Annotated in this window: 70 protein-coding genes and 5 pseudogenes; 19 read left to right on the top strand and 56 right to left on the bottom strand. The window is 46.6% G+C overall.

What is annotated here, in order from left to right:
* Positions 1-384: 384 nt before the first annotated feature.
* Together DW083_RS22700 and DW083_RS09485 are read left to right on the top strand one after the other, a co-directional pair.
* On the top strand, positions 385-651 hold the full coding sequence (locus DW083_RS22700; protein WP_233552065.1) for a hypothetical protein: 267 nt from the start codon (positions 385-387) through the stop codon (positions 649-651).
* Entirely contained in the window at positions 612-2228 is a 1617-nt protein-coding gene (locus DW083_RS09485; RefSeq protein ID WP_233552060.1) for a thiol protease/hemagglutinin PrtT, read from the top strand. The genes DW083_RS22700 and DW083_RS09485 overlap by 40 nt, the downstream gene beginning before the upstream one ends.
* On the opposite strand, the gene DW083_RS09480 is transcribed toward DW083_RS09485, so the two are convergent.
* Complete coding sequence (locus tag DW083_RS09480) at positions 2214-3656, bottom strand: arylsulfatase (RefSeq protein WP_122332209.1); 1443 nt, start codon at positions 3654-3656, stop codon at positions 2214-2216. The genes DW083_RS09485 and DW083_RS09480 overlap by 15 nt on opposite strands.
* An 87-nt stretch (positions 3657-3743) precedes the next feature.
* On the opposite strand from DW083_RS09480, the gene DW083_RS22695 reads away from it, so the two are divergent.
* The 5 genes and pseudogenes from DW083_RS22695 (at position 3744) to DW083_RS23355 (ending at position 11234) form a co-directional block, all read left to right on the top strand.
* Positions 3744-4601 carry a right-handed parallel beta-helix repeat-containing protein gene (locus tag DW083_RS22695; RefSeq protein ID WP_233552059.1) on the top strand — a complete coding sequence of 286 codons (858 nt, stop codon included), beginning with the start codon at positions 3744-3746 and terminating at the stop codon, positions 4599-4601.
* Positions 4598-5251 (top strand): hypothetical protein, encoded by a 654-nt coding sequence (locus DW083_RS22690; protein WP_233552057.1) that lies wholly within the window; start codon positions 4598-4600, stop codon positions 5249-5251. Before DW083_RS22695 ends, DW083_RS22690 begins: the two co-directional genes overlap by 4 nt.
* A gap of 72 nt (positions 5252-5323) precedes the next feature.
* A pseudogene (mutS, locus tag DW083_RS09470) lies at positions 5324-7932 on the top strand (DNA mismatch repair protein MutS).
* Between the two features lie 48 nt (positions 7933-7980).
* Entirely contained in the window at positions 7981-10074 is a 2094-nt protein-coding gene (locus tag DW083_RS09465; protein WP_255419804.1) for a glycosyl hydrolase, read from the top strand.
* On the top strand, positions 9978-11234 hold the full coding sequence (locus DW083_RS23355) for a glycosyl hydrolase (RefSeq protein ID WP_255419803.1): 1257 nt from the start codon (positions 9978-9980) through the stop codon (positions 11232-11234). Before DW083_RS09465 ends, DW083_RS23355 begins: the two co-directional genes overlap by 97 nt.
* Before the next feature lie 260 nt (positions 11235-11494).
* Here the strand turns inward: DW083_RS23355 and DW083_RS09460 are convergent, their stop codons facing one another.
* The 5 genes from DW083_RS09460 to DW083_RS09440 form a co-directional block, all read right to left on the bottom strand.
* A complete protein-coding gene (locus DW083_RS09460; RefSeq protein ID WP_122332213.1) occupies positions 11495-12925 on the bottom strand; it encodes an L-fucose/L-arabinose isomerase family protein in 1431 nt (476 codons plus the stop codon).
* Between the two features lie 15 nt (positions 12926-12940).
* Positions 12941-15733 (bottom strand): family 78 glycoside hydrolase catalytic domain, encoded by a 2793-nt coding sequence (locus DW083_RS09455; RefSeq protein ID WP_122332208.1) that lies wholly within the window; start codon positions 15731-15733, stop codon positions 12941-12943.
* A 13-nt stretch (positions 15734-15746) separates the two neighbouring features.
* The gene (locus DW083_RS09450; RefSeq protein WP_122332207.1) at positions 15747-18860 is read right to left on the bottom strand and encodes a glycosyl hydrolase; all 3114 of its coding nucleotides are present in this window, start codon (positions 18858-18860) and stop codon (positions 15747-15749) included.
* 62 nt (positions 18861-18922) lie between these two features.
* Complete coding sequence (locus DW083_RS09445) at positions 18923-20452, bottom strand: RagB/SusD family nutrient uptake outer membrane protein (protein ID WP_115501095.1); 1530 nt, start codon at positions 20450-20452, stop codon at positions 18923-18925.
* A gap of 30 nt (positions 20453-20482) precedes the next feature.
* Positions 20483-23584, bottom strand: coding sequence for a TonB-dependent receptor (locus DW083_RS09440; protein ID WP_122332206.1), 3102 nt, complete (start codon positions 23582-23584; stop codon positions 20483-20485).
* Between the two features lie 1819 nt (positions 23585-25403).
* Between DW083_RS09440 and DW083_RS09425 the strand changes: the two genes are divergently transcribed.
* Complete coding sequence (locus DW083_RS09425; protein WP_370038940.1) at positions 25404-25820, top strand: PD-(D/E)XK nuclease family transposase; 417 nt, start codon at positions 25404-25406, stop codon at positions 25818-25820.
* A gap of 221 nt (positions 25821-26041) precedes the next feature.
* Here DW083_RS09425 and DW083_RS09420 read toward each other — a convergent pair whose 3' ends face one another.
* The 7 genes and pseudogenes from DW083_RS09420 to DW083_RS09390 all read right to left on the bottom strand — a co-directional run bounded on the left by DW083_RS09420 (position 26042) and on the right by DW083_RS09390 (position 35219).
* Positions 26042-30685, bottom strand: coding sequence for an Ig-like domain-containing protein (locus tag DW083_RS09420; RefSeq protein WP_147382120.1), 4644 nt, complete (start codon positions 30683-30685; stop codon positions 26042-26044).
* Positions 30686-31093: 408 nt separating this feature from the next.
* Positions 31094-31585 carry a DUF4252 domain-containing protein gene (locus DW083_RS09415; protein ID WP_122332202.1) on the bottom strand — a complete coding sequence of 164 codons (492 nt, stop codon included), beginning with the start codon at positions 31583-31585 and terminating at the stop codon, positions 31094-31096.
* A 4-nt stretch (positions 31586-31589) separates the two neighbouring features.
* A pseudogene (locus tag DW083_RS09410) lies at positions 31590-31990 on the bottom strand (hypothetical protein).
* Complete coding sequence (locus tag DW083_RS09405) at positions 31980-32498, bottom strand: RNA polymerase sigma factor (RefSeq protein ID WP_122332201.1); 519 nt, start codon at positions 32496-32498, stop codon at positions 31980-31982. Before DW083_RS09405 ends, DW083_RS09410 begins: the two are co-directional and overlap by 11 nt.
* Entirely contained in the window at positions 32488-32940 is a 453-nt protein-coding gene (locus DW083_RS09400) for a DUF4252 domain-containing protein (RefSeq protein WP_122332200.1), read from the bottom strand. The genes DW083_RS09405 and DW083_RS09400 overlap by 11 nt, the downstream gene beginning before the upstream one ends.
* 126 nt (positions 32941-33066) lie before the next feature.
* Positions 33067-33966, bottom strand: coding sequence for a DMT family transporter (locus DW083_RS09395; protein WP_122332199.1), 900 nt, complete (start codon positions 33964-33966; stop codon positions 33067-33069).
* Positions 33967-33986: 20 nt separating this feature from the next.
* The gene (locus DW083_RS09390) at positions 33987-35219 is read right to left on the bottom strand and encodes an MFS transporter (protein ID WP_122332198.1); all 1233 of its coding nucleotides are present in this window, start codon (positions 35217-35219) and stop codon (positions 33987-33989) included.
* A 286-nt stretch (positions 35220-35505) separates the two neighbouring features.
* Between DW083_RS09390 and DW083_RS09385 the strand changes: the two genes are divergently transcribed.
* Entirely contained in the window at positions 35506-36945 is a 1440-nt protein-coding gene (locus DW083_RS09385; protein ID WP_122332197.1) for a glutamate decarboxylase, read from the top strand.
* Between the two features lie 7 nt (positions 36946-36952).
* Positions 36953-37939, top strand: coding sequence for a glutaminase A (gene glsA / locus DW083_RS09380; RefSeq protein ID WP_122332196.1), 987 nt, complete (start codon positions 36953-36955; stop codon positions 37937-37939).
* 46 nt (positions 37940-37985) lie between these two features.
* Here the strand turns inward: glsA and DW083_RS09375 are convergent, their stop codons facing one another.
* The gene (locus DW083_RS09375; protein WP_122332195.1) at positions 37986-38717 is read right to left on the bottom strand and encodes a potassium channel family protein; all 732 of its coding nucleotides are present in this window, start codon (positions 38715-38717) and stop codon (positions 37986-37988) included.
* Positions 38718-38899: 182 nt separating this feature from the next.
* Between DW083_RS09375 and gadC the strand changes: the two genes are divergently transcribed.
* Positions 38900-40426, top strand: a complete 1527-nt coding sequence (gene gadC, locus DW083_RS09370; protein WP_122332194.1) for a putative glutamine/gamma-aminobutyrate antiporter GadC — start codon at positions 38900-38902, stop codon at positions 40424-40426.
* A gap of 129 nt (positions 40427-40555) precedes the next feature.
* Here gadC and DW083_RS23590 read toward each other — a convergent pair whose 3' ends face one another.
* From DW083_RS23590 to DW083_RS23350, 9 genes are all read right to left on the bottom strand, one after another.
* Entirely contained in the window at positions 40556-41494 is a 939-nt protein-coding gene (locus tag DW083_RS23590) for a RagB/SusD family nutrient uptake outer membrane protein (RefSeq protein ID WP_370038930.1), read from the bottom strand.
* Positions 41495-41634: 140 nt separating this feature from the next.
* Positions 41635-42285 carry a RagB/SusD family nutrient uptake outer membrane protein gene (locus tag DW083_RS23585; RefSeq protein ID WP_370038929.1) on the bottom strand — a complete coding sequence of 217 codons (651 nt, stop codon included), beginning with the start codon at positions 42283-42285 and terminating at the stop codon, positions 41635-41637.
* 11 nt (positions 42286-42296) lie between these two features.
* Positions 42297-43361: a TonB-dependent receptor domain-containing protein gene (locus DW083_RS09360; RefSeq protein ID WP_158582102.1), complete on the bottom strand. Its 1065-nt coding sequence runs from the start codon at positions 43359-43361 to the stop codon at positions 42297-42299.
* Entirely contained in the window at positions 43358-44161 is an 804-nt protein-coding gene (locus tag DW083_RS09355) for a hypothetical protein (protein WP_122332192.1), read from the bottom strand. Before DW083_RS09355 ends, DW083_RS09360 begins: the two co-directional genes overlap by 4 nt.
* Positions 44158-45642: a SusC/RagA family TonB-linked outer membrane protein gene (locus DW083_RS09350; protein ID WP_158582101.1), complete on the bottom strand. Its 1485-nt coding sequence runs from the start codon at positions 45640-45642 to the stop codon at positions 44158-44160. Before DW083_RS09350 ends, DW083_RS09355 begins: the two co-directional genes overlap by 4 nt.
* A 223-nt stretch (positions 45643-45865) precedes the next feature.
* Positions 45866-46828, bottom strand: coding sequence for a FecR family protein (locus DW083_RS09345; RefSeq protein ID WP_122332190.1), 963 nt, complete (start codon positions 46826-46828; stop codon positions 45866-45868).
* 86 nt (positions 46829-46914) lie between these two features.
* The gene (locus tag DW083_RS09340) at positions 46915-47475 is read right to left on the bottom strand and encodes an RNA polymerase sigma-70 factor (protein WP_122332189.1); all 561 of its coding nucleotides are present in this window, start codon (positions 47473-47475) and stop codon (positions 46915-46917) included.
* A 232-nt stretch (positions 47476-47707) separates the two neighbouring features.
* Positions 47708-48226, bottom strand: coding sequence for a fimbrillin family protein (locus tag DW083_RS09335; protein WP_255419802.1), 519 nt, complete (start codon positions 48224-48226; stop codon positions 47708-47710).
* Between the two features lie 11 nt (positions 48227-48237).
* The gene (locus tag DW083_RS23350) at positions 48238-48648 is read right to left on the bottom strand and encodes a fimbrillin family protein (RefSeq protein WP_255419801.1); all 411 of its coding nucleotides are present in this window, start codon (positions 48646-48648) and stop codon (positions 48238-48240) included.
* Between the two features lie 201 nt (positions 48649-48849).
* Here DW083_RS23350 and DW083_RS09330 point away from each other — a divergent pair, with 201 nt between their 5' ends.
* Positions 48850-49977 carry an AraC family transcriptional regulator gene (locus DW083_RS09330; protein ID WP_122332188.1) on the top strand — a complete coding sequence of 376 codons (1128 nt, stop codon included), beginning with the start codon at positions 48850-48852 and terminating at the stop codon, positions 49975-49977.
* 501 nt (positions 49978-50478) lie between these two features.
* Here DW083_RS09330 and DW083_RS09325 read toward each other — a convergent pair.
* The 8 genes from DW083_RS09325 to polA form a co-directional block, all read right to left on the bottom strand.
* Positions 50479-51393 carry a TolB family protein gene (locus DW083_RS09325; protein ID WP_115498480.1) on the bottom strand — a complete coding sequence of 305 codons (915 nt, stop codon included), beginning with the start codon at positions 51391-51393 and terminating at the stop codon, positions 50479-50481.
* 38 nt (positions 51394-51431) lie between these two features.
* A complete protein-coding gene (locus DW083_RS09320; RefSeq protein WP_122332187.1) occupies positions 51432-52094 on the bottom strand; it encodes an ATP-binding cassette domain-containing protein in 663 nt (220 codons plus the stop codon).
* Positions 52061-52375 carry a hypothetical protein gene (locus tag DW083_RS09315; protein ID WP_122332186.1) on the bottom strand — a complete coding sequence of 105 codons (315 nt, stop codon included), beginning with the start codon at positions 52373-52375 and terminating at the stop codon, positions 52061-52063. Before DW083_RS09315 ends, DW083_RS09320 begins: the two co-directional genes overlap by 34 nt.
* A 13-nt stretch (positions 52376-52388) precedes the next feature.
* Positions 52389-53801, bottom strand: coding sequence for a family 16 glycoside hydrolase (locus tag DW083_RS09310; RefSeq protein WP_122332185.1), 1413 nt, complete (start codon positions 53799-53801; stop codon positions 52389-52391).
* A 20-nt stretch (positions 53802-53821) separates the two neighbouring features.
* Positions 53822-54925: a redox-regulated ATPase YchF gene (gene ychF / locus DW083_RS09305; protein ID WP_115498475.1), complete on the bottom strand. Its 1104-nt coding sequence runs from the start codon at positions 54923-54925 to the stop codon at positions 53822-53824.
* A gap of 222 nt (positions 54926-55147) precedes the next feature.
* The gene (locus DW083_RS09300; protein WP_122332184.1) at positions 55148-56335 is read right to left on the bottom strand and encodes an ATP-binding protein; all 1188 of its coding nucleotides are present in this window, start codon (positions 56333-56335) and stop codon (positions 55148-55150) included.
* A 1148-nt stretch (positions 56336-57483) separates the two neighbouring features.
* Complete coding sequence (locus tag DW083_RS09295; RefSeq protein WP_122332183.1) at positions 57484-58659, bottom strand: 6-bladed beta-propeller; 1176 nt, start codon at positions 58657-58659, stop codon at positions 57484-57486.
* 18 nt (positions 58660-58677) lie between these two features.
* Entirely contained in the window at positions 58678-61512 is a 2835-nt protein-coding gene (gene polA / locus DW083_RS09290; protein ID WP_122332182.1) for a DNA polymerase I, read from the bottom strand.
* A gap of 99 nt (positions 61513-61611) precedes the next feature.
* On the opposite strand from polA, the gene DW083_RS09285 reads away from it, so the two are divergent.
* The gene (locus DW083_RS09285) at positions 61612-62586 is read left to right on the top strand and encodes a polyprenyl synthetase family protein (RefSeq protein ID WP_122332212.1); all 975 of its coding nucleotides are present in this window, start codon (positions 61612-61614) and stop codon (positions 62584-62586) included.
* Positions 62587-62630: 44 nt separating this feature from the next.
* Here DW083_RS09285 and DW083_RS09280 read toward each other — a convergent pair whose 3' ends face one another.
* The 8 genes and pseudogenes from DW083_RS09280 to mnmG form a co-directional block, all read right to left on the bottom strand.
* A complete protein-coding gene (locus DW083_RS09280; RefSeq protein ID WP_233552054.1) occupies positions 62631-64490 on the bottom strand; it encodes a hypothetical protein in 1860 nt (619 codons plus the stop codon).
* Positions 64491-64555: 65 nt separating this feature from the next.
* Entirely contained in the window at positions 64556-65512 is a 957-nt protein-coding gene (locus DW083_RS22680; protein WP_233552052.1) for a glycoside hydrolase family 9 protein, read from the bottom strand.
* Positions 65427-67070, bottom strand: coding sequence for a cellulase N-terminal Ig-like domain-containing protein (locus DW083_RS09275; RefSeq protein ID WP_233552050.1), 1644 nt, complete (start codon positions 67068-67070; stop codon positions 65427-65429). Before DW083_RS09275 ends, DW083_RS22680 begins: the two co-directional genes overlap by 86 nt.
* A gap of 415 nt (positions 67071-67485) precedes the next feature.
* Positions 67486-68421, bottom strand: a complete 936-nt coding sequence (gene deoC / locus DW083_RS09270; RefSeq protein ID WP_122332180.1) for a deoxyribose-phosphate aldolase — start codon at positions 68419-68421, stop codon at positions 67486-67488.
* Between the two features lie 3 nt (positions 68422-68424).
* Positions 68425-68757, bottom strand: coding sequence for a nucleotide pyrophosphohydrolase (locus tag DW083_RS09265; RefSeq protein WP_122332179.1), 333 nt, complete (start codon positions 68755-68757; stop codon positions 68425-68427).
* 1 nt (position 68758) lies between these two features.
* A complete protein-coding gene (gene dtd, locus DW083_RS09260) occupies positions 68759-69211 on the bottom strand; it encodes a D-aminoacyl-tRNA deacylase (RefSeq protein WP_122332178.1) in 453 nt (150 codons plus the stop codon).
* A gap of 4 nt (positions 69212-69215) precedes the next feature.
* Positions 69216-71021, bottom strand: coding sequence for an excinuclease ABC subunit UvrC (uvrC, locus tag DW083_RS09255; RefSeq protein WP_122332177.1), 1806 nt, complete (start codon positions 71019-71021; stop codon positions 69216-69218).
* A gap of 85 nt (positions 71022-71106) precedes the next feature.
* Positions 71107-72983: pseudogene (mnmG, locus tag DW083_RS09250) on the bottom strand (tRNA uridine-5-carboxymethylaminomethyl(34) synthesis enzyme MnmG).
* Between the two features lie 115 nt (positions 72984-73098).
* On the opposite strand from mnmG, the gene DW083_RS09245 reads away from it, so the two are divergent.
* Positions 73099-73596 carry a PH domain-containing protein gene (locus DW083_RS09245; RefSeq protein WP_122332176.1) on the top strand — a complete coding sequence of 166 codons (498 nt, stop codon included), beginning with the start codon at positions 73099-73101 and terminating at the stop codon, positions 73594-73596.
* A gap of 15 nt (positions 73597-73611) precedes the next feature.
* On the opposite strand, the gene DW083_RS09240 is transcribed toward DW083_RS09245, so the two are convergent.
* The 8 genes from DW083_RS09240 to DW083_RS09210 form a co-directional block, all read right to left on the bottom strand.
* On the bottom strand, positions 73612-74367 hold the full coding sequence (locus tag DW083_RS09240) for a LytTR family DNA-binding domain-containing protein (protein WP_122332175.1): 756 nt from the start codon (positions 74365-74367) through the stop codon (positions 73612-73614).
* Between the two features lie 11 nt (positions 74368-74378).
* Positions 74379-75224, bottom strand: a complete 846-nt coding sequence (locus DW083_RS22675; protein ID WP_233552046.1) for a sensor histidine kinase — start codon at positions 75222-75224, stop codon at positions 74379-74381.
* Positions 75225-75286: 62 nt separating this feature from the next.
* Positions 75287-77005: a hypothetical protein gene (locus DW083_RS09235; RefSeq protein ID WP_233552044.1), complete on the bottom strand. Its 1719-nt coding sequence runs from the start codon at positions 77003-77005 to the stop codon at positions 75287-75289.
* 151 nt (positions 77006-77156) lie between these two features.
* Complete coding sequence (locus tag DW083_RS09230; protein ID WP_122332174.1) at positions 77157-78350, bottom strand: 6-bladed beta-propeller; 1194 nt, start codon at positions 78348-78350, stop codon at positions 77157-77159.
* 42 nt (positions 78351-78392) lie between these two features.
* Positions 78393-79556, bottom strand: coding sequence for a 6-bladed beta-propeller (locus tag DW083_RS09225; RefSeq protein ID WP_122332173.1), 1164 nt, complete (start codon positions 79554-79556; stop codon positions 78393-78395).
* A 238-nt stretch (positions 79557-79794) separates the two neighbouring features.
* Positions 79795-80208 (bottom strand): hypothetical protein, encoded by a 414-nt coding sequence (locus DW083_RS09220; protein WP_147382119.1) that lies wholly within the window; start codon positions 80206-80208, stop codon positions 79795-79797.
* Positions 80209-80836: 628 nt separating this feature from the next.
* A complete protein-coding gene (gene ybeY, locus DW083_RS09215) occupies positions 80837-81259 on the bottom strand; it encodes an rRNA maturation RNase YbeY (RefSeq protein ID WP_115498452.1) in 423 nt (140 codons plus the stop codon).
* A 35-nt stretch (positions 81260-81294) separates the two neighbouring features.
* Complete coding sequence (locus DW083_RS09210) at positions 81295-82527, bottom strand: nucleoside recognition domain-containing protein (RefSeq protein WP_122332171.1); 1233 nt, start codon at positions 82525-82527, stop codon at positions 81295-81297.
* A 173-nt stretch (positions 82528-82700) separates the two neighbouring features.
* On the opposite strand from DW083_RS09210, the pseudogene DW083_RS09205 reads away from it, so the two are divergent.
* The 5 genes and pseudogenes from DW083_RS09205 to DW083_RS09185 all read left to right on the top strand — a co-directional run bounded on the left by DW083_RS09205 (position 82701) and on the right by DW083_RS09185 (position 86572).
* Positions 82701-83509 (top strand): annotated as a pseudogene (locus DW083_RS09205) (alpha/beta hydrolase).
* A gap of 46 nt (positions 83510-83555) precedes the next feature.
* Positions 83556-84518, top strand: coding sequence for a 2-hydroxyacid dehydrogenase family protein (locus DW083_RS09200; RefSeq protein WP_122332211.1), 963 nt, complete (start codon positions 83556-83558; stop codon positions 84516-84518).
* Positions 84515-85222, top strand: coding sequence for a DNA alkylation repair protein (locus tag DW083_RS09195; RefSeq protein ID WP_122332170.1), 708 nt, complete (start codon positions 84515-84517; stop codon positions 85220-85222). Before DW083_RS09200 ends, DW083_RS09195 begins: the two co-directional genes overlap by 4 nt.
* A gap of 4 nt (positions 85223-85226) precedes the next feature.
* Complete coding sequence (locus DW083_RS09190) at positions 85227-85973, top strand: TIGR02757 family protein (protein WP_122332169.1); 747 nt, start codon at positions 85227-85229, stop codon at positions 85971-85973.
* Positions 85973-86572, top strand: a complete 600-nt coding sequence (locus DW083_RS09185) for a TIGR00730 family Rossman fold protein (RefSeq protein WP_122332168.1) — start codon at positions 85973-85975, stop codon at positions 86570-86572. The genes DW083_RS09190 and DW083_RS09185 overlap by 1 nt, the downstream gene beginning before the upstream one ends.
* Before the next feature lie 28 nt (positions 86573-86600).
* Here DW083_RS09185 and DW083_RS09180 read toward each other — a convergent pair whose 3' ends face one another.
* From DW083_RS09180 to DW083_RS23575, 9 genes and pseudogenes are all read right to left on the bottom strand, one after another.
* Positions 86601-87350, bottom strand: a complete 750-nt coding sequence (locus DW083_RS09180) for a VOC family protein (RefSeq protein WP_147382118.1) — start codon at positions 87348-87350, stop codon at positions 86601-86603.
* Positions 87351-87468: 118 nt separating this feature from the next.
* The gene (locus DW083_RS09175; RefSeq protein WP_122332166.1) at positions 87469-88284 is read right to left on the bottom strand and encodes a hypothetical protein; all 816 of its coding nucleotides are present in this window, start codon (positions 88282-88284) and stop codon (positions 87469-87471) included.
* Positions 88221-89459 (bottom strand): DUF2264 domain-containing protein, encoded by a 1239-nt coding sequence (locus tag DW083_RS09170; RefSeq protein WP_122332165.1) that lies wholly within the window; start codon positions 89457-89459, stop codon positions 88221-88223. Before DW083_RS09170 ends, DW083_RS09175 begins: the two co-directional genes overlap by 64 nt.
* A 17-nt stretch (positions 89460-89476) precedes the next feature.
* Positions 89477-90547: an aldo/keto reductase gene (locus DW083_RS09165; protein ID WP_233552028.1), complete on the bottom strand. Its 1071-nt coding sequence runs from the start codon at positions 90545-90547 to the stop codon at positions 89477-89479.
* On the bottom strand, positions 90538-92046 hold the full coding sequence (locus tag DW083_RS09160) for a RagB/SusD family nutrient uptake outer membrane protein (protein ID WP_122332164.1): 1509 nt from the start codon (positions 92044-92046) through the stop codon (positions 90538-90540). The genes DW083_RS09165 and DW083_RS09160 overlap by 10 nt, the downstream gene beginning before the upstream one ends.
* 23 nt (positions 92047-92069) lie before the next feature.
* Positions 92070-95222, bottom strand: coding sequence for a TonB-dependent receptor (locus tag DW083_RS09155; RefSeq protein ID WP_122332163.1), 3153 nt, complete (start codon positions 95220-95222; stop codon positions 92070-92072).
* A gap of 184 nt (positions 95223-95406) precedes the next feature.
* A complete protein-coding gene (locus tag DW083_RS09150) occupies positions 95407-99513 on the bottom strand; it encodes a hybrid sensor histidine kinase/response regulator transcription factor (RefSeq protein WP_122332162.1) in 4107 nt (1368 codons plus the stop codon).
* A gap of 86 nt (positions 99514-99599) precedes the next feature.
* Complete coding sequence (locus DW083_RS23580; RefSeq protein ID WP_370038938.1) at positions 99600-101972, bottom strand: cyclically-permuted mutarotase family protein; 2373 nt, start codon at positions 101970-101972, stop codon at positions 99600-99602.
* A gap of 231 nt (positions 101973-102203) precedes the next feature.
* Positions 102204-104038, bottom strand: a pseudogene (locus DW083_RS23575) (family 20 glycosylhydrolase); the annotation flags it as partial.
* Between the last annotated feature and the right edge of the window lie 49 nt (positions 104039-104087).

Raw genomic sequence — 104087 nt, 5'->3', positions numbered from 1 at the left:
GTCCAAATCGCCATTACGACCGTGCTAATCTTCGCGAGGTGCCGAGTGCACTACACATTAGCACGCGTAAATGGGCAGAAAGAGGACGGTTCGTAATTGTTGAAAAACGCTACGAAAAAGGCGAAAAAGTCCCTTTTTGAGGTCAAAAAAGTGGATTAACATTTGTTTTGTTTTGGATATCTTTTAGACTTGAAAAATGCGTTTTATACAATAAGTCCCCCCTGCGGCAGACTCTCTTTTGTCAAATAATGAATTATCATAGTCTATATCTTCCTATATGTATGGCTGTTCAGGAACGATTTCATAGAGTGTGCCGCCGACTCCTTTACAACCTTCTCGTCTTTGTCGTTGTTTATACCCTAAGCTAACGATAAATACACACAAATGATGAGAAGATTTACCCTTTTATTCGTAGCTGCCTTGTCGGTCCTGTCGATGAGTGCAGCCCCTGTCGATATGGAACAGGCACGCAAGATTGCCCTTAGTTTCATAAAGAGCAATTATCCTCAAACTCGGTCGGGACAGGAAGCTCTTACGCTGGTTTGGACAGATGGCGTTACCGGAACCCGTTCCGGTAGCGTGATGCGATTGCTTCCGAGGCGACTTTCTATGTGTTCGATCGTACCGATGCTCCCGGTTTTGTGGTGGTAGCGGGTGACGATGCTGTCTATCCGATTCTCGGTTACGGGCGGGAACAGACGTTTTCCAAGGAAGGAATGCCTTCCAACCTGCGTGCCTGGTTCGACAGTTATCAACGGCAGATAAATTGGTTGCGCAGTCATAATAAACAGGCTTCTGCCGCTACTCGCGAGGCTTGGGAAAAACTTGGTAACGGAAGTTTGCAACTAAAGTCGACCGGTGTGGAACTCACAACCGTATTGTGGGATCAGATGACGCCTTATAATAATCTTTGCCCGGAGGTTAGCGGCCAGCGTACGCCGACCGGCTGTGTGGCAACTTCTACGGCAATCGCCATGCAGTATCACCAATGGCCGGATGTCGGTGAGGGCAGTCATTCCTATACTACGAAGACTTCCAACCTGTCACTCTCTGCCACTTTCGATACTCCTTACCAATGGAATAATATGCCGGCTACTTACACCGCCGGACAGTACACCGACCAGCAGGCGCAGAATGTAGCGACCCTGATGTACGACTGCGGCGTTTTCTCCGACATGGACTATGCTCCGGGTAATAGCGGCGCTCTGATGCTAACGGCTGCACAAGGTCTGGTCAACTATATGAAGTATGATAAATCTCTCCATGTCCTGCAACGGGAGAACTATCAAGCAGCAGAATGGGAGTCCGTCATCAAAGGTGAACTCGACAACAACCGCCCCGTCGTCTATGGTGGCGAGAATGATCAGAAAGAAGGGCATCAGTTTATTATTGACGGCTACAATATAGCCGATTATTACCATGTCAACTGGGGATGGAGCGGACTGGCCAACGGTTACTATCTGCTTGCCGTACTCGAACCCGAAGAACAGGGAACGGGTGGTAACAGCGGCGGGGGATTCTCTCTTGACCAGATGGCTATGATCAGTATGCAGAAGCCTGTCGAAGGTTCCACCTATGAAGATGTGCTGACCTTTTTCTATGGTGAAAGCGAAGGAATCGTCTTTGACGGATTGGACGCATCGACCGATACGTTTGAACCGGGGCAGATGTTTGAGGTGCAGTTCGGCTATGTCGGCAATATGAGTATCCGTAACTTCACCGGTGACTTAGTTGTTGCACTTGTTGACAAAGACGGGAATACGAAAGAATTGATTTCTTCCGAAAAGTCTGTATCCATTGATATAAATAACGGGATAGGAGGGGAGTTGGCCTGTACGATTACCCAACCGATAGCATCCGGAGACTGTATCCGTCTCCTCTATAAGAGCAGTGACGGAAACGACTGGAAATGGGTGAGAGGCGGAACCGATACTTACGGTGAAATTGCAGTGGACGGCAGCGATGTGGCGAACGAAGAGATAGCAGTCCCGTCACCCGTCATTGTTTCCTGTAATGCTGGCGGAACCGTTTCCGTTACTTCTCCGGTAGCCATAAAGGAAATTACATTATATGATATTAGCGGTCGTTTGTTGAAAAAGCAACCGGCCGGAGGTAATACGCAGGTATTGCTTTCTTACGCAGGATATCCGGCCGGTGTTTATGTGATGGAAGTGCTTACTGCCGAAGGTAAAAGCAGCCATAAGCTATTCCTGTCATTCGCCTTTTAGCAGCGGCCAGTTCGGGTCTTTGACATGTTCCCGCTGCATGATGGCTTTCAGTTCGGCTACTTTGTCGGGATAGCTGTCCAGGATATTATGTCTTTCCGAAGGATCGGACGCCAGGTTATAAAGTTCGTAGTAAGGTTTGTCGCCGCGAATGTTCATGTGAACCAGTTTCCACGGACCTTTACGAACAGCCTGGCGGCCGTTCAGTTCCTGAAATTCGAAATACAGGAATTCATGTTCTTTCTGCCCTTTGCGGTTTTGCAGTAACGGCAACATGCTGACGCCGTCCATTTCTTTTTGTTTGGCTTTCGGATGGATAATTTCTTCGAAGGTCGGCAATACATCCCAGAAGGAGCACATAAAGTCTGTTTCCGTACTCGGCTGCACGTGTCCCGGCCATGAGATGATCATCGGCACGCGGATACCGCCTTCGTAGAGGTCGCGTTTGTAGCCGCGATAAATGCCATTGCTGTTAAAGAAGTCGGGATCGGCGCCACCTTCCATGTGCGGGCCGTTGTCGCTGGCAAAGATGATGATCGTATTGTCGTACAAGCCTTTGTCTTTCAGTTTCTGGACAATCTGTCCGACATAAACGTCCAGACGGTAAACCATGGCAGCAAAGGTTGCATGCGGATAAAATTGTGTGCAGTAGCCGCCTTTGCGGAAAGCCGGGCTGCCCGGTTCTACGCCGTGGTAAGGCTTTTCCGGATACAGACCACGGAACTTTTTAATGATGCTGTCTTCGGGTACGATCAGTTCTGCGTGCGGGATGATGGTCGGATACCACATGAAGAAGGGTTCGTCCGGATTCATATTGTCCAGGTATTCCAGTGCTTTTCCGTGGATAAGGTCTTGCGAATAGGTTCCTTTTCCGTATTGTACATTCAGGTTGTTATCTGTCAATTCCACCCGTTTGTCGTTGTCCCAAAGGTGGTCGGGGTAATAGCTGTGTGCCAGCAACTGGCAGTTATATCCGTAGAAAGTGTCGCATCCCTGATTCTTCGGATCACCGGTCGAACCGATAAAACCCAATCCCCATTTACCGAAAGCGGAAGTCTTATAACCGGCCTCTTTCATCACCTGGAAGATGGTGCGGGCGTCTGCCGGGAGTGGGAACTGTCCTTCCGGATCGAGTTCGAGGTTTCCGCGGACAGGCGTGTGTCCGCTATGCGTACCGGTCAACAGGCAGGAGCGGGAAGGGGCGCTGACGGTCGTTCCCGAATAACACTGCGTGAAACGCATTCCGTTTTGTGCCAGCTTATCGATGTTGGGAGTTTCGAACTTTTCCTGCCCGTAGCAGCTTAGATCGCCATAGCCCAGATCATCGGCCAGGATAAAGACAACGTTCGGTTTCTTATCCTTATTCTTTTCGGCATGGATGAAAGGAGCTACCAACAGGATACCGGTTGAGATTAAAATAGCTTGTTTCATGATATTATGTTTTTTGTTTGAATGGTTACAAAGTTATATCTTTTATAAAGAATAACTATCTTTGAGCGTAAAATCTAACTGAATATCATGAAAAAGATAATTTGTTTTTTCTCTATTCTTCTTTCCCTTTTGTGGATGAGTTGCTCGAATCAGACTGCATCTTCTTATTATCTGGATGCCGTAAACGGAGATGACAGCCAAAACGGGCTGACGGAAGCGACCGCCTGGAAAAGTCTTTCCGGACTCCGAAATGTCGAACTTAAGCTTGGCGACAGGATACGGCTGAAAAGAGGCGGGACGTTTACGGGAGAACTGGAAATATCGGGACAGGGGACGCCGGATAACCGGATTTACGTTGAGGCATACGGAGAAGGCGATAAACCTTGCATCGTAGGAAATGATACATCCTTATACGCTGTCCGTATTTTCAATTCGGATTACCTGATGCTCCGGAATATCGCGATCGTGAATACGGGAAAGGAACGCCTTCCGCACCGTACGGGACTGAAGATAGAATGCCGGGATTACGGAGTTTCCAGAAATATTGTGGTGGACGGCGTGGATGTACGGGATGTGAATGGCTCGCTGGTCAAGGAAGAAGGAGGTGGTAGCGGTATCCTGATTGTCAATGGTGGGAAGGATATTATCTCCGTATTCGACAGCCTGACGATAGAGAATTGCCATATCCTGCGCTGTGCCCGTAATGCAATGATCTGGTCCGGCTATAGCAGCCGGGAGAACTGGCATCCGAGCAAACATACGATTGTCCGCAACAACCTGATAGAGGAGGTGCCGGGCGACGGTATCGTCCCGATCGGCTGTGACAGCACGTTAATCGAACATAACGTGATGCGCAACTGTCCCGCCATTCTTCCCGATTCGGAAGCGGCTGCCGGTATCTGGCCTTGGAGCTGCGACAATACGGTCATCAGTTTAACGAAGTGAGCGATCACAAAGCTCCCTGGGATGCGCAAGGATTCGATTCGGATTGGAACTGCCGGAATACGCTTATTCAGTATAATTACAGCCACGACAATGACGGCGGTATGGTTTTGATTTGTAACTCCGGTGAATCTCCCGCCACGTTCAATGCCGGGAATGTCGGTACTGTTATCCGTTATAATATCAGTATTAACGACGGACGCCGTACCCGGCCGACGCGTGCCGGTATGTTTTCTCCTTCCATCCATATAGCCGGTCCGGTGAAGAACACGACGATCAGCCATAACATTATCCATGCAAACAGGAGGGCGACGAAAGAAGCCGACTGCAGTATGATAACTTCTGACTCGTGGGGCGGCTATTCCGACAGTACTTTTGTGCAGGGAAACATCTTTTATACGCAGGAGGCAAGTACATTCAATTTTACGAAGTCGACAAACGATGTATTTTCGGGAAACTATTACTTAGGAACGTTTAAGGTGAAACCGGCGGACACTAATGCACAGTCTGTATCAGAAGCATACCAGAAGCTGGTTGAAAAGGATGCCGATGGTTTTGAAGGCCTGTCCGTGCTGATGGACACGATCGGGATTGCCGGTTCGGAAGGCGTCTTTGTGAATGAAAATGCAATCCGCAGATTTTTTGATAGGTGAAAAATAGTACCTTTGTACGGTTGAACTCATAAAAAGATTATAACAGTGGCTAAGATAGTTGAAACTCCCCTGATGAAGCAGTATTTCGATATAAAGGCGAAACATCCCGATGCAATCCTGCTATTCCGTGTAGGCGACTTTTACGAAATGTATGGCGAAGATGCCGTGACCGGAGCCGAAATACTGGGTATCGTACAGACGAAGAAGGCGAACGGACCGGGACAGACGGTTGAAATGGCCGGTTTCCCGCATCATGCGCTCGACAGCTATCTGCCTAAACTGGTCCGTGCCGGTAAACGTGTTGCTATCTGCGACCAGTTGGAAGACCCGAAACTGACGAAAAAGTTAGTGAAGCGCGGTATCACCGAATTGGTGACTCCGGGCGTTTCCATTAACGATAATATCCTCAACCATAAAGAGAACAACTTCCTTGCCGCGATCCATTTCGGCAAAGATATATGCGGGATTGCTTTTCTCGATATTTCCACCGGTGAGTTCCTGACCGCCGAAGGTACGGTCGACTATGTCGATAAGTTGCTGAACAACTTCTCTCCGAAAGAAGTACTGGTCGAGCGGGGCAGCCGCAAACGTTTCGAGGAGGCTTTCGGTCCCCGTTTCTTTATTTTCGAGTTAGACGACTGGGTGTTTACGCCGGAAACGGCTAACGACCGCCTGCTGAAACATTTTGAGACGAAGAATCTGAAAGGTTTCGGAGTGCAACATCTGAAATTAGGCGTCGTCGCCTCGGGCGCTATCCTGCATTATCTGGACCAGACGCAGCATACACATATATCGCATATCACATCCCTTTCCCGTATCGAAGAAGACCGTTACGTCCGCTTGGATAAGTTTACCGTCCGCAGCCTGGAACTGGTCGGAACGATGAACGAGGAGGGAACCAGCCTGTTAGATGTCCTGGATAAGACTGTTTCGCCGATGGGTTCGCGTATGTTGCGCCGTTGGATCCTTTTCCCTTTGAAGGATGTCAAGCCAATCCATGAACGCCAGGATGTGGTGGAATACTTCTTCCGGCATCCCGAGGTAAAAGAACTGTTGGAGGAGAAGTTGGAACAGATAGGAGACCTGGAACGTATCATCTCCAAAGTGGCTGTCGGCCGCGTATCGCCCCGCGAGGTGGTGCAGCTGAAAGTAGCCCTCCGCGCTATCGAGCCGATCAAGGAGGCTTGCATGACGAGCGATGAACCGAGCCTTTGCCGGATCGGCGAACAACTGAATGCCTGTGCGCTGATTCGCGACCGGATCGAGAAGGAAATCAACAACGACCCGCCCTCCCTGCTGAACCGCGGCGGGGTGATTGCGACAGGGGTCAATGCCGAACTCGACGACCTGCGTGCCGTCGCCTATTCGGGAAAAGACTATCTGCTGAAGGTACAGCAACGCGAAATAGAACTGACGGGTATATCGAGCCTTAAAATAGGCTTCAACAACGTGTTCGGTTACTACATCGAAGTGCGCAATGCCTACAAGGATAAAGTCCCTGCCGAATGGATCCGCAAGCAGACGCTGGTCAATGCCGAACGCTACATTACCGAAGAACTGAAAGAATACGAAGAAAAGATATTAGGTGCGGAGGAAAAGATACTATCGTTGGAAGGGCGCCTTTTTAACGAACTGGTGCTCTGTCTTTCCGAATATATCCCGCCTATCCAGATAAATGCGAACCTGATCGGGCGTTTAGACTGCCTCCTTTCGTTTGCCAAGGTGGCCGAGAGCAACCGCTATATACGGCCGGACGTGAACGATTCGCAGGTGATCGATATTAAGGCGGGCCGCCATCCGGTCATCGAGAAGCAGTTGCCGATCGGAGAGCCTTACATTGCGAACGACGTCTATTTGGATGACGAAAAGCAGCAGATTATTATTATTACCGGGCCGAACATGGCCGGTAAGTCCGCCCTGCTCCGCCAGACGGCGCTGATTACGCTGATGTCTCAGATCGGTTGCTTTGTCCCTGCCGAATGTGCCCATATCGGGATTGTGGATAAGATATTCACCCGTGTCGGCGCTTCGGATAACATATCGGTCGGCGAGTCTACCTTTATGGTGGAGATGAACGAGGCTTCGGATATCCTCAACAATATGTCTTCCCGCAGCCTTGTCCTTTTCGACGAGTTGGGGCGCGGGACCAGTACATACGACGGTATCTCCATTGCCTGGGCGATCGTAGAGTATATCCACGAGCATCCGAGCGCCCGTGCAAAAACTCTTTTTGCCACGCACTATCACGAACTGAACGAGATGGAGGCCTCTTTCAAGCGCATCAAGAACTACAATGTCTCGGTGAAGGAGGTTAACAACAAAGTGATCTTCCTGCGGAAGCTGATTCCCGGCGGAAGCGAACACAGTTCGGTATCCATGTGGCCAAGATGGCGGGTATGCCGAAGAGTATCGTGAAACGTTCCAATGAGATACTGAAACAACTCGAAACGGAAAATCGCCAGGAAGGCATTGCCACCGAAAAGCGCAAAGGCATCAAGAGCAAACCGGTCAAAGGAATTGCTTCGTCGGCCGACGGCTACCAGTTGAGCTTTTTCCAGCTCGACGATCCTGTCCTCAGTCAGGTGCGTGACGAGATCAAGAATCTGGACGTAAACAATCTGACTCCTTTGGAAGCATTGAATAAGTTGAGCGAGATACGGAGGATCATCACCGGGAAGTGATGACGCGTGTTTTGTTAGCGAATATATAATTTAATAAGATAATCAGATATGGAAAAACTTCACCCGGTACGGCGCTTGCTGTACACCGCTTTCTTATTGTTGTCTGTGTGCATCCTGAGTGCGCAGGTTCCTGTGGTCCCTTCACCGGAGGTTCTGGATAAGCCTTTCGGAGAAGCGGATAGAGCAGCCTTTTCTACTCCCGACAGAGTTTTCTATCCGGAGACATGGTTCCATTATATCGGTGGAAATGTCTCCTTAAAAGGTATCACCGCCGATCTGGAAGCGATTGCCGCAGCCGGTTTTTCCGGGATACAGCTGTTTCATGGGCAATTCGGTACTGTCTGGCCGGGAACGGATTCCCAGATTGCCTGCCTGAGTCCTTTGTGGGATCATGCGGTTAAGCATACAGCCGAGGAGTGCAAACGGTTGGGATTGCGGTTTACGATGCAGGGTTGTCCGGGATGGGCAATGGCAGGAGGTCCCTGGATTAAGCCGGAAAATGCCATGCGTCATTTGGTTTGGAGCCGGACGGACGTGACGGCAGGCGCTTTACATAAGCAACTCCCCGTACCACAACCGAGTGGGGAAGACTGGCGGGACTACCGGGATGTGGTTGTCCTGGCTTTCCCGACTCCGGATGGCGATACGGGCGAACCGTTACAGGCGGACGGGATCACCAGTAATGTGGAATGCAACTGGACGGATTATTTGCAGGGAAAGGCTGAGAAGCCGTTGAACCTGTCTCCCGCCGCCAATGGCCCTTACTGGCTGGAAATAGCCTATCCGGAGGAGACTGTTGTCCGGACAATCGAATTGTCTTCCGTCCGGCAAATGAACCATAGCTGGTGTTTCGAGCCGGGAGTCAGCCTGAAAATGGAAGCTGTCATGCCGGAAGGAGGGAGCGTCGAGGTCCTGAATACCGAAATGCCGCAAAGCAACTGGCAGGACGACCGGACGATTTCGCTCTCATGCAAGGAAGTAAAGGGAGCGAAGAAATACCGCATCAGCATCGTAAATAAACATGATATGGCGTTGCAATCCTTACGCCTGTTCTCAGCAGCCCGCAAGAATAACTGGGAGTCGGAAGCGGCGTGGACATTACGCACGATGGAACGGAAAGGAGATGCCATCCGCTATGCCGATGACGCTTACCTGCATACGGATCAAATCTATGACCTTACCGGCAAGATGAATGCCGACGGCCTCTTGGAATGGGAAGCGCCTGCCGGCAAGTGGACGATCCTGCGGGTGGGACATGTCAATACGGGAATGAAGAATGGCCCTGCACCGGCGGAAGGAACCGGCTGGGAATGCGACAAGTTCTCTTTGGATGGTTCCAACGCACAGTTTGACGGATACCTGGGAAGGCTCTCCAACGGTCCGTTGGCCGGCGGTCTGCTGAAAGGTGTCCTTTTCGATAGCTGGGAATGCAGGACGCAAACCTGGACCGCCCGTATGGAGGAGGAGTTTGAGAAGAGAACCCGTTACCCGCTGCGGAAATGGCTGCCGGCCCTTTTCGGATATGTGGTCGACAATCCGGAAACGACCACCCGCTTCCTGAACGACTGGAGGCAGGTAATCAACGGCCTGTTTGTGGATAATTTCTTTGGCAACATGGCCAACAGGGCGAAAGAGCAGGGTATGTCCATTTCGTATGAGACGGCGGGCGGAGATGTATTCCCGGCAGATATCCTCGAATATTATAAATATGCGGATGTCCCCATGTGTGAATTCTGGCAACCGATGACCGAAAACTATGTCGGTTCGCTGAACTTTAAGCCGATTAAACCCGCCACTTCCGCCGCCCGTATCTACGGCAAACCGCGTGTGGCAGCCGAGGCCTTTACCTCTTTCAGCCATACCTGGGACGAATCGTTCCCGATGTTGAAGGAAGTGGCGAACGTAAATAGCATAGAAGGGGTGACGCACCTGATCTTCCATACCTATACGCACAACCCGCAGGTCGCTTCCTGCCTCCCGGCACTTCGTTTTCGGGGGCCGGTATCGGTACGCCTTTCCTGCGTGGGCAGACCTGGTGGAAATACATGCCTGACTTTACTATTTATCTGGCAAGATGCGGTTATTTGCTGGAACGGGGAAAACCGGTTTCCGATGTCCTGTGGTATCTGGGAGATGAAATAGACCATAAACCGAACCAGGAGTTTCCTTTCCCGGCAGGTTTCAAATATGATTACTGCAATACGGATGTCCTGTTGAACCGCTTGTCTGTCCGGGACGGACGTATCGTTACGCCGGAGGGGATCAGCTACAGTGTTTTGTGGTTGCCCGAGACGACCCGTATGTTGCCTGAAACGGTGGAAAAACTGTATGCCCTGATCGATGCCGGAGCGACTGTCATCGGTGACGCTCCTGCCGGATTGGCTACCCTGATGGGTGGCAAAGAGGCTTCCGACCGGTTGAATAAAGCCGTCCGCCGGATCTGGACCGCTTCCGGCATCCATACAATCGGAAAAGGCCGGATCGTTTCGGGTATGCCGCTCGACAAGAGCCTGGCAACACTGAATCTTCAGCCGGATGTCAGACAGACCGACGCTTTGTGGTCACACCGCCGGGCAGGCGATACGGACTGGTATTACGTCTGTGCGCCGAAGGGGAAAGGCTTTAAAGGCACCTTGGATTTCCGTGTAAGCGGGAACGTCCAGTTATGGAATCCGGTAAATGGTGAAATGAATGATATCCCTGTCCGGTCGGTCGACGGCAGGACACAGATTCAGTTAGATTTGCCTCAGTCCGGCTCCTGTTTTCTCGTTTTCAATGCGCCCGGCAGTCCGGTACAGGAGCTTCGGGAACGGCAGCTTGTATCCACGTTGCCTTTAAATAGTCCTTGGGAACTCCGTTTTCCGGAGGGCTGGGGAGCACCGGCTTCCATCTCTCTTCCTGCATTGAAATCCTGGAAAGACCTGGACATTCCGGCCGAAGGAAAAGCCTTCTCTGGTACGGCCACCTATTCCACTCAGTTTGAAGTTAAAAAAATAGATAAGAACCGGACCTACCGGCTCGACCTGGGCGATGTACAGCGGATTGCCGAAGTCTATCTGAACGGACAAAAGGTAGGCGTTGCCTGGACTATGCCTTACGAGATGGATGTTACCTCTTATCTGAAGAAAGGGAAAAACACATTGGTTGTAAAAGTTACGAATACCTGGTTCAATCGCCTTGTCTACGATGTAAACCGTCCGGAAGCCGAACGAAAGACCTGGGTCTTGAAATGGCCGGAAAAAGATGCTCTCCTAAGAGACAGTGGCTTGTTAGGACCCGTCTCTCTGAAGATAGAACAGTAAGGGAATGTATCATTTTGTCATTTTTAATCCAAGATGGCTTCCATCTTCTTACAAATGATAATATTTTGTACGAGAAGGCTTCCATCTTGTTACAAAATGATTTTTTTGAGATCAGAAGGGCTCCATCTGGTTGCAAAATGAAATATTTACAGTTGGAAGGCTTCCATCTAAGTGCAAATATTTCATTTTGTCCTCGGATGTAGCCCTTCTGATCTCAAATATTTCATTTTGTAACCGGCGGAGCTTCTTCCTGTCTCTTTTTAGCAAATCCGTACGATCGGAATATCTAACAGGAAAGCAATTTTCGTCAGCTTGTCGGCTATGTGTCCGATGCCGATGGCACAATGGTGGGAGGGGCCTGCTTTGCTCCAGTTGTCCATAAAGGCGCGTGCCCCGCAACTGAAGCGGTAGCGGCTGTTGGTGTTTCCTATTTGCAGGGTAGGGCCGTCGACCGATTCTCCTTCGGCTGCGAGGAGGAAAACGCCCTCTTTCCCTTCGCATACGGAAAGGAAGGTGACGGGACCCTGTTTGACCCGCATCTGGATAGACAAACCTTTGCCCGGTTTGCCGTGATAGATGGGTAAGGGGACGAGGCTTACTTTCCCTTCCGCGATGGCAAAATGGGCGGGACCGTCGTGTCCCCACAAGACGACATCATCGTTGAAGTCCATCGCATACGGTTCGGAGAAAGAACCGCCGGCTCCTAAAAGGGACATTATTTTCATCGCCTGTACGTTCTTTACTTCGCATTCGCCGGCAACGGGGATGCCGCGCCCTGTGAGCAGCGTGTTTCCGGCAATGACCGACGTGACGATATGTTCGTAATCATTGCCCTGCCAGCCTTCGTAATAATAAGCCATCGAACCGAGACGGTGCGCTTCGACTAACTTGTCGAGGGCGACCGATGTCCGGGCGGCACGATCCAGTTCATACTCTTCGCAGTTGGGATCGACTTCGAACATCGTACGGAATTCCTGCCGTTTTGCTTTTAGCTCTTCTTCGGTCACCTGATCGCGATAAGCCTTCAGTTCGCACATCTCCAACAGCTCGATATGGGTGCCGAAGGTAGTCGATTGGAGAGTGGTGTCGGTGTAGACGTCCAGCATTCCGCCGTAATAGTGTCCGAGGATTCCCATCCGGTTGTTGCGCATTCCCCGTACGGTCCGGGCGGCATCGATCCAGTTCTCTATTTCTTTCCAGACTGCCGGTTCCCGGAGGTATCCCGTTATGATATCATATTTGAGGTCCGCCCGGTTGAACACGCAGGCGAACTCCGGAGTGGAGCAGGCCTGGCAATGCGCCAGCCATTCGCCGGTCATTTTCCCCCGGTCACCCAATCCGTTAATATAGTCGTAGTCTATCGCCGCTACGGGTTGGAGGTTCAAGAGGATAACCGGCGTTTTGATGCGTTGGGCTATGGGAAGGACCGTCGATGAAAGGGCATACGTGGAGATGAAGATAAAAAGGATTTCGATCTCCTCGCTTTTCAATTCCTCCGCCGCACGGATCGCCTTTTCGGGCGTGTCCACCATGCCGCCGTCGACAACGACAGCCTGCAGGTCCGATATCCGGTTGCCGATCTCTTGTTGGTAACTTGTTAACCGGGGAAGCAGCCCCTCGAACTGATCCCAATAGGTGCACAGTCCGACTCCGATTAAACCTACTTTTACTTTCTTTTCTGCTGTGTTCATCATGTCTTTATATCGTTATGTTTTCTTTGCATGAAAAGTATAAATCCCGGAACCGACCGTTATCACGATGTATTTGTTCCCTTCTTTCCGGTACTCGATACCGGGAATATCCTGCAGGCGGATGCCGCTTTCCGTTATCTGCGCGGTGTCGGCGGACGGGAGATAGACGGATGCCCGGCTGTTTGCAGGCACTTCCACCCGGATCGTAAACTCTTTTTCGTTGTCTTTCCAGTCCGAGACGATCCGTCCGTAGGGCGATTCGTAGGAAGCGTTTGCTTCGCGGACATCGCCGACCGGTTCGGGCTTGATGACAATATGCTTGAATCCGAACGAATCCTCCTGCTGGCGGATACCGCCCAGCCCGCTGAACAACCATTCCATCAGGTGGCCTAACATAAAATGATTGTTGGAGACAAACCCGTATGCCTGCCACGATTCGGTGAGGGCGGTCGCCCCGTGCGCCAGTTGCCAACCGTATCCCGGCGTGTCGTATTTGCAGTTCATGTCGTAGATCACATCAGATGCGCCGCCTGCTTCGAGGGCGCGCAGCACGTAACGGTAGCCTACGTCGCCTGCCGTCAGTGCATTGTCCCGGCTGCGTATATCGGCGATCAGGTTATCGAACACCTGCTGCCTGTTTTCCGGAGTGGTCAGTCCCATATAGAGGGCGACGGCGTTTGCCGCCTGGCTGTCGCGATCGTACTTGCGGGTGGACGGGTTCCAGAAAGTCCGGTTGAAGGCTTGTTTGATCCGGGTGGCCAGCTCGCTGTATTGGCGGGCGTCTTCCGGTTTGCCTAAAAGATTGGCCATCTTTTCCATCAGCGTGACGTCGTAATAGTAAATGGCGGTAGCCGTGACGCCGTTTGAAGTCAGCTGTGCCTCTCCCGGGCTTTTGGGGCCGATGTCGAACCAGTCTCCTAAGCCGTAGGCGATAATATGGTCGTCGGCTTTTGAAGACAGGTAGTCGATGTACCGCTGCATATCCGGATAATAGGTCTCGATCAGGCGCGTGTCGCCATACCATTGGTAGATATACCAGGGACTGATGATGAACGTGCTTCCCCATTCCGGCGTGTCCTTGAAACCGCCTTCAAACTCGACCAGTTCGGGAGCGATAGTCGGTATCATCCCATTGGTGGCCTGCGTGGAACGTATATCGTTGAATGTCTTTTCATACAGGCGTGCCAGGTTGTAGCGGTATTGTACGGAATATTGCATCAGATGCGCCTCTTCCAACCAGCCTAACTTCTCGCGGTGCGGACAGTCGGTCAACACGCTTGCCATATTGCTGCGGATCGCCCAGTCGATCAGTTCGTACGTCTGGTTGAACAAGGGTTTCGAGCAATGGAAACTACCGGCGTTTTCCGCCGAGTTGCAGGTATGGAGGCCCGTAATCTCTGTGATTTCAGGCAGTCCGTCCGGGTTGGGTTTTCCGGCTGGGACGGCCCCTTCCACCTGTACGTATCGGAAGCCGTAATAGGTGAACCGGGGTTGCCAGCTTTCCGCGCCGTTCCCTTTCGGGGTGTAGCCGAACCAGAACGGTGCGCCGCTCGCACTTTGGTTGACGGTGCTGTCCGGGTTCAACAGTTCGGCGGGATAGAGTTTTACCGGTTGCGCCGTCCGGGCGTTCAGGGAGAGATGCACGATGCCGGAGAAGTTCTGTCCCAGGTCATATACCCACTGTCCCTGCCGGTTTTTGAAAAGGCGGACGGTTGGGATCCGGTCGCGTACGGTCAGCGGTGCGGAGCGTTGGGAGAGAAGCCGCGTTTTCCAGCCCGTGTCTAAGGCTTTATCCCAGGAACGGTCGTCGAAACCGGGTTGCATCCAGCCGGGCTGTTCTTTGTTGGCATCGTAGTCTTCGCCGCCGTAAATGCTGTTGTAGGTGACGGGGCTTTCCGTCGCTTTCCAGTCCGTACCGGTTACGATGGTCTGCGTGCTGCCGTCCGCATAGTCTATTTGTATCTTCATAAGCAGGCGGGGCGCGCCGTAAGAGGCGAGTAGTTTGAAATAGCGTTCACGCGGGATGTTGAAAAAGCCGTTCCCGAGCATGACGCCGACTGCGTTCTGTCCCTGCTGCAACTGCCTGGTAATATCGAAGGAGACATATAGGGCGCATTTGTCGTACTTCGTCCATCCCGGATCGAGGAAATTGTTGCCGACCTTATCCCCGTTGAGGAACATATCGAAATGTCCGAGTCCGGAAACGTATGCGACCGCCCGCTTCACCTGTTTTTGAACTGCAAACTCTTTCCGGAACTGTGGCAGCCGGTACATGCCGGTCTTTTTCCCTTTCAGGGCGCGGTCCACGTTGGTCAGGCCGTGCAATCCGGTCGTGATTATTTCATCTTTCCTGTCTTTTTCCCATGCGATCCATTTAGCATTGTTCCAGTCTTTCTCCGAAAGAAGCCCCATGCCGAACCGGTGGATCAGGCTCCAGGGCGAGGGATTTCCTTCTTTATCCCAGCTTTTTACTTTCCAGTAATATACTTGTCCGGCTTTCAGTTCCTTTCCGTTGAAGGGGACAAGAACGGAGGATGAGGAGTTGTTTTTCCCGCTGTCCCAGATATTCCCGTCACCGGCTTGCAGCTTTTCCGGCGAGTCGGCTACGAGTATCTGCCAGGCCGATTGCTCGAAGTTACGTTCTTGCGCCTGTATCTGCCAGCTGAAGCGGGGCTGAGGCGTCTCGATTCCCAACGGCTCTTCCTCATGTTCGCACCGCAGGTTGTACACGGAATGAGTACCCGCCGCCTGTAAAAGGACGGGAAATAGGATGAACAGGATACAAATGCTAAATGGTTTCGTTTTCATGGTACTGACTTTGTTAATGTATTAATTCGAAATCTTCCTTCAACCCGTAGTCCATCATCTGATATTCGTTTCCGGGTATCGGTTTGTTTACGTTTTTCCAGTGCCAGGGCGAAGCTAAGCCGGGAGCCGGATTCTTGTAATGCGGGCCTAACAGGTTCTTCAGGCTGCCGATCACATGCACGTCGATGTTATTGTCTCCCTCTTTCAGATAGGGCGTAACATCCAACTGCCAGGGGTCGAAAGCAATGATACCGGCCTTTTGTCCGTTGACATATACTTCGGCAACCGTGCCGCTCCACTTGTTCAGCTTGACGGCATACCGCCCTGTGAGGTTGTTTACGGTATAGTTCTTGCTATAACTCATATCCCAGGAGTAGAAGGGCTGTTGCTGTTCCTTCCAGCTGCCTAATGTGAAAGACGTTTGCGGGGTACTGATGCTCCATCCCTCTTTTTCGGGTACTACCGAGAAGTTTCCGGTGATGTAGACAGGTTCTATCTCCGCAAAGATGCTCATCGGGCTGATGCTGAGCTCGACCGTATTGTTGCCTTTCTTCACTAACTCGCCGATCGGGTAGACACCGAAAGAGCGGTCCAGCCACCATTCGCCCGGAATGGCTTTGACGGTGCTGCCGTTTACTTTGACGGTGAACAGTTCGGGACGTTCGGCCACGAGCTTCATTCCGGAATAGTCGAATGCATCGTTTACCGTGAAATGATAGGAAGCTGTAAAACCGCCATCCTTGAAGTTGTCGCGGTCCAGAATGTTCCGTTTGTATTGGACGGAGGTGTTCCAGGGATTGCCGTTCGCGAATCCATGCGCCTTGAAAGCGATGTCGGCAGCCTGCGAGAAGTGCACTTTCTTATGCGTTTGCCCTTTTACCGTCACGTCGCAGAAGTCGATTGTCAGCGCATTGTCTTTCAGGCGGCTGACTACGGTCTGGCCGGTTGCCGTAAGCGGACTGTTCCCTGCTTTCTGAGGACGTGCCGGATAGTTCCCTGCACGCTTGGACGGACAGTAGAGCAGAAGGCTTCCCGCCGGTTCAATCGTAAAGGATACGTTTTGCTTGTCTCCCTCTTTTGAAGACGGATATGTATAGATTTCACCGCTTAAAGCATCCATTTCCAGGACGGCTTTGCCCGGTATCGAGAGCATTCCGTTGACGGCTTCGTCCATCGATGAATTGACAAGGAAAAGCAATTCCCCGTCTGCAAACAGGCGGCGCTGGTGGTACAGGTTACCGCCATTGAAGCTGATCCGGAACGGATCGGAAGAGAAATACTTGCCGATCACATCCCGGGACAATCCGGGTAGTGTGGTAACAGCTGGCTTGGAAAGCAGTTCCGACAGTCCGTTGTCGACCGCTCCGTCTATCCGGGTGGGAGAGGAGAAGGCAACGATTTTACCTCCCTGTTCGACGAACCGGCAGAGGAGGTCAAAGGTCGGTTTGTTCACTGTTTCCATCATTGGGGGCAGGACGAGTGTCGAATAGGATGCCTTACCCACGATGAAACGGCCGTTTTCGACCTTTCCCTGGTCTTTGATGATGTTTTCGGAACCGAGGTCATATTCCACCTGATTCTTTTCCAAAGTCGTTACAAACGCCTGGAATGCGGTTCCTATTTCCATCAGTTTCGGGGAACTTCCGGCATGGATGTAGTAGCTCCACAGCGTCGAGTTGGGTTCCAGTACCAGGATATCGTTCTTCTGGATGCCTTTGCTCATGACTAACGAGAGGCGTCCGTAGTAGTCGTTCAGTTCGCGATAGTTCGACCACCAGGGGGAATGATAGGTGAAGACGGGCGGATAGTCATACTTGCGCGCCCCTGTCAGTGTCATGTGCGCCAGGTGCTGGTTCATGAAGTTTACGCCTAACACATATTCCCAGTCGCCCAGCCGTTTGAAGTCTTTGAACGTTTCGTCCCATCCGCCGCCGCCGTAGGTTTCGCTGAGCGTGCGTGAGCGTCCCGTCTGGTTGGCTGCACTGCGTAATTCCTTTACGGCCCGGATATTTCCGAACTGCGCTTGCGGACTGGTTTCGTTGAACTGGTTGAAAAGCATGTCGATTGCCGGGACCTGATGCCAGGCGTACATCGCCATGTTGTCGGGGCCGTCGTTCATCTGTGGCCAGCCGTGTTCCCAGTAATGGCCTGTCCATTTCAGGTTATTGGCCTCGCAATAGTTGTGCCAGGGCTTGGACCAGCGGTCGACGAACATCTGCAACAGCGTTTCCATATAGTTGTGGCGCACCTGTTTCCAGTTGCCTGTCTCTTCGTTGAGGAGCGGAAGGAGCGGGAGAAGGTCGTATCCCCATTGCTTTTGGAATACCTCGAACAAGTCGGGAGTCCAGCGCAGGCCGCCCGGACTGCTGATGTTAGGCTCATCGGAGAAGACGCCGAAAACGGATTTCCCGAATTCCTCTTTGATCGTTTTCTCGTATCCTTTCATCGTGACATCAATGAATTTCTCGGTGACGCCGGGCACAAGCAGGTCAACGTAGGAGTAACCGCCATACCAGTCCGATTTTCCCAGATAGGTCTTTTTGTAGAGATAATATTCCCCTTTTGCTTTTTTGTATGTACCCAACGTCTGTGTGATGTCGGTCCATTTGTCCCCTTCCTTTTTCAGGATGATGAAATACTCGTCCGTTTTGTCCGGCAGTAAGTCCGCTTTCGTCATGACAAGTCCCTGCCCCTGGTTGTATGATTCGGGCATTTCTTCCGGCACATGTCCGCCGGCAAAGCCGCTCGGGTAGGAGTTCTCGTCGTATATCCAGATGTCCAATCCCATCTCTTTCCCTTTGTCTACGGCATGGCGGAAAAGGGAATACCATTCGTCGGACATATATTCGGTGATCAGTCCCGGGCGGGGATGGATGAAGGCCCCTCCGCAACCGGCCTCTTTAAATTCCTTCAGCATACGGTCTATCTCGGCTTCCGTGACTTTCCCGTTCCACACCATAAAGGGGGCTGTGCGGTACTCGGACGATGGATTGGCGAACTGAGTTTCCAATGTCGCGAAGTTGTCTGTCGTTTCAACCTTGTTGTCCTTGCAACCGGTCGCACCGAGAGACAGCAGCCCTCCCGCTACGGCAAACATAAAGTTTCTGATAATGTGTTGTGTATTCATGGTGATAATAGTAAAAAAAGACCTTCACTACAAAAGTAAAGGTCTTTTTGTTAATGTGAGTATTAATAACCAGGATTTGGAGTTAAAAGACTATTAATTTGTAATTCCCGATAAGGTATCGGATACAAAAGATATTCTTGTTTGATCTGATACGTTCTGTCCGGCAGGTCTTTATCGACCGTCTTGATGTATTTCCCGTATTCGGTCATTACATCGATTGCTTTGCCGGTACGCACGAGGTCATACCAACGGTGGTTCTCGAATGCAAGCTCGTGTTTGCGTTCGTTTGCTACCACATCGGCTGTCACGACGCTTACAGCGGGCAAGCCAGCCCGGGCACGCACCTGGTTGACATACTGGGCAGCTTCTCCGGCTCGGTTCTGCTCAACCAGACATTCAGCCATTAATAGCAGTGCATCTGCATAACGGAAAACAGGCCAGTTATCATCTGTATTTTCCGTCTTGGTATGCTGGTGGCGGTATTTGTTGACGAAAGGAATCGCTGTCTCATAGTTTGCAATGGCAGGATCGCCGACCTTATACACACCTTCCACTATCAGAAGCCCGTTATCGTCTTTACCTACGGCAACAGCGATGGAAGGATCTACGCGCAAGTCGCCTTCTTCATAGGAAGCGATCATGGCCGGTGTCGGGACATTCCAGCCGCCGGTCAACATCGTGTTGGAGATGGGAACGCCCGTAATCATTTCGCCTTCCTGGGTTTTCGGCATAAAGTAGTATAACCAATCGCTCTGTTGGCCCTGGTCACCCATCTGGTACTGGATATCGAAGATCGATTCTTTCCCGTTCTTTTTAGACGGGTCGAATACATCTGCATAGTTGGGCAACAACTCGTATCCGTCGTTCATGACTTCCTTTAGCTGGGCCTCCGCTCCGGCATAATCGCGGTTCGGCATGGTCATCAGTGCATAGGCTTTCAGCATTCTGGCTGCCCCTTGTGTGGCTGCCCCGTTTTGCGGGAACGATACCGGGGCGAGTTTGCTGATCGCTTCATCGGCATCCGCTATGATCTGTGCATATACTTCTTCAACAGTGGAACGTCCTAAAAATGCATTATCGGAACTGGTTACTTCGGTCAGGTATAAGGGCACGCCGCCGAAACATTGTACTAACTGGAAGTAGAATAATGCACGCATGAATTTTGCCTGTCCGATCGTCTTGCTTGTAAATGATTCGCTCAGGCCTGCATTTTCCAGACGTCCGATAAGTGTGTTGCAACGCGCGATGCCGCTGTAGCAACCGTTCCACATTTCACCGACCCATTGATTCTGGTTGTCGACGATGAAGTCCGCAATGTTTTCACGGTACAGGATGTGGATACCACGGTCCGTATTGTAGCGGGTGTAATGTGTATTGTCCGAACGCATTTCCCCCATCAGGTAACCTTGACGGGCACTAAGTGTACGCAGCCCGTTATAGGCTCCGTTCAGTGCTTGTGTAAACTGATCTTCCGTTTTGAAGAATGTTCCTTCATTGGAGTTGTTTTGTGGTGACAGGTCCAGAAAGTCACTGCTGCATGAAGCCAATGAAAGCATTGCCGTGCACACACATATTGATAATATCTTTTTCATACTTTGTTTCTTTTAGAAATTAAACATCAATTAGAATGTTATATTACAGCCGATACTGAATGTCCGTGGAATCGGATATGTAGTACGGTCTACACCCAAACCATTCCAACTCAAACTGTTGTTGTTGCTGATTTCCGGGTTCATGCCTGGATACTTCGTGAAGGTAGCCAGTTGCTGGGCCGTGAAATAGAAACGGAGTTTCGAGATGTATTGGTTCTGGGGCAGAGGAACCGTGTATCCTAATGTGATATTCTTGATTGTCAGATAGGTCGCATCGTACACCCAACCGCTGTGGTTGAAGCGATACAGCTCGGTTGTTCCTGACTTTGTTTTCGGGATCAAGCCGTTACCCGGGTTTTCAGGTGAACGCCATCTGTCTTTTACCTCTTTCAATACATTGAATACACCATCCAGGTTTAATGTGTTTTCGCGTGTGGCATCGATGATGTCACCACCGATTTGTCCGGTCAGCAAAATACTTAAATCAAAGTTTTTCCATGCGAACTCGTTCGACAGACCGAATAGCATATCCGGATTCGGATCGCCGATGATCGTACGGTCGTATGTGTCGATAACACCGTCGGGAGCGCCATTCGGACCGCTGATATCTTTCATTCTGACCGTACCGACTTCCGAAGAGGCATGTTTCGGTTGCGATTGATACTCCGCTTCCGTCATATATACGCCGTCGAAGATGTAACCCATGAAGACACCGATCGGTTCGCCTACTTGCAGGCGGTTCCAGTCTTGTTGGTCGCCATAGCCACCCAGAGGAGTGTCATTGGTTCCCAAACGGGTGATTTCGTTTCTGTTGAATGATAAGTTCAGGTTGGTAGTCCATTTGAAATCTCCGACAAGGTTACGGGATTGAACGGTAATTTCATGTCCCCAGCTTTTATAGTCCCCGATGTTTGAGTAGATATTACCGAAACCGGCCGAGTAGGGGATATCGATCTGGTAAAGCAGGCCATCCACTTTCTTTCTGTAGAAGTCGTACATAAAATAGATACGGTCATTCAGGAACCCCATATCGATACCTAAGTCTAATTGCTTGGTTTCTTCCCATGTCAACATATTGTTACCGATGTTGCTCATTGCCTTACCGGGGGCCAACGTCCCTCCCAATACATAGTCGGCTTTACCGATATTGGCTAAGTGACGGTAGTCGCTACCTAAGTTATAGTTACCTGTCAAACCGTAGCTGGCTCTTATCTTCAGGTAATTCATAACCGGCGTCACCGGTTCCATGAAAGCTTCGTCAGAAGCGATCCATCCGGCAGAAACGGAAGGGAAGTTCGCATATTTATTGCCTGCCCCGAAACGTGAACAACCGTCACGACGGAAAGTCGCTTGCAATAAATAACGGTCTTTGAAGCTATAGTTCACACGTCCGATCATAGAGGCTAATGCCCATTCGGTCACCCCGCTGCCTCCATTCTTTGTCGCAGCGGCATCGATCCACTGGATCTCGTCATCAGGGAAGTCTGTTCCGCTCAGGTTGCCCCATTCCCTTCTGTATTTCTGGGCTGTGTAACCGACTAAGACGCCTACCGTATGTTCCCCGAACGTTTTGTCGTACATCAACATGTTTTCTATCGTCCAGTTGTAATAGAACTCCGAATTATAGTTACCGTCCGCTTTTACAGGGGGAGGAGTACCCATACCGCCACCGGCCGTGGAAGGTGTAAAGGTACGCTGGTTACGGGCTCCCAAATCGATACCTGCCTGGATTTTATATTTGATACCATTCCAGATATCTGCTTCCAGGAATGCATTGCTTAACAGAGTAAATACCTTATAGTCGTTTGTCTTTTCTTCCAGTGCGCGAATCCAGTTCGGCCATTTGAACGGCAGGGGAGACGGCGATACTAACGCTGTTGTCAGATTGCCGTTTTCGTCATACGGGCTGATACAGGGGTCTGTGATAAATGCACCGCTGATGATCTGGCGGTCGCCATCCGTATTCTGGTTGTTGAATAACTGCAATACCGGAGCAATATTCAATCCGATCTTCACCCGGTCGTTCACCTGGAAATCGTTATTGGCACGGAGGGAGAAACGCTCGAAGCCGGAATTCCGGATTACACCTTGCTGGTTAAAGTATCCGAGTGTGATGGAACTGTTCAGCTTGTCTTTGCTGGCATTGATGTTCAAACTGTAATTTTGTGTCGGAGCATCTTCCGTAAGCAGTTCGTACCAGTCGGTACCTTTTCCATATTTGCTGAGGTCATTATAGGCTGCCGGGATTTCCCTGCCCGCATCTTCCAGGTATTCTTTTTGGAAAGTTGCAAATTCACGGGCATCCATAACGTCCATTCTCTTTGTCCCTTTCAGGGTTTGGATACCGTAGTTGGCACTGAATGTGACTTCCGTGCGTCCTTGTTTCCCTCTTTTGGTCGTAATCAAAATAACGCCGTTTGCCGCACGTGAACCATACAGGGAGGTTGCTGCTGCATCTTTCAATACGGAGAATGTCTCGATTTCATCCGGGCTTATATTATTGATGCCGGTGGAAATAGGCATACCGTCCACGACGAATAAAGGTTCGCTACCGCCATTGATAGAAGCGGCACCACGGATACGGAACGCCATACCTTGTCCGGGTTGTCCGGTGGACTGGTTGATTTGCAGACCGGCTACCTGTCCTTGCAGTTTTTGGGCAAACTGGCCGACAGGAAGGTCGCTCAGATTATCTGCATCGATTTTGGATACGGACCCTGTCAAGTCTCTCTTTTTCTGGGTACCGTAGCTGACGACAACGAGTTCATCCAACTCATTTACGGTTTCTTTCAGAACGACATTTAATGTTTTCTGATTTGAAATGGTTACATTTTTTGTTTCGTATCCGATAAAACTGATTGTAAGAATTTGATTCGGATTAACATCTATGGAAAAATTACCGTCCATATCTGTAATAGTACCGATAGTAGTACCTTTTACTGCAATGTTCGCACCTGGTATAGGTTCTCCCTTTGCATCGACTACCCGTCCGGTTATTTTACCGGTTGCCTGTTCTATACTATTGATGGGATATGTCTCTGCATGAGCTTTTGAAATAACATATCCTGGGCTTAAAAATACTGATAATAACACAGCCTTAGGTATTAGGCTGCTACATATCGATTTAATCATAATACCAAAATTTAATTTAACAATATAAATACTCTAAATCTCTTTACTAAAACTTTTTAAGTATGTTCTTTACATCTCTTCATAGGCAAATGATTTAAAAATGACAACTGAATTAGTTCTGGTAGAACTCTGAACTAATGGGATATAAATAGTTATGAAAAGGAAGGCTTTCCTATGAATTTTAGTTTATTCATTAGACCTTTTTATCGTTTCTACGGTAGAAAAAGGAAAATAGGTTTTTTGCAAGAATATCACTTTGGTTAATTTTAATATCATTTTTGAAAACAATTGGTAGTTTTATATCTCTAATTTTGCCACGGTAGCAAACAGAAGGTAAAAAAAGCCAGAGTCCTACCAGGACTAAGGTCTTCTTTCCGTTAAAAAAACTTCCCATCCACCCTGGTATAATAATTCATATTTTAGCGGATTCTGAATCTTCCGCAAATCGGGAGAAATACAATAACCCCCCTTTTGGGCTGTTTTTCTATTTCATCCGAAAAGTTGATCGATTTTGGATTGACTCTTTTCACGGTTTTAACTTGTCCGGCTGACACCGGACAAAATGAGGTGCCAAGACAATTCCCAAAAGCGTGCAGTTTGATTGTAGAAAGGCGAAAATACTGGCAAAGTGATAAACCTTAACTCCCGGAGAATCGCCTGTAGCAAAATAAAACGGACGGCGTTCCAAATATCCCAAGGAAATTTTCATGGTTTTTTGTCGTGAGGACGGTCGTTTTTCAAAAGAAGACGGTCATAATCGCCATTGCGACCGTCCTAATGGTCCGTGCACTCGGCACCTCGCAAAGATTAGCACGGTCGCAATGGCAAAGAGGACGGTCGTGATGGCGGAAAACTCCCGGAAAAGGGGAAAAAGTGCATTTTTGAGCTCAAAAAAACGGATTAACATTTGTTTTGTTTCGGATGCCTTCTGGACCTGAAAAATACGTTTTATACAATAAGTCCCCCTGCCGCAGGCTCTCTTTTGGGGGATGTGTCAAAAGTAAGTTCTAACGCTTTAGCGTGTCATTGCGGGCTTGCCCCGCAACCTTATACTAAACTGATTACAGTGATTAGGATGAGATGGCGGGTCAGGCCCGCCAGGACACAGACGCTATAAATAGGACTTTTGACACATCCTTCTGAAGTCCACAGAGGAAAAGGCTTTGCCTCTAAGCTCTAAAACCGTTCGTTAAAACGAAACGGCAAAAGAGAGCCTGCGGCGGAGGGCTTATTGTATAAAACGTATTTTTCAGGGTAAAAAAACATCCGAAACAAAACAAATGTCAACCTACTTTTCAGCTGTCAAAAAGGAGCTTTTTCCTATGATCCGGAACCTTATCGCCATGAAGAAGGACTTTATCGCTCTGATCCGGAACTTTGTTGCTCTGAAGTCGGACTTCATATAGCACAAAGTCAACCTTCAGAGTGATGAAGCGTTACTTCACGGCAATTTTCTGCGCACCTCACGGCAACAAGCCCCCAAAATTTCCTTGGGATATTTGGAACGCAGCCCGTCTTCGTTCGCGAATATTCGATTCTCCGGGAGTTAAGGTTTATCACTTTGCCAGTGTTTCCGGTTTTCGGTAATCAAATTGCACACTTTTCGGAATGGGCTCGGCACCTCATTTCATCTGTTGTCATCCGAGTCAGTTAAAACCGTGAAAAGAGTCAATCCAAAATGGATCAAGATTTCGGACGAAATAGAAAAACAACCGAAACAGGGGGTTATTGTAAATTCATCATTTATGGTTTAAAACTTCTTAGATTTGAAGCAAATTAGGCATTCTATGCCCATGGAAACACTAATAAAAATAAATCCATTTTTATTCACTCTATATGCAATATTTGTCTACCTTTACATGAGTGCGACACGCTTTATAAGAAGTGGTTATACGTCTTAAACAACATCGAGATCATGGAACGATTACCTCAAGAACTGAACAATCAGATCTTCCGCAAACTGAAAAGCATTGTGGAGGTAGAGCGCATGACTCCCGACCAGCGTCTGGAATATGAATTAAGCCTCTCCGTCGAGCGTGACCTTTCTGCTGCCCTTGATACAAGTTTTGAAGATGGGATGGAGAAAGGAATAGAGAAAGGCAAAGCGGAAGGTAAAGCAGAAGGCAAAATCGAAGAACAACGTCTTATTGCTGCCAATTTTAAAAAACAGGGGATCAATATTGAAACAATTGCGCAATGTACCGGTTTGTCGGTAGAGGAAATTAACGGATTGTGATTTATCAATGCTAACTAATTGAATCAGCCGGGTTGTTGCTTGTTCGATAACCCGGCCGATTTGTTTCACTTCTTGCCAAATTTTCCACAATAAATCATCATTTAGCGGCATCAGCCTATGAAAACAGAAAGGGAAACCTCACGGCCTCCCTTTCCCATTCACTTTAACTAAAAAGCTTAATCTACGAAAAATCGAAGATTACTTAATATAAATGCGCGTCTTTATCGGACGTTTACTTTCTGTGTCAACACATGGCCGCCACTGCTCAGGCGAACGATGTAGATTCCTTTCGGAACGGAGATCGTTTCTGCCTGGCTGATCGTGCGATGTGCAACGACTGTACCTGCCATGTTGACAATAATCATTTCAACCGGTGTGGCTGGCTGGATCTGAATACCGCCTTCGCGACCGAAGATTGCCGATTCGGCAAGAGCTTCTTCAACACCTGTTGCGAAGTCAACCGTTACCTGGCAAAGAGCGGTCAGACCGCCATTGATGGCTGTGGCAATAATGGTTGCCTGGCCTACTTTGACAGCAGTTACTTTACCGTTGGCGTCGACTGTAGCGATACTTGGATCTGTGCTTGTCCATTTTACGCCGCCGGCAGCTGCCGGTTCTACGGTAGCAACCAATGTATAAGATTGCAAACGTGCCAATGTCAAGGTTGTCTTATCTAACTTGATACCGGTTGCATCCGGAGTCGTGTCGCCTGTACCGCCGCCTGTGCTTCCACCGCCTGTTGTCGGGGTGTAAACGGATTCATAGGCGCCGAGGTGAACAGTTTTATTCGTGCCGTCGTCGGTTAGACGTGCATCACCTAAAATATCCATGGCATCTTCAGTGATACCGGTAATGTCACCCTGTGCTTTGGCAACAGGAGAATCTTTGTGCAATTGATACTTATAGTTTGTATTGTCGAACTTGATGTAATCGAAAGTGGCAAGTTTCAGACTGTTCGTTTCAACAGTAGCTGCGGTTTTCAGTGCGTTGTGAGAAATCACAACATTGCTTGATGCACTATTTTCTATTGCTTCATCGGCAACCGTCCAGAGGATATTATTCTTGATATTTACATTTGTCTGAGTAGCTGCAATTGTGATTACAGGCTCTGTATTGTCTGCATCGGTTGCATTTACAAACGTATTGTTGATAATGGAAACAGTAGAACTTTCTGCAATATCTATCAACTTCATATTGCCATTGTTGTAGAACAGACAGTTAGAAACCGTAACTTTTTTACCGGAAATGATTGCACCTTCGCCTACGATACCAACAAACTTACAACGGTCGATCGTTGCGGTAGCTTCGCCTGCTGCAATTACTTCGGAAAGGGCTCCTGCGGTCGATGCTTTTGTCAATACATTAACAAAGTTACAGCTGCTTAAAGTAAAGGTTGCGCCACTGGTTGCTGTGATTGCTTTGCCGACAAATTCAGCATTTTCGATAACAACTGTACCACCATCCTTTATATCGAGAGCGGCAGTTTCTGCGTCTGCCTTGAATCCGCTATTTGTCAGATTCAACTCGCCTGATACTTCAACGGTTGCGCCCTCTACATGGGCACCTTCCAGATTAACGGTCGAGCTTTCTACAACTTTGATAGCAGTCGGAGTTGTTGTCGCATTTTCTACTGCTACAATCTGGATGTTTTCCAATGTCAGTTCGACATTTGCTGCTGTGGTAAAGGCTGTCTTACCTTCTGCGACTGTAATAACAACTGGTTCTGTTGCTCCTTCCGGTGCTTTGATAACAGCATCGCTGCTAACTATCAACTCTTTATCTCCCAGATCGATATCGCCACTCAATACGATTTCAGCCTGGTTACCTTCCAATGCTGCTTCAAGATCATCAGCTGTCGGTTCGAGCGCTCTCTTTGAATATTCGTAAGCGCCTATATCGATAATAGCAGCTTCGCTTGTGCTGATTCCTGTTTGTTTTCTGGCTACGTTCGCCAGGTCTTTCTCTGGATAACCTTCGATATAGGCTTCGTTTGAACCGCCGTCGATACACGGATTGTTTACGTTACCAACCTGGGCTGCCAGTTCGTAAGAACCTTCTTCAAACGGGTTGCCTGATAACTCTACATTGTGAGTTTCTGTTGCATCTGTTTCCAGAGAAGCGCTTGCGCTGTAAGTAATTGTTCCCCCTTTTACAGTAGAATTGGTTACTGTTTCCATCACACTGTTTATAATGGTGCATTGGCTGTTATCGAAAGCAGAAACATTCGCTTCGGCTCCCTCTAAAGTTGCTTTATTGCCCCAAACTGTACAGTTTATCATTTTTGCTCCGGCAACAGAAAACTCAACAGCACCCTGTGTCGTATCGTCTTTGCCTTCAGCCGTTGCAACACCTTTTGTACCGGTAGCCGTATTGCCATAAACTAATGTATTGACCATTGTCGCTTTACCGTTCAGGCCAACACCGGCAATGTTGTAAGCCGTATTACCATAAACCCTACAATTCAAGATTTGCATATTGCTTGCATCATTATCAATGTTTTCTATATTCGTACGGGTATTGATACCGCCGGAATGAGCTCTTGCATTATCTCCTGTTACCGTATTATTATAAACTTCACTGTTCTGGATTGTACCGATAAAGTGCATGACAACACCGCCACCGCTGGCAGCCTTGTTATTATGGATTAGACATCCGTCGATCACACCGCCCATGTAACACATCACGCCACCGGCCTTGCCAGTAGTTACGTTTGTACTGATTTCGCAATTCTTCAATGTTACATTCTTTGTAATAATTGCACCGGCAGCGTCGTCGGCTTTACCGTTTGTGATCATCAGGTTGCTCCAAGTGGTAGCGTTTGTCAAGCCTGATTCTGTAAATGCAGCACCATCATATTTGGCATCTGCCTTATAAGAAACCACACGTCCTTCGGCGGCGCCGTTCAGGATAGAAGCCGGTTTTCCGCTACTATCCACTGCTCCGGTTACGTTAACACCGTCTTTCATAACGAAGTTGCCGATATATTCTCCGGCAGCCAGTTTCACGTCTGCTGTTGCAGCGTTGATCGCCCCTTGCAGGAACTTGGCAGGCAGTGCGTTTTCGGCAGAACTACCGTCTTTCTTGCCTGCACCTTCTACGGATACATAATAGGTGTCAGCCGTTTTACCCAACATCAGCGTAAACGGACGTTCTGTTCCGGTAATATAAGTAACTAATTTGTCGGTCGTGGAAGCACTTCCAGCTGTCGTGGCATTGGTGTACAGATAAGCATCTGCCAATTCCATGATGGCGTCTGAAGGGAGGGTAAGTTCTGTATTCTTATTTACTAAAGCCATAACAGCCTCCAATGTCGTATTCTTGGATACGATTGTGCCTTTAGTACCTTTTGCCATTGGCAATGCATCTACAACACCCTCGGCAGATTCGATCTGTGCGTAGACATACTTATCGCCGGTCCAGTGCAGATAGCTGTAGAAACAATCAGTGTACGTGTTTGCTTCGGCAATTGCTTTTTCTGCGGCAGCATCATAAGCCACAGTCGCATCTGTTGTCTTTGTTGTCCCGTCCGGCAATGTCAATTGTTTGTTGTCGCGCAGGATTATGGCTGTTGATGTAGATTTATCTGTTGCCGTAAAATTGTAATTGGTAAATGTGTTATACTTTATATTATAGGTGACAGATGATGTTTGCGGATACAGCATCAAGCCGTTTGCAACATAAGTGTTGGCCGATACGCCACCGGTAAAGTCGCAGTTGTCAATCGTGATCTTGTCGGCAATGGCTACAATGGCACTCTTTTCCCATACCTTGAAGCCGTAGCTGTTCTGGTTCAGTTTCAGGTTTGCCAGCGTAACATCTTCGGCTTTGACCAACAGGTTGCAGTTGTTGAACACGGCCTTGTTGTCGGCATCCAGCCCTTGCACCTTAATACCTGTCGGGATAGTCCAATAATGTGTGTTGGCTTCTTCATCTTTTACGGACAAATCAAATTCGCCGGCCACATAGATCGGAGCGCCGGCCACCGAGTAATTTACAGCTGTATGCAGCGATGCCGGATTATTGCTTACGCAACTGAATTGGCGCAAAGGGGCTTTTCCGGCTGCGTTTGTCGCACCACTGTAATTCCAGTTGCTGCGTCCATAATCCAGATAGCAGTTCATGAAAGTGTTATTCTTCCAAAGGTCGATCTCGTTTGGAATGACAACCGTAGTTGAGCTTTTGTCTGAGAAGCCATTTCCAAAGCGGCTTAACGATGATTCCTCCGTAACCAATAGAGCCGTAGAACTCCATCCCTCGGTTCTATCATTAAACATATGGAAAACGTTGTTGGCAATATTATAGTTTACCTCTCCATCGCCGTACGGCCAGATATTCACACCGTTTCCAACTTTCGTCCCGCTGGTGTTAGCTTCCATGACAAATTCGTTTTCCCGAATAGTTGCCGATTTAGCAACAACATCGATTGCGTTTTTAGTCAAAACACTCTCATCTCCACCTTTAATATGGATTTCCAGGCCATTGATCGCACAGTCGTTTGCCAATAAATGGAATGAACCATACACAACCGGACGTTTCGTTGTGCCCTCTTTGGGTTGGATCGTTGTTCCGGCTTTTGTTAATGATCCCATCGATACAATCGCATCTGCGCTTCCGTACGTTCCTTCGGCAACCAGGATGGTAACAGCACTTGCATTCGCAGCTGCATTTGCTGCCTCGATAGCCGCCGACAGAGTTGCATACGGTAAGGCTTCCGTTCCGTCTGCCGAATCTCCGGCTTCACTTCCGGCATCTACATAAATGGTTAAAGGTTCCGGTATGGCTTCTGCCATGATCCACCCGATACCCGCCAGCACCATAAAGGCAGCCAGCATACATGTTCTTTTGAGTAAATTTACCCTTCTCATGTTTGTTTTGTTTTTGATATCCATCAATTCCCGGACTGGATGGTTTTTGCATAATAAAAGAGGCGTGGGAACTGTTGATATATCTATCATTGAGGCTCTCGACTGCCCGGTTGTATGATATAAACAACAGCCCACGCCCTTTTTGCTTGTATATGCGTGCATGCTGGCGCATGCCTATATAACAAGGAAAGGAACGCGAGCGTTTTGTTGTCTATTACCCATACAACCTGAAATTGTCGAGATTTCAATGATAGGATAATATCTTAAAAACGCTTCTCGTTTATCTAATAAAACGCATTGACCCGCAACGCCATGCAGGTGTACATGGAGGCAAAAGTAGGCCTTAGTTTTCAATAAACAAAGAAAAAGAAGAAAAATAATGTGCCAATGGTTGAAGGGATACGTTTATTAGTAGCTGATACTTATATTCTTTTCATTCTCTTTTGAAAAACTGTTTGCAACGTTCTGTATGTCTTGCAGTGTAAATTTTCCCGTCAGGCGGATGATGACGTATTCGGATTCCGTATCGGCCAGCATGATCATTTCGTTTATCTGGTCGCCTTTCTGCTCGATGTAGAAGGTCGCTTTGGTGTTGTTGTCTTTGACACGCATCAGTTCTTCGTGCGATTTGCCGATGAGGCCGCTGAATTCCTTCCGCATCTGATCCCGTATTTCCCGTTTCTCGGAAGTGAGTATCTGGAGGTTGTTTATTTTTCCTTTCAGGTTCATCAGGTCGAGGCCGCCGCTCTCTATGTTAGGCATCATTTCAAACATTTTCTTGGAGATGAAGACGGATGTCACGTTGTCCATGTCGGCATATTTCTCGAACAGTTTATCCTGGGCAAAGCACAGGCTTGTGCAGCAAAGGAACAGAATCAGGAATATATTTTTGTATTTCATAAGATTAATCGTTTAAATGTTTGTTTAATATGTTGTTTACTTTATCGATTTCCTGTCCTGCGTTGTTCACCTGGCTAAGGCCTTTGTTGAGGTTCTGCGACATCAGGAGCAAGGCTTTTTCGGCGACGACGGCGGCATCCTCGGATTGGTGTAGGTGTCGGCGAGGCGGTCCGGAGTGTGAGACGGCGCGTCATACTGGAAGATGCCGATACATAGCAAGGCTACGGCAGCGACTCCGCTTAACCAGTATAAAGAACGTCTCCGGGTCAATGAACGAGTTTTCTTTTCCTCTGCGACAGCCCAGGCGTCGATCTGCTGTTCCAGCCGCTGGGAAAGTCCTTCCGGTAAAGCCTGCTCCTCCTGGAGGGCTTTATTGATCAGTTCGTCTATATTTTTATCGTTCATATTCATGTGCATAATATTTATCAAATTGTTCCCGGATTATTTTCCGTGCCCGGGAGAGTAGCACCCGTATGTTGACGGCGTTCAGGCCGGTGATCTGTTCTATTTCGTCCATCGAGCAATCGTCTATCCCTCTTAGCCGGATAACCTGTCGTTGGTTTTCCGGCAGGCGGCTGATCAGGTGGCGGATATGCTCCACTTTATCTTGCATTTCCAGCTCTTTGTCCGGCGAAGAATCTGTGGAGAGTGTGACGGCCTCTGCGACGTCTTCGTCGTGCCTGTTAGCACGGGGAGACCGGAGATAATCGAGGCAGAGGTTCTTGACCAGCGTTACACAGAAGGCTTCCGGATTTAGAACATTGGCCAGTTCTTCCCGCCGGCTCCATAGCTTATAGTAGGCGTCTTGCAGGATGTCTTCGGCATCGGCTTTGTTTTCGACCAGTGCGTAGGCAATCCGGAAGAGCTTGGGATGGAGGGGGAGGAACAGCCTTTTAAAGCTATCAACGTCCATTTTTATGGTCGTTTACTACCCGTTCGATATCGGATGGTTTGATCTTTCCTTTGATACGGATCAGGGCATCGTCGCCGCCGTCGGTTGTCAGGACAACCAGTTCGCGGATCATCTCTTTATCGATACGCACCATTACTTTTGTACGGCTGCCGCCTTCGTTGCTTGTGACCATTGTCTCGAAGTTGGGATCTTTCAGTTGCTTGATGGCCGTACGGAGATTTTCTTTGACAGTACTGCCGCATTCATCGAAGGAAAGGACCTCGATACTGCTTACCCCCATCGTTTCGGTAAACATACTGCTTATTTTCATCAGGAACGGACCAACCGTTACGCGGGTTACGTTATCCTGTTTGGCAAAATCGTTGAACAACTTGTCCATACTCTGGCTATATCCTGCCTGGCAGAATAGAATGAGAATCAGAATTGCAATGTATTTTTTCATCTTTCTTTATGTATTAATCGTTACTTAATTCCGTTAGTTCCGGCTCATTCAATGCGCGCTATTGAAGAGCGTTCATTAAGTAGACGGTAGTGGTTGCAAAGTTGTTACAAATAAATTGAGAATTTATCATTTTTCTTTGTTTTCTGCTATCTCGACGAAATAGACACTCGAGCAGATAAGCAGAACGGCAATCAGTTGTGTCCAGCTGAAACGGTCCTGTCCTAATGCTAAGGAGGTGATGGTTGCCACAATCAGGATCAGGTAGCCATAGATGGCAACGAGCGTCGTTTTCAGGTATTTCAGTCCGATCGGGACAAGCAGGTAACTGATAACGGTCGGGAAAATCAAGACAAATAACAATACGCCCATCGGTTTCCAGTGGATCGGAGAGGTAAGGACGGCAGCATCGAATCCGGTTATCGCCGAGACAATGATGCCGGAAAACGCCGCACCCGAAAAGGTGTATCTCAGCATGGTCATGACCCCGACATTCTTCAGAATGCGGTTGCTTGCAATCAGATAGACGGCATAAGCAACTGAACTGAGCAGGCAGAGTATATTCCCTGTCAGGGCATCCGAGGCCAGATCGTCGCTTTTCTGTGTCAGGATACACAGCAGTGCGCCTCCCAACCCGATGAGGATACCGGTTACTTTCATCTTCGTGATTGTCTCTTTAAAGAAAAGGACGGACAGGATGAACACCCAGATCGGTTGCAGGCTGGAAAAGATAGAACTGGAGACCGGTGTCGTCTTGCTCAACCCGATCAGGTAGAAGAACATAAAACCGTAGATACCGAGTGCACCTAAGAGGAAAAGGAGTATTTTGTCTTTCCGGGTGGATGTTTCCGGTTTGGTGAAAAAACCGATGATCCAGAAGGCGACGGCTGCGAATGTACACCGCAGCGTGACACCGGTCAACGGACTCATCCATAGTGGTAACAGATATTTCAGCGCATTCATGTTCAAGCCGCTGAAGATTTTGGATATGACCAGGCTGATATTGGCTTCTCTGATTTTATTTTTCATGTTTTCTACTGTTGTTTGAGTTATGCGGATTTAAAACTGTCGTTAAATAAGAAGGAGTCCTGTTTGAGGTAAGCCCAGACGGCGGCAGCCAGTGCGATAATCATATTAAAGATGAACGCGAACTGTTGCGTTTCGATATGGAACATATCTTTAAACACATTAATGATAAACGGGCAAAGCAGGATCGCCAGGTAGTTCATGGCCATGACGAAAGCCAAAGCTAACGTTACTTTTGCCGGTATGGCGGTACGGGTTGTCTTATCATAGGCAATAGGCTGTATGACGCCGTAGCCGAGCCCTGCCAGGATGCAACCGAGCCCGATCAGCCATTCGGTGCGGGAGACAAGGATAAGCGCCATCCCGGCAGCGATGGAGAGTATACAGGCAAACTTGGTCTTTTTCCCGAAATAGGAGACTATCTGGTTGAGGACGAACCCCGGTGCCATGATAGCCAGGAAGAAGAGTGAAATCATAAGTCCCGAATTGCCGCTGGTAAAATGGTATTCCTTCATCAGGAACGGAAGGTTGAAACTGATGATGATGACCAGATAAGTGGCTAATCCGTAGAATAGCATGATCTGTATCAGGTGGCGGATTTGTATGCCGAATTTGCCGAAACTGTTGTTGGTATCCGTCCCCGTGCGGCTCTGTGTCGCTTGCGGGGAGACAGCCGGATAAGGCGAAATATTCTTTTTCAGATAGAAGGAAAGGACGATCGAAATCAACGGAAAGAGATAGACGACGAACGGCAGGTGCCAGTTCACTTCCGCCAGATATCCTGTCAGGATGGTTGCTAACACTAACGTTACATTCGTAATGGCTGAACTGAGCCCGAATTGCTTCGTGCGGTATGTCCCGGTAAAAAAACGGGAAATCAAGCCGGTGGAGAGTGGTACGATCAGCCCGGAACCGACTCCTAACAGTGCGCTGACGGCTATCAGTTGCCACATTTTTGTGGAGACCAGATACAAGACACCGCTCAGTGAGAAGATCACCAGCCCGACTTGCAACAGGAAGATATTATTGACCTTTTCCGTCAGTTTGCCGGACAAAATGATAAAAGGAATGATCAGCAGGGAGGGTAACGACGAAAGCATTTGTATATCCAGCTCCGTGGAATGCGGAAAAATTGCCGAAAGTTTTCCTAAGATAGGAGACACAGCCAGGCCGGGCAACGCATTCAGTGCCGATATCGACCATATACCTATTAATGTAATAAGGGGAATCGTCCCCTGTCCGGTCTGTATTCGCATAATCGTTTCGTTTTAGCGTTTGTGAATAGTGATTTATGATTTATTTATTGTATTGAAACAAATCCGGATTCTGAATGTTCACTATGCTTATAAAATCCTTTTACAGAGTCGTTTTAGGTTAAAATACGAGTAGATTTTGGCACTCTTATATAACATTATTTTAATAAAGCTCAAATGTCGTATGTTTAACCAAAAACATAGAACAATTGCGGATAGCAGCTGTTTTTGCCATACAATCGACCGAGATAAGTCGATAACGCCATTAATAATTAAAAACAAAAAAGACATGGAAGATTCTAATTTTAGAAAAGGTGATGCCAAGACAGCGATCTTTGGCTCGAATGCAATGTTGCATCCCGCTCCAGTAGATGTAATCCCCGATGGTCCTACCACTCCGGAGATTGCCTATCAGATGGTAAAAGACGAAACCTACGCACAAACACAACCGCGCCTGAACTTAGCCACATTCGTGACTACCTGGATGGACGATTATGCAACCAAATTGATGAATGAAGCAATCAACATCAATTACATCGACGAAACGGAATATCCGCGTATCGCTGTGATGAATGCCAAATGTATCAACATCATGGCTAATTTGTGGAACAGCCCCGAACAGGCAAAATGGAAAGCCGGCGCATTGGCTATCGGATCTTCCGAAGCATGTATGTTGGGGGGTGTTGCAGCCTGGTTACGCTGGCGTGAAAGAAGGATCGCACAGGGTAAACCGACCGACAAACCTAATTTTGTGATCTCTGCCGGTTTTCAGGTTGTCTGGGAAAAGTTCGCCCAATTGTGGCAGATCGAAATGCGCCAGGTACCTCTGACACTTGAACACATCACGCTCGACCCGCAAGATGCTTTGAAGTATTGCGATGAAAACACGATCTGTATCGTTCCCATCCAAGGTGTTACCTGGACAGGCTTGAACGACGATGTGGAAGCATTGGACGCCGCCCTTGACGAATACAATGCAAAGACGGGTTACGATATTCCTATCCATGTGGATGCCGCTTCCGGCGGTTTCATCCTGCCGTTCCTGAAACCGGAACTGAAGTGGGACTTCCGCCTGAAATGGGTACTTTCCATCAGTACTTCCGGACATAAATACGGCCTGGTATATCCGGGATTAGGTTGGGTTATCTGGAAAGACAAGAAATATTTGCCGGGTTCCATGTCTTTCAGCGTGAATTATTTAGGAGCAAACATCACCCAGGTCGGCTTGAACTTCTCGCGTCCTGCCGCACAAATCCTGGGACAATACTATCAGTTTATCCGTCTCGGCTTCCAGGGATACAAAGAAGTTCAGCAGAACAGTATGGCTGTGGCTGATTACCTGCATGCTGAAATCGCCAAGTTCGCTCCGTTCCAGAATTACAGTAAAGACGTTGTGAACCCGTTGTTTATCTGGTATCTGAAGCCGGATTATGCAAAGACAGCCAAATGGACGTTGTACGACTTGCAGGATAAATTGAAACAGAGCGGATGGATGGTTCCGGCTTACACGCTGCCTGAAAATCTCGAACAGTGCGTTGTCATGCGTATCGTTGTCCGCCAGGGATTCAGCCGTGATATGGCAGACCAGTTGTTAGGTGACATCAGCGGTGCTATCGCCGAGCTGGAAAAACTGGAATATCCGACGCCGACACGTATCGCACAGGATAAGAGCCAGGAAGTAAAAGGCTCTGTCTTTACCCACACGGGCTGTGCCAAATCAACAAAATAAAGTAGTTATGGATAAAAAGATTTCTGTTTCACAACTGAAAGAGGTAGCACAGGAGGCTTACGAACAGTATAAGAATAATACGGACGGTAAGAATGCTGATTATATCCCCTATCTGGCTAATATCGACAAGAATCTGTTCGGCATCAGTATCTGCCTGTTGGATGGCAAGACTATTACGCTGGGCGATTCTTCCTACCGTTTCGGTATCGAGTCTGTCTCGAAGGTGCATACCGCTATCCTGACATTGCGCCAGTACGGGGCGGAGAAGTTGTTAGAGATGATCGGGGCCGATGCAACCGGCCTGCCTTTCAACTCCATCATGGCGATCCTGCTTGAAAAGGATCATCCTTCTACTCCGTTAGTGAATGCCGGAGCAATCACGGCCTGCAGTATGGTACAGCCTATCGGCAATGCCGACGGGAAGTGGGAAGCGATCGTTTCCAACATTACCGACCTGTGCGGCAGTGCTCCGCAGCTGATAGACGAACTGTACAAGTCCGAGTCGGCTACCAATTTCAATAACCGTTCTATCGCCTGGTTGCTGAAGAACTACAACCGTATCTACGACGATCCGGATATGTCGCTCGATCTCTATACCCGCCAATGTTCGTTAGGTATCACAGCCGAGCAGCTTTCCATCGCCGCAGCGACTGTTGCCAACGATGGGGTGAACCCGGTCACGAAGAAGGCTGTTTTCGACGCTTCTCTGTCTCCGAAGATCACTTCCCTGGTAGCGACCGTCGGTTTCTACGAACGTACGGGCGACTGGTTGTACACTTCCGGCATTCCCGCCAAAACGGGTGTCGGTGGCGGTGTGATGGGCATCATGCCCGGACACTTCGGTATCTCCGCCTTCGCTCCTCCTTTGGATGGCTCCGGCAACTCCGTGAAAGCGCAGTTGGCTATTAAGTACATAATGAATAAGCTGGGTCTTTCCATTTTTGGAAGCAGCCGGTTTACAATCACCGATAAAACGGTTTATTCTTTTAGTTGACGAGCCTCCACGCCCCTACGTTGTAGGGAGACGGGAGGCTCGTTTTTTATGTCTGTTTCGTCTCGGGTTTGTTTTGCTCGTAAAATGCTTCTTTTTTCTTGTTTGCGGCTTGTACCAGGCTTGTGACGTAGACGGTAAAGATCGGGAACATCATCATGCCGAGAGCGGCCAGCAGAACCGATAGAATGCGTCCTGTAGGCGTGATTGCAATGATATTGGAACCAACGGTCGTCACGTCCATGAAAGCCCACCAGAGGGCATCGCTGTAATCCCTGACTTCCGGGTTCACCTTATGTTCAAGGACGAAGAATATCAGGCTGGAAAAATAGACCATTGCCAACAGCATCGTCAGGTAAGAGACAAAAAGACCGGAAGCCCGGTTGGAGGTCAGCCAGCCTACCACGATCGCTAATGCCCATCCACTGCGTACGAGCGGGATGAAACGCAGGAAATAGGTCACCTCCGCCGAAAAGGCGAAACCGTAATAATCGATAATGTTAAGATAGGGAATCGAAACAAGCAGGAAAATGATGTGGGTTTGCAGATAATGTAATTTATGTTTTGATAACAAAAACTCCAACACAAAATCGGCAATAAAGAACATGCAAATCCAGAACTGCGTTTTCAGGTAAGATGTTTGCGTGATGAACGGAATGTTGTTGAATGTGTCGATCGAAACATCAACGATAAGGAAAAGAGAAAGTAGCAATATCATTACATGGAGCACTCCGTAAATGCCCCGTTTTTCGTAGAAAAAGTCATTGAATGCAGTCTTCATTGTCTTGAATTATTACGTATTACCGAATGGAACAGCGTAGGTGCGGATTTTGTTTTTAACACTTATTCGTTAATTAACCAAGTTTGACATCCCGTTGACAAACTAACACAAAAAGGAGTTGTTATACTGTCAATACAAGCGAAACTAAACGAAACAAAATTCACATTTTAATAGTAAAATTCATGGCAAATATTGGAAAAGCAGTAAAACTTGGAGTCTTTACTCTTGCGATTATGAATGTTACGGCAGTCGTCTCACTTCGCGGACTGCCTGCTGAAGCTGTCTATGGACTGAGCTCAGCCTTTTATTATTTGTTTGCAGCGATCGTGTTCTTAATCCCTACCTCGTTGGTGGCGGCCGAGTTGGCAGCCATGTTCCAGGATAAGCAGGGTGGTGTGTTCCGATGGGTTGGCGAGGCCTACGGTAAGAAATGGGGTTTCTTGGCTATTTGGGTACAGTGGATCGAAAGTACGATCTGGTATCCGACCGTGTTGACGTTCGGTGCCGTTTCCATTGCGTTTATCGGGATGAACGATGCACACGACATGGTGTTAGCTTCAAACAAAATGTACACCCTCGTGGTAGTGTTGATCATTTACTGGCTGGCTACTTTTATCTCTTTGAAGGGATTGAGCTGGGTCGGTAAAGTGGCGAAGGTGGGCGGTATCGTCGGAACGATTCTTCCGGCTGCCCTGCTGATTATTCTGGGAATTGTTTACCTGTGTATGTGTGGACAGTCCAATATGGATTTTCACGGTAATTTCTTCCCCGACTTTACGAAGTTCGACAACCTGGTGCTGGCATCCAGTATCTTCCTCTTTTATGCCGGTATGGAGATGGGCGGTATCCACGTGAAAGATGTGGAAAATCCGACCAAGAACTATCCGAAAGCGGTGTTTATCGGTGCGCTGATCACGGTTGTTATTTTTGTGTTGGGTACTTTTGCCCTGGGTGTTATCATTCCACAGAAAGATATTAACCTGACGCAGAGTTTGCTGGTCGGTTTCGACAATTACTTCAAGTTTATCCATGCTTCCTGGTTGTCTCCGATTATCGCGATTGCATTGGCATTCGGCGTGCTGGCAGGTGTATTGACATGGGTTGCCGGTCCGTCAAAAGGTATCTTTGCCGTGGGGAAAGCCGGTTATCTGCCTCCGTTCTTCCAGAAAACAAACAAGCTGGGTGTACAGAAGAATATCCTGTTGATCCAGGGATTGGCTGTTACGCTTCTGAGCTTATTGTTCGTGGTGATGCCTTCCGTACAGAGTTTCTATCAGATCCTTTCTCAGTTGACGGTGATCCTGTACCTGGTTATGTATCTGTTGATGTTCTCCGGTGCGATTGCACTACGCTATCGGATGAAGAAAGCCAATCGTCCGTTCCGTATCGGCAAACATGGTAATGGTCTGATGTGGTTTATCGGCGGTCTTGGTTTCTGCGGTTCATTGCTCGCTTTCATCCTGAGCTTTATCCCGCCCAGCCAGATTTCGACGGGTAACAATACCGTTTGGTTCTCTGTGCTGATTATCGGTGCCATCGTTGTGATAGCCGCTCCGTTTATCATCTACGCTTCCAAAAAACCGTCATGGGTCGATCCGAATACTGAGTTCGAACCGTTCCATTGGGAAGAAGACAAACAGGTTCAGGGTGCTTCCGCTCCAACAACAAGTAGCAGTACTACCACAGGAGGAACTTCCGGAAATGCGTAAATGCAAGAAGCTTCGGTTTACTTTTGTCAAGGTCTGAACCGATGTTATCTATTTAATTTGATGAAAACAGGGGCGCCTCCATTCCTGGAGGGCGTCCCTGTTGTTTTAAAGACTAATACCTGAAAATGCTTACCATCCTGTGTTCTGAACCAAGTCCTCGTTCATATCGATTTCTTCCTGCGGAATTGGCCAGAGTTTATATTTCTCTTCTGTTATTTTGGTAGAGAGTACTTTTCCTACGACATCCACCTGTGCCTGATTGTCTGTCATGGAGATCAGCAGTCCCCAACGTTTCAGGTCGTTGTAGCGGATACCTTCAGCTGCAAATTCGATGGCTCTTTCGTGTTTGATCCGTTCGAATACCTGATCTTTGCTTGTTGCCTGCAGATAGGAAGGACCGGAGTTTAGCAGTGCGATACCGGCCCGATCACGTATCTGGTTGATCAGTTCGACGGCTTTTGTCTGGTTACCAGTCTCATTGTAGCATTCGGCCAGCATCAACAATACGTCTGCATAACGGATCAACGGGAAGTTGGTCGGCGAATGGAAACGGTCGGTGATAAGGCCGTTCATATCATATTCGGGGACAAATTTGCGATACAGATAGGTGTTATGTCCGAATGCATTACGACAATATCCGTTGGTTTCGTTCGATGGATTCGACGGGGCAATGATCATCTCGCAGTCTTTGGCTGCGTTGTTTACCCAACCTTTATATTTATTAGCGGTGTAAGGCAGGATAATAGTCGATTCCATACGCGGATCACGTTCGGAATACATTTTTTGCAGCGTTGCGACACTTTCCGGATATTCGGCTACGTATTTGCCATTTTCGTCGAATGTGCTGTAAAATACCTTTTCTTTTACCGTATTGTCTGTGGAGAATCCGGGGAAGAGTTCATCCCAATTGAACGGACGGCCATCTTTATACTCATACATATCCGCCAGTTCGACCGACGGAACCAGACAGTTGATGCATCCGCCATAAGAAGCACGGTTGGCGATGTAGTGGACCGGCATACCGTAGGCTGTACTTGCTCCGCCCAGGTTCTGTACGGCAAAGATCATTTCCGAGCTTTCATCTCCACCCGGTTTGAACAATTCGGCATAATCCGGGTAGAGTGCATAGCCGTAGCCGCCGTTGCAGACTTCTTCGAAAGCCGTAGCTGCATCCTGATATTGCTTGTTATAAAGCAGAACTTTTCCTTTCAGGCATAAGCCGTACCGCTTGTCACACGTCCTTTATTCGCATCGTCCCATGTTTTGGGAAGGTTTGAACAGGCATATTCAAGGTCGGCCAGGATAAAGTTGCGGACTTCTTCTTCCGTGTTCCGGGTCTTGTACATATTGTCGTATTCCTTGTCTACCTCGACAGTCTCGTCGTAGATGGGTACACCACCGTACAGGTTCAGCAATTCGTTGTAGAAGAATGCACGCATGAAACGGGCCTCAGCAATGTACTGGTTGATCAGGCTCTCGTCCATATCTACATGCTTGACGTTGACGATCAGGGTATTTGACCGCATGATACCGTCGTACATACGTTTCCAGATGTCTTTGAACAAGCCGGTCGTCGAATTACTCTGCCCCTGGGCTACTTCGATGAAACCGTAAACGCCCCAGTTCAGGCCGATACCGATGTCGGTCAAACAGTCGCGTGTGTAATAGATGCCGAAAGCATCATCTTTTTTCATGGAGTTATAGATCCCCATCATGCCCTCTTTTGCATTTGCCTCATCCTTCCAGAAAGATCCGCTTGATACTTTATCTGCAGGATATTGATCCATGTCGTAACATCCTGTTAACAGGAAAAGGCTTGAAAGAGCTGTTAAGCCTATATGTTTAATTGATTTATTCATGATCCTGATATTTAAAATTCGATATTAACACCAATAACTGCTTGTCTCATGGTTGGATAGGTCAGTTGATCCAGTTCCGGATCAATGCCTTTATAGCTTGTGAACGTAAAGAAGTTCTCCAAGCTTCCGTAGACACGTAGTTTCTGCAATTGAATCTTATTCAACAAATGTTTCGGAATGGTGTATCCTAACTGGATATTCCGTATCTTCAAGTAATTTTTGTTCTGGACCCACAAGCTGTTTGCCTGGTTGTTGATGGCATTCTGGTAAGTCAGACGCGGATATTTCGCATTTGTCATACCTTCCACCCAACTGTTTTCAGCGATTTCTTTTGTGATCTGGTATCCTCTTTGTACTGTCGTACTGAAATATTTCTCATTCAGATAACCTTTTGCTCCGGCTACGCCTTGCATAAAGACAGAAAGGTCTACTCCTTTGTAAGCGGCAGACAAGGTCAGGCCGAATGTGTGTTTCGGAAGGGTGCTACCAACAACCTTACGGTCTTTGCTCGGATCGATAATGCCGTTTCCGTCCAAGTCCTTGAACAGGATGTCTCCTTTTCCCGGTGTTGCTCCCAGTTTGCTGAACGCATCCGGATTCTTGGCGATCATATTGTTGACGATTGCCAGGTCTTCATCGGTCTGGATGATCCGGTCGGCTTCGTACATATACATCGATCCTATGGCTTCACCTTCTTTGGTCATGTAGATGCCGTCCAAGCTGTAATCTGTGCCTTTGAATTTGTCTACATTGTTCGTCACGTACATGTAGTTACCATTGATGCTGTAGCTGAAGTCGTTGATTTTATCTCTCCATCCCAAAGACACTTCAAAACCTTTATTCGTTACTTGTGCTGCGTTGGAGGTCGGAGTTGTGGCTGCGCCGTGTACCAATGGAGACGGCAGCTGGATCAGGATACCTTCGGTCTGCTTGTTAAACCAGTCGAATGTACCGTACAGGCGGTTGTTCAGAACACCGAAATCGAAACCGATATCAGTTACTTTAGTCTTTTCCCAGGTCAGGTTTGCATTCGCTAAAGCTGTGATAGACCAACCTGTATTGACTGCGTTGTTCAAGATATAGCTGCTGCGCCATAGGTGGAAATAGCGGAATAGTTACCTACCGAGTTATTACCCAAAGCACCGTAAGAGCCGCGAATTTTCAGGTTATCGAGCCACTCTGCATCTTCCATGAAGGCTTCCTGGTCGATACGCCATGCCAGAGATCCGGAAGGAAAGTAACCCCAGCGGTGGTCGGACAGGAACCGGGAAGAACCGTCGGAGCGGAGATTAAACTCTGCCAGGTATTTGTTTTCCCAATCCAGGTTGATACGGCCGAAATAGGAACGCATTACCCACTGGGTCCGGTTTCCGTTTGCACTGATTTCCCCGTTGGCCGCATCCAATACGCTTCCGTTGGGAGCAGTCAGGTCTTTGCGGCTGACAGTGTGCCATTCGTATTGATATTGTTCCTGGCTGGCGCCCACCATCGCCTGCAGGCCCAGACGGTCTTCGAGGAAGCGGTGGCTGTAGTTGGCAACAACATCCATATAATTGCGTTCACGGTCATACTGCTTTTGCGTAATATAGCTCTGGCCTTCGCCGTAGAACATGATCTGGTTTGTTCCGAAGTTCCAGATGTCGTGGAATACGGGCATTGTTTTTACGCTTTGTCCGGTATATTCGTATGAATAAGACCCTGTAACGGATAAATCCTTAATGGGCTGTAAGGTGATGAAGAAACGGGATTTTACGTTGCGGGTCGTATTACTGCCCGTTGTGGAATTTAATGCCAAACGGATGTTATTACTGGATTCCGATACATCGTCTTCCGGGTTCTGGATACCGCCGTAACGTCCGTCATGTTTCAAGATCATAGCCGGAGACGTAGCCCATCCCCAGGTAAAGGCACCGACAGAGGCCTGTTCGCCTGCTTCCGTTGCTGATTGTCCGGCATTTCCCGGATCGCTTTGCCGACAAAGCCGCTGGCATTGATACCCATTTTCAACCAGGGAGTCAGTTGGGCGGTAATGTTCGTACGGGCGTTATATTTGCGATAGCCTGCATTTTCCAGTACTCCCGGATTATCGAAATAACCGAATGCACCGTAAAATTGGATTTTTTCCGTTCCACCGCTCATAGACAGGTTGTGCTGGGTCCCTACGCCTGTTTGGAAAGCTGCGTCTATCCAGTTCGTGTTCGGATATTTCAGTGGATTCTGTCCGTTGTCGTTTCTCCATTCGGAGATAGCAGTGGAGCTATAAGGAGTAGCCATATCACTGTTAACATAGCCACTGTTGATATACTCCATATAGTCCGCATAATTGCTTACGGGGTCTAATACTCCCGGACGAATGCTCTGGAAAGATACATATCCGTTGTAAGATACCGACAGTTTACCTGATTTACCCGATTTAGTTGTGATCAGAATAACACCGTTGGCTGCACGGGAACCATAAATAGCTGCAGAAGAAGCATCTTTCAATACGGAAATATTCTCGATATCCTGTACGTTCAGACTGCTCATTTCGCCCTCCATACCGTCGATGATAACCAGAGGGGCTGCGTTGTTCAATGTCCCCTGGCCGCGTATCAGAATACTGGCATTGTCATCACCCGGACGGTTGTTGGAAGATGTTACCTGTAAGCCGGCAGCAACACCGGCCAGTGCGTTCGTCACATTGGTGATCGGACGGCTTTCCGCCAGCTCATTCATGTTTACGGAAGAAACAGAACCGGATAGGTTGATCTTTTTCTGTGTACCGAAACCTACCACTACGACCTCTTCCAACGCCTGTGTATCTTCTTTCAGCTGGACGTCGAGTGTCGATTCGTTTCCTAATTTAATGCGGCGTGTCGCATATCCGATGTAGGAAATCTGGATGGTTTCACCCGGGGAAGCCGACAGGGAGAAATGGCCTGAACCGTCTGTGATCGTTCCGTTGCTTGTCCCTTCTACGGAGACGTTTACGCCGATCAGCGGTTCACCGTATTCGTCTGTGATCGTTCCGGTGATTCTTTTCGTCGTTTGCATGATGATGGGGTTTTCGGCTTTTTCCCCTTTCATCAGCATGATGTTATTTCCCTGCATGGCATAGACGATATCCGTGTTGTCGAATATGTTCTGAAGGACTTCTGCCACAGGTTTGTTTTCTGCTTTGACCGTAACCTTGCGATTCAGGTCCACTTCGTTCTTGTTATAAATAAACAGGTAATCCGTCTGCTGTTCGATCTGGTTGATCAGCGCCTGGATTTTAATGTTTTCGCTATTGATGGAAACTTTGGCAACTTGCGAGCTGGCCTCCGTAGCGAATAGCCCCGTTATGAAAATGAAGAGAGATGCAAAGGTTATTTTCATAATGCGCAATATATGTTTATTAGTCAATTTTAATGGGATATAGAAATCCCTGTATAAATTATTTTTCATACATTTATAGCCTTGTATTAGTTAATACTTAAGATAATTAAAAGCGTGTCTGGTATTGACTTAGCCGGAGTGTGTTGGAAGCGCATTCCGGCTTTTTCGTGTTTTTATACTTACTCCATAGGCAAAATAGATTTAAGATGTTAATGACTATTATTTATTTTATTATGATTGTACTTTCTTTATCGTCTTTTTTCTCATATTTGAACTTTGTCCGTAGCTGTAACGTTTTCAGGACATGTTCGACCCCATCGCTGGTCCGGAATTTACCGGTGTAGCGTTGGTTGAGTATCTTAGTGTTTTCAATGATAATATTGACATCAAAATAGAGTCGCAGTTTCTCGAACAGGTCGCCGATGGTATTGTCGTCGAAGCAGATCAGCCCTTCTTTCCAAAGGAAATAATCATACTGGACGATAGGGGAGGTTTTTAACTGTCCATGCTCTGTGAAGGCCTTTTTGTTGGGTTCCAGCAGGATGCCTTCCTTATGGTTGGCCGATTCTATCCGGACGGAGCCTTTCAGCAAAGAGGTCTCGAATAGGACATTGCCTTTATAAGCGTTGACATTGAATTCCGTCCCTAAAACCTTTATGTCATATTGCTCCGTTTTCACGATAAACGGTTTGCTTTCGTTGTGGGTAACGTCGAAATAACCTTCGCCATCCAGTGTGACACTCCGGTTATTTCCATCGAAATGGCTTGGAAAAGTAAGGGTTGTTCGGGCATTCAGCCATACTTTGGTACTGTCTGACAGCGTCAGTTCGGCACGCTGTCCGGCAGGGACGTAAATCGTTTGCATGATGGCTTCCTGTGGGACCGTTTCCGGTTCCGTTCTGCTATAATAGATGGACACAACTGAAAAAGCAATGGCAAATATGGCGGCGATTTTCAGCAATTCCCGGCCGGCAGACCATAAGGTCCATCGCTTCCGCCCCTTAGAAATCATTTCTAAGGCAACAGGAGCCGGCTCCTGTTGCCAGATTGTTATTGTGTGCAGTTTACGCAAGGCGAGATATTCTTTCATATTCTCCTTATCGGCATCTATCCAACGGACGACTGCCTCCTTTTCTTCGGGGCTGGCATCGCCAATAATGTATTTATATAATATCTCCTTATCCATAATTTCCTTTCCGGAGACCGCTTTTTTTCAGTCTCATATTTATAAAACGATTCAAAAGGGAATAACCCTAACCGAAAAATGAAATATTATTCGATCAAAAGTAAAAAGCATAAAATCGGCAGATAGTCTTTCAGGCTGATGCGTAACGGCTTGAGGGCTTTTGTGATGTGGTATTCTACTCCTTTTACGGTAATCCCCAATTCTTCGGCAATCTCTTTGTTCGATTTGTTCTGGAAACGGCTCATAACGAAGATACGGCGTGTCTGTTCCGGCAGAGTCGCTAATGTGTCTGCAATAATTTTTTTTACTTCTTCGGAGAATATCTCTTCGGGATCACACGCTTGCAAAGTGGATATGCGTATTTCCAATTCACGTTGGTTCAAGTTGCTCATCGAATGGATAGCTTCTGCTTTAATCGCCTCGTGTTTCAGATGGTCGAGCGATTTGTTTTTGAGGATTGTGAGCAACAGGGCATCTGTATGATCCGTATTTTCCTCTTTCAGGTTTTCCCATAGTTTGATGAGCGATTCGGAAACAATGTCTTCGGCAACGGATTCGTCATGTACAAACGATTTTGTAAACAAGAAGGCTTTCCTGTAGTATCGCGTGTATAAGGCATTAAAACTATGGATATCCGTTTGCGACATTTTTTATATGTATTTAGTACGCTCTTGGTCACAAATATAGATAAAAATATGAGATTGGGGATAGTTGCAAGATGAAAAGCGGCCCCGCCCTGGTTAAATTCGAATAAGGGAGTGTTGTTGGCGATAAGTTGAGAAGGGAGAAATGGGCGGGGCGCTGTTCATAAAGTTTGGTATTGCACCAACTTTATACATAACCAAAACATAAAATAGAACTTACATTACAGAATTAATTTTATAGATTCTTTTCTATCGGAAGCCACTCGCTTGTGCTTACATTATCAAGTGTAATGGCCTTCCCGTTAAAAAAGAGATTGTATATATATCTTTGTCCTTTTTCCCACTTTGTTCCGGCGGGAATTTTGTATTTGAATGTTTTCCCGTTGATGGTGAAGAGCGCTTCCACGTCTCCGTCGGAACGGATGCGCGATGTCGGGATCACCATTAGTTGCAACGATTCTCCTGGTATCGTTTTCAGCATATTCGGAGAATCCAGCTTTAAACGGGTGGAAGCATTCGTGCCGGCGCATCCGCCGATATTTCCGGTTTTTATATTCATCATTCCTCTGAAACAAAGAGCTGTCCCGCCTGCTTTATTTCCGATCTGTATGGCGTTGAGCAGGAAACAGCCTTTCGCTTCCGGTGTAAGGCGTATTTGAAAACTCAGAAGCGAGAGCGTATGGTTCATATTGAGCAGTGCGACAGGCGAAACCTGGTTGACCGCTCGTTGGCCGCTGGCCTGGATCCCGTACATATAATCTTTTGTCAGGGAAGCATCCGCCGATATACGACCGGGATATTTTCCGGATCGAAGTTTACCTGCGACTGGTAGGGATAATAGGCATAGACCGTGACCGGATCTTCATGCAGATAGATCTCCGGAGACTGTTGCCAGCTTAGTTTATTATCCGTTAGACAGGCCTCTGCCCGTACATTTTTGTAATCGGGATTACTATCATATATGTTACCGGTATTTTCCGACACTACATGCAGCCCGATAACCGATCCTCCTGTAAATTCCTGCATGAAATTGGGAGACTTCGTTGTCAATACCTTTGTTATTATTGTCAAAGGCCGTTCCTTCATGCCTAAATTTTCAATGAGTACCGGATCGTAGTCGTTTGTACAACTAAAAATGACGGTCGTGAACATTATAAATAGTAGTAATTTATTCATTCTTTGTATTATTTTTGTGAAATGATTACAGTTGCAAAGATCGGTCGGTTTGGAGAAGTAGAGGGTGCATTCGGTATAAAACCACGATGAATTCATATAAAAGCATGGGGTGCAAATTGTCCACAGGCGTCAAATTGTCTACTTATAGTGCAAATCAACTATTTAATGCTTCAATTTGTTTACTTAAAAGGGAGATATATTATGTTGGATAAAATTCAGTTTTTACTAAGTCTACAGATCATCGGGTTCTGTGTTTTTGGCGGGACAACTCTTTTGCTCCGTGCAGGGGAAAACCGTGCAAAAAAGATACTGGGCTGGGGGATGTATTCGTGGGCTATCATGGCTGTCGTAAGACTGTCTGTCAATCTTTATCTCCATGAAGCGAAAGAGGCTTTTCATCCGGATGTATTGATAATAGGAGCTTTGGTTACGGCGACGTTAGCTTGTTACGTCATTGAAGTGCTGCGGCCGGGTTATCTGACTTGCCGGCGCTTCCTTGTCTTTATCAGTCCGGTTGTTGTCGGTGGTTTGGCTTATCTGGCTTACCGTTTGTCGGGAGGGGAAATCCATACGTATTATTCGCTGGAGGAAGTGTTCGAGTTCTTTAATATGGACGTTTTGCTCCGTATGACGGTCTTTGCCCTCACTTTGTTCTATATGGTGTTGCCTGTTTACCTGATAGCCCGGTATAGTAAAGACTTTAAGGTCTTTTTGGCTGAAAACGTATCCGATCCGGAGGAGTACGATCTGGACTGGCTGAAGAAAACGATGATAATTTTAATTGTTTTGTATGGTTTTTATCTTGTCCTATTGCTGACGGATATTCCGGTCATGTATGTGATCGATAAGACCGTACTGCTTTTTGCCTGGTATTATTTCTTCTATAAAGCATTATTCCTTAAAGTCGTTGTCTTGGATTATTCTTTTAAGGACGGGTGGGATTTGCCGAACCAGCAGGATGATGTGAATAATGACGATGACGACGAGCACGGAATCCTTAGCAAACGCTATGCGGAGGAAGTAAATGCTTGGTTTGAGAAGGAAAAACCGTACCTCCGTGAAGATTTGCGCCTGACGGACTTGCAACGGGTTTTTCCGATCAGCCGTTCTTATCTTTCCCAACTGTTCAACCGTGAACTGGGACAATCGTTTTCCGACTATGTCAACCAGTTCCGGATCGAGGAAAGCAAGCGTTTGATGGATGCCGAACCCAACGCCAGCATACAGGAAATTGCCGAACGTTCGGGATTTCATTCGATCAGCACCTTCCGCCGGGCTTTCCAGAAGTGTACGGGTACGATTCCGTCGGACTATAGGAACAACAGATAAACAGATTGTGCAAATGATGTTAAATAGGCATCTAAAGTGAATAACGTATCCGATTAACCTCTACTTTTGTGTTGTAAAACATAATTATGAGACGCATAATAGATGAGTTTTGCATAAATCGTTTTTAAACAAGAAGAGAGAAGCTATGAAGAAGTTCTTTAGAAAGTGCCTCAGATGCCTTGAGGTATTAGGTGAATATGGAATGCAGAAATATGGTGTGAAGTAATTATGCCGGTGTCGGCTAAGATACGCTGTGAAGCGTTTGCTAACGCAGTGTTTCATGGGGCTGTGGTGCCGTAAAGGAAGGAACAAGCCGGCATATAGAGTGGTTTATGTGGGATGTCCGGTGTCTTTATACCCATCCGCTATTCATGTCACAGCTGTGAAACAGAAAGATTACAATTGTAACACAGAAGGAATTCAACTGTGACATGAAAGGAGCACGACAGTGACATGCAATAGGAGACGGGTCTTTTACAGATAAATCCGGTGGATTTCTCATCAGGGCTTATTCAGACGGTAGCTGACGAATGCGACGTGCTTGCTGTCCGGTGCCCATGAGTTGACGTTGATCGTTCCCTGTCCGCCGAATAGTTTGACCAGCGTTTTCGGTTCTCCTCCGGTAGCAGGCATAATCCTAAGCTCTACGTTTTTATTGGGAAGGTGTTGACCCGGTTCCAGGTCTCCTTTATAATAAGTGATGAAAATGATGGATTTACCATCGGGCGAGACGTGCGGGAACCAGGAATTACGTGTCTCGTCGAATGTCATCTGGGTTTGTTCGGAACCATCTTTTTTCATTCTCCATACTTGCATCAGGCCGGTACGGACAGAATTGAACCAGATATATTCTCCGCAGGGAGAGTATTCGGGTCCATCGTCCAGCCCTTCGGCTGTTGTGAGGCGGATTTCTTCCCCACCTTCTGCCGGGATTACATATACGTCGAAATTACCGTTCCGTTCGGCACAGTAGGCGAGTTGTTTCCCGTCCGGACTCCATCCGTGCAGGTAGCTGGGTCCCAGAGGAGTGATCAGGCGTGGCGTTCCTCCCTGTATCGGAAGGGTGTAGACACGCGATTTACCGTCTTCTTTTGTCCCGTTACTGATGGCTATCTGGCTGCCGTCGGCGGCTATGACGTGGTCGTTGTTGCAACGGGCAGCAAAGCCGGTATTGATCATTTCCGGTTCGCCGGGTGAATCGGGTGAGAGCTTGTAGAGCTTACCTCCGCTATTATACACGAGCCACTGGCCGTCGGGCGTCCAGTTCGGGGCTTCGATGCGATAAGGAAATTCTTTGACTACGGTGCGGTTACCGTTTGTTACGTCCAACACTTCCAGTATGCTGGTTACGTTGCGTTGCTGGGCGGAAGCCAATGAGGCACAAGCCGCTAAAAGAATAATGCAATAGGTTTTCATATGTTTGAGAATTAATAAAACGCTGAAAGATAGTAAAATTAAATGGGACGATAATAACCATAAGAAATTAATTCTTCTTTTTCATGGATTTCTTTCAGGTAGCATTCATCCAGGAGGAAGATACGGTTTACGATTTTGTGTACTTCACGGAAATTGTGGTCTGTCAGTATTATGCCCCTTGTCCGTGCACTTTCTGCAATATGCATGCGTATTTCTTCGGCAGCGATGGGGGAAAGGCCGTTGAACGGTTCGTCCAACAGGATATAAGGAGCTTTGCTGTATAGAATGAGTTTGATTTCCAGATAACGCAGTTCGCCTCCCGAAAGATGGGCGATCCGGTTGTGCCGGGCTTTGAACAGGAAGCGGTCGCCGAGGAATTGGTTTCGCCGTTCTTTAGGGATATAAAGTTCGACAGCTTGGGTGACGGTCAGGTAAGAAGGGATAAAGTCGTGTTGGGGCAGATAGGCCACCAGACCGGTACGAAAGGCGGCTCCTTTGATCACTTTCCCGTTGATGCGGATAAAACTACGGTCACCTTTCAGTGTCCCGAAGATAATATTCAGCAGGGTTGATTTCCCGCATCCGTTATGTCCGAACAGGGCAATGATGTCTCCCGGACGGCAACAGAGGTAGACGTCCGACAGTACAGTCTTCTCCTTAAAACTCTTTACGACACTGTCGACCTCCAGACAAGTACACATAAGCGGATGATTTGATACAGGATTATACATGACAGGGCATAAATCGCAAATGTGGCAGTCAGAAGTTTCGCCTTGCAGATGCCTTGATTATAGAAAAAGAAGTATTCTTCCTTACGTGTCAGCTCTTTATAGAGTAAGTCCATCCCCAGCCCGAAAGTCGGAATAAACAACAGTACGCTGCTGACGAAATCGTCTGTCAGGGAGGCAAAAAGCGCTCCACAAACAATACTGATCAGCAGCGTGCTACGAAAGAAGGCGAGGTAGAGGCGGAAGCGGGTCATTTTGGCAGAGATTCTACCACTTGTTATACAAAACTACCTCGCGTGAACGGCGGACGCTCATGCTGGGGAACCAGATGTCGTCTGCTGTCAAGCCGCATTCTTCGACTGCTTGCAGGCAATATTCCAGTTTGCCGAAATTGGCATCTACATTATTCGTGCCGAAGGTGAATTTGATTCCGCGTTCTTTTGCTTTGCGGATGATATCGAAACTCGGAATCTTGTAGCGTGCATTGATTTCGAGTGCTATGTTATATTTTACCAATACGTCCAATACACGGTTGACACGTTCGTCTGTCCAGTATTTTGCATATTCGGCATTCAGCTCTTCCGGCAGGAAAGTCGGATTGGCATAGATATCGGCCGGCTCGTTGGTGAGTATCTTTACTGTTTGATCGACCAAATGATCCATATATTGCTCTTTCGTTACACCGTCGTAGTGTACCTCTTCCGGGCGGTAGATTCGTGACAGACGGCCTTTATGATCCACAATGGTCATGCCATCGGTGAAAAGGTAGTCGAATACGCCTAATGCATCCTGTGAGAAGGTGGCTGTCCATTTACGTCCTTCGCCCTGTACACCGCGCATGAAAGGCATGTCTTTTACCTCGTTGAAGTATTCGTACACCTCTTTATCATCGGCAAGCATACGTCCGACGCCTCCTTCACCGGCGTTGGGAGCTACTCCGTAGTTGATACCGTAGTTCATCGACATGGCGTGTGCCATCTCTTTTGTAAGACCGCCTTTCAGATGCACATGGTAATCTATCACGGGGAAATTACGCTGTTGGAAGCGGATTACGGCATCGTTTTGTTCGTCTATCCGGGGCATGGTGTCGGATTCGTTCACTGCATCTTGCTTCAGACGCGTCATCTGGAGATTGCGGAAGGTCACGTCTCCGTTTATACCCTTCAATGCGATAGAGCCACGACTGAGGAGGCGTCCGGCATATTCTTTTGTCCGGTAGGGGTGCTCGGGCTCGGTATAACATATGACTGCCGTGTCATTTATGGCAACCGATATATTATGCCCGCGTACGGCAATTTCGAAATCAAACCATTTCCCGTCTTCTGCCAGGGAACGATAGAGATTGCGCACGGATGCGAGACTTCCGCTTTTACGTGTACCGTCGATAGGGCCGTTGCGGAACGTCACTTCATAGCCAGACTTTCCATCGGTATGGAATAGTAAGGCTGCTTCCGCATTGTCATTGGTGAGAGCCTGCCCTGTGAGCACAAAGTTTTCATACTCGCCCTCGGCGAACCAGGTCGATCCGGGTTTCACGGTTATTTCATTGCCGGAAGTAGTCCCCATTTCGGGACTACTGAAGCGGTTTAATGGTTCTGCAACATTGTATCGCACACAACCGGCGAATACCCAAATGCTTATCAAAGCTGTTGCTAATACTGTACTGGTCTTTTTTGTCATAATGTATCTTGTTTTGAGAATTATACGTTGAAGCGGAAGTGCATGATATCGCCGTCTTGTACGATATATTCTTTTCCTTCCACGCTCATCTTCCCGGCTTCCTTAACGGCAGATTCCGAGCCGTAAGAGATATAGTCGTCATACTTGATTACTTCGGCACGGATAAAGCCTTTTTCGAAGTCAGTATGGATCACACCGGCGCATTGCGGAGCTTTCCAGCCTTTATGGAATGTCCAGGCACGGCATTCGTCAGGACCGGCAGTCAGGAATGTTTGCAGGTTCAGCAGTTTGTATGCGGACTTGATCAGACGGGCAACACCGGATTCTTCCAAGCCAATTTCTTGAAGGAACATCTGGCGCTCTTCATATGTCTCGAATTCGGCAATTTCGCTTTCGATCTTGGCTGCAACGATCAGGATTTCCGCATCCTCGTCTTTGACGGCTTCGCGAACTGCATCTACATATTTATTACCGTTTACGGCGCTGGCTTCGTCGACGTTGCAGACATACATGACCGGTTTGTCGGTCAACAGGAACAGGTCGTGTGCAATCTTCTGTTCGTCTTTCGTCTCAAAAGAAACAGTGCGGGCACTTTTTCCCTGCTCCAATGCTTCTTTGTATTTGCAAAGTACTTCGTAAGCGATTTTTGCCTGTTTGTCACCGCCTGTCTGTGCCTGTTTCTGCACTTTAGCGATACGGCTGTCGATGGTTTCCAAGTCTTTGATCTGCAACTCGGCATCGATAATTTCCTTGTCGCGGACCGGGTCTACACGCCCGTCTACGTGGACGATGTTATCGTCGTCGAAGCAGCGCAATACATGCAGGATTGCATCCGTTTCACGGATATTGGCAAGGAACTTGTTGCCCAGGCCTTCCCCTTTGCTGGCTCCTTTAACGAGACCGGCGATATCTACGATTTCCACCGTTGTGGGGATCACGCGCTGGGGATGTTCGATCTCAGCCAGTTTATTCAATCGTTCGTCCGGTACGGTGATAACGCCGACATTCGGTTCTATCGTACAAAACGGGAAGTTTGCAGACTGTGCTTTTGCATTCGATAAGCAGTTGAAAAGAGTGGACTTTCCTACGTTCGGAAGTCCTACGATGCCACATTGTAAAGCCATAAATAATATCTTGTTTTATTATCAATTCGTTGTATGATTGCCTAATGCCGTCATTCATTGGCAATTTCAACTTGCAAAGATAACGTTTACTAATCGAATTTACTTCAATTCTCTTAAACAAATGTACTAATCAGGAAAGGCTATTGCTCTCTTTTAAGAAATATGAGCCGATGCGGGGATGTGGCAATATGTCAATGATAAGAAAAACAGAACTGTTTCTAATTATTTAAACAGCTTTTTTATGTCCATCGAAAAGAAGTCATCGGCACTAACACCCCCATCACCGATAATGAATGACGATTGAGGATTAAAGAGTTGTCTGAATTTCTCCAACCCTTCCGTTCTTTTTTCCGCATTACTCTTGACTTCAATTGCTACCACTGAACCTTTTTTACGGAGAACGAAATCTACCTCATCATTGCGTTCACGCCAATAGAACACCTCAAAACGATGGGTAAATGCTTGGCTGACAATATAAGCTCCTATACCTGATTCAAAGATATGCCCCCACGCTTTACGATCAAGAATGGCTTGTTCAAAAGTAAATGGGCTATATACCATCTTTAATGCGTTGTTGTAAACTTGCAATTTGGGAATACTCGCTTTTCGTCTTGCCGTGTCGATGCTGAATTTCTGAAGTCCACAAAGCAATCCGCTTTCATTCAATAAATTGATATATCCGGCCAATGTTGCCGTGTTACCTGCATCTTGCAGTGAACCTAACATCTTATTCAAAGAGAGTAGTCCTCCAGAATAAGCCGCTCCCAATTCGAATGTTTGACGAAGTAAAGCCGGTTTACTTATAGGAGTGTCCATTAAAATATCCTTATTGATAGTAGCCTCGATAATGGATGATTGGATATATTGTTGAAAACGGTCATCGTCATCAATCAGAGATGCCGCACCGGGATAACCACCGTAGAACAGATATTGATCGAGTGAGAAACCGAAGCATTCTTTCATTTCCAGATAGCTCCAGTGGCTCATACGGATCTCTTCGAATCTCCCTGCTAATGATTCGGACAAACCTTTTTCCAATAATACACGACTGCTACCCAGAAGTAGTACCTTGATGTCGCGGTCGTGGAATGTGTCATCATCCCACTCTTTCTTCACCACTTCGCTCCAATTGGCAATCTTCTGAATCTCATCAATGACAAGAATAATACTTTCCAGTTCTTTGCTCTCTTTCAAACTGCGAACTGCTGCCCAACAATTGGAAATCCAGGCACTGTTTGTGGCTGGAACATTGTCGGCAGAAAACAACTGATAGGGAGCGTCCAAGTCTTTAAGCACTTGTTTGACAACCGTTGATTTACCTATCTGGCGAGCACCCATCACGACCTGAATGAATTTTCTTTGCTCTTGAAGTCGGTTCTTAATTACTTGATATTCTGCTCTTTTATACATGTTGTTACATTTTACGCAGTGTAATGCGTATTTTTACGCAATACAAATATAATAAATACATCTGAGTTATAACAACGTATTTATGAAGAAAAACAGAACCTCTGTATTATGGTTCAATACTCGCAAATTTTGAACCTTCTGCAAACAGAAAAATAGACAATAACCCCCCATTTCGACCGTTTTTCTATTTCGTCCGAAATTCTGATCCATTTTGGATTGACTCTTTTTACGATTTCGGCCTTTTTGTCTGACAACAGATAAAGTGAGGTGCGCAGCCCATTCCGAAAAGCGTGCAATTTGATTACCGAAAGACGGAAACGCCGGCAAAGTGATAAAGCTTAACTCCCGGAGAATCGAATATTTGAAAATAAAACGGATAGCGTTCCAAATATCCCAAGGAAATTCAGGTGCTTTTTTGCCCTTATGACGGTTCTCTTTTCAATTACGACCGTCCAAATCGCCATTACGACCGTGCTAATCTTCGCGAGGTGCCGAGTGCACTACACATTAGCACGGTCATAATGGCAAAGAGGACGGTCGTAATTGCTGGAAACGCTCAAAAAAGGCGAAAAAGTCCCTTTTTGAGGTCGAAAAAGTGGATTAACATTTGTTTTGTTTCGGATGTTTTTTGAGCCCGAAAAAAACGTTTTATACAATAAGCCCCCCCGGATAATTGAAAGTTAAGAGTTGAAAGTTGGATGGGGGTGTATTTGATAAGAAATGATTTACTTATGAGAAAAATAGAGCCTCATCCTTTCAGTCTATACTGGTCGGATGAGGCTCTTCATTTAACATTCAGAAAATATTGTTTAGGCGAATAAGCGGGAGAGGAAAAGATACAATAAAAGCGTGGGAACTGTCATCTATCCAAGCAAGAGGTATCGCCAAACACCTATCCAGCAGATAGACAACAGCCCACGCTTAATGTTTATATATTTGTATATATACAAAAAACGTGAGGCAATTGTTGTCTACTGTCCTTGCTGGATGAAAAATTGGCGATTTTCTTGCTTAAGGACAATATGATAACGCTTTTGTTTTTATTAATATGTTATTGCAACGCCTTGCAATAATGTTCGTGACAAAGATAATGTATAAATGATATGATTTATATACTTTGTATCTCTTTTTATTAGTTGTAATGGTATTTATTTTCGTATCGAATCCTTAAATTTAAGGAGCATTAAAACCGGATTATCTTCTTCTTTCATTGTGGAAGCAATTTTCTTCAGTTTTTCATCTGTGATTTCATTATTCTGATAAGCTTCGACTAAATCCATCGCGTTTAATGTAACCATGCCGTAGCCATAAGCAACGGAAGTCAGATTTATATATATGGGATTCGTGTTGCGGGTGGTTATAGCCCGGTTATGATAGACTGGTGTGAACCATTCTTGGGTTTCCCGGTCATACATATAAAGCTTTTCTCTTTTCTCTCTTCCGGCACTCATATCGCTCATTTTAACTGTCACATGCCGGGGGATGCGGCTTGTCCAAGCATATCTGTCGTTTATTCCGAGGAAATATAGAAGGGGAGCCTCCGGATCTTTTGTCGGAGCGGCGAGTGGGATCATTACAGGAGTGAGCGTCAAATCCGGATGTAATTGATAAATGGTATCTAATGCCGGATTTGTCAGCCAGACTCTGTCTGTACAATTGTAAACTGCAGGGATGAAACCATGAGCGTCATTGGTATGCCCGTCATCCCATAATATCTTCCGATTGCTTGCAATAAAAAAGGGGATTTCTATAGATAGAGTGTCTGCTTTTCCTCCAATTTTGGGTAATATGAAATAAGGATGATAGGAGGATTTTGCATCTTCGCGGTCTTTATTGCATAAAAGATAATCGTCATTCAGATTGAGAATATTCATCTTCATGATATCTTCTTCGATTAACGTACGAAGATAGTTTCCGGAAAAATCATATACTTTCAGACTCGTATAGTCGGCAATAAAGACCTCTTTCCGCTTCCAGTCAACGATATTAAAGATGATCGCATTGTACTCTTCCGGACCTTGTCCTCTTCTACAAATACGGCCTTGAAGTTCTTGTCCCTTGGCATCGAAAAGGAGGATTTCACCGACTTTGCCGCCTCTTGTTACGATTCCTTTATCAGAGACAATAGAAGGGGATGAGTTGACAAGTATGGAATCGGATGTAGCCAAAGGTATATATTCCACATCGGCAATATCTTGTAAGTAGATTTCCTTCTGCGGATAATCTTTGGCTACATCGACTACTATCAGTTTTGTGGTATCATCGTTTGCTTTTTTGCAGGAACAAACGGCAAATAGGATTAAAATGCAGGTTATATATCTCATGTGATTATAAGAGTAAGTTTAATGTGCTTCCAGCCAGTTTATGCCTTCGCCGCAATCAGCGATCAGGGGAACCTGAAGTTTGATAGCGCCTTCCATTTCTTCGAGTACGATTTGTTTCACTTTTTCCAGTTCGTCTTTATGGACATTGAAGTTTAATTCGTCGTGTACCTGGAGAATCATTTTGCTTTTCAGACCTTCGGCTTCGAAGCGGTTGAAGATGCGGATCATAGCCACTTTGATGATATCGGCGGCGCTTCCCTGTATAGGCGCATTGATGGCATTTCGTTCTGCATAACCTCTCACAATGGCATTATGGGAGTTGATATCCGGCAGGAAACGCTTCCGCTTGTAGATTGTCTCCACGTACCCTTTTTCTTTTGCTATCAGAATGCTGTCGTCCATATAGGCACGGACGTCCGGGTATGTCTTGAAGTAGCCTTCGATCAACTCTTTGGCTTCTGCACGGGGGATGTTCAGGCGCTCGGCAAGTCCGAATACGGAGATACCATAGATAATGCCGAAATTGGCCGTTTTGGCTTTCCTGCGCATATCGGAGGTGACTTCTTCAACCGGGATACCGTATATTTTTGCTGCTGTAGCTGCGTGGATATCGGCTCCGCTGCGGAAAGCTTCGATCATATGTGTATCGTTGCTCAGGTGGGCCATGATGCGGAGTTCGATCTGCGAATAGTCCGCAGAGAAGAATATACAGTTGTCATTCTCGGCTGTAAAGGCTTTGCGGATCTCGCGTCCCAGTTCGTCACGCACCGGAATGTTCTGCAGGTTCGGATTGGTGGAGCTGAGGCGTCCGGTCGAGGTGACAGCCTGGTTATAGGAAGTGTGTATCTTGCCGGTCTTCGGGTTGATCAGTTCGGGCAGGGCATCTATATAAGTGCTGAGTAACTTTTTCAGTCCGCGATATTCCAGCAGTTTTCCTACGACAGGATGTTTGGTGCGCATTTTCTCTAATATATCTTCACTTGTGCTGTAGCTGCCTGTCCGGGTCTTTTTTGCTTTCTCTTCTAACTTGAGATGAACAAAAAGGATCTCGCCAACCTGGCGGGCGGAGTTGATGTTGAATTTCTTGCCTGCCAATTCATATATTTCTTTTTCCAGCTTTTTCAGCGTGGCAGTCAGTTCTTCGGATGATTGTTTCAGGGCAACCGTATCTACGGTAACACCTGTATATTCCATTTCTGCCAATACATATATTAATGGCATTTCGATATCGTAGAAAAGAGATTCCAGTCCTTCCTTTTCTAAGTAGGGGGCAAAATAGTTTTTCAGTTTGAGTGTCACGTCGGCATCCTCGGCTGCGTATTCGGCAACCTGGGCGACAGGAACGTCGCGCATGGAAAGTTGTTTCTTTCCTCTCGGACCGATCAGTTCCTCGATGTGCACTGTTTTATATTTGAGGTACGTTTCGGCAAGGTAGTCCATGCCGTGACGCAATTCCGGATTCAGCAGGTAGTGGGCGATCATCGTGTCGAATAACGGGCCGGCTATCCGGATTCCGTATTTGCGGACAACCAGAATGTCGAATTTTATATTTTGTCCGATCTTGAGCGATTTCGGATTTTGGAGGGCAGGAGCGAAGTGGGCGAGTATTTTGTCCGCCTCTTCGCGTTCAGCCGGAACAGGGACGTACCAAGCTTCATTTTCCTTTACGGCGAACGACATTCCGACTAATCCGGCCTTCAATGGGTCGATGCTGTCTGTTTCCGTGTCAAAAGCAAAAAAATCCTGTTCGTTCAAAAAACGGCCTAAATCGGCTCTTTTTTCCTCTGTATCAACGAGATGATAGGTGTGGAGTGTCGTTCTTAAGCTCGCGAGAGTCGAATATTTTGGAGCAGCCGTAGGTTCGGTCGCAAATTCTTCAAAGAGCGAGCCTTGAATCGGGCCGTTTTCGGCCACTTTTTTCTTTTTGCTACTTTTGGCAGGGGTAGCGGTTGTTGTTGAGGTGGACTTGAACTCTGTTTTGACTTTTTCCGGTTCTCCGGATAGCTTGTTAATAAATGTTCTAAATTCTAATTCTGTGCAAATCTCAATCAGACGCTCTTCGTTCATCTTCTCGCGGATGCATTTGGCGGCATCGAACTGGATGGGAACATCCGTCTTGATCGTTGCTAAGAATTTGGAGAAACGAATCTGCTCCATATTCTCGATGACCTTTTTTTGGAGGGAACCTTTCAGCTTGTCGGTGTTCTCTAAGAGGTTCTCGATAGTTCCGAATTCTGTCAGTAGTTTTTGAGCGGTCTTTTCACCGACACCCGGGCAGCCGGGGATGTTGTCCGAACTGTCGCCCATCAGTCCCAAGAGGTCGATCACCTGGTCGACGGAAGTAAGTCCGTATTTGGCCAAGACCTGGGGGACACCCATAATCTCGTAATCTCCGCCGAAACGGGGACGGTACATAAATATATGCTCGGACACCAATTGACCGTAATCTTTGTCGGGCGTCATCATGTAAACCTCGAATCCTTCTTTTTCGGCTTGCTTGGCTACCGTGCCGATTACGTCGTCAGCCTCATAGCGCGGTACTTCCAAAATCGGGATATTATAGGCTTCTATGATGTCCTTAATGTAAGGGACCGATTTGCGGATATCTTCCGGAGTCTCTTCCCGCTGCGCCTTATACAGTTCGTAAGCCTCGTGGCGGAAGGTCGGACCTTTCGGATCGAAGCCTACGGCTATGTGAGTTGGGTTTTCACGTCTCAGGATATCTTCCAGGCTATTGATGAAACCAAAGATGGCCGAAGTGTTCATGCCTTTGGAGTTGATACGCGGATTCTTGATAAAGGCGTAATAGGACCGGTAAATCAATGCATAAGCATCTATGAGGAATAACTTCATCGCTTTTAACACGTTTTAGTGTGACAATTGTCGGTAAATGTACGAAAAAACTCGCTTACTCGATACTTTTTGTTACTTTTGCGCATCTTAGGATCGATTATGAAGGATAGAAGTAAAATAGAGAAACCGGTTGCTGCAGAATTTAAACGTTTCAATGATGAGTTTGCCGCTTCGCTGCGAAGCGAGACGAATCGTCTGCAATCGGCTATTGATCAGATACTGAATGCGAGTGGAAAACATGTCCGCCCTTTGTTGGTGCTGCTGGCTGCGAAAACATGCGGGCAGGTGACGGATCATACGATTAATTCGGCTGTATTACTCGAATTGCTTCATACTGCCACGCTTATCCATGATGATGTTGTTGACGAGACTAAGCAGCGTCGCGGTGTTCCTTCCCTGAATGCTATATTTGATAACCGCATTTCCGTCCTGGTAGGGGATTATGTCCTTTCCACCGCTTTGATCCGTTCCATTCAGACGGGTAATCTGCAAATAATAGGAATTGTTTCGAACTTGGGGCGTGATCTGTCGGAAGGGGAGATCAAACAACTCGAGACTGCCGAAGAAAGCATTATCGATGAATCCTGCTATATGCAGGTGATACGGAAAAAGACGGCGATGTTACTTTCCGCTTGTGCCGAAATAGGGGCTATTTCTGCCAATGCTTCCGATGAAATGGTGAAAAAATGCCGTGAGTTCGGGGAATATCTGGGCTATTGCTTCCAGATTAAAGACGATATATTCGACTATTTTAAAGAAACTAATATCGGGAAACCGACCGGTAATGATATCCGGGAAGGAAAGGTAACGCTTCCTTTGCTGCATGCTTTGCAAACAGGCCCGAAGGAGGAGGTGGACAATTGCCTGCGTATTATTAATGAAAAGGATTTCTCTGCAAAGAATATCGACCTGCTGATCGATTTTGCTAAAGCAAACGGAGGAATCGAATATGCCGGACAGCGGATGCAGGCGTATCATGATAAAGCAGTCGAAGTTCTCCTGACTTTACCCGAGTCGGAGGCCCGTGACGGATTACTGCTACTTGCCGATTATATTGTAGAGCGTCAGAAATAGAATAAAAGAAAGGGGATGCAGACTATTCTGCATCCCCTTTCTTATTATTTCGCTACTTCATATACTTTATATGAGTGGGGCATCAAAGTAATGAGATACCTGTTTGCATGATCCTGCTGGTTTTCGGGTAGCTTTTCAACCAGAGTGCCTTTCAGCATATCTTTCACCGCTTCTATCTTTTTATTGGTTACAAGACGGATTGTAACAGGTTCGTCGCGGAACGATTCTACGATGAAAGTGCCGTTGTCATAAAGGAAAAGGCTTACTTTCGCAGGACCTTCTATATACATGTCCAAATCCTGGCTCAACACACGGCGGTAAGCATTCAACACGCCTTCGGGCAGGTCATACAGGTTTCCGTAATCATCCGGAATAGTCATCACATACAGATTTCCTTTTGAATAAGGGGCCCGCAACAGCATCGGATAACCGCTTACACCTTTCTGCAAGGGGCGTCCGGCGCTCAATATATCCCATGCGTCATTGGTCTGGTAGCGCACTTGCGTGATCAGGATGTCTTTGTCGGCAGTGCCGGCACGTCCGAAGTCATTGACCAGGGCTTTAAGGTCTGAGGCACGCAGTTCGGCTATATCTGCTATTTTCTCGGGAATGGCTGCCAGTAATCCGCTGGTGATGACAACATCGCCGCCTTTTTGCAACTGTTTTTTCATCTTTGAGATAATATCGGCATCGTATTTAGCCTGTTCCGTCAGAAGGATCACTTTCTGGTCTGTCGGGAATTGGGAATACATATCCATCGGAAGGCCGATCATTCCGAGATAGTTCTGCAAAAAGTCATCTCCCAATGAATGGAAAGGTTTGTAGTTCTTGATGCCGATCGGTTTCCCTAATTTGTAGACAAAAGCGTCGATTTGTTCGAGCGATACGCCGGCTACGCGTGCGATTGTCGTCGGAAGAGTCGTGCTGCCGTTCGGCAAAAGGATAGGCTTCATCATTTCGTCGTAGTTGAAGCTGGTACCCATTCCCTGCCAAGGCGTACGGTGGATTTCCGGACGCAGCTTGGTGCCTAATAGTTCGTGATAGGCAAAAAGAGCGATTTCAGGCGCTTTGGCAAACATGCTGAGCCAGAGTTGTTCCGCATAGCGGTCCATCCCCATATTGGAACCACCCGAATCCACCCAGCCACCGAAGTTATGTCCCGGGCGCAGGTTGTCGAAATAACGGATGATATTGTAGCTTAGGTAGTTTTGCAGATGCTGGGCGGAGGAGGGATCGCGTGTCTCCGTGCCGCTCCAGATTCCGTCGAATATCTGTGGGCCGGTGGCGAGGTTGAATCCTAATCCCTGGAAATGGTCGTACCAGTTCGGATATTTGATGATGATCTTCACATTCGGATTCACCTTCTTTGCCGGATTGATGACCAGGTTCTGTCCGGCTTCCGTCATCAGTTCAGTACGATATTGGGTCCAGCTCTTGTCACCTTTTGCCTTGATGTCGATATCGGATTTGCTGCTGGTGAAGAAGAAGTCGTCGAGGATGAAATTGTCAAAGTGCTTGGCTGTGTGTTCGGCTATTTCCTGTACCTTCTTCCGGTGTTCGGGGTTGGAATAGGAGAAGGTCTCGAAGCTGTTCGATTCGTCTATCGTGTAGGTGATACCGCCTCCGACTTCTACGCCTCTGTCCTGGAAGAACTTCTTTGCCTGTTCCAGCGTTTTGTCCGGAACAATCAGCAGGTCACGGTGTGTTTCCAGATAAATCTTGTCTACTTTTACCTGGCTGGAGATAATGGTCCAGGTGGAATCCAACCAATGCAGGTCTTTCATTTTTTCTACTTCGTAAGCCCGCGTATAGACGGATACTTTAAAGCTCTTGTAATTGCCGGCATGCCCCACTAAGGAGATGCCCATGCTCATAATAAGCGCAAGAATTAAGAATCGTTTCATTGTGGTAATTATTTAATATGTGATAGAAATTGGAGGCGGAACCGTTAAGCTCCGCCTTCTTTGTTTTATTTATCCGATAGAAGCTGTTGTGCCGCCAATACCAGGAACATATAATGCGATGAGCCTCCGCCTAACACATATTCGACCTGCTGCCAAAGGTAAGGGAAGACCAGCAGTTCGGGGAAATCCGGACGAATCAGGGCTGTTCCCGAAACCACACCGCCCGGGATATACGACCAATCGGCGCGGTTGAGGCCATAACCGACTGTTGCCGACACTGCACCCACTCCGGATGCAAATGATGCCGTATTCGTGCCCGGATGGCATCCTAAGACGAAATTCAGCGCATTGTACACGTATTCCGGTCCGAAAATGTCCGGATAAGCCGTGTGCAGGAAGTAATGGCGGTAGCCGAACGACTGTATGTCCCAACCGGCTCCCCAGATATGCGGACGATAGGGGATGCCATAAGGTGTTTCAGCCCCTTGCTTATCCAACTCTGTCCGGAAACCGGCTAACGCGTTCCGGACAGCCTTGCTGAAGCCGGCATCGTTCATTTTCTTTTCAGCCCGGCCGATGAACCAACCTACACGGCCGATGTTTTGGGCAATAAAGTCTTTCTCTTTCAGCAGATAGTTCTTGTATTGCTGGTCGCCGGTAGTCAGATAGAGTTCGGTTGCGGCGTGTACCTTTGAGGCTTTTGTCTGTGCCGACTCTTTCGTCACGTCGAAGAGGGTACGGGCGCAATCTAATGCTTGTACGCTCAGGGTATCGTTGAATCCTTTCAAGACGCGTGAAGCGGCAGCCATTTGGGCGGCAGTCGTCAGTTCGCGGTTCGGATTGTCCTCGGTGAAGACCCAGCGGTCGTCTTCGTTTCCGGCTACATTGTCGGTCATGGCGGAAGCATCTCCGAGCAGTACATACTGGCGGAGACCGTTACAGATAATACCTCTGTATAGGCGTCCCAAGGCACGGTAACCGCCGATAACGGTCAGGGCGCCGTTTTCTACCTGTTGCAGCATATCCGGTTTCCCGTCGGTTGATGGATCTCCGTGATCCGGCTGTGCTGGTCGATGGCGGTAGCGTCGTAGTCCACATGGAAGGCTTCATAGGCGAGGGCCAGAATATAGGCTTCTCCGGCCTGCGATTCCACCCGAGGTCGAAGTCGCCTGCATCATGCCAGCCGCCGATGTTCAGGCCGGGGACTACATCGCCCGGATTGTACTTCGTCAGCGTGGAAGGCCCTTGTGCATAGCCGTCGATATGGTTGAAGTTGACAGGTGCCATGCGGGCGTCGTCCATGTGGCAGAAATCATGCCATACGCGGTATTTCTCGTTTACCCGCATGTGGCACATTTGTACCGGGAGGAAGTATTCCAGGACCGGTTGCCAGGCGCCGCGGTCATACACATCTTTTGCAATCCGGAAGATGGAAGAGACGGCATCTCCGTAATGTACCTGGTATAAGCCTTCCTCTTTGATAGACGAGAAGTCGAATTTCAGGTAGTTGTAACGGAGGAATTGTCCCCATTTCTGTCCGGCGGCGGCAAGCACTTCTTTTTCTCCGTCGGGGGTAATTTTGTAGAGCTTCGGTTGCTGAAGTCTTGTATCTCTTTTATCCAGCTCGATAACAGCGACTTTCGGCTGGTTGGGATGATAGCCTAATTGGGTAGTTTGGACAACCGGTGTATAAATCCAATCTTTTACAACGTTGGGCGTGATGACCCACCGGATCGCTTCTTTAGTCTTTCCGGCCGGTACTTCGCTTCGTACGACAAACCAACCGTTGTTGTGGTTCATCCGGCCGTCATATAGTTTAAGGTCGGAGCCTTTCGTTTCGATCGTGTACCGGCTGTAAGGATCATCCGGGCGGACGGTGAAACGTTTTCCGACGGCATAAGGTTCCGACACGATGTCGTCAGCCACAATCGGGCTGTAGCCTTTGCCGGCCAACATCTCCGCAGAGGCTTTCCCTTCCGGATTGAAGTTACCGGTATGCGAGTGGTTGGCCGGTTCGTAGCGCGTAGGTCCGTTCGCCTGCTGTGGGAAAATACCCGTCTGCGTGTCCATAATCCAAGGCTTTCCGAAGAGAGCGCCGGGGAAAAGTTCGAGGTTGAATCCGACCTTTCCGATAAATTCCTGTGGTATGGGACGATCCAGGTCGACTGTGACGACAACCGAACCGCCTTCTCCCTTAATCGTTACGGTGTAGTTGAATGCCAAATCAGGGTAAATCATCGGGTTAAATCCCGTCAAATGCCGTGAAGAATCAGGGAAACTCAAACGGGCCGTGATGGTGTTGGCTACGGGATCTAAATCCCGCTTTCTCTGTTTCGGGACCGGCTGCCATTGGCCGGGTGTAGGTTCGAGGCGAATATCTCCATTAGTGGCTACCCGGTGTCCATGCATGATCAGGGAAACACCACCCTGATGGCCTTCCGGATAAATGTCGTCGAAGCCCATTACATTCACACCCTGGTTTTGGAAATAACCTTCCGGTCCTAATTTAAACTCTTGTGCCGTTGCAGGGAGTATACTCATCATTCCTCCCAGGCATAAAATACTCATTAGTCTTTTCATGTGTAAATCATATTATTATTAGTGATAACCGGTCATCCGGTCGCTGTTCCTTCTGATCGGTCTTGTGATTTTTCAAAGGATTTCCTGGCTTTTTACTTACAGTTAACGCATGAGCATAAAGCTCCCGACTGAATTGAGAAATATTAAAAGGTCCAAAGAAACACTGTCACTTATCTATCTAAGTGGCTATAAAGATATGATTTATATTGCAATAAAATCTTTTCTTCCTGATTTTTATTGAGGTGATAATCAATGATTGTTCCTGTGATTGGCGTGTTAACCGAAAGTGTCTTTTTGTTTCATCACGATGAAACTTTTGTTCCCTTGTGGTGAAACTTTAGTTTCATGCCGAAGAAACTAAAGTTTCAGACTTGGGAAACAAGTGAAACTTTTTAAGGAATTTTTACTGTTATGCTTACTTCCCTAAACGTTGCTCAATGTCTTCCACCAGGCTGCTTGCACCGATACGGAACAGGTCTTTATTCAGCCAGTCGTTGCCTAAGACCTCTTTCACGAGCGTGTAGTAGCGGACAGCATCTTCTGCTGTACGGACACCGCCTGATACTTTAATGCCGACAGGTTTTCCTGTGATGGAATGGTACTTTTTCAGAACCTGGCACATCGTATAAACGGCTTCTGGGGTTGCGCCGGGATAACCTTTACCTGTGGATGTTTTGATGAAATCGGCGCCGGAATAGAGGGCGAGGATTGCGGCTTTCCGAATGCTTTCCGGAGTTACGAGGGCACCGGTTTCGAGGATTACTTTCAGCTTGGCGTCGCGGCAGCTTTCTTTGATTTCCTGGATTTCCTCGGCAATCTCTTCGTAGTTCTCTTCCATGAAATAGCCTAAATTCATCACTACGTCGATTTCATCAGCTCCCTGCATGACTGCCATTGCGGTCTCGGCAATCTTTATTTCCATAAATGTCTGGGAGGAGGGGAAGCCTCCGGCAACAGATGCAATCTTCACGTCCTGGGCAGCAAGTGCTTGCTTGACCGTTTCTACGAATAGGGGATAAGTACAGATGGCAGCTACGTTTGGAACGTCCGGGCGAGTACCTTCAAAGTCGTTTACCTTGTCCACCAGCTTCCAGATGCTTTCTTTTGTGTCGATGCTGGTGAGGGAAGTCAGGTCGATGAAACCGTGTATCTGCTTCAGTACGTCCGGCGTGAAGTTCTCTTTTCCGTGCTTTTCGAGCAGTGTTTTTACCCGTTCGGCAACCTCTTCGGGCGAGCCGGCCGGTTCAAACTTGGCAAAGGCCTGCTGATATTTGTCGGTGTGGAGATGTTCGGTGTCTTCATCGTGGTGATGATGTCCGCATCCACATTCATGATCGTGTTCGTGTGCCATATCTTATAGTTTTTTATTGTTTATATGTCGTTCTTTATCGCGGTCGGTCTTCTTCTGCAGATTCTTTTCGAAAGCGGCAGTCATATCGACGCCTGTCTGGTTGGCGAGGCAGAGCAATACCCATAAAACATCCGCCATTTCATCGCCTAAATCGCGGTGCTTATCGCTTTCCTTAAAGGACTGTTCGCCGTAGGTACGGGCCATGATGCGTGCCAGTTCTCCGACCTCTTCCGTCAGGATTGTCATATTCGTCAGTTCGTTGAAGTAGCGGACGCCATACGTTTTGATCCAGCTGTCCACTTGCTCCTGTGCCTGTTTAAGCGTAACTTCTGCCATATTATTCTTTATTTTGTGAGTCGATCCAAATCGTAACAGGGCCGTCGTTGAGAAGCTCCACTTTCATATCGGCGCCGAATGTGCCTGTCTGTACCTCTTTGCCGATTTGCAGGGCCATTTCCGCGCAGAAGGCTTCGTACATCGGAATCGCTATGTCTGGCTTGGAGGCATGGATGTAGGAGGGACGGTTCCCTTTCTTGGTGGAGGCATGCAGCGTGAACTGGCTGACCACCATTACTTCGCCTTCCGTTTCGATTACGGAACGGTTCATAACGCCGTTTTCATCGTCAAAAATGCGCAGGTTGGCAACCTTCTTGCACAACCATTCGATGTCTTCCCGGGTGTCGCGGTCTTCAACGCCGACCAGCACAAGCAGCCCTTTCCCTATTTTAGACTTCAATTGCCCGTCTATGGTGACCGAGGCGTGCTGTACCCGTTGTATCAATGTTCTCATATCTTTATTTTAAACCATTTATTAAAGCATTTGTTTTGGCTTCTCCGATTACTGCCTTCAGTTCGTCGAAGCTGGCTTCGCGTATTCGCTTTACACTCTTAAAGTGGCGTAAAAGTAATACTTTTGTCTTTTCTCCGATCCCTTTTATGGCGTCTAATTCCGATTTTGTCTGGTTCTTGCTTCGCTTGTCCTTGTGGAAAGTGATGGCGAAACGGTGTACTTCGTCCTGCATCTGGGTGAAGAACTTGAACATGAAACTTTGTATCGGCATACCGATCGTTTCGGGAGGGAAGCCGAAAAGCAGTTCCGACGTCCGGTGCTTGCCGTCTTTTGCAAGGCCGGCAATCGGAATGTTGAGGTGGAGTTCATCCTGAAGAACTTCGCGTACGACTTCCATTTGCCCCTTTCCACCGTCCGTAATGATCAGGTCGGGCAGGGGAGACTCTTCGTCTATGGCGCGCTGGTAGCGGCGGCGTACAACCTCTTTCATGGAGGCGTAATCGTCCGGGCCGACAACTGTCTTGATATTGTATTTCCGGTAATCTTTCTTCGATGGTTTCGCCATTTTGAAGACAACACACGCGGCCACCGCATCGCTCCCTTGTATGTTTGAATTGTCGAAACACTCGATATGGGCGGGTAGTTTAGGCAGATGCAGGGTGTCTTGAATTTCTTTAAGAAGGCGCGTGCTGCGTTGTTCCGGATTCAGCTTTTCTGCCTGTTTCAGTTTGTCTACCTTGTATTGCTTTACATTCATCTCGGAAAGCTCGACCAGTTTTTTCTTGTCTCCGCGTTGGGGCACTGTGATCGTCACGTTTTCCAGCTCTATATCTAACGGAAAAGGAATAATGATTTCGCGTGCCGTACTTTTAAAGCGGTTGCGCATTTCGATAATGCCCAGGCTGAGGAGGTCTTCTTTCGATTCATCCAAACGCTTCTTGTATTCGAAGGTGTAGGCCTGGACGATGGCTCCGTTCCCGATATGCATGTAGTTGATGTAAGCGGAGTTCTCGTTTTCGGCCAGCGAGAAGACATCTATATTGTGGAGCATCGGTGTGACGACCGTCGATTTGGCCCGGTAATTCTCGATGACTTCGTACTTTTCTTTAATCTTTTGCGCTTCCTCGAACCGTAATTCTCCGGCAAGGATTTGCATCTGTTCGTAGAGATGCTTGCTTATTTGTGAAATGTTTCCACGCAGGATTTCTTTTATTTCAGAGATGTTTTGCTGGTATTCTTCCAGTGTCTGCAATCCTTCGCAAGGCCCTTTACACCGTTTGATGTGATATTCCAGGCAAACTTTATAGCGTCCTTCGGCGATGGATTCGGGAGTAAGAGGATATTTGCAGGTTCGTAACGGATATAATTCTTTCAGCATTTGTAGCATGACCTTTGCTGTGTAAACGGAAGGATAGGGGCCGTAATAGCGCGAGCCGTCCCGAACGATATTCCTTGTTTGGAATACGCGCGGGAAATATTCGTTCTTGACAACAATGGACGGATATGTCTTGTCGTCTTTCAACAGCACGTTATATCGGGGACGATATTGTTTGATCAGATTGTTCTCTAAAAGGAGAGCGTCTTCTTCGGAATCGACAACGATGTATTTTATGTCCCGTATCTGCTTGACAAGAACGCGCGTCTTGTTGCTGTCGTGCTCCTTGTTGAAATAGGAGGAGACACGGCGCTTCAGGTTCTTTGCCTTTCCTACATAAATGATCGTCCCTTTATCGTCGAAATACTGGTAGCACCCCGGCGATTCAGGGATGATGGAAAGTATTGTTTTTATATGTTCCTCGGTTGCGCTCATTCTCTTTTATGTATGTTTCTGTCCTATTCTTAGTGTTTTACGCTATTCTTGTTAAAGTAAATGTTTCACGTGGAACATTCTGCCTTTAGCGACCAAGCATCACCAATAGGATGTTTATGTCGCTTGGCGAGATGCCCGGAATACGGCTTGCCTGAGCAATGGTGTCCGGGTCTATCCGCGTCAGCTTCTGGCGGGCTTCCGTCGATAAAGACTGGATAGAATTATAATCGAATTTACCTTTGATGTGGATATTCTCCAAGCGGCTGATCTTGTCAGCGATGATCTGCTCGCGACGGATATAGCCGCTATACTTGATCAGTATTTCTGCCGCTTCGATAATCTCTTCTTTGCGTGAAACCGGAACTTTGTCCAAAACCTCGCGGAAGGCAGGAACAAGTTCTGCCATATTTTCCAACGTGACTTGCGGACGCGGAATTAATTCGATCAGCTTGCAGCCGTGTGAAAGGGGAGTCGTGCCCAATGCCTCCAAACCGCTGTTTATGTATTGCGGCTTGATGGAATAGTTTTCGGCAAAAGAGATGATCGCATCCCGCTTGCTCTTTTCTCCGTGAGCAGGTCGTAACGATCTTGTTTTGCCAGACCGATCTTGTGTGCTTTTTCCGTCAAGCGCATATCCGCATCATCTTGGCGAAGCAAGATGCGGTATTCGGCGCGGGAGGTAAACATACGGTAAGGCTCGTCTACGCCTTTTGTGACGAGGTCGTCTATCAATACGCCGATGTAGGCTTCGTCGCGGCCTAATATGAACGGTTCGCCGCCATGGCAATTGATGTGTGCGTTGATGCCGGCGATCAGGCCTTGTCCGCCTGCTTCCTCATATCCCGTCGTCCCGTTGATCTGTCCGGCGAAGAACAGGTTATGGATTTGTTTTGTTTCCAGATTATGCTGTAGCTGTGTCGGGTCGAAGAAGTCATATTCGATGGCATATCCCGGACGGTAAATCTGTATGTCGCGAAATGCCGGTATTTGTTGCAGGGCACGCAACTGGATATCGAGGGGCAGGGAAGAGGAGAAGCCGTTCAGGTAATATTCCTGCGTCGTTTCGCCTTCCGGCTCCAGGAAAAGCTGATGCTGGGGTTTGTCTGCAAACGTAACGATCTTTGTCTCGATGCTGGGGCAATAGCGCGGGCCGATGCTTTGAATCTGTCCGTTGTACAGCGGAGAGTCGGGGAGACCCTGGCGCAAAACTTCGTGACAGGCCTCATTTGTGAATGTCGTCCAACAACTGAGCTGTTTCAAAACACGGTGTGAAGTGTCCATATAGGAGAACTTGTGGAAGTCGTTTTCCCCCGGCTGTTCCGCCATTTCATCGAAGTGGACGCTTCGTGCATCGATGCGCACAGGTGTCCCGGTCTTCATCCGTTCAGATTTGATGCCTAACGAAACCAATTGCTCGGTCAGCCCGGTTGCAGCCGGTTCGGCTATACGGCCGCCGCGCAACTGCGTACGTCCGATATGAAGCAGGCCGTTCAGGAAAGTCCCGTTTGTAAGCACTACGCTTTTGGCACGGAACTCGACGTCCATATAGGTTTTTACGCCGCATACCGTGTCTCCATCGAGTAAAAGCTCGCGCACGGTATCCTGCCAGATATAAAGGTTCGGAAGGTTCTCGAGTATTCCCCGCCAGCATTCGATAAAGCGGGCGCGGTCGCTTTGCGAACGCGGACTCCACATAGCCGGCCCTTTGCTCTTATTCAGCATACGGAACTGGATGGCTGTATGATCCGTCACAATTCCCATATAACCGCCTAAAGCGTCGATTTCACGGACGATCTGCCCCTTGGCTATACCACCAACCGCCGGATTGCAGCTCATTTGCGCAATCTTGTTCATATCCATTGTTATGAGAAGTGTCTTCGAACCTAAGTTGGCTGCAGCCGCTGCGGCTTCACAGCCTGCGTGTCCGGCACCTACCACGATCACATCGTAATTGAAAGTCATTGTCCTAATTATCTTTGTTTTTGCAAAGATAGTGCAAATCGAATGCATTTTGTATGGGTTTTTGGTTATATTTGTAAATCTTGGAATATCTAAGTAATACCTAAAGAATGACATTATGGAAGCCCGGATCTCTTCTTCAACGATGGATAGTACCAATAAGATAAAAACATCAGTCACGCTTTTTATCTTATATGGCGTTTGCTTATTCCCGGCCTACTATGGAGATCTGTATGCATTGCTTGGCATGTTTGCTTTTAGCACCCTCCTCTCTTTTACTACTTGGGGCTTTATGCCGAAACGCTTTATCGTGGATGGGGAAAAGCTGACAATCGACACACCCTTTCGGAAATATTATATCCGTATCGAAGAGATCATTTCGGCACGAGAAGTAGATCAATCGGATTTAGGAGTTGGGATCCGTTCGTTCGGTTCCAGCTGGTTGTTTGGTTATCTTGGATATTTCTCTTTTACCATTATCGGACATGTGAAGATCTTTGCCCGTCGTTCCAATAACTGCATTCTGATTACGACAGCCGGTCGTGGAAACTTTATCATCGCCCCCGACGATCCGGAATTTATCAATTACCTGAATCGGGCAATACTATGGAGATAGGAACAGGAGGGTGGTTTATAACTGCTTTAGAACTTCCAGCACATAGTTGCGCCGTTGCCGGGAGATACTGACGGTCGAACCGTCTTTCATCCGGATATAGCCGCCGTCCGTTTTGATGAAACTTCTGATTTCATCCAGATTGATCAGATGTGACTGATGGACGCGGAGGAAATTGTAGGGCGTTAGTAATTCGTCAAACTCCTTGAGTGTTTTGGAAACAATCAGTTTTTCTCCGGACTTCAGGTAGAAGGTCGTATAATTGCTTTCCGATTCGCAGCGGATGATAGAACCGATCTCCACAAACTCTATTTTGTCGGCTACGGACAAAGCTATTTTCTTCTGCTTGTCCAGTGCCCGGACGTTCTGTAGCAGGTTTTGCATCCGCTTATTTTCCTGTTTCCTGAGAATAACCTGTACCGCTTTATCGACCGCATGTACCAGCTCTTCCGGGTCGATCGGTTTCAGCAGGTAATCGAGTGCACTGAAACGGATGGCCTGGATTGCATAGCTGTCGTAGGCTGTGGTGAAGATCACTTCAAACGAAATATCCGGGAGACTTTCCAACAGGCTAAAACCGGTATCATCCCCCAGCCGGATATCCAGAAAAAGGATATCCGGTTTTGTTTCGGGGAGGATGCTACGGGCTTCGGTCACGGAACTGCAGATCGCCGAAATCCTGATTTGCGGACAATAGGTTTCAACCATACGGAGCAGGTTTTCCCTATTCCCCTGTTCGTCTTCAACGATTGCTGCAGTTATTTTCGTTTCCATATTTCGTCTTGTTATAAAGGAATGGATAATCGGACATGGCAACCGGAAACAGATTCTTTCTCCTGTCTGTTTTCAATTGTAATACTGATTTCCGTATTATATAAAGTCTTTAATATCTCGAATTGGCTGCTGATGGCACGGATGCCGAAGCCTCCGTCTGTGTCTGTCGCTATTCCGGGACCGTCGTCTGTAATATCGATTACCAGCACTTGCTTCTGCAAAGATAATCGAATTATGATTTCTCCTTCTCCCCGTGGAGCGATTCCGTGCTTTACGGCGTTTTCAACGAACGGCTGTATCAGCATTCCCGGTATTTCGATCAGTTCCGGTTTGATGTTTTCATCAATAGCGAACGAGTAGGAGAAGGGGAAACGAAGCTGCTCGAGTTTCAAATATAACTGTAATTGTTCGAGCTCATCGGAAAGAGGCACTAACTTCTTTTCGGAAGTCGCCAATACTTTCCGCAGCAAACGCGAGAAGTCGATCAGGTATTTGTTCGCTTCCTGATTGGCCGAACGGTTAATCAGATTCTGGATCGAACTTAATGCATTAAAGATGAAATGCGGATTCATCTGGGAACGGATCGCGCGGAGTTCAAGCTCGGAGATATGCCGCCGGTTGCGTTCCTCTTTCCGCTTACTTCTGGTCCGGAAATAGTAAACGAGACCGATGATTACAATGACTAAGAGCGAACCTAAAACACCTTCTTTGAATCCTTTTTTGAAATCACTCATCGACTCGTCTACTCTGTTCAGGTCCTTTTGCAGTACTTGGAGGAGTGGCTTTTGAGGATCAAATAACCAATTGCCAAATTTGCGATAGAGGATGGTCCCGTCTTCACGCATCAGGATCGTCATGGTGCTGAACCCTTTACGTTTTAATTCCTCGATTTGCTGGTCGGGGATCGCTTTGTAAGGCTTTACCCGATTGGCATTATGATCGGAGAATTTGGCGTATAGTTCGAGCCGTACGGCGGATGATATCCCATCTGATTCAAGGCGTTTCTGAAAATCAAGCGCGTTTTGGAGTCCCGATGCGGGAAGGCCTCCCTGTGTCGATAAAAATAGCAGGATATATTTCCGGTCGCTTCCTTCTTCAGCTTCAGATTGTCGACTATCATAAGGCCACTCTCCCGGATGTTTCTTCCGGCTTCGAAAGGTAAGAACTTATTGTATGCGGAGGTCAATATATTTGTCAGGCTGGTATCTGGGCAGGAGCTGATAAAATCATTATAGTCTTCTTCTATTTCAGATAACATACTGTCGTACATGATACTCCCTAAAGTCGCCTCGTTTATCACATATTGGGGGAAACCGGAGAAAATCTGTTTGTTCAGAAGATAGTTCTCCTGTGGGGTTAATTCTTTCTCCTTATTCAGGCATAGGTTATCCGATTTGAGCTCCTGTTTCTTATAGAGTGAATATCCGTACAGGAAAGAATAGTAACATGTGGCAAACGGTTTTTTCGTACTGTATGCAAAGTCGATGAGTGGATTGACCGATGCGAAATGAGGCGCTTGCCAGTCGAGCAGGCCGCTTTTATGCCAGGCCTCTTTGTCGGTCGCTTTCATATAGCGCATAAGGACAAGCATTCCTTCAAAGTATTGCTCCGAACGTTCGAATACCTTTTTCCAATAGGGGTCCATATTCTTAAAGTCATCGTTCTCTAACGCAGCTTGAAAAAGGGCGTTGCGGGACTGGAAGTCTTTTTTCATCTGGTCGGGAGAGTCGAAGTCAAGGTTACGTATGTCAGATTCGTATATGTTGGCAAACCGTACGAAACTGTATTGAAAGTTGTTTTGCTCGCTTCCTCGTCCCATATAACGCATATTGTGTGTCTTTTCATATAATTCTTTGTCCTGAATAATGGAATCTCCGGGAGTAAGCAGCAGTGTCATTCGTTCTCCGACTTTATAATCAGTCGGGTAGGCAATAAATATTTTTTTATGGACAGTCGAATCTTTGGATGCCTCGAAACTGAAGTTGCTTACGGTAAATTCCGTATTCGGAGGAAGTTCAAATGATGCATCGACAATCCGTGCATCCGGAGTTAACCGGATCGTGCCGTCTTTTTCCCATTTGGCCGGGAAATTATCAAATAAGAAGGTCGAAAACCTGTCGAATTTTATGTCGTCTGCTCCTATATCTGTGGAGTTGGCAGGCATCCCTGTCCCTCTTACTCCGAAAGGAATATAGGCCATTGTGTACGTATATAGATAATCTTCTTTCTTGAAAGTTTTTGTTTTTCCGCTTTTCCGGTCGTATGTGAAACGCGCAATCAGCTTGCCTGCCTCATTCTCTTCGACAACAAGATCCTGCATATAGCGGCTGTCGAAATAGGAAAAACCGGGGTTCTCTTTATCATTCCGGCAGTCATATACATTTTCAAGCGTATAGTCCATGGTGAGCGTTTTAGCATTTATATCCGTTACGGTGCCCCGAATGGTAATTCTCCGGATGTTTTCTGCCCGCCAGGGAACTTCCTCTTTGAGGCCGGGGGCGATGTAAGGATAGTAGTTGACAGACTCAATTACCACCCAATCGCCTTTTTTCAGGGAGTCGGGTGTATAGGGCTTGAACGTCTCGGCCGAACCGATTTGTGCCAGAAAGACAAGAAGGAATAGGAGTACTGTTTTCATGACTGTAAAAATAAGATGAATAATTTAATTACAGTCCAAATGTATTCAGCAAAGGCCAGTATCCGTCCGGCAAATGAGCAGATAACGGGTTTGGGTGAGTAACAGGTGAAATAAAAGATAGTTGCATATTGTTGATTTTATTCCTAACGTTTTATAAGCTTTTATGTTTTATCAGCATAATAACCGGATTGGAATCTTCGTCCAGTTTAGATGCGATTTCTTTAAGTTTCCCTTTGAGTTCTCCTTTGTTGTAAGATTCAACAAGTTGGTAGGCTTCTAAAGAGTTCCATGATGTAATTTCGTGATTTATGGGTTTAATCATACTCATATAGATTTCCTTTTTTGTTGTAAAATCCCCATTGTATACAGTATATCCGGAAAAAGACTGTTCTTTTGTATCGTACATGAAATATTTACTTGGAAATCCTTCTTGTGTGTCCCAGTCATATATATTTTTGATTGATTCCATAAAATAGTAGCGATCCGAAACTAACCGGATAATCAAACCCTCTTCCGGATTCATGGATTGAATTGACGGTGTTCTTGCAATAAAAGGATGCAAGCTGTAGTCCGGCATACAGGTGTATACCGTATCAGACGAAAGTTCTGAAAGTATCCAATTGTCATTGAAAGGGAAGATGGAATAGTAACGACCAGGTCCGGCCCCGATCACTGCTTGACCGTTATTTTCCCCTGTCTTTTTTATTTGACTTAAGAACTTTTTTTCTTTAAATGGAATTTTTATCTCTTGGGAAATGTGCCCATCCTGTTTGGATATAAGTACAAACGGAAGCTCTTTATTATATTCGTCGTAGCAAATTAAATGTTGTCTGTCATAATTGAATATGTCGCTATAAAATTGGGAATCCGTACCGTTTTTATGTTTAAAACTTCTTTTAAAGTTTCCGTACAAATCATATACAACGATCTTTTTTCCTAAGATATCATTTACGAACATCTCTTTGTTCTCTTCATCCAAATTAATGCTGTAAAGACTTATATATTCTTCACCACTTTGTCCTTTACGATTTATCTTCCGTATGGCCTTCCCGGTTCTGTCATATACAAAAATATTCCCGTCATTAATCCGGTTCCTGTTTTTTACTAATACAAATTCCTTGCCTATATCCAATACGATACCTTGATTAATAAACTCATCGTTCGTTTCCAACGCAATATATTCAACATCCATAAAGTCCTGAAGTATCAATTCCTTTTTTGGGGAATAATTCTTAACAATATTAACCGTAATGAAATCATTACTGCCTGTCTGTTTTTGCCCTTTACTTTCCGGCACTGTTACCAGAAAAAGAATGATTACTAAAGTTATATTTATTCTTTTCATATTCTATACCTGTATTTGATAATCAATAATATAACCTGGAGGTTACTTTTTGTGTTTGACCAACATAATCACCCGATTATCATCCTCCTCCAATGTCGCGGCAACTTCTTTCAGTTTGCCTTTCAACTTCCCTTTTTCATAATCTCTGCAAAGTTCGAAAGCGTTTAGAGTAGCCCATAATTCGCCTTTGGAATTGATAGGGGTCAGCATAGACATATAAAATTCTTTTTTATAAGAATAATCGCCATTGTATATGATATACCTAAAGAAATCCTTTTCCTGTGTATCATACACAAGGTACGTTCTCGGAAACCCCTCTTCTTTGCTGAAATCATATACATTCTTTATGCTTTCCATGAAATAATAACGATCGGAAACCAACTTTAAAGTCAGGAAAGATTCCGGATTCATGGTGTGGACAGGTGGTGTTCGCACAATAAACGGACGTAAGCTGTAATCGGGCATTAATGTGTAGATTGTATCAGACGAGGGTTCTAATAGAATCCAGTTACCCTTAAAAGGAGTAACTCTACTGTATTCACCTGGTCCGGCAGCCCTTGTTCCTCCTTCATGTCTTAAAAGTTGAATAAACAACTTTTTCTCTTTAAATGGAGTTTTAATCTCTTTGGTTATACTCCCGTTTTGCTTCGAGACGAGCAGAAATGGAATATCGTCATTACATTCATCGTAACAAATCAGATTCTCTTTATCATAATTGAATATTTGCCCGTAAAACTGGGTATTACCTTCCTGCTTCTGTTTAAAACTTCGCTTAAAATTTCCCTCTAAGTCATAAACCTTTATTTTTCTTGCCCAATGATCGTTTAGAAACATTTCATTGTTTTCCTCATCCAATGTAATGCTTGTAAAAGATATGTATTCTTCTCCTCCTTGCCCTTGACGGTTTATCTTACGGATGGCTCTTCCCGTCCGGTCATACACAAAAATATCTCCGTCTTTCCGATAGTTTGCCACTATTATGAATTTTTCGCCTACAGCCTGTACAAAGCCTTGATTAACAAAATCATCGTTTGTTTCCAGCGGAATATACTCCACATCCATGAAATCTTGAAGAACCAATTCCTTTTTAGGAAAAGAATTTTTTGTGATGTCAACCGTGATCAAGTCGTCTGTCGTTTGATTCTGTCTTTTGCAACCTGTCGTTATTAACAGAATAAATAGAAAGAAAATAGTTGTGCCTTTCATGCCGGATAATTTATTGTGTTACTAATCCCTTATTTGCCTGTTTCCAAGATTAGATTCAAATCTATGTGATAATATCGGGAGGGTATCCGGCAAATGAGCAAATGGCGGTTTTGGATGAGTAACAGGCGTTTTATTCATTCCTGAAAAGTACCGGAAGCGTATATTTCATATTCACCTTCTTTCCGTTTTGTGAAATGCCTGTCAGAATTTACGAAAGCCGTATTTGTGCAATTCGTTTTTAGCAAGCATACATATTATGTATCCCTTTCAATAACATTTTCCCGCCCATGAGGAATGAAAAGCCGATTAGCGGAATGCCGACAGCCAGCAAGGTAATTGCGCCCGGTTCCGTACCTAATGGAAACTCGGAATATTCGGACAGCAAAGCAAGGAACATAAACAGTGAACCAAATGTAAAAATGGTACCGAGCAGGAAACGGCTCCAAGTATTATTCCGGAAAAGTTGCATCAGCAATAAAATAACGATCGCCAGGGAAACCAGAGTGGTAACCGTATTTCGGGAATGCCAGCCGGAGGTAAACAGGCAAGCGATATCACTAATCACCAGCAGGGAGAAGAGGGTGATATACCAGATTTCAGGGAATGAGTTGATAAATCTCTTGATCCGGTTTGTTGCGATTGATGTGTTCATAATAATATGTTTGATGTTTATATCCATAGAACGTGGGGTAGAAGGCTTTAGTATAGTTAGCTTTTGTTTTTTATCTAATTGCAGGATATTCGAAGGGTGGGGTATTCTGTTAAATTTTACAATAACCCCCCTTTTCGGCTGTTTTTCTATTTCGTCTGAAATTCTGACTCATTTTGGATTGACTTTTTTTACGATTTTAGCTTTTTTGTCTGACAACAGATGAAATTAGATGCCAAGGTCGTTCAGGAAAGTATGCAATTTGATTACCGAAAAGCGAAAACACCGACAAAGTGATAAAGCTTAACTCCCGGAGAATCGAATATTTGAAAATAAAACGGACGGCGTTCCAAATATCCCAAGGAAATTCAGGTGCTTTTTTGCCCTTAAAACGGTCCTCTTTCCGATTACGACCGTCCAAATCGCTATTACGACCGTGCTAATCTTCGCGAGGTGCCGAGTGCACTACACATTAGTACGGTCGTAATGGCAAAGAGGACGGTCGTAATTGCTGGAAACACTCAAAAAAGGCGAAAAAGTCCCTTTTTGAGGTCAAAAAAACGGATTAACATTTGTTTTGTTTCGACTGTCTTTTGAGCCTGAAAAAAGCGTTTTATACAATAAGTCCCTTTCATTCCTCCGGTAGCATTGCCAGCGCCTTGTCTTCGTTTGCCTCCATGATTTCGCGTTCTCCCGGACCTTTGTCGTTGATGCCGCAGAGGTGGAGGATACCGTGGATGATGGTGCGGTGGAGCTCTTCATTGTAGTCGGTATGGAATGTTTCGGAGTTGGTCCGGACAGTGTCCAGGCTAATGAACAGGTCGCCGGAGATTTTATCCCCGCTGGTGTAGTCGAAGGTGATGATATCCGTGTAATAATCGTGCTGGAGGTATTGGCGGTTTACTTCCAGGATTTTCTCGTCGGAACAGAAGATATAGCTGATATCGCCCGTTTTCTTCCCGTACGTGGCGGCTACTGCCTTGATCCAGTTGCTGACCGTTCTCTTTTTGATTGCCGGAAGCTTCGTGTCTTCCGCGTAAAATGCTATTGCCATATTGTTATTCTTTTCTTTATTCTTTTCAATTATTCTCAGCCAAAAAACAGGTACGTCATCGCAACCGCCGCAATCGCCCCGGCAAGGTCTGCCAACAGGGAACATTGTACCGTGTAGCGTGTATTGCGTATGCCGACGCTGCCGTAATAGAGGGCGACGACGTAAAAGGTCGTGTCGCTCGAACCCTGCACGATGGAGGAGAGGCGGCCAACGAACGAGTCGGCCCCGTATGTGTTCATGGCGTCGAGCATCATTCCCCGTGCTCCGCTGCCGCTAAGCGGTTTCATCAGCATTGTGGGCAGGCCTTCTACGAATTTCGTGTCTAATCCAGCGGCCGAAACTCCCATGCGGATGCCGTCTATCAGAAAATCCATCGCGCCCGAAGCTCTGAATATTCCGATGGCAACCAATACGGCGATGAGGTAGGGAATGATGGTGACAGCTGTCTTGAAACCTTCTTTGGCTCCTTCGATAAACGTGTCGTACACATTGATTTTCTTCCGGATTCCACTGATGATAAAGCCACAGATAATCGTGAAAAGCAATGTATTGGCAAACAGGGTGGAGTAGAGGGACACCTGTTCCTGTTCCAGCGAGTTGAACAGCCAGACCAGTCCGCCGATAAACAGCGCCAGCCCTCCGAAAAACAGCAGTAGGTTCCGTTGCAGGATATTGATCCGCTGCTTGATGCAGACGGCCAGTATGGCGACAAGGGTGGAGGTGAAGGTCGCCAGCATGATCGGAAGGAATATATCCGAAGGGTTGGCTGCTCCCATCTGTGCCCTGTACATCATGATGGTGATCGGGATCAGTGTCAGGCCCGAAGCATTGATACAAAGAAACATGATCATCGGGTTGCTGGCGGAATCCTTTTCCGCATTCAGCTCCTGGAGCTGCTGCATCGCCTTCAGCCCCATCGGTGTGGCGGCGTTATCCAACCCTAAAAGGTTTGCCGAAAGGTTCATGAAGATGGAACCTGTCACGGGATGATCTTTGGGGATTCCCGGGAAGAGCTTGCTGAATACGGGAGCTGCCAGGCGGGCAAAGGACTGGATCACACCTCCTTTTTCCCCGATTTTCATAATGCCGAGCCAGAGGGACAGGATTCCTGTCAGGCCGAGGGATATCTCGAACCCCGTCTTTGCCGAGGCAAAAGAGGCATTGATGATTTGGGTGAACACTTCCGTGTCTCCGCCGATGACGAGTTTGCAGAGTGCTACCACGAAGGCTATCAGAAAGAAGGCAATCCAGATGTAATTTAGAACCATAGCTGTTGTTGACAGGTAATAAGATACTTGTTCATGGTTACAAAAATAGGAAATAATCGGCTTTATCGGAAAAAGATGCCGAGAAATGGGCAATTGTTTGTTTAGTTGTAAAAAGCTGACTACATTTGAAAGATGAATACTTGTGTTTTATCAATTCAAATTTAGAGTGAAGTATGAGGAATAGAATTGGGTTAGCCTTTCTGCTTATATGGTTTTCTGCAATGGCTTTTGCAGCCGATTATACCTATGAGCGTAATGTCTCTTATCGTGGGAATGCGGAGGATGAATATGCCTCCAAGATGTGCCGTCTGGATATCGCTTACCAGCCGGGAGTGAAAGATGTGCCGGTTGTCGTCTGGTTTCATGGCGGCGGACTGACGGGTGGAAGCCGGGAAGTCCCGACGCAACTGTTGACGGATAATATGGTGGTCGTCGGTGTTGAATACCGCCTGTCGCCACATGTGAAAACGATGGATATCGTGGATGATGCCGCCGCAGCAATCGCCTGGGTGTTCGATAATATCGGCAAATACGGGGGCAACACCTCCTCTATCTATATCGCCGGCCACTCTGCTGGAGGTTATCTGGTCGATATGGTCGGCCTGGACAAGAAACTGCTCGCCCGTTATGGGAAAGATGCCGACAAGCTGGCCGGAATCATCCCTTTCAGCGGCCAGGTGATCACGCATTTCGAAACCCGCAACCGCCAAGGCTGAACCCCTTGCAGCCTACGATCGACGAGACAGCGCCTTTGTATCATGTGCGGAAAGACTGCGCCCCCATCCTGATCCTCTCCGGCGATCGCGAAAAAGAACTCTATGGCCGCTACGAAGAAGCCGCCTACTTCTACCGTCTCTTCAAACTCTTAGGCCATCCCGATGTGACCCTTTATGAATTAGGCGGTTTTGACCACGGCTCCATGTGTGCGGCCGGTTTCCCGCTCGCCATCCAGTTTATCAGAGAGCACGAAAAGAAGAAATAAAGTAATAGATAATTTTGTACTTTTGTATTTGATAAAAGAACTGCTTATGACAAAGATATTAGTTACCTACGACATGTTCCGCGAGGGTTTTACCGAGCTGGAAAGCAAGTATGAGGTTACTTTTCCGGAAGGAAGAGACTTCACGTATGAAGAAGTTTTTGAGATGATACCGGAGTACGATGTGTTGTGCTCGATGTTCGATTTCCCTGTAAACAAGGAATTGGTGGATCATGCACCCAATTTGAAATTAGTGGCCAACTATGCCGTCGGCTATAACAATATCGACGTTGCCTATTGCCTCGAAAAAGGCATTACGGTTGCGAATACTCCCGACCCGGTAACAGCCCCTACTGCCAACCTCGCACTCGGACTTATGCTCGATGTGGCCCGTCGCATCACGGAATGCGACCGTAAACTGCGCACGCTGGGTCACGACATGAAGGTCGGCGTACTGGAAAACTTAGGTATCAACGTAACCGGAAAGACATTGGGTATTATCGGTATGGGACGTATCGGGAAAGCGCTTGCCAAACGGGCGAATGCCTGCGGAATGGAAGTCCTCTACCATAATCGTCGCCAGCTCTATGTCGAGGAGGAAACGAAGCTGAACGTGACATATGCCTCTATGGAAGAACTGCTTGCCCAGTCCGATTATGTTTCGTTGAATGCCCCTTACACTCCGGAAACCTATCATATCATCGGTGAAGCCGAGCTGAAACAGATGAAACCGACCGCTGTCCTGATCAATACGGCACGTGGTCCGCTGGTCGATGAAAAGGCCCTGGTAGAGGCTTTGAAAGACGGAACGATTCATGGAGCCGGTCTGGATGTATTCGAGTTCGGCGACTATCCTTCGCCTGAGCTACTGGAAATGGACAATGTGGTCCTCACTCCTCATATCGGTACGCAGACATTAGAAACGCGTATCATCATGGCACGTACGGTCTGCAATAACGTAATCGGATTCCTGGAAGGCGACCGTCCTGTGTCACGGGTCCTGCGTCCATGACGGCGGATTTCGTACTGAGCGAACTGCAATCGGTCGGCTCGCCGGAGAAAGCTGTCCACCTGAGCCGCTTCTTTAAGACCGGACCGGGACAATATGGCGAAGGCGACCGCTTCTTAGGCGTTGTCGTGCCGCAAACCCGCAGTGTGGCGAAAGCCAATAAAGCAATGCCTTTCGATGAATTGCAGCGTTTGCTGGACAGCCCTTGGCACGAGGCGCGTCTTTGTGCCTTACTGATTCTGGTCTATCGTACCCAGGATCGGAAGACGACTGCTGAAGAGCGGGAAAAGATTTATCATTTCTATCTGAAGAATACGCGCCGGTGCAATAACTGGGATCTGGTGGATCTCTCCTGCCGGGATGTTGTCGGCGAGTATCTCGTGGATAAGGATCGTTCCATTCTGTATGAACTGGCTGAAAGCGATAACCTCTGGGAGCAGCGGATCTCTATCGTCTGCACTTGGGCTTTTATCCGTCGCTCGGATTTTACTGATACACTTGCGCTTGCCGAGAAACTGATGACGCATAAACATGACCTGATGCATAAAGCTGTAGGCTGGATGCTTCGTGAGGTCGGAAAGAAAGATCGCGATACACTTACCGACTTTTTAGAACGCAATGCGACACTACTTCCCCGGACAGCCCTTCGCTATGCCATCGAGCATTACCCCGAAGACCAGCGGCAGTATTTCCTGAAAAAGAAATGACCGGATGGATAAACAGACTGAAAAGCGCCTGAAAGAATGGGCAGGAACGTATAATGTGAAGTCTTTTATTCCGGATGATCCGGTTCAGTTCCCCCACCGCTATACGGAGAAACGGGACATCGAGATATCCGGTTTTATCACCTCCTGGATCTCCTACGGACGGCGTGAACTGATTCTCCGGAAAGCCGGTTGGCTGCATGACCGGATGGGCGGAAGTCCTTATGAATGGATTATGTCCGGACGTTACAAAGAATTGGTTTCGGATGTCCCTGCAGGCAAGCGGGATACGTTCTATCGCTTTTATACACATTCTGATTTGCGTGATTTGTGTGACCGCTTGAACGCTATCTATGGGGAATATGATTCCCTGGAAGACGCTTTGGCGGCGAGCCCCCACCCGAATCCGGTCATGAAGCTACAGGATTTGTTTTCCGGTATCAACGGCATTCCGGTGATGAACGGAAGTTCCGCCTGTAAGCGTCTGGCTATGTTCCTGCGTTGGATGATCCGCACCGATGGAATCGTCGATTTCGGTATCTGGAAGACGGCTTTTCATCCCCGCCAGTTGATTATCCCGTTGGATACGCACGTACATCAGATCTCGTTGGAGTTGGGATTGACCGCACAACGTACAGCCACCTTGAAAACGGCGCTTGAAATAACGGAAGCTCTGGCCTGTATCTTTCCCGACGATCCTTGCTTAGGAGATTTCGCCTTGTTTGGCTATGATATCAATAAGAAGAAAGAATAATGGAAAAAGAGAGAAATAAGATTACTTCGGTTTGTGTGTATTGCGCTTCCAGCACGCAAGTGCCCCCTGCCTATCAGGAGGCGGCTACCGAGTTGGGATGTCTGTTGGGTGAACGCCGGTTACGTGTCGTGAATGGCGCGGGAAATACCGGTTTGATGTGTGCCGTTTCGGATGGTACGTTATCTGCCGGAGGAACCGTTACAGGGGTAATTCCCCATTTTATGGTCGAACAGAACTGGTGCCATAAGGGACTAACCGAATTGGTCGAAGTCGACAATATGCACGAACGCAAACAACGGATGGCCGATCTGTCGGATGCCGTGATTGCCCTTCCCGGCGGTTGCGGTACGCTGGAAGAACTGTTGGAAGTGATCACCTGGAAACAGTTAGGCTTGTATCTCAACCCAATTGTGATCCTGAATATAAACGGCTATTTCGATCCCCTGTTGGAAATGTTCCGTAAAGCCGTAGACGAACATTTCATGCGTCCTCAACACGCCGGCCTCTGGGCGGTGGCCTCTACCCCGGCTGAAGCGGTGGAACTGATCTATACGGAGCCGGTCTGGGATGCGGATATACGTAAGATGGCGCTGGTATAGGTGTTACCTGTGCATTGTAATGGTGAATTTACTTTATGCAATATGCTTCTGTAAATTCGACTTTCGTATTATCCGGAGTTAAAAGGTTCAGTAACCAGCGTTTTGTCCTTCCTATGGAAGGTTGGTTTATGGTTTGCCCATTTCTCCTTTCCTTTAAGGTGTAGATCGTTTCCTGCATATCTTCAACGAGGAAACATGGATGACCAAAGTTTTCGTCACAAGGCGAATAGTGTTCGATGTTTTCGGTACAATTAACTAAGCCCAGATATTGGATAACACCGGGCTGGGTTTTGTCCAGCGGATATCTGACGATTTCTTTACATTTCAGAACCTTAACCCAGAAAGGATCTTGTTCATCAATACTTTTGGCGTATAAGCCGGTATGATGAATACGTTTGGAAATTCTGTTTTCAGACAGAAATATTCCTTTGGATTTCCGGTGCAGTCCATTTGCTTTGAGATCGATGAACTCGATTTTGTTTCCTGCAGCATCTTGTGTAACAATAACCTCGTTCCCTGCTCCGTCTGTGATGCATTGGGAGACGTCCATACCCTGTGATTGCAAATAACGTCGCATCTCTGGTACGGATTCTGTTTCCAGCGAGAGAGAGACAAGACGTTTCTTTTGTTTGGCTTGCTTATCGACAATAAATTCCAGAAATTGACGATCATTTATTTTAAACGACACAACTGTTCCTAATGGAGACGGATAAGAAAAGGCTTCATCGAATCCGAGGAAACGTCCGTAATATTCCCGTGCCATCTCCATGTCGCTCACAAGAAATGTCATTTTGGCGATCCCCCATATTGCCGGACGTTTTGTTTCCTGTGCTATGAGCGAACAGATTGATATTAATCCGGTAAGAAGGACTATGAATATTTTTCTACACATCATATCAGTTAATGATTTTAATTGGATACTGTTTCCCTTCAAAAGTGATAATTAACCCGTCGAATGTTTTTGTAACGCTAACATTAACGTCTGCCGGAACCCGGTCTTTTGTTCCGTTTACGTAGACTACTATCGGTGTATGTGGAGGTACTCCTGCCTTGCTTTGCCAGAAGCAATAAGCTCCTAATCCACCGAATAGGTGTGTATGCTCCCATCCTTTACGAGGTTTTAATAAAGTCGAATTAATATTCCCCTCTGGCGCCTGAATTGTCTGTAATGTTGAATAATAGTTTCCGCCATGAATACATAATCTTTGTGCAGACCGGTCTTTTTCTAATTCACCGTTGTGAGGAACACAGATTCCATATCCTCCGATTGACAGGAATAATGAATCCGGATAATTATGCCAGAATATATGGATTTCTCCGTCATTGCCGATTAATGTATGAGTAATCAATTCATCTTTTTGAAATTCCGGCGTGTGGTCTTCTTTGTTCATGGATCGCAGATGATATACACTCGCGATATGATCCGGTGTCATGAATAAAGAACGACTTCGCGATCTATACATCCATTTTTTTCCGTCGTATGAATATCCGGTTCGTCCTGCTCCGATATCTTCTCCTCCTTCACCGGTCAGGCAAAAGCCGATAGTCGCCGAATAAGTATGTTGATTATATTTGATCGGAGTTTGCCAGACTGCTCTGTCGAAAGGTTGTCCTACCGGATATAAACGTGCATCCCCGTCTACAGGTGTTACATTGAGAGTGAATTGAGCTCCGTCAACAACGACCTTCCCTCCGGCGATGTCAGCGGGCATAGGCTCTTCCTTTTCCGTCCAGAACGGGTGATCAGCCGGGAGTAAAAGGCAGCATAAGCATGCATGGCGAAATAGGGATCACCGGGAACAATATAGGTTTCGGCGAGACTTTGGTTTTTGCCCCAATAGCCGATATTCAGTAATCCGTTTTCTCCCATACAGCCGTTTTCCCAGAAATATTTTAAATCTCCGGACAGGATGCGCCTGGCCATTCCCGGTGATAATGTGTTGTTATTATTGATAACGGTCCATCCGATTGCTGCATTACTGGCAAACCGGTAGGTCAGCGATCTGCCCCATGGGATGTGTCCTCCGCTACGGGCGTATTGATAGGGCACAACTTTCAGGAAGCGAGAGGCTATATCTTGTATTTTATTCCCAAATTGTTCTTTCCAGGCAGGATCGTATTTATAAATCATTTGGTTGAAGAGCTGGAATCCCCAGAGATTGTAATAATCGAATCCCCGATTATTCCCATCTATAAACCAGCCATCTCCTCTATACCAACCTAAAAGTCTGTTGATCATATGGGTATGGTGTTCCCGGTTTGACTCGATACCATTTCCATACTTTTCAATAAGTGAAGTTGCAAACAGATGGAAGAAGTAGTGATTGTTATGATAAGTTGTGTTGAATGATTGTTTCCGGAAAAAGTTGACCAGATTTTTCTTTTGTTTGTCTGTCAACGGATCCCAAAAACGTTTCGGGCAGGCGTATATACCCAATGCAAACGATACGCCTATTTGATCGTTCGGATCGGGATCTCCCCAATAATCCTCGTTTTCGGGATCTGTACCTCTGGTTATTGCTTTGATAAAAGGCTTTGTAATGGAGCCCTTATATCCGGGTACTTCGTCTTTTCCTGTAGCAGTCGTGTAAATAATAACACCAACCATGATCCGTTCCATTATCCTTGCCTGGTTTTCATTCCTGAAATCCTCCAAATCCAAATAAGCTCCGGTCGATTTTGGTAAATCGAATATGCCTGTTTCCGGATTTACATAGTTTAAAGCTCCGGCTATTAGCTGTTCGGTTATTTCCAGCCAATGTGCTCTTGTATATCCGGTATAGGGACTGATTTGCTTATTTTCTTTCACCTTTAGCGGATTCGCCGATAGTACATTGGAGGAAAGTAAACCGGTAGCAATAATGAAATATAATAAAATCTTTCTCATGGTATTAACTTAATTGATTATACAGACATAGTTTCCCACATACCGTCAATATAGTTATCTTGCATCCAAGGAAGATTCTCGTGACGATAGAATGGTTCAAGCTGTATGGCCAGTTCTTTCATCCGTTCCGGAGATAGTTTTTTGAAGTAGCGGAGTATTTCCAGATTGGAATCTACCACTGCTTTACTATCCATACCGATAACAACGGCATCCGGTCCTTTTAGTGAGAGGGCATATCTGACAAGGTCAGGAGCATGCAAGCCTGGTATTGTCTCTTTAGGGCGGACGGCTTTCATAATGAGTACACCCATTTTGTTTTTCTTTCCTGCCGGAACAGCGACCTCTTGACGCGGAGACGGTTGTTGAGGATTCCAGTGGTTCATCGCAACCAGCATGCTATCGAAATTTCCCCGATTGGCTAATTCTTTTAACGCTTGTGCATCTCCATGACCGGAAAAGCCTATGAAGCGGGTAACCCCTTCTTCTTTTAACCGATGGAGAATATCGATTAAGTGGCCTTTTTTACTCATTTGGTCGACATCTTCCATGGATTGCACATCGTGTATTTTCAGCATATCCAACTTGTCGGTATTGAGCCGCTTTAGGCTGAGTTCGATTTCTTTCATCGATTCCACCGGTTCGCGGGCTGTTACTTTTGTAGAAAGGAAAATTTCTTTGCGCCTGTATTTGACAACCTCGCCCACGCGTACTTCGCTGATGATATGCCGGGGGGATTTTTTCTTTCCCGGGGGAAGTGCAATGGTATTATCGTAAGCATGCGCCGTGTCCCAGTAATAGAAACCGTTATCGAGAGAATAGTTAAGCATTTCATACGCTTCCTCATCTTCATCTATGTGGCAGAATCGACTTCCCAGGCCCAAGACCATTCTCGGGATGATAACTCCTGTTTTTCCCAGTTCTGTGGTCGGTAGCCCTTTGGCATCATAAGGATTTTTTATTGTTGCCATATCCATCGATACCGAAGCCAGACTGTCTGCAGCAATCAGTGAGATCCCTGCACCGACCACCCCTTTTATAAAATCTCTTCTGGTGAAATCTTCCATATCTTTTTCTTTTCTTATTTCCATAACGGATGTTGTTCCAGATTTGGATTTCTACTCAATTCGTTGACTGGAATCGGATAGACATAATATTTTTTGTTTGTTCCGATATCGACACCTTTACGGGCAACACGTTCTTCCATGCAATTCATGCGCTTATAGTCATACCAGAGATGACCTTCATAGCATAATTCTACAACCCGTTCCCAAATAAGTGCTTTATTAAATGCTTCTTTATCCAGATTGGCGAGCGCATCCAAACCTGCACGTTCCCTAACCCGGTTGATGCCATAGTATTTGTCGTATGAACCGTTGAATCCGTTGGCATTATTAACGGCCTCCGAATGCATTAATAATACGTCTGCATAGCGGGTGAAGTGATAATTCAGATTTGAGTTCTGGTCACCTACGCCAGTCTCTTCCGGATCAATGTATTTCCAGGTATGTACCAATCCTTTGTTTACATCAAAATCTTTTCCCCAGACTTTCTCTTCTCCTGTTTTTGTATCGATGAACGATAAAATGATGTTTGTAGCCAAGCGTTTGTCACCCGGGTTGTTTTTCAACATGTCTTCATAAAAGTTCATGGTCCCTCCGAATGAAGACCAGCCAGCCATTCCACAAACATTTTGGTCACGTATGCTGGACATGTTTACCCAGTTGGAACCATTCAGATTTTGTTGAAATTCGGCATCAAAGATGTATTCTTTGTTATGTTCTCCGGCCTCTTTAAAGTTCATAGCATAATTAGAGTCCAGTTCGTAATTGCCGGATTTGATAATATCTTCACATTTTGTTGCGGCTAAAGCATAGTTTTCTGTTTTATTCCATGGATATCCGGCCATCGTAAGATAGGTTTTTGCTAAAAATGCCTGAGCTGCTCCTTTGGTTGCACGTCCGACATTATTCCCGTTGTAGGAATCCGGTAAAGCTGATTCCGCGAATGTGAGGTCCTCAATGATTTGTTTGAAGACGGCATCACTGGTTCCCATGTTTGGAAGATTCTGGTCATTTTGTTCGGATGCAGTCGTGAGAGGCACATTGTCGAACAAACGTATCAGATAGAGATATGCAAGTCCTCTCAGGAATCGGGCCTCCCCTTCCAGCCGTTTGATTTTGACCGGATCACCACTTATATTCGGAATGTTTTCAATCGCTACATTCGTCCGGAAAACGACTTGATAGAAGAATTTCCAGACCAATTCAATGCCGTCTGTATTGGGAGTCCATGTATAAAATTCAAATGCAAGGCGATACGGGACAGTTGAAGTTTGTGCAGAAGAACATTCTGCCGGATATTCTCCGATCATCAATGCCGCCCGGTGGAATGATATGTCGTTATCTTCACTGGATACCAACCGGCTGTATATCGCATTTACAGCAGCTTCGGCATCGGCCTCTGTTTTGTAAAAGTTGTTAGGAGAAAGAAAATCATATACATCTTCTTCCAGGAATTTGTCAAAACAAGAGGTCATTAGCCCCATAAAAATAAGGCTGACAAATATAATTTTATAGATCGATTTCATAACAATTCTGATTTATGAGTTAATTAAAAAGCGATATTAACACCCATTGTAAATACTTTGCTTGTCGGATAGGCATTGTAATCTACTCCCAACTGCCGGTTGTTTTGCCCTTTACTGTTTACTTCTGGATCAAAACCGGTATAGCTGGTTATGGTAAATAAGTTTTGAGCACTGACATAAAGTCTTAATGACTCAATATATTTTTTAATGGGGAAACGATATCCCAGTACGATATTTTTCAAGCGAACATAGGAGCCATCTTCGATCATGTATGATGATAAAGGTAAATAGGCATGTGGTGCAAGACGAGGTGCAGGGATGTCTGTGTGCGTATTATTCGGAGTCCAGTAGTTCAGCATATCTTTCCGTTGTGAAGCGAATGGAGATACCATTGCATATTCTCCACGTCCAAGGTTCATAATATCGTTTCCTATACTTCCATTAATAAAGATACTTAAATCGAAGTTCTTGTATGTAAAGTTGTTTGTCCAGCTAAAAATGAAATCGGGATTCGGATCTCCGATCACAGCCCAGTCTTCACGATCGATTTTGCCATCCTGGTTCAGATCTTTAAATTTAGCAGAACCTAATCCATCGGTTGTCAATGATTTCGGATGTTTTGCTACAGTCTCGCCATTGGCATTCACAATGGTAGCATCCATCATCTCTTGATTTTCGAATACACCGTCGTACATATAGTATTTCCATATACCAACCGGATAACCTTCTTCCAGCCAGCTTCCTTCCACTCTTAAATGCCCGGAAAGATATCCGTCCGGTCTGCCTGGTGTCACATCCGGCATACTCAAAACCTTGTTTCTATTCATCGAATACATAAGCGTGGTGCTCCATGTAAAGGCTCCGGGCTTATTACTTGTAATCAGGTCGTAGCTTACACTTGCCTCAATACCCCAGTTTCGAAGTGTCCCGTGATTACTGAAAATGGAACCGAAACCGGAAGAGAGAGGAATTGAAACATTCCAGAGAAGATCTTTTGTCTTTTTATAATAATAGTCGACGTTAAACTTCAGGCGATTGTCGATAAAGCCAAAGTCCAATCCCAGGTCTAAGTTCGAAGTTGTTTCCCATTTTAAGTTCGAATTAGGAATCTTATTGGGGGCGAATCCGGTTGCTTTGTCTCCTCCTAAATTGTAGGAGTATTGTGATAGACTCGCTACAGAAGAATAACTTCCGAATCCTTGGTTACCGGTCAAACCATAGCTTGCGCGTAATTTCATATTGCTGAGCCAGTCTGCGTCTTCCATAAAGGCTTCTTCGGTTACACGCCAAGCTAAGGCTGCGGACGGGAAAAATCCCCATTTGTTATTGACACCGAATTTAGAAGAGCCGTCGGCACGTCCTGTCAAAGTCAATAGATATCTGTCAGCATAATTATAGTTGATACGTCCCAGCCAGGATGCCATCTGGGAAGACCATCTTGATGAGGTCGGAGTTCCTTTGGTGGTACTTGCCGATCCCATGCTGTTATCTTCCAATACGTCGTTTACAAATCCGGAAACGATCGTTCTTCCTTTTATTTCGTCGTCATATTGTATTGTCAGACCGGCTACAGCATTGATAGCGTGTTTTCCGAATGTTTTCTGATAAGTCAATAAGTTTTCATTCAGGTAGACTGAACGCCTGTTCCATCCTTTTGTTGCGATACCGTTGTCGCTCTCTCCCTGAAAAACAGTTGAAGGGAGATATGAGTCGCGAAAAGCATTTGAATAGTCTGTTCCTCCGCGTATTTCAAGGGCAAGCCCATCGGTGATCTTGTTAAGATTAAACTTTAGGTTGACATTTGCAATTACCCGATCGATGGTGGATTTATCTTTTGCCAATTCAGCCAATGCGTAAGGATTGCCTGTTGTTACTCCATAGGGAGTCTGGTTCATAGTCGAATATGTTCCATCCTCATTGTATACGTACATGGTTGAAGGGATTGCGAGAGCTCCGTTGATTACACCGCCGCCTTGGGCACCGTCACCTTCGGAAAAAGCAACATTTGAAAATGTACGGCTGGCAGTAAGAGAAGTCTGTACACTAATCCAATTGGAAATCTTTGAATCGATGTTTGCCCTGAGGGAGGCGCGTTTCAGATCCGAATTGATGACGATGCCATCCTGGCTAAAGAAATTTCCGGTAATGGCATATTGATTGGATTCAGATCCCCCGCTCAGGTTTATTTGATGGTTATGCATAAGAGCAGTACGGAAGATCAGGTCTTGCCAGTCTGTACTGTTGTTACGGTAATAGGAAGGTTCTTTCCATTTCTCGTTTGCTCCTCCGTAAATGGGAGCCACTCCTCCATTCTCGGCTGCGATATTAGACATGGTGGCAAATTCCTCACCGTTCATCATTTCCATTTTGTTGGCAATATTTTGAATGCCAAAGTAGCCGTCATAAGTTACTTTGGTTTTTCCTGTTTTACCTCGTTTGGTCGTGATCAGAACAACTCCGTTTGCACCACGAGAACCATATATAGCGGCAGATGATGCATCTTTTAGTATCTCTATGGATTCGATATCATTTGGGTTGATAGTTACCATTCCGTTATTTGCGATTGCCCCGTTCTGGTTACCGTCTGCCATGGCTCCGGCCCCAACGGGAAAACCATCGATTACATATAAGGGTTCGTTGCTACTGGAAAGAGAGTTCCCTCCACGTACACGTATCGAAACCTGGCCTCCGGGAGCACCGGAAGTATTGGTCACCTGAACACCTGCTGCTCTTCCTTGAATACCCTGGTCCAAAGAGGTCATGGGAAGCTTTTGCAGTTCTTCTGATTTGATAGACGAAACGGCTCCTGTCAGATCGCTCTTTTTAACTGTTCCGTATCCTACAACGACAACTTCTTCAAGAGCTTTAGAATCTTCAACTAAAGTAATGTCGATTGTTGATTTGTTACCAACAGTTATTTGTTGAGATACAAATCCGATGTAAGTAAATTCTAATACAGATTTATTATTGGGCACTTCGATTGAATAGCGGCCATTAAAATCTGTAACGGTACCTTGGGTACTTCCTTTGACGACGACATTGACACCTATTAATGGCTCATCGTACGCACTTTTTACGACTCCTGTTATTTTTTGTTGAGCAAACAGAATTGTCGTACTCAACAAAAAAGCAAGTATAATTCCTACCTGCCGGAATGAATCAATGATCTTTTTCATATAATGTTAATTTAAAGTTTTACGAAGCTCGGTTATCTCCTTGAGGCTAAAATTATGGATAAGATATTGATGAGGATAGAACAAAATGGCCATTAACTAACATTTTTTCGCAAATTGTTTTATTTCCGCATAAAATGCCAATTAATACAAATGAAGTGCACCTGAGAACAAAGACTGTTTCTTTTTACTTGGGTTCTTTATGATGTCTGGAAACAAAATCGGAGGGAGATTCTCCAAATTCTGTTTTAAATATTCGGGAGAAATAGGAGGCGTTATCGATTCCTACCCGTTCCATTACAGCACTGATCGAGATATTTTCTTGTGCTAATATCTGGGCTGCTTTTCTTAACCGGTAGTTCCGGATGAATTCGACGATTGATTGCCCGGTCAGAGCTTTTACTTTGCCATAGAGTGTACGTCTACTCATTGCCAAATTAGAGGCAATTTGTAATACATCGATTTCTGTGTTGGACAGATTTCTTTCTATGACTTCCGTAAATTGTTTCATGAATTCAGCATCCCTTTTATTTATAGATGTTTCATTATTGTCTGTCTGCGCGAAATAGTGCTTGGCATAATATTCTTTTATTCTCGCCTGTTGCTTGAAAAGATTTGAGATACTCAATAATAAAATATCTTTATTGACTGGCTTTTTCAAATAAATGTCTGCACCGGAATATAAGCCCTCTATCTGGTTCTCATCTCCGGTTTTGGCTGTTAATATAACAACGGGTATATGGGAACTGTCGATATTTTCTTTAATATGTTTACTCAGTTCAATACCATTCATTCCCGGCATCATGATGTCAGTCAGGACCAGATCTATATTATCATCCTCTATTTGTTTTAATGCATCTTGGCCGTTTGTAACTTCTTTTACGTTATAATATTCCCGAAGCATTTCCGCTAATAACTCTCTTAGATCGTCATTGTCTTCGACAAAAAGAATGTTTTTTGTCTTTAAGTCCGGAAGAGGTGCAGGAGTTATATGCTGGCTTGTGAGAGCAGAATGGCTCGTTAATTTATTTCCGGATAGTAGGGGTTGACTTGCAATCTCGTTATTAAAATTGTCTTTTTCGTAGGCGGATATATCGATTGGGAAACCGATTACTATATCGGAGCCTTTATCTCTTTCGCTATAGACAGCGATATAACCTTTATGAAGCTCTACCAGGCTTTTTACCAATGCAAGTCCTATGCCTGAGCCTAAATGTTGGATCCCGCTCGATTCGCTTACCCGGTAATAGCGTTCAAATATATGTCCGATAGAAGCTTCCGAAATACCGACTCCACTATCGCTTATAACCAATCCGTACAGGTTTTGTGTATTATCTCCTGTTCGGATAATGATCTTGTTTGTATATGAACTTTTGAAGTTGTTTATATTAGAGAGTGTCGAAATTTTTATTTTTCCGCCGTTTGGGGTATATTTGAGTGCATTATTGAGCAGATTCAGAAGTATTTTTTCCATTACTTTTTTATCAAAGTAAAGCTCTGTTGTAATGGATAAATCCAGTTCTGTGGTATAACTTATCTCTTTTTGTTCTGCGGCTTCGGAGAAGTCGGAACAATTTTCTGACACAAACTGATTCCAGTTACCGGTTTGCAGGTTTAGTCTGATCTTGTTATTTTGTAAAGAGCGGAAATCCATTACTTCATTGACTAAGGCTATTAACCGTTTGGCATTGTTTTCGAGGATAGAGATGTATTTTTCCGCGAGATTTCCGGACTTGATAGGTTCTAATGCCGCAAGAATTAAAGAGAGAGGGGTACGGAAATCGTGTGATACGTTTGTGAAAAATATCAATTGTGCCTGGTGATATTCTTCTTTCTGTTCTTGTTCACGTTCTTCAAGGTAATATCGCATTTTCAATTTGCGTTGATAATTATAATAACGAATACATGTATAGAGGATAATAGAAAATAAGATGATATATCCCGTGATTGCCCAGTTTGTCAGCCATGGAGCAGGCTTGACTGTGATTTTAAGAGAGGTGAGTTCGCCCCATATGCCGTCATTATTGGCCGTCATAATTTCAAAATAGTAGATGCCTTTGGGTACTTTTGAATATGAGACGGATCGGTGACTTGCATCCGTTTCGATCCATCTGTCATCGTATCTTTTAAGACGATAGCGGAAACGGTTTTTATCGGAGTTCAGGTAATTGGTCGAGGTGAACTCGAAAGAAAAATTATTCTGGTAATGATTGAGTGTTAATTCCTTTGTTTGGAAAATAGAGGATTTTAGCGGAGAATATTTATTATTGGGGATAACCGATGTGTTATCAAGTAAAAAGTCAGAAATAATGACTTTAGGTTTAAAGTCATTGTAGGAGATTTTAGCCGGATCAATTATTGTAAATCCTTCATTTCCTCCAAAATAGAGTTCTCCATTACTTGATTTAAATGTTGAAAAAGGATAATAGGTTTGTCCTTGTGCTCCGTCTGCCTTATTAAATTGCTGAAGTCTGCCGGTTTCGATATTCATACGGAACAAGCTGTTATCGGTCCCCATCCAGATATTACCTTTACTGTCTTTATTTATACTGTAAATGGAATGGACTTTATATTTTGATAAATCGGCTTTTTGCAATAAGCTTTGTTTGGATATATCATAAACCAGCAAGCCGTTACCTTGGGTTCCTATCCATATGAGTTGTTGCTTATTGTCGACATGGATGGTCTGGATATTAATGTTATGGATATCTTTTATATCCGAATGCTTATATCCGGCTACTTGTACATCATGTGTTCGGACATTCATTGTTAGTAGTTGCTGGGAGGATGCGATCCACAAGGTATCTCCATTCCCTCTTTTTATGTCACTTATATCCCCATTTGGCTGAATAGGAAGTGATTGGAAATTAAAATGTTTGGTTGTGTTCTCTTTTATTGATAAGTAGGTCAGATAATTTCTATTCATCAGATATTTGATCCAGATTCCCGAGTCTGCTTCGGCAACGATTCTTTCAACATGATCATTTATTAGCATATTGTTATTGATCGTATAATGAGTGAAATGTTCTGTTTTTGTATTCAGACAGTCTAAGCCGCCTCGTGACATACCTATCCAAAGCATATTGTTTGAGTATAGTAAACATTGGATGTTGTCGTATGAGAGGCTGTTTTGGTTAGGTCTGTATTTAAAATAGGAAAACTTGTTTGTCTGTTTATCATATCTGTTAAGTCCTCCTCCCTCTGTCCCTATCCATAAATATTTATCATCTTCGGCAAAACTACTGACGACTGAATAGCTTAACTCATCAGTTCGCCCATTGAATGACTTTAAACTCTTTTGTTCATCGAGATTGATGAAACAAAGTCCACCTGAATATGTGCCGAACCACAAGCATCCTTGTACATCTTCGGCAATTCTCCAAATAGAATTGCTTGGCAATCCGTAGGGATCTGTCTTTTCGTATGAATGATGGATGAATTCATCGGTTTCGGGATTTAATATGTATATTCCACGTTGTCCGGTAATCCATATATGATTAAATTTATCAATGAATAAAGCTCTGGCGGAAACTCGTGTATCTCCTTGTGGATAAAAAAAGTCATATTGTTTGATCTTTTGATGATTTTCGGTGGAGATTACAATCAATCCTTTACTTTCTGTCAGAACGTAGAGTAGAGAACCTTCGGATGTGATATCGACAATATTATATTCCGGATTGTAAAGCACTTGGCGGAAAGTGTTTTTATTTTCATCATATAAATAGATTTTGCCAGTTGCTGTCCCGATGTAAATATTTCCACCTTGCGTACAAACACTCGAAACATTAGGAATGTCACTTTCTTCTGATTTTATTGGAGTAAATAGAAGACTGTCCTGGTCAAATAAACCGATTGAAGAAGGATTGGATAGCCATAATCTTTCTTTTGAGTCTTCTTTTATAAAAGAGCATCTGCCTTCTAATAAGCAGTCGAAATTATCTGTGAGGGAATTATATCTGAATAAACCGACATTGGATGTTACATAAAGATCTCCGGTTTTGTCGATCTCCAGTCTTTCGAAAACACAAGAAATAGGTGTTGTTGTATTGTTGAGTTTGTAGGTATAAAGTTTAAAGGTATAACCATCGAACCGATATAAATTATTAACGGTGATAACCCAAATGAATCCCCATTTATCTTGCCGTACGTCACGCTGTCCGTTTGTGCTTAATCCTCCTTCCGGAGACACGCGTCTGATTTTATAATTTGATTCAACGCTAAAACGACTGTCTGCATACAGATTCGTGAATGCTATTATTATGAATAGAAGGGAAAATAAGATTTTCTTAGGCATAACAAAATAGTATTACTTTGATTCAAATAGATGAGGAGACAAAGTTATAGAAAGATGTGACAAATAGGTTATCCTTTGTCATTATTTTATTTATCGGGATCGTATATGAAAATATTGATTTCCGGCGTGCGTATCCCCGGCTTTAGCTCCCCGTTAATAAGTATGATCTCGTCCCCATTAATGGCAATCCCGGCTCCTGCGCGTGCCAGTTTTTCGTTTTCTTCAAGGACATTCCATTGCCGGGTGAAGGTGTTGTATTGCAACAAGCTGGTGTTGAATTTATACCATTCCACCGGGTGTAGCAGGTAATTACCGGCTTCGTTTTGTAAGGAATCTTGTAATAAAGTGTTACCGGCAGCTGTTGCCTGTTCTATTCCTAACGGACGGTTAAGCGCATCGCGAAAGCGGGTGTAGTTGACACCTCCCATTAATAAGATGGAACTGTTGCCGGATGAGACAGCGCAGCCGCCTGTCAGGGTATTGGGAGAACCTTCTGCTGAAAAAGGCAGAATGCTTTCCTGTCTCCACTCTTTTTTCTCCGGATGATAAGAGAGCATATCTGTCGACACAATGGCTCTCTGACGGCCTGAAACCGGCTGGAAACCACCTGTTAGATAAAGACGTGTGCCGTCTTGGGATTGCTGGGCTGCTAATACAGGCTGGATGCGGGCCGGACCGGGAAAATCCGGTAACCGGGTCCATTCTCCATTTCCCGATTCTGTTAATCTGAGGGAATAGAGTGTGTTTGAAGGGCTCTGCTGTTGGTTGCCTCCCGTCACGAATATCTGTCCGTCAGCATAAGCGGCTGCGAAATTATCCATTGTTACCGGCAGTTCAGGGAGTTTGGAGATACTTGGCTTTCCTTCCGCTGTCAGCCAGTTTACCAGGAAAACCTCTTTGGAAGCCCCTTTGTCGTTATTTCCTCCGATCCAGACAATACCTTGGGGTGTTGCGACAGAAGCGCCATACGCCAGCGGTTTGGATAGCTGTCCGGTCACTCGCCATTCAGGCGATGTTTGGCCGGTGATATCTAAGGCATAGATTTCACTGTAATATTGTTTGGTCCCTCCTTCGGCTGCCGGTTTGCCGGGAAAGTTACAGCCTCCGGCGACTAATAGCTGCCCATTGCTGATGCCGGCGAATGGAGCGGATACGCCCAATGCAGATTTACCGTCATCGGGTAGGTCGGGCAATCCGGACCAGTCGACTTTCGAAGCCTCCGAACAGAATGTCGAAGCCGGAAGTCCTTCCCTGTTTACCAGATTGGCGCGGGTAAAAGGCTGCCAGCCATAACGGACGAATTTCGGATGCTTGATTTGGCTGCTCCATACTTTTATCGTCTTTCCATCGGTTATTAGAGCCTCGGCAGGTACGAATAATCCATCATGTTCCGCGATTTCAAAAGTCCGCAATTCGCCGCCGTCGGAACTATGCATCCCTTCTCCGTAATCAAAAGTGATGTAAGCCGTATCGGCTTTGAAAGAGACGGAACGGTATAACGGTCCGGACGGCAGGCAATCGTAGCCGTATGTTTTGTTTAATGCCCAATGAGCAAGACGTTCTCCTATTTCACGTTTGTAACGCGGATGGACATCTAAGGAATCTCCCTTGTCGCTGCTGACAGCCATGCCGCTGTTCGGTATGAATTGCATCAATTTGCGTTGGCTGTCGCGGAACCGGGGCCAGCTGGGGCGATCGATGCTGGATAGCTGCACGTAATAGAAAGGAAGTTCTTCCCGCCAGTTTTCCCGCCAGCTTGTCGTCAACAGGCGGAATAGTTTCTCGTGAGCTTCTATGTTGTGCGCATTCGATTCTCCTTGATACCAGATGATGCCCCGTATCGGGAACTTTTCAAGTGGCTGTATGCCCGATTCGTACAGGTAGCACGGCTCATACGGGTGGCGTTGTTGTTTATTTGTTGACTTTTTGATATTGAGGCTTGCGCGTTCCCGAGCCCATTCCTGGATAAGATCATTCTGTCTCCAGTCGTATAGAATATCCGGAAATTCTGCCTCCAGCGTTTGACGGTCGACCCAGGCTTCCGTTGGCGAGCCGCCTATGGCATTCAGGATAAGCCCGACAGGAACCTGCAGGCTATCCGAAAGCATCTGCCCGAAAGCGAAGGCAACAGCCGAGAAACGATTTGCCGTTTCTTCGTTGCATTCTTTCCATTCGGTATCCTGGTAATATTGGAGCCTGTTGAGTGAATCCAATACCGAAACATCCCATTCCACCGCATTTGTCGCCCAACGGGGCTTCATATCGAAAAGGCGGATTTGCGGTTTCCCGGCAGCAAATTCCAGAAAAGCTTTCCGCTGGCTGTCGATGGCACTGTTGACCTGGAACGCCATGTTCGACTGGCCGGAACAAAGCCATACTTCGCCGATCAAGACATTTGTATAATCCAGTCTTTCGGAACCGGCAGATATACTTAACGTGTACGGTCCTCCTGCTTTCATGGGCGGCAGCGTAACAGACCATTTGCCGTTTGCACCCGTCACGGACTGCCCTTGTTGCCCGGCAATCCGGACTGTGACTTCCTCCCCGGCATTGGCAATACCGGCTATAACAAGCGGCTTTTCCCGTTGGAGCACCATATTATCCGAGTAAGTAACGGGCATTTGCAGCCTTCCGTGGTCGTATGTAACGTTGTTGCCACAGTCAGCCTTCTGTGCATGCACGGCGGGAAGTTCCTTATCCGGCGAATAGATGAGGCCGTCGACAGCCTTTTCACCGTCCGGTGTCACAAATACGAATGTAAACATCCACTTCTGTAAGCGGATTTCCGGTTGCGTGAATGTGCCGACAGGAAGTTTGAGGAAGACCTTGTTCCATCCTTTCTCCAAATGGACGGGGATGGGCGGACGGACCACACAGTTTTCGTTGCCGAGCAGCGTCTCATTCGACTTTTCGCGATGCGTGGCTGTCCAGACAGGAGGAAGAATTTCCCGGTCGTTCAGCCATATGCGGCTTTCCCGATAATCCCATTTTCCGGGAAGTGGTGGCAGGTCCATTTCCGAACGGCTGTAATTTTGGAATTCGATCCAGGCGCCGGCATCCTGCGCTTCAGGTGAATAAACCCAAGTCCAGGCATAGGCTGTATGATTCTCTTCCGGCTGTTCGTAAATACCCGGAACCAGTGTTCCCCATACATGGCGCAGATAGATTCCGGCGCCTCTTGCCTCGCGGGTTCCGTATGTTTTCCCGTTGTATGTATATTGCGTATCCAACGTTTTTTCGGGCGGGAACGATTCGTGCAGATTTCCCTGGTTCGGGAAAGCATCCGTAATGCGCCATTTGACATTTGTCTGCCTGACGTATGCGAACGGATATCCCTGGAAACAATGTTCCTTATGCCAGAGCAACCGGTTCTCGAAATCGGCAAAAGCTTTGAACTCTTCGCAGCTTTCCGGAGGAAGGACAGTCCCGTGCTTGTCGAAATATTCGGTTCCTCCTCCGCGCCAGGCACGTTCGGCGATGGCAAGCATGTTCGGATAGAAGTTATTCTGTTTGATGATGTCCGCTTCCGGTTGGATCATCCGGTCGTTCCAGACGGCCAGGATCGTCCCGGCGAGATCGTCACTGCCCTGCGGCTCGTTGTAGATACGGCTGTTATAGAGGGCGAACAGGTCGGCGAACGTATCGAAGTGGTTCAGGTAATGGAAGCGGGAATCGATGGCGGGAATCCCTTTTTGTGCTTTCCCCCGATAGCTCCACAGATGCGTTATGTCTATTTCTCCCGGTTTGTAGTGCCAGCCGGGATTCCAGGATATTACTTTTTTCCCTTTGGAACGGACATAAGCGACCATTTCGGGTACGAAATTAGGGTTTGTGAACTTCACCTCGTCCGTTCCGATGTGCAGGTACGGAACGTCGAATGTTTCGCATACTTCGTCCAGCAGGAGCTTTAATATCTTCATCCTTCCGGGCTCTGCATATCGTGGCCGAAAGCGCGCACAAAAGCGGCGCTGTGTCCCGGCATATCGATTTCGGGAATGAGCGTGACGTAATGCCGTTTGCAGAAATCAACCAATTCCCGTGCCTCTTTTAGCGTATAGAATTTCCCCGGCATACGGGTTGTGTTCGTGCTGTCGCTCAGCATCGGGAACCGTTTGCTTTGCAGGCGCCACGCCTGGTTCTCGGTCAAGTGCCAGTGAAAGACATTTATTTTGTAGCGGGACAGGGCCGCGATTTCCCGCTTCAACTCTTCAAGCGAGATGTAACTCCGTCCTACATCCTGCATAAAACCGCGGACCCGGAAAGCCGGCCAGTCTACTATTTCACAGCCGGCGACCGAAATGCCTTTTCCTTTCTTTTCCGTCAGCTGCCGCAAGGTCTGGACAGCCCGGTAGACGCCTGTTTCCGTCGTTGCCTCGATCCGTATTTCGTTAGATGTGACACACAGTTTATACGCTTCGTCCGGATTAACCGGAATACCGGGAATACTATTCACCCTGTTGACGGTCAGTCTTCGGTTACCTGGCGATTCGACGACGGATATCCCGCAGTCCGATAACCATTCCATGCCCGGGAAATTTTTTATTCCATGCGCATGAAACGGAAATTCCGGCATG

Source organism: Parabacteroides sp. AF48-14 (genome assembly GCF_003477465.1).
Taxonomy (GTDB): domain Bacteria; phylum Bacteroidota; class Bacteroidia; order Bacteroidales; family Tannerellaceae; genus Parabacteroides; species Parabacteroides acidifaciens.
The sequence above is the reverse complement of the archived record's forward strand: the minus strand, read 5'-3'. Positions and strand labels throughout refer to the sequence as shown.

Excerpts from the sequence above, each read along its gene's own strand:
- DW083_RS23355 (WP_255419803.1), top strand. The coding sequence starts at position 9,978 with ATGCCTGACTTTACTATTTATCTGGCAAGATGCGGTTATTTGCTGGAA.
- uvrC (WP_122332177.1), bottom strand. The coding sequence starts at position 71,021 with ATGAGCGCAACCGAGGAACATATAAAAACAATACTTTCCATCATCCCT.
- DW083_RS09320 (WP_122332187.1), bottom strand. The coding sequence starts at position 52,094 with ATGTGTACTTGTCTGGAGGTCGACAGTGTCGTAAAGAGTTTTAAGGAG.
- DW083_RS09225 (WP_122332173.1), bottom strand. The coding sequence starts at position 79,556 with ATGAAAGGCACAACTATTTTCTTTCTATTTATTCTGTTAATAACGACA.
- DW083_RS09275 (WP_233552050.1), bottom strand. The coding sequence starts at position 67,070 with ATGAAAAGACTAATGAGTATTTTATGCCTGGGAGGAATGATGAGTATA.
- DW083_RS09160 (WP_122332164.1), bottom strand. The coding sequence starts at position 92,046 with ATGAAATCGATCTATAAAATTATATTTGTCAGCCTTATTTTTATGGGG.
- DW083_RS09345 (WP_122332190.1), bottom strand. The coding sequence starts at position 46,828 with ATGGATAAGGAGATATTATATAAATACATTATTGGCGATGCCAGCCCC.
- DW083_RS09350 (WP_158582101.1), bottom strand. The coding sequence starts at position 45,642 with ATGAAAATAACCTTTGCATCTCTCTTCATTTTCATAACGGGGCTATTC.
- DW083_RS22695 (WP_233552059.1), top strand. The coding sequence starts at position 3,744 with ATGAAAAAGATAATTTGTTTTTTCTCTATTCTTCTTTCCCTTTTGTGG.
- DW083_RS09465 (WP_255419804.1), top strand. The coding sequence starts at position 7,981 with ATGGAAAAACTTCACCCGGTACGGCGCTTGCTGTACACCGCTTTCTTA.
- DW083_RS09245 (WP_122332176.1), top strand. The coding sequence starts at position 73,099 with ATGGAAGCCCGGATCTCTTCTTCAACGATGGATAGTACCAATAAGATA.
- DW083_RS22675 (WP_233552046.1), bottom strand. The coding sequence starts at position 75,224 with ATGACGATCCTGATGCGTGAAGACGGGACCATCCTCTATCGCAAATTT.
- ybeY (WP_115498452.1), bottom strand. The coding sequence starts at position 81,259 with ATGGCAATAGCATTTTACGCGGAAGACACGAAGCTTCCGGCAATCAAA.
- DW083_RS09240 (WP_122332175.1), bottom strand. The coding sequence starts at position 74,367 with ATGGAAACGAAAATAACTGCAGCAATCGTTGAAGACGAACAGGGGAAT.
- DW083_RS09285 (WP_122332212.1), top strand. The coding sequence starts at position 61,612 with ATGAAGGATAGAAGTAAAATAGAGAAACCGGTTGCTGCAGAATTTAAA.
- DW083_RS09185 (WP_122332168.1), top strand. The coding sequence starts at position 85,973 with ATGGAAAAAGAGAGAAATAAGATTACTTCGGTTTGTGTGTATTGCGCT.
- DW083_RS23585 (WP_370038929.1), bottom strand. The coding sequence starts at position 42,285 with ATGAATAAATCAATTAAACATATAGGCTTAACAGCTCTTTCAAGCCTT.
- DW083_RS09450 (WP_122332207.1), bottom strand. The coding sequence starts at position 18,860 with ATGAATACACAACACATTATCAGAAACTTTATGTTTGCCGTAGCGGGA.
- DW083_RS09315 (WP_122332186.1), bottom strand. The coding sequence starts at position 52,375 with ATGACCCGCTTCCGCCTCTACCTCGCCTTCTTTCGTAGCACGCTGCTG.
- DW083_RS09150 (WP_122332162.1), bottom strand. The coding sequence starts at position 99,513 with ATGCCTAAGAAAATCTTATTTTCCCTTCTATTCATAATAATAGCATTC.
- DW083_RS09385 (WP_122332197.1), top strand. The coding sequence starts at position 35,506 with ATGGAAGATTCTAATTTTAGAAAAGGTGATGCCAAGACAGCGATCTTT.
- DW083_RS09155 (WP_122332163.1), bottom strand. The coding sequence starts at position 95,222 with ATGAAAAAGATCATTGATTCATTCCGGCAGGTAGGAATTATACTTGCT.
- DW083_RS09460 (WP_122332213.1), bottom strand. The coding sequence starts at position 12,925 with ATGAACACAGCAGAAAAGAAAGTAAAAGTAGGTTTAATCGGAGTCGGA.
- DW083_RS09330 (WP_122332188.1), top strand. The coding sequence starts at position 48,850 with ATGTTGGATAAAATTCAGTTTTTACTAAGTCTACAGATCATCGGGTTC.
- DW083_RS22680 (WP_233552052.1), bottom strand. The coding sequence starts at position 65,512 with ATGCTGCAACAGGTAGAAAACGGCGCCCTGACCGTTATCGGCGGTTAC.
- DW083_RS09265 (WP_122332179.1), bottom strand. The coding sequence starts at position 68,757 with ATGGCAGAAGTTACGCTTAAACAGGCACAGGAGCAAGTGGACAGCTGG.
- DW083_RS23580 (WP_370038938.1), bottom strand. The coding sequence starts at position 101,972 with ATGAAAGCAGGAGGACCGTACACGTTAAGTATATCTGCCGGTTCCGAA.
- DW083_RS09300 (WP_122332184.1), bottom strand. The coding sequence starts at position 56,335 with ATGTATAAAAGAGCAGAATATCAAGTAATTAAGAACCGACTTCAAGAG.
- DW083_RS09170 (WP_122332165.1), bottom strand. The coding sequence starts at position 89,459 with ATGAGAAAGATTTTATTATATTTCATTATTGCTACCGGTTTACTTTCC.
- DW083_RS09220 (WP_147382119.1), bottom strand. The coding sequence starts at position 80,208 with ATGAACACATCAATCGCAACAAACCGGATCAAGAGATTTATCAACTCA.
- DW083_RS09415 (WP_122332202.1), bottom strand. The coding sequence starts at position 31,585 with ATGAAATACAAAAATATATTCCTGATTCTGTTCCTTTGCTGCACAAGC.
- DW083_RS09405 (WP_122332201.1), bottom strand. The coding sequence starts at position 32,498 with ATGGACGTTGATAGCTTTAAAAGGCTGTTCCTCCCCCTCCATCCCAAG.
- DW083_RS09355 (WP_122332192.1), bottom strand. The coding sequence starts at position 44,161 with ATGATCTTGAAACATGACGGACGTTACGGCGGTATCCAGAACCCGGAA.
- dtd (WP_122332178.1), bottom strand. The coding sequence starts at position 69,211 with ATGAGAACATTGATACAACGGGTACAGCACGCCTCGGTCACCATAGAC.
- DW083_RS09175 (WP_122332166.1), bottom strand. The coding sequence starts at position 88,284 with ATGCCCGCTGACATCGCCGGAGGGAAGGTCGTTGTTGACGGAGCTCAA.
- DW083_RS09340 (WP_122332189.1), bottom strand. The coding sequence starts at position 47,475 with ATGTCGCAAACGGATATCCATAGTTTTAATGCCTTATACACGCGATAC.
- DW083_RS09400 (WP_122332200.1), bottom strand. The coding sequence starts at position 32,940 with ATGAAAAAATACATTGCAATTCTGATTCTCATTCTATTCTGCCAGGCA.
- DW083_RS09335 (WP_255419802.1), bottom strand. The coding sequence starts at position 48,226 with ATGTACGGGATCCAGGCCAGCGGCCAACGAGCGGTCAACCAGGTTTCG.
- glsA (WP_122332196.1), top strand. The coding sequence starts at position 36,953 with ATGGATAAAAAGATTTCTGTTTCACAACTGAAAGAGGTAGCACAGGAG.
- DW083_RS09195 (WP_122332170.1), top strand. The coding sequence starts at position 84,515 with ATGACGGCGGATTTCGTACTGAGCGAACTGCAATCGGTCGGCTCGCCG.
- DW083_RS09190 (WP_122332169.1), top strand. The coding sequence starts at position 85,227 with ATGGATAAACAGACTGAAAAGCGCCTGAAAGAATGGGCAGGAACGTAT.
- DW083_RS23590 (WP_370038930.1), bottom strand. The coding sequence starts at position 41,494 with ATGATCTTTGCCGTACAGAACCTGGGCGGAGCAAGTACAGCCTACGGT.
- DW083_RS09200 (WP_122332211.1), top strand. The coding sequence starts at position 83,556 with ATGACAAAGATATTAGTTACCTACGACATGTTCCGCGAGGGTTTTACC.
- DW083_RS09310 (WP_122332185.1), bottom strand. The coding sequence starts at position 53,801 with ATGACAAAAAAGACCAGTACAGTATTAGCAACAGCTTTGATAAGCATT.
- DW083_RS09165 (WP_233552028.1), bottom strand. The coding sequence starts at position 90,547 with ATGGAAATAAGAAAAGAAAAAGATATGGAAGATTTCACCAGAAGAGAT.
- DW083_RS09325 (WP_115498480.1), bottom strand. The coding sequence starts at position 51,393 with ATGAAAACCTATTGCATTATTCTTTTAGCGGCTTGTGCCTCATTGGCT.
- DW083_RS09395 (WP_122332199.1), bottom strand. The coding sequence starts at position 33,966 with ATGAAAAATAAAATCAGAGAAGCCAATATCAGCCTGGTCATATCCAAA.
- DW083_RS22700 (WP_233552065.1), top strand. The coding sequence starts at position 385 with ATGATGAGAAGATTTACCCTTTTATTCGTAGCTGCCTTGTCGGTCCTG.
- deoC (WP_122332180.1), bottom strand. The coding sequence starts at position 68,421 with ATGGCACACGAACACGATCATGAATGTGGATGCGGACATCATCACCAC.
- DW083_RS09445 (WP_115501095.1), bottom strand. The coding sequence starts at position 20,452 with ATGAAAAAGATATTATCAATATGTGTGTGCACGGCAATGCTTTCATTG.
- DW083_RS09440 (WP_122332206.1), bottom strand. The coding sequence starts at position 23,584 with ATGATTAAATCGATATGTAGCAGCCTAATACCTAAGGCTGTGTTATTA.
- DW083_RS23350 (WP_255419801.1), bottom strand. The coding sequence starts at position 48,648 with ATGAATAAATTACTACTATTTATAATGTTCACGACCGTCATTTTTAGT.
- gadC (WP_122332194.1), top strand. The coding sequence starts at position 38,900 with ATGGCAAATATTGGAAAAGCAGTAAAACTTGGAGTCTTTACTCTTGCG.
- DW083_RS09375 (WP_122332195.1), bottom strand. The coding sequence starts at position 38,717 with ATGAAGACTGCATTCAATGACTTTTTCTACGAAAAACGGGGCATTTAC.
- DW083_RS09455 (WP_122332208.1), bottom strand. The coding sequence starts at position 15,733 with ATGAAAACGAAACCATTTAGCATTTGTATCCTGTTCATCCTATTTCCC.
- DW083_RS09230 (WP_122332174.1), bottom strand. The coding sequence starts at position 78,350 with ATGAAAAGAATAAATATAACTTTAGTAATCATTCTTTTTCTGGTAACA.
- DW083_RS09420 (WP_147382120.1), bottom strand. The coding sequence starts at position 30,685 with ATGAGAAGGGTAAATTTACTCAAAAGAACATGTATGCTGGCTGCCTTT.
- DW083_RS09280 (WP_233552054.1), bottom strand. The coding sequence starts at position 64,490 with ATGAAACGATTCTTAATTCTTGCGCTTATTATGAGCATGGGCATCTCC.
- DW083_RS09480 (WP_122332209.1), bottom strand. The coding sequence starts at position 3,656 with ATGAAACAAGCTATTTTAATCTCAACCGGTATCCTGTTGGTAGCTCCT.
- polA (WP_122332182.1), bottom strand. The coding sequence starts at position 61,512 with ATGAAGTTATTCCTCATAGATGCTTATGCATTGATTTACCGGTCCTAT.
- DW083_RS09210 (WP_122332171.1), bottom strand. The coding sequence starts at position 82,527 with ATGGTTCTAAATTACATCTGGATTGCCTTCTTTCTGATAGCCTTCGTG.
- DW083_RS09235 (WP_233552044.1), bottom strand. The coding sequence starts at position 77,005 with ATGAAAACAGTACTCCTATTCCTTCTTGTCTTTCTGGCACAAATCGGT.
- DW083_RS09390 (WP_122332198.1), bottom strand. The coding sequence starts at position 35,219 with ATGCGAATACAGACCGGACAGGGGACGATTCCCCTTATTACATTAATA.
- ychF (WP_115498475.1), bottom strand. The coding sequence starts at position 54,925 with ATGGCTTTACAATGTGGCATCGTAGGACTTCCGAACGTAGGAAAGTCC.
- DW083_RS09295 (WP_122332183.1), bottom strand. The coding sequence starts at position 58,659 with ATGAGATATATAACCTGCATTTTAATCCTATTTGCCGTTTGTTCCTGC.